At 37.6% G+C, this 115343-nt stretch carries 91 protein-coding genes and 3 tRNA genes (2 of these 94 running past the window's edge); 53 read left to right on the top strand and 41 right to left on the bottom strand.

What is annotated here, in order from left to right:
* From WC623_RS16900 to WC623_RS16930, 7 genes are all read left to right on the top strand, one after another.
* A protein-coding gene (locus WC623_RS16900) for a two-component regulator propeller domain-containing protein (protein WP_372853210.1) crosses the window boundary here: on the top strand, positions 1–3225 show its 3' portion. Its footprint begins 843 nt before the window's first position; 3225 of the gene's 4068 nt are visible here — the last part of the coding sequence; its start codon lies beyond the left edge, outside the window; its stop codon occupies positions 3223–3225.
* 111 nt (positions 3226–3336) lie between these two features.
* Positions 3337–4527, top strand: coding sequence for a glycoside hydrolase family 88 protein (locus WC623_RS16905; protein ID WP_372853212.1), 1191 nt, complete (start codon positions 3337–3339; stop codon positions 4525–4527).
* 99 nt (positions 4528–4626) lie between these two features.
* Positions 4627–5817, top strand: coding sequence for a glycosyl hydrolase family 28 protein (locus WC623_RS16910; RefSeq protein ID WP_372853214.1), 1191 nt, complete (start codon positions 4627–4629; stop codon positions 5815–5817).
* A gap of 275 nt (positions 5818–6092) precedes the next feature.
* A complete protein-coding gene (locus WC623_RS16915; RefSeq protein WP_372853216.1) occupies positions 6093–9092 on the top strand; it encodes a SusC/RagA family TonB-linked outer membrane protein in 3000 nt (999 codons plus the stop codon).
* Positions 9093–9109: 17 nt separating this feature from the next.
* Positions 9110–10759, top strand: coding sequence for a RagB/SusD family nutrient uptake outer membrane protein (locus WC623_RS16920; protein WP_372853218.1), 1650 nt, complete (start codon positions 9110–9112; stop codon positions 10757–10759).
* A gap of 25 nt (positions 10760–10784) precedes the next feature.
* Positions 10785–12008, top strand: coding sequence for a SusE domain-containing protein (locus WC623_RS16925; protein WP_372853220.1), 1224 nt, complete (start codon positions 10785–10787; stop codon positions 12006–12008).
* Positions 12009–12060: 52 nt separating this feature from the next.
* The gene (locus WC623_RS16930; RefSeq protein WP_372853222.1) at positions 12061–13620 is read left to right on the top strand and encodes a DUF4832 domain-containing protein; all 1560 of its coding nucleotides are present in this window, start codon (positions 12061–12063) and stop codon (positions 13618–13620) included.
* Positions 13621–13683: 63 nt separating this feature from the next.
* Here WC623_RS16930 and WC623_RS16935 read toward each other — a convergent pair whose 3' ends face one another.
* Positions 13684–15270: a beta-galactosidase gene (locus tag WC623_RS16935; RefSeq protein ID WP_372853224.1), complete on the bottom strand. Its 1587-nt coding sequence runs from the start codon at positions 15268–15270 to the stop codon at positions 13684–13686.
* A 102-nt stretch (positions 15271–15372) separates the two neighbouring features.
* Positions 15373–15564, bottom strand: a complete 192-nt coding sequence (locus WC623_RS16940; RefSeq protein ID WP_349786894.1) for a cold shock domain-containing protein — start codon at positions 15562–15564, stop codon at positions 15373–15375.
* Positions 15565–15927: 363 nt separating this feature from the next.
* On the opposite strand from WC623_RS16940, the gene WC623_RS16945 reads away from it, so the two are divergent.
* Entirely contained in the window at positions 15928–18060 is a 2133-nt protein-coding gene (locus WC623_RS16945) for an ATP-binding protein (RefSeq protein WP_372853227.1), read from the top strand.
* 57 nt (positions 18061–18117) lie between these two features.
* Here WC623_RS16945 and WC623_RS16950 read toward each other — a convergent pair whose 3' ends face one another.
* From WC623_RS16950 to yiaK, 12 genes are all read right to left on the bottom strand, one after another.
* On the bottom strand, positions 18118–18888 hold the full coding sequence (locus WC623_RS16950) for a polysaccharide lyase family 7 protein (protein ID WP_372853229.1): 771 nt from the start codon (positions 18886–18888) through the stop codon (positions 18118–18120).
* Positions 18889–18901: 13 nt separating this feature from the next.
* A complete protein-coding gene (locus WC623_RS16955; RefSeq protein ID WP_372853231.1) occupies positions 18902–21169 on the bottom strand; it encodes a chondroitinase-B domain-containing protein in 2268 nt (755 codons plus the stop codon).
* 62 nt (positions 21170–21231) lie between these two features.
* Complete coding sequence (locus WC623_RS16960; RefSeq protein WP_372853233.1) at positions 21232–22815, bottom strand: hypothetical protein; 1584 nt, start codon at positions 22813–22815, stop codon at positions 21232–21234.
* A gap of 24 nt (positions 22816–22839) precedes the next feature.
* Positions 22840–24417: a RagB/SusD family nutrient uptake outer membrane protein gene (locus WC623_RS16965; protein WP_372853235.1), complete on the bottom strand. Its 1578-nt coding sequence runs from the start codon at positions 24415–24417 to the stop codon at positions 22840–22842.
* Between the two features lie 26 nt (positions 24418–24443).
* The gene (locus WC623_RS16970) at positions 24444–27647 is read right to left on the bottom strand and encodes a SusC/RagA family TonB-linked outer membrane protein (protein WP_372853237.1); all 3204 of its coding nucleotides are present in this window, start codon (positions 27645–27647) and stop codon (positions 24444–24446) included.
* A gap of 162 nt (positions 27648–27809) precedes the next feature.
* A complete protein-coding gene (locus WC623_RS16975; protein WP_372853239.1) occupies positions 27810–28562 on the bottom strand; it encodes an SDR family NAD(P)-dependent oxidoreductase in 753 nt (250 codons plus the stop codon).
* A 12-nt stretch (positions 28563–28574) separates the two neighbouring features.
* Positions 28575–29861, bottom strand: coding sequence for an MFS transporter (locus WC623_RS16980; protein WP_372853241.1), 1287 nt, complete (start codon positions 29859–29861; stop codon positions 28575–28577).
* An 18-nt stretch (positions 29862–29879) separates the two neighbouring features.
* The gene (locus tag WC623_RS16985; RefSeq protein ID WP_372853243.1) at positions 29880–30761 is read right to left on the bottom strand and encodes an alpha/beta hydrolase fold domain-containing protein; all 882 of its coding nucleotides are present in this window, start codon (positions 30759–30761) and stop codon (positions 29880–29882) included.
* A 36-nt stretch (positions 30762–30797) separates the two neighbouring features.
* Positions 30798–31133 carry a cupin domain-containing protein gene (locus WC623_RS16990; RefSeq protein WP_372853245.1) on the bottom strand — a complete coding sequence of 112 codons (336 nt, stop codon included), beginning with the start codon at positions 31131–31133 and terminating at the stop codon, positions 30798–30800.
* 6 nt (positions 31134–31139) lie between these two features.
* Positions 31140–33275, bottom strand: a complete 2136-nt coding sequence (locus tag WC623_RS16995) for a heparinase II/III family protein (RefSeq protein WP_372853247.1) — start codon at positions 33273–33275, stop codon at positions 31140–31142.
* Between the two features lie 34 nt (positions 33276–33309).
* A complete protein-coding gene (locus tag WC623_RS17000; protein WP_349786880.1) occupies positions 33310–34047 on the bottom strand; it encodes a FadR/GntR family transcriptional regulator in 738 nt (245 codons plus the stop codon).
* A gap of 67 nt (positions 34048–34114) precedes the next feature.
* Complete coding sequence (yiaK, locus tag WC623_RS17005) at positions 34115–35098, bottom strand: 3-dehydro-L-gulonate 2-dehydrogenase (RefSeq protein ID WP_372853249.1); 984 nt, start codon at positions 35096–35098, stop codon at positions 34115–34117.
* Positions 35099–35206: 108 nt separating this feature from the next.
* On the opposite strand from yiaK, the gene WC623_RS17010 reads away from it, so the two are divergent.
* On the top strand, positions 35207–36451 hold the full coding sequence (locus WC623_RS17010) for an MFS transporter (RefSeq protein ID WP_372853251.1): 1245 nt from the start codon (positions 35207–35209) through the stop codon (positions 36449–36451).
* On the opposite strand, the gene WC623_RS17015 is transcribed toward WC623_RS17010, so the two are convergent.
* Genes WC623_RS17015 through WC623_RS17025 form a run of 3 tightly spaced genes read right to left on the bottom strand, consistent with a single transcriptional unit; the run spans position 36448 to position 39166 of the window.
* A complete protein-coding gene (locus WC623_RS17015) occupies positions 36448–37029 on the bottom strand; it encodes a lactate utilization protein C (RefSeq protein WP_372853253.1) in 582 nt (193 codons plus the stop codon). The genes WC623_RS17010 and WC623_RS17015 overlap by 4 nt on opposite strands.
* The gene (locus WC623_RS17020; RefSeq protein ID WP_372853255.1) at positions 37022–38401 is read right to left on the bottom strand and encodes a lactate utilization protein B; all 1380 of its coding nucleotides are present in this window, start codon (positions 38399–38401) and stop codon (positions 37022–37024) included. Before WC623_RS17020 ends, WC623_RS17015 begins: the two co-directional genes overlap by 8 nt.
* A 30-nt stretch (positions 38402–38431) precedes the next feature.
* A complete protein-coding gene (locus tag WC623_RS17025) occupies positions 38432–39166 on the bottom strand; it encodes a (Fe-S)-binding protein (protein WP_372853257.1) in 735 nt (244 codons plus the stop codon).
* 108 nt (positions 39167–39274) lie between these two features.
* Here WC623_RS17025 and WC623_RS17030 point away from each other — a divergent pair, with 108 nt between their 5' ends.
* The 5 genes from WC623_RS17030 to WC623_RS17050 all read left to right on the top strand — a co-directional run bounded on the left by WC623_RS17030 (position 39275) and on the right by WC623_RS17050 (position 44395).
* Positions 39275–40354, top strand: a complete 1080-nt coding sequence (locus WC623_RS17030; protein ID WP_372853259.1) for a LacI family DNA-binding transcriptional regulator — start codon at positions 39275–39277, stop codon at positions 40352–40354.
* 57 nt (positions 40355–40411) lie between these two features.
* Entirely contained in the window at positions 40412–41254 is an 843-nt protein-coding gene (kduI, locus tag WC623_RS17035) for a 5-dehydro-4-deoxy-D-glucuronate isomerase (protein ID WP_372853261.1), read from the top strand.
* A 37-nt stretch (positions 41255–41291) separates the two neighbouring features.
* The gene (locus tag WC623_RS17040) at positions 41292–42419 is read left to right on the top strand and encodes a DUF4861 family protein (protein ID WP_372853263.1); all 1128 of its coding nucleotides are present in this window, start codon (positions 41292–41294) and stop codon (positions 42417–42419) included.
* A gap of 21 nt (positions 42420–42440) precedes the next feature.
* Entirely contained in the window at positions 42441–43205 is a 765-nt protein-coding gene (locus WC623_RS17045; RefSeq protein WP_372853825.1) for an SDR family oxidoreductase, read from the top strand.
* 80 nt (positions 43206–43285) lie between these two features.
* A complete protein-coding gene (locus tag WC623_RS17050) occupies positions 43286–44395 on the top strand; it encodes an SGNH/GDSL hydrolase family protein (protein WP_372853265.1) in 1110 nt (369 codons plus the stop codon).
* Positions 44396–44514: 119 nt separating this feature from the next.
* Here the strand turns inward: WC623_RS17050 and WC623_RS17055 are convergent, their stop codons facing one another.
* Positions 44515–45384, bottom strand: coding sequence for an AraC family transcriptional regulator (locus tag WC623_RS17055; protein ID WP_372853267.1), 870 nt, complete (start codon positions 45382–45384; stop codon positions 44515–44517).
* Between the two features lie 432 nt (positions 45385–45816).
* On the opposite strand from WC623_RS17055, the gene WC623_RS17060 reads away from it, so the two are divergent.
* Genes WC623_RS17060 through WC623_RS17075 form a run of 4 tightly spaced genes read left to right on the top strand, consistent with a single transcriptional unit; the run spans position 45817 to position 49745 of the window.
* Positions 45817–46386: a UbiX family flavin prenyltransferase gene (locus WC623_RS17060; protein WP_372853269.1), complete on the top strand. Its 570-nt coding sequence runs from the start codon at positions 45817–45819 to the stop codon at positions 46384–46386.
* A gap of 47 nt (positions 46387–46433) precedes the next feature.
* A complete protein-coding gene (mtaB, locus tag WC623_RS17065) occupies positions 46434–47753 on the top strand; it encodes a tRNA (N(6)-L-threonylcarbamoyladenosine(37)-C(2))-methylthiotransferase MtaB (RefSeq protein ID WP_372853271.1) in 1320 nt (439 codons plus the stop codon).
* A 31-nt stretch (positions 47754–47784) separates the two neighbouring features.
* On the top strand, positions 47785–48939 hold the full coding sequence (locus WC623_RS17070) for a prolipoprotein diacylglyceryl transferase (protein WP_372853273.1): 1155 nt from the start codon (positions 47785–47787) through the stop codon (positions 48937–48939).
* Between the two features lie 11 nt (positions 48940–48950).
* Positions 48951–49745 (top strand): inositol monophosphatase, encoded by a 795-nt coding sequence (locus WC623_RS17075; protein WP_372853275.1) that lies wholly within the window; start codon positions 48951–48953, stop codon positions 49743–49745.
* Positions 49746–49859: 114 nt separating this feature from the next.
* On the opposite strand, the gene WC623_RS17080 is transcribed toward WC623_RS17075, so the two are convergent.
* The 3 genes from WC623_RS17080 to WC623_RS17090 form a co-directional block, all read right to left on the bottom strand.
* Entirely contained in the window at positions 49860–50411 is a 552-nt protein-coding gene (locus tag WC623_RS17080; protein WP_372853277.1) for a NifU family protein, read from the bottom strand.
* A gap of 90 nt (positions 50412–50501) precedes the next feature.
* Complete coding sequence (gene purB / locus WC623_RS17085; protein ID WP_372853279.1) at positions 50502–51848, bottom strand: adenylosuccinate lyase; 1347 nt, start codon at positions 51846–51848, stop codon at positions 50502–50504.
* A gap of 102 nt (positions 51849–51950) precedes the next feature.
* Positions 51951–52160: a hypothetical protein gene (locus WC623_RS17090; protein WP_372853281.1), complete on the bottom strand. Its 210-nt coding sequence runs from the start codon at positions 52158–52160 to the stop codon at positions 51951–51953.
* A gap of 467 nt (positions 52161–52627) precedes the next feature.
* Between WC623_RS17090 and WC623_RS17095 the strand changes: the two genes are divergently transcribed.
* The 3 genes from WC623_RS17095 to WC623_RS17105 all read left to right on the top strand — a co-directional run bounded on the left by WC623_RS17095 (position 52628) and on the right by WC623_RS17105 (position 55322).
* Positions 52628–53194 carry an RNA polymerase sigma factor gene (locus tag WC623_RS17095; RefSeq protein ID WP_372853283.1) on the top strand — a complete coding sequence of 189 codons (567 nt, stop codon included), beginning with the start codon at positions 52628–52630 and terminating at the stop codon, positions 53192–53194.
* A 7-nt stretch (positions 53195–53201) separates the two neighbouring features.
* Positions 53202–54305 (top strand): S1C family serine protease, encoded by a 1104-nt coding sequence (locus tag WC623_RS17100; protein WP_372853285.1) that lies wholly within the window; start codon positions 53202–53204, stop codon positions 54303–54305.
* A 75-nt stretch (positions 54306–54380) separates the two neighbouring features.
* On the top strand, positions 54381–55322 hold the full coding sequence (locus tag WC623_RS17105; protein WP_372853287.1) for a DUF72 domain-containing protein: 942 nt from the start codon (positions 54381–54383) through the stop codon (positions 55320–55322).
* Between the two features lie 6 nt (positions 55323–55328).
* Here WC623_RS17105 and WC623_RS17110 read toward each other — a convergent pair whose 3' ends face one another.
* Both WC623_RS17110 and WC623_RS17115 read right to left on the bottom strand, forming a co-directional pair.
* The gene (locus WC623_RS17110; RefSeq protein WP_372853289.1) at positions 55329–56291 is read right to left on the bottom strand and encodes a PorP/SprF family type IX secretion system membrane protein; all 963 of its coding nucleotides are present in this window, start codon (positions 56289–56291) and stop codon (positions 55329–55331) included.
* A gap of 24 nt (positions 56292–56315) precedes the next feature.
* Positions 56316–63245 (bottom strand): gliding motility-associated C-terminal domain-containing protein, encoded by a 6930-nt coding sequence (locus WC623_RS17115; RefSeq protein WP_372853291.1) that lies wholly within the window; start codon positions 63243–63245, stop codon positions 56316–56318.
* Between the two features lie 362 nt (positions 63246–63607).
* Between WC623_RS17115 and WC623_RS17120 the strand changes: the two genes are divergently transcribed.
* The gene (locus tag WC623_RS17120; RefSeq protein WP_372853293.1) at positions 63608–64243 is read left to right on the top strand and encodes a peroxiredoxin; all 636 of its coding nucleotides are present in this window, start codon (positions 63608–63610) and stop codon (positions 64241–64243) included.
* 247 nt (positions 64244–64490) lie between these two features.
* Here the strand turns inward: WC623_RS17120 and WC623_RS17125 are convergent, their stop codons facing one another.
* The 5 genes from WC623_RS17125 to WC623_RS17145 are packed head-to-tail and all read right to left on the bottom strand — an operon-like array spanning position 64491 to position 68950.
* Entirely contained in the window at positions 64491–65675 is a 1185-nt protein-coding gene (locus WC623_RS17125) for a hypothetical protein (RefSeq protein ID WP_372853295.1), read from the bottom strand.
* A gap of 5 nt (positions 65676–65680) precedes the next feature.
* The gene (locus WC623_RS17130; protein ID WP_372853297.1) at positions 65681–66955 is read right to left on the bottom strand and encodes an aspartate kinase; all 1275 of its coding nucleotides are present in this window, start codon (positions 66953–66955) and stop codon (positions 65681–65683) included.
* Between the two features lie 4 nt (positions 66956–66959).
* The gene (locus tag WC623_RS17135) at positions 66960–67763 is read right to left on the bottom strand and encodes a DUF3298 domain-containing protein (protein WP_372853298.1); all 804 of its coding nucleotides are present in this window, start codon (positions 67761–67763) and stop codon (positions 66960–66962) included.
* 26 nt (positions 67764–67789) lie between these two features.
* Positions 67790–68257: an N-acetyltransferase family protein gene (locus tag WC623_RS17140; RefSeq protein ID WP_372853300.1), complete on the bottom strand. Its 468-nt coding sequence runs from the start codon at positions 68255–68257 to the stop codon at positions 67790–67792.
* Positions 68258–68950 (bottom strand): YggS family pyridoxal phosphate-dependent enzyme, encoded by a 693-nt coding sequence (locus WC623_RS17145; protein ID WP_372853302.1) that lies wholly within the window; start codon positions 68948–68950, stop codon positions 68258–68260. It lies immediately after the preceding gene.
* A gap of 70 nt (positions 68951–69020) precedes the next feature.
* Between WC623_RS17145 and WC623_RS17150 the strand changes: the two genes are divergently transcribed.
* The 5 genes from WC623_RS17150 (at position 69021) to WC623_RS17170 (ending at position 74574) form a co-directional block, all read left to right on the top strand.
* Positions 69021–69590 carry a DUF4296 domain-containing protein gene (locus WC623_RS17150; RefSeq protein ID WP_372853304.1) on the top strand — a complete coding sequence of 190 codons (570 nt, stop codon included), beginning with the start codon at positions 69021–69023 and terminating at the stop codon, positions 69588–69590.
* A gap of 2 nt (positions 69591–69592) precedes the next feature.
* The gene (locus WC623_RS17155; RefSeq protein WP_372853306.1) at positions 69593–71965 is read left to right on the top strand and encodes an endonuclease MutS2; all 2373 of its coding nucleotides are present in this window, start codon (positions 69593–69595) and stop codon (positions 71963–71965) included.
* A gap of 79 nt (positions 71966–72044) precedes the next feature.
* Positions 72045–73148 (top strand): sorbosone dehydrogenase family protein, encoded by a 1104-nt coding sequence (locus WC623_RS17160; RefSeq protein ID WP_372853308.1) that lies wholly within the window; start codon positions 72045–72047, stop codon positions 73146–73148.
* 50 nt (positions 73149–73198) lie between these two features.
* Positions 73199–73900, top strand: coding sequence for a CoA transferase subunit A (locus WC623_RS17165; RefSeq protein ID WP_372853310.1), 702 nt, complete (start codon positions 73199–73201; stop codon positions 73898–73900).
* A gap of 17 nt (positions 73901–73917) precedes the next feature.
* Positions 73918–74574: a CoA transferase subunit B gene (locus tag WC623_RS17170; RefSeq protein ID WP_372853312.1), complete on the top strand. Its 657-nt coding sequence runs from the start codon at positions 73918–73920 to the stop codon at positions 74572–74574.
* 35 nt (positions 74575–74609) lie between these two features.
* On the opposite strand, the gene WC623_RS17175 is transcribed toward WC623_RS17170, so the two are convergent.
* Positions 74610–75251, bottom strand: coding sequence for a uridine kinase (locus WC623_RS17175; protein ID WP_372853314.1), 642 nt, complete (start codon positions 75249–75251; stop codon positions 74610–74612).
* The gene (locus WC623_RS17180; RefSeq protein WP_372853316.1) at positions 75241–76440 is read right to left on the bottom strand and encodes a LysM peptidoglycan-binding domain-containing protein; all 1200 of its coding nucleotides are present in this window, start codon (positions 76438–76440) and stop codon (positions 75241–75243) included. Before WC623_RS17180 ends, WC623_RS17175 begins: the two co-directional genes overlap by 11 nt.
* A gap of 200 nt (positions 76441–76640) precedes the next feature.
* Here WC623_RS17180 and WC623_RS17185 point away from each other — a divergent pair, with 200 nt between their 5' ends.
* Positions 76641–77120 (top strand): Dps family protein, encoded by a 480-nt coding sequence (locus WC623_RS17185; RefSeq protein WP_372853319.1) that lies wholly within the window; start codon positions 76641–76643, stop codon positions 77118–77120.
* Between the two features lie 93 nt (positions 77121–77213).
* A complete protein-coding gene (locus WC623_RS17190) occupies positions 77214–79046 on the top strand; it encodes a UbiD family decarboxylase (protein WP_372853321.1) in 1833 nt (610 codons plus the stop codon).
* Positions 79047–79134: 88 nt separating this feature from the next.
* Here WC623_RS17190 and WC623_RS17195 read toward each other — a convergent pair whose 3' ends face one another.
* Both WC623_RS17195 and WC623_RS17200 read right to left on the bottom strand, forming a co-directional pair.
* Positions 79135–80676 (bottom strand): OmpP1/FadL family transporter, encoded by a 1542-nt coding sequence (locus WC623_RS17195; protein ID WP_372853323.1) that lies wholly within the window; start codon positions 80674–80676, stop codon positions 79135–79137.
* 17 nt (positions 80677–80693) lie between these two features.
* Positions 80694–81734: a hypothetical protein gene (locus WC623_RS17200; protein WP_372853325.1), complete on the bottom strand. Its 1041-nt coding sequence runs from the start codon at positions 81732–81734 to the stop codon at positions 80694–80696.
* A gap of 103 nt (positions 81735–81837) precedes the next feature.
* Between WC623_RS17200 and proS the strand changes: the two genes are divergently transcribed.
* The 5 genes from proS to WC623_RS17225 all read left to right on the top strand — a co-directional run bounded on the left by proS (position 81838) and on the right by WC623_RS17225 (position 86753).
* Positions 81838–83310, top strand: coding sequence for a proline--tRNA ligase (proS, locus tag WC623_RS17205; protein ID WP_372853327.1), 1473 nt, complete (start codon positions 81838–81840; stop codon positions 83308–83310).
* A gap of 5 nt (positions 83311–83315) precedes the next feature.
* Complete coding sequence (locus WC623_RS17210; protein WP_372853329.1) at positions 83316–84011, top strand: hypothetical protein; 696 nt, start codon at positions 83316–83318, stop codon at positions 84009–84011.
* Positions 84008–85147, top strand: a complete 1140-nt coding sequence (locus WC623_RS17215; protein WP_372853330.1) for a cystathionine gamma-synthase — start codon at positions 84008–84010, stop codon at positions 85145–85147. The genes WC623_RS17210 and WC623_RS17215 overlap by 4 nt, the downstream gene beginning before the upstream one ends.
* A 6-nt stretch (positions 85148–85153) precedes the next feature.
* Positions 85154–86017, top strand: coding sequence for a TIGR02757 family protein (locus WC623_RS17220; RefSeq protein ID WP_372853331.1), 864 nt, complete (start codon positions 85154–85156; stop codon positions 86015–86017).
* A gap of 217 nt (positions 86018–86234) precedes the next feature.
* The gene (locus WC623_RS17225; RefSeq protein WP_372853332.1) at positions 86235–86753 is read left to right on the top strand and encodes a YdeI/OmpD-associated family protein; all 519 of its coding nucleotides are present in this window, start codon (positions 86235–86237) and stop codon (positions 86751–86753) included.
* Here WC623_RS17225 and WC623_RS17230 read toward each other — a convergent pair.
* The 5 genes from WC623_RS17230 to WC623_RS17250 all read right to left on the bottom strand — a co-directional run bounded on the left by WC623_RS17230 (position 86734) and on the right by WC623_RS17250 (position 93355).
* Complete coding sequence (locus tag WC623_RS17230) at positions 86734–87462, bottom strand: polyprenol monophosphomannose synthase (RefSeq protein ID WP_372853333.1); 729 nt, start codon at positions 87460–87462, stop codon at positions 86734–86736. The two genes, WC623_RS17225 and WC623_RS17230, sit on opposite strands and share 20 nt — an antisense overlap.
* Before the next feature lie 102 nt (positions 87463–87564).
* Complete coding sequence (locus WC623_RS17235; protein ID WP_372853335.1) at positions 87565–89118, bottom strand: peptide MFS transporter; 1554 nt, start codon at positions 89116–89118, stop codon at positions 87565–87567.
* 83 nt (positions 89119–89201) lie between these two features.
* Positions 89202–90974 (bottom strand): peptide MFS transporter, encoded by a 1773-nt coding sequence (locus tag WC623_RS17240; protein ID WP_372853337.1) that lies wholly within the window; start codon positions 90972–90974, stop codon positions 89202–89204.
* Between the two features lie 275 nt (positions 90975–91249).
* On the bottom strand, positions 91250–92173 hold the full coding sequence (locus WC623_RS17245; protein ID WP_372853339.1) for a hypothetical protein: 924 nt from the start codon (positions 92171–92173) through the stop codon (positions 91250–91252).
* Positions 92174–92176: 3 nt separating this feature from the next.
* Positions 92177–93355 carry an acetyl-CoA C-acyltransferase gene (locus tag WC623_RS17250; protein ID WP_372853341.1) on the bottom strand — a complete coding sequence of 393 codons (1179 nt, stop codon included), beginning with the start codon at positions 93353–93355 and terminating at the stop codon, positions 92177–92179.
* Between the two features lie 348 nt (positions 93356–93703).
* Here WC623_RS17250 and WC623_RS17255 point away from each other — a divergent pair, with 348 nt between their 5' ends.
* The 4 genes from WC623_RS17255 to WC623_RS17270 all read left to right on the top strand — a co-directional run bounded on the left by WC623_RS17255 (position 93704) and on the right by WC623_RS17270 (position 96235).
* Positions 93704–95785: an HD family phosphohydrolase gene (locus WC623_RS17255; RefSeq protein WP_372853343.1), complete on the top strand. Its 2082-nt coding sequence runs from the start codon at positions 93704–93706 to the stop codon at positions 95783–95785.
* A 70-nt stretch (positions 95786–95855) separates the two neighbouring features.
* A tRNA-Ser gene (locus tag WC623_RS17260) sits at positions 95856–95942 on the top strand.
* A gap of 91 nt (positions 95943–96033) precedes the next feature.
* Positions 96034–96110: transfer RNA gene (locus tag WC623_RS17265), tRNA-Pro, on the top strand.
* A gap of 51 nt (positions 96111–96161) precedes the next feature.
* Positions 96162–96235: transfer RNA gene (locus WC623_RS17270), tRNA-Pro, on the top strand.
* Between the two features lie 246 nt (positions 96236–96481).
* Here the strand turns inward: WC623_RS17270 and WC623_RS17275 are convergent.
* The 3 genes from WC623_RS17275 to WC623_RS17285 form a co-directional block, all read right to left on the bottom strand.
* Positions 96482–97465, bottom strand: a complete 984-nt coding sequence (locus tag WC623_RS17275) for a cation diffusion facilitator family transporter (RefSeq protein ID WP_372853345.1) — start codon at positions 97463–97465, stop codon at positions 96482–96484.
* Positions 97462–97668, bottom strand: a complete 207-nt coding sequence (locus WC623_RS17280) for a hypothetical protein (RefSeq protein WP_372853347.1) — start codon at positions 97666–97668, stop codon at positions 97462–97464. Before WC623_RS17280 ends, WC623_RS17275 begins: the two co-directional genes overlap by 4 nt.
* A gap of 73 nt (positions 97669–97741) precedes the next feature.
* The gene (locus WC623_RS17285) at positions 97742–98692 is read right to left on the bottom strand and encodes a heavy metal-binding domain-containing protein (protein WP_372853349.1); all 951 of its coding nucleotides are present in this window, start codon (positions 98690–98692) and stop codon (positions 97742–97744) included.
* A gap of 302 nt (positions 98693–98994) precedes the next feature.
* On the opposite strand from WC623_RS17285, the gene WC623_RS17290 reads away from it, so the two are divergent.
* The 15 genes from WC623_RS17290 to WC623_RS17360 all read left to right on the top strand — a co-directional run bounded on the left by WC623_RS17290 (position 98995) and on the right by WC623_RS17360 (position 115298).
* A complete protein-coding gene (locus tag WC623_RS17290; RefSeq protein WP_372853351.1) occupies positions 98995–99558 on the top strand; it encodes a helix-turn-helix domain-containing protein in 564 nt (187 codons plus the stop codon).
* Between the two features lie 163 nt (positions 99559–99721).
* Positions 99722–100099, top strand: a complete 378-nt coding sequence (locus WC623_RS17295; RefSeq protein ID WP_372853353.1) for a hypothetical protein — start codon at positions 99722–99724, stop codon at positions 100097–100099.
* Positions 100100–100341: 242 nt separating this feature from the next.
* Positions 100342–100830 carry a hypothetical protein gene (locus tag WC623_RS17300; protein WP_372853356.1) on the top strand — a complete coding sequence of 163 codons (489 nt, stop codon included), beginning with the start codon at positions 100342–100344 and terminating at the stop codon, positions 100828–100830.
* 13 nt (positions 100831–100843) lie between these two features.
* Positions 100844–101410: a DUF2652 domain-containing protein gene (locus WC623_RS17305; protein WP_372853359.1), complete on the top strand. Its 567-nt coding sequence runs from the start codon at positions 100844–100846 to the stop codon at positions 101408–101410.
* Between the two features lie 163 nt (positions 101411–101573).
* Positions 101574–102167, top strand: a complete 594-nt coding sequence (locus tag WC623_RS17310) for a helix-turn-helix domain-containing protein (RefSeq protein ID WP_372853361.1) — start codon at positions 101574–101576, stop codon at positions 102165–102167.
* 95 nt (positions 102168–102262) lie between these two features.
* Entirely contained in the window at positions 102263–104518 is a 2256-nt protein-coding gene (locus tag WC623_RS17315; protein WP_372853365.1) for a heavy metal translocating P-type ATPase, read from the top strand.
* A gap of 171 nt (positions 104519–104689) precedes the next feature.
* Positions 104690–105763 (top strand): efflux RND transporter periplasmic adaptor subunit, encoded by a 1074-nt coding sequence (locus tag WC623_RS17320; RefSeq protein WP_372853367.1) that lies wholly within the window; start codon positions 104690–104692, stop codon positions 105761–105763.
* A 20-nt stretch (positions 105764–105783) separates the two neighbouring features.
* Positions 105784–108900 (top strand): efflux RND transporter permease subunit, encoded by a 3117-nt coding sequence (locus WC623_RS17325; RefSeq protein ID WP_372853369.1) that lies wholly within the window; start codon positions 105784–105786, stop codon positions 108898–108900.
* On the top strand, positions 108900–110246 hold the full coding sequence (locus tag WC623_RS17330) for a TolC family protein (RefSeq protein WP_372853371.1): 1347 nt from the start codon (positions 108900–108902) through the stop codon (positions 110244–110246). The genes WC623_RS17325 and WC623_RS17330 overlap by 1 nt, the downstream gene beginning before the upstream one ends.
* Positions 110247–110336: 90 nt before the next feature.
* Positions 110337–111761, top strand: coding sequence for an MFS transporter (locus tag WC623_RS17335; RefSeq protein WP_372853373.1), 1425 nt, complete (start codon positions 110337–110339; stop codon positions 111759–111761).
* Between the two features lie 7 nt (positions 111762–111768).
* On the top strand, positions 111769–112833 hold the full coding sequence (locus WC623_RS17340) for a 2Fe-2S iron-sulfur cluster-binding protein (protein ID WP_372853375.1): 1065 nt from the start codon (positions 111769–111771) through the stop codon (positions 112831–112833).
* An 80-nt stretch (positions 112834–112913) separates the two neighbouring features.
* The gene (locus WC623_RS17345) at positions 112914–113117 is read left to right on the top strand and encodes a heavy-metal-associated domain-containing protein (RefSeq protein WP_372853377.1); all 204 of its coding nucleotides are present in this window, start codon (positions 112914–112916) and stop codon (positions 113115–113117) included.
* A 12-nt stretch (positions 113118–113129) separates the two neighbouring features.
* Positions 113130–113582 carry a heavy-metal-associated domain-containing protein gene (locus tag WC623_RS17350; RefSeq protein WP_372853379.1) on the top strand — a complete coding sequence of 151 codons (453 nt, stop codon included), beginning with the start codon at positions 113130–113132 and terminating at the stop codon, positions 113580–113582.
* Positions 113583–113723: 141 nt separating this feature from the next.
* Positions 113724–113915, top strand: coding sequence for a cold-shock protein (locus WC623_RS17355; RefSeq protein WP_372853381.1), 192 nt, complete (start codon positions 113724–113726; stop codon positions 113913–113915).
* Between the two features lie 147 nt (positions 113916–114062).
* The gene (locus WC623_RS17360) at positions 114063–115298 is read left to right on the top strand and encodes a BamA/TamA family outer membrane protein (RefSeq protein ID WP_372853383.1); all 1236 of its coding nucleotides are present in this window, start codon (positions 114063–114065) and stop codon (positions 115296–115298) included.
* A gap of 10 nt (positions 115299–115308) precedes the next feature.
* Here the strand turns inward: WC623_RS17360 and WC623_RS17365 are convergent, their stop codons facing one another.
* Positions 115309–115343: the end of a murein L,D-transpeptidase catalytic domain family protein gene (locus tag WC623_RS17365; RefSeq protein WP_372853385.1), read on the bottom strand. 715 nt of this gene lie beyond the right edge of the window; only the last 35 of its 750 coding nucleotides appear in the window; its start codon lies beyond the right edge, outside the window; the stop codon is at positions 115309–115311.

Here is a 115343-nt window from a genome sequence, read left to right on the forward strand (position 1 = left end):
AACCTAAATGATGCCTTTTCTTTACCGAATAATTCGATTTGGACAATTTATGCTGATCCAGATCAAGGTGCATGGATAGGTACTTACGGTGGTAAGGTTGCTTATTGTTCGCTCTATGACTCAAGGGTACGTTATTTCAATCCTAGTCTTGGTGGACTCAATCATCCAATTGTTAGCAGTTTTCAGGAGGATCATTTGGGCAATATATGGATTGGAACTGAAGGTGGTGGCCTGAATTATTGGAATAGAAAAAATGATTCTTTCAGTCATTTTATGAAGTCGGAGGGCAATTCCCCAAATTCAAATATGATTAAGCGCCTGAGGTTTGACCAGGAGAATAGGCGCTTATTTATTTCGGCTTTTGGCGGTGGTATTACATCGTATGATATGGACCGAAAGAGATTCGGTGACCTTGGTTTTATTTCTCCGGAAAGTAAGCAGTTACTTACCGTTTACGATTTTGTGAAGGACAGTGATGGTTCCTGGTGGATGACGGACCCAGATCGACCATTTTTTTATAAAAGAAATGGGCAAGGCTCCATAGAAATGGTGAAGGTAGTAGGAGCAGATAATAAAAAAATAAGTTTGGAAGTAGAGGCGGTTGATATTGACAGGCAAAATAATCTCCGTTTAATTACCCACCAGGGTTTGTTTATTGTAGATCGAAATTCGCTAAAAGTACTTAAGCATTATCTGGTTAAAAATGCATCTTATTCGGCTAATCATTTGTATAGCTATTATAAATCTTCAAATGGCGATTTATGGTTGGGTACATCAGGCAAAGGTGTAAATGTCTTAAAAGCTGATGGAACTTATGTAAATTACAGTAACAGCAATGGTTTTCCGGCAAAAATGGTATTCGGCATATTAGAAGATAATGCTTCTAAAAATATTTGGATGAGTACAAGTGATGGTTTATACTATTTTGATTGGAAAGCACAAAGATTTGAAAAGGCGAGATTTTATCGGGAGAATAGCTGCGGATCATTTTATATACGTGCAGCATATAAAACTTCTAAAGGTGAAATGTTATTTGGTGGAACAAGTGGCTTCGTACTTTTCGATCCCTCCTATCTGAATAAAAATCCTCAAAAGCCTGAGGTTTTTTTTACAGGTTTTTTTGTCAATAATATAGAACTTAATGCCAATTCTAAAAATTCTCCATTAGCTAAAGATATCTCCAGTTTATCCAATCATAAAGATGACAGAATTAAACTTTCAAGCAAAGAATCTAATGTAGAAATCAGGTTTTCAGCGAATAGTTATTTATCTGCTGATAAAAACCAATTCGCTTATCGCATGATAGGACTCAGCGAAAAGTGGCAAATCATCAATACCAAACAAAAATCTGTACAGTTCCTTAATTTGCCTAGTGGCGATTATACTTTTGAAATAAAGGGATCTAATAACGATGGCTTATGGGGAGATAAAATATCGAGACTTTATATACATGTAGATCCGCCGTTCTTTTTGTCCTGGTGGGCTTATTGTTTTTATGGAGCAATTGCTTTTGCTTTACTTTTTTTCATTACACGGTACTACACCAATAAAAAGGTATTCAAAGAAAGATTGGCTTTAGAGGCTTTAAAAGAAAAAAATATGCGGGAGTTGAATCAAGCTCGAACTGATTTCTTTACCAATATTTCCCATGACCTGAAAACTCCATTAACTCTGGTGCTTCAGCCGCTTAAACAATTAAAAGAAACACTGGCTCCAAATGATCAGACAATTGGATACATGGGGCTTATAGAAAAGAATGTAAATAGGATACAGCGGATGATCAGCCAACTGCTGCGCTTCCGGGAAATTGAAAGTCAGAAGATTACGCTCAACCCGCAAATTGGAGATTTTATCAACTTTGTAAGAGATGTTTTTGGACTGTTTGAATTATATGCCAATAAGAAGGAAATTGAAACAAATATATCTGCACATAAAGACAATTTGTACGTAGCTTTTGATTATGATATTATAGAGAAGATTTTAACTAATCTCTTCTCAAATGCATTAAAATATACACCAAATAAAGGATATGTTGGTGTACGTATTTATAATTCTACTGATGAGGAAAAGGAACGATTGTCTCCCGAATTGAGCGAGGAAAATGAATATGTCTCTATAGAAGTTTTAAATAGTGGAGATGGTTTTTCAGAAGAGGAGATTGCTACGCTATTTACTTCGTTTAACCGCTTATCATCGCACAGACCTACATTTGAAGAAAGCTCCGGACTTGGATTGGCCATTGTAAAAGAACTGGTAGATGTACTGGGAGGGAAGATTTGGATGGTGAATAAGATTGACAAAATTTCCTTCACTATTATGCTGCCGCTGAAGAGACAAGCGGGTTCCGGAGATATGCAGTGGAATGTTTACGATTATACGATTTCTGAAATCGATGATATTATGCTGGGTAATACAGAACCAGAAAATTCAACAACTTATGCCAGTAGAACGGATAGCCTGCTCTTAATTGAAGATGATCCTGCAATGCGTGCTTATTTAGAACAACGATTGTCTGAAAAATACAATGTTTACACGGCAAGGGACGGGATGGAAGGCCTGATTAAAGCTGAAAAAATTTATCCACAATTGATTATTACAGATTTGGTTATGCCAAATCGCAATGGCCTTGAGCTTTGTCGTAGTTTGAGACAAAATTTTAAAACCAGTCATATTCCAATTATCATGATTTCCGGTAATGTAGAAGATAATCAGAGTAAGATTAAGGCTTTAGAATATGGCGCAAGTGTATTTATTGATAAACCTTTTGATGTAGATTACCTGTTGCAACAAACGGAAACCATATTGAAAAATCAAAAGGAGCTAAAGGAAAAATATAGTAAACGTATCCAGGTAGATCCTTCTAACGTGACCATCACTTCAATGGATGAAGAGCTTCTGATAAAAGCAATGAAGGTGATAGAAGAAAATATAGCCAACGCCAACTATTCGGTGGAAGATTTCGTTTCTGATATGAATGTTGGCCGGACAATCCTTTATCAGAAAATCCATGATATTGTAGGTATGTCTATCAAGGAGTTTATTTTAAATATCCGATTGAAAAGAAGTGCTTATTTGTTGGAAAAATCAGACCTCAATGTTGCAGAAGTAGCTTATCAAACTGGATTTAATAATGCAAAGTATTTCAGTGTTTGTTTCAAAAAACAATTCGAATTAAGTCCTTCGGAGTTTAAGAAGAAATCTCCTGTTGCTACTGCTAAGAAATAGTCAAATATTTGTTTAATGTACGAAAGCGAACCATTTCCGTACAAAAACGAACCCTTCTAGGTTCTTGTTTATATTAGTTTTGGAAATACCAATATTAAACCGAACGAGTGTATGAACAAAACTAGAAAGTTTTTCGCATTGCTATTTTTTGTGGCATTAATTCAGACTGGGCGAATAAATGCCCAACCCCTTAAAAAAGTAGTAAATGATGCCTTTGATTTTGCAGAACAGCAAAGCTTAATTATGGCAAAAAAGTATGAAGACCAGCAGGGTACACTCCCTAAGTCTTTTGAAAATGGTAAAGATGTTTCATCAGATTCAAGATGGTGGTGCAGTGGTTTTTTTCCGGGCTCACTCTGGTATATTTTTGAACATAGCCAAAATCAAGATGTACTGAAATATGCTAAGCTGTATACCGATAGGGTAGAGCGAGAGAAATACACAACAGACAATCACGATGTAGGGTTTATGCTCTATTGTAGTTTCGGGAATGGTTTACGCATTACTGGGGAGGAACGCTATAAAGAGGTGTTATTAACCGGTGCTAAGTCCTTGGCTACCCGTTTTGATCCAAAGGTTGGATTGATCCGTTCTTGGGACCATAACACGGAGGTTTGGCAATATCCTGTAATTATCGATAACCTCATGAACCTTGAATTAATGCTTTGGGCTGCTGATTATTCCAAAGATGAAAGCTTTAGAAAAATTGCAATTTCTCATGCAGATAAAACAATGCAGCACCACTTTCGTCCGGATTATAGTTCTTATCATGTTGTTTCTTACGACCGGAAAACTGGAGTGCCGCACAAGAAGCAAACGCACCAAGGTACTTCAGATGATTCTGCCTGGAGTCGTGGGCAAGCTTGGGGCCTATATGGTTACACTTATCTGTATAGAGAAACAAAAGATAAGCGATATTTGGCCCAGGCAATGCATATCGCTGATTTTTTAATTAATCATCCGCGTATGCCCAAAGATTTTATCCCTTACTGGGATTATGATGCTCCACAGATACCCAATACACCACGTGATGCTTCTGCCGCTGCTTTGATGGCTTCTGCTTTAACTGAACTTAGCGATTTTGTAGATGCTCAATCGAAAAAGAAGTATATGCAGGTAGTTGAAACACAGATAAGAACACTTGCATCAGAAGAATATACCTCAAAATTAGGTGAAAATGGGGCTTTTATATTGAAACACAGTACAGGTGCATATCCATTGAAGTCGGAGGTAGATGTGCCCCTGACTTATGCTGACTATTACTATCTCGAAGCTTTAACCAGGTTGAAGAAAAGGTTGTAAATACTCATTAAAATAATAGAAAAAACAAGTATCCTTACCGTTAGAATGTATAATCAATACAAATTTATAGTTATGGCGATTTTCCAAAAAGCATTTTTAATGCTCTGCATATGTATTCAAAGTTTCAGTTCAGTAGCTGTAGATAAAATCAAAAATACAGATGAAACCTATCTCAGCCCCAATATGTATGCTACTGGAAGCCAATCAGAGCGTATTCAAAGGGCAATTAACGACGCCAAAAATAGTAAAGGGAAAGTAGTTATTCCGAGATATGATGCCATAGAAAAAACAAATGTTTGGCTGATAGATCAGGCTATTCTGTTACCTGGAGATTTTGAACTGGAACTAAATAACTGTAAAATCAAATTATCAGATAAGTGTAGGGATAATTTCATTCGATCAGCAAACGCGGGATTGGGGATAACGGAAATTGCATTGTTAAAAAACATTAAAATAATAGGGAAAGGAAATGTCCTTTTGGAAGGAGCCAATAATCCTCGATCTACAGGAGATCATAACAAAACTTTATCTATAAATCCGAAAGGTTACGGACAATCCTACGGAAGTGATGCGGGTAAGTCGGTCGAAAACCAAAAAGGAGGATGGCGTAACCACGCTATTATATTAGCTCATGTAGATGCATTTGAAATCAGTGGCATTGTGCTAAAGGATTATCATGCTCATGGTTTAGTTTTAGAGCGTTGTACAAACGGAACAGTTAAAGATATGACTTTCAATGTGAGACAAACCATCAATGTTGCAGGAGCAGAAAAACAAGTGTTGAACCAAGATGGGCTTGGTGTTAGGTTTGGCTGTAAGAACATCATTATTGCAAATTGTAAAGGTAAAAGCGGCGACGATTTTATCAATATTGGCTTAACTGATACTGGTATTGGAGCCGGAGAGGAAAATGTAAATGTTGTGAGTGGTTCAATTTATGCAGGAGATAGAGATAATATTTCAAATATTTATCTCCAGAACTGGCAGGATTTCTATTCTATTTCGCACCGGGCCATCCGTATAATGCCAGTTGGTAAACTTAAAATAAATAATGTTTTTATTGAAAATATGGTAATCAATGCCTTATCTAAACAGGGGTTGGTTGTAGAATATGCTGGTCATATTAAAGGGCTATTTGTTCAAAATGTCATTAGTCATCAGCCAGTAAAAGCTAAAGGGATATCAGATGCAAGTTTCAGGGATATTTTCTATATCGGAGAAGGAGCAGCTATAGATATTTTGCAAAGTGATTCTGTGGTGGTTGACAATGTAAAAACTATTACAAATTAGATATTGGTGTGATGTGTTTTTCTTGCTAAAAAAAGCATTTGTATCCTCATATGTACAAAACCAAACCATTTTCGTACAAAAACGAACCCTCTGGATGGTGGATGTGTATAGTTTTGTTCTAACCATTTATAATAAACCAAGCTAAGTATGAAATCTAATCAATTGATAGCCTTCGCTATTATCCATCTTCATTATAGAAGTCTAAAAATTTTCTTCAATCCTACTGGCTGAAGAAACAAATTGTAAAAATTTAATCCTAACCAAAATAAATCTAAATGATAAAAGAATTACACATTAAGCTCAAAAGCTGGCTACTGGTTGTTGCGGTACTACTGCTGGCAACAAATTACAGCTATTCACAAACAACAGATCCAGCCAAAGTTAAAGGAAAAGTTACCGATGATAAAGGAGTTGGATTGGTTGGAGTTTCAGTACTTGTTAAAGGAACTGCAAAAGGAACATCTACTGATGTAGATGGGAATTATATTATCGAAGCGCCATCAACCGCTACGTTACTTTTCTCTTATATAGGTTTCGACGCACAGGAGGTTAAAGTTAATCCATCAGGAATTATCAATATCAAGATGGCTGGAGATAAGATGTTGGATCAGGTGGTTGTAATAGGATATGGAACTGCTAAGAAGAAGGATCTGACTGGAGGACTAGCAGTGGTGGGGAAAGAACAATTGAGTATGGTTTCTACACCTAATTTAATGGACCGTTTAGTCGGTCAGGTTGCTGGGTTCAGTATTACAACTGGTAATGCGGCACCAGGTCAAGACCAAAGTCTGCTTATCCGTGGCGAGAACTCAATATCGGCAAACAACAAACCACTTATTGTCCTGGATGGAATCCCTTTTAGTGGTTCTCTTGTCGACCTTGACCCTAACAACATTGAAAATCTAACTGTTTTAAAAGATGCTTCGGCTGTAGCGATCTATGGATCAAGAGGCTCTAACGGTGTTATTTTAATACAAACCAAAAGAGGGGTGCTGGGCAGGGCCCAGGTTGATTACCGCGGACAGCTAGGTGTTGCCGAACCAATGCAACAGATAGATGTAATGGGGCCGAATGAATACATCCGTTTTCAGCAGGATATTGGTAGGTTAAGGCAAGGATATACTGGCTCTTTGTTAGATCCTGTTGCAGGAGATATTATCAGTGTGACCGAACGTAGAAACTATGTAAACGGAATTACAAACAACTGGCAAGATTATATCTTTAGAAGAGCGGTGACAATGGATCATCAGTTAAGTATTTCCGGAGGTACAGAAAGTACCAAGTATATGGCTTCACTTGCTGCTCTGGATCAGGATGGCGTGGTCTATAATTCTCGTTTATCTCGTCTGAATATGAGCACAAATATTGATCAGACCTTTAATAAATGGTTAACCATTGGTGTAGGTTTGCAATATACACAAAGAAGCGATGGTGGGATTACTCCAAATATAGAACATGCGATAAAACAGAGTCCATACGGAAGTTATAAGGATGAAACTGGTAATTATGTTCCAGAGCCTATGGAATATTCTCTTATCGTTAACCCGATGCGTAATGTGAATGCTATTCAAGATAAAATTAATCGTAATTTCTTCCTTTCTGGTTACGCAAATATCTTGTTGCCGGTTAAAGGCTTGTCTTTAAGATCTAATTTTGGATATAATTATAGAAGCGGTTTTAATGGAACATATTACGGACGTGATACTTTTGATGGTAGAGAGCAGGCAGGTTTAGTAGGAGGTAAGGCTTCTATCAGCAATTCGAATTATACCGATTACACCTGGGAAAACCTTTTAAAATACGAACGGGAATTTGGTGATCATCGTATTGATTTCACAGGCTTATTCAGTCTGCAGAAAACTCAGAATGTAAGTTCTTCTCAAAGTGGAGAAGGTTTTGTAACTGATGATACGGAGTATTTTATGATGCATACTGCTGCACGCAATGTTATTGTTAATTCTGGTATAGTTGAAAATTCGATGATATCTTATATGGGACGTATTAATTATGGTTATAAAGGTAAATATTTATTCACATTAACAAGTCGTACAGATGGTGCTTCAGTTTTTGCAATAAATAATAAATTTGCATTTTTCCCAGTTGCTGCCGTTGCCTGGCATATTGGTCAGGAAAGTTTCATAAAAGATAATTTGAAATGGGTAGATATGTTAAAACTACGTGCCTCTTATGGTGCTAATGGTAACCAGGCTATTAGAGAATATCAATCGTTAGACCGTCTATATTCGAACGTGAAATACATTTGGGGGGATGATGGGACAGCTGTAAATACGGTTTACCTGGCTAGTGATGGTGTGGGGAATCCTAACCTAAAATGGGAAACGACCTATTCGGCAAATATCGGTTTAGATTTTCAGCTGTTTAAAAATAGGCTAAGTGGTACCATTGATGCCTATCAGGCCAGAACAAAAGATTTGTTGATGGTTCGTACCGTTCCCATTATGAATGGTTATAGTAAAATTTGGGATAATGTTGGTGAAACCCAAAATAAGGGGATTGAGTTAACTTTAAATACAATCAACCTGGATGGAAAGGATTTCAAGTGGAGCTCTACAGCTGTTTTTTCTTTAAATAGGGATAAGATTGTAGAACTAAGAGGTGATGGAATTGATGATATCGGTAATAACTGGTATATAGGTAAACCATTAAGAGTCTTTTTTGACTATAACATGATTGGGATATGGCAAACTGGAGAAAATTATAGTGTTCAACCAGGTGGTGCTCCGGGTGCTGCCAAATTAGAAGATGTAAATGGTGATGGAGTGATTACGACTAGTGACAGAAAGATCATTGGCTCTAAAAACCCACGCTACACTGCCTCATTTGCCAATCGGTTAAGCTATAAGAATTTTTATGCATCGGCACTGGTAACCGGGGTTTTTGGAGTATGGCGTCAAGATCACATGGCAAATATGGGAGCATGGACCTTTGGAATTACCAATTATGTACATGGTGCCAATTATTGGACACCAGAAAACCCTAATGCTACTATTGTTTCTCCAGGCTATCTAAACACTGCTGGACATGATTACTACAAAAAAGTGAATTATGTACAAGTTAAAAACATCACTTTCGGATATAGAATTCCGCAAAACATTACCAAGAAAATAGGTGTGGGCGGAGTAGATCTAAATGCTAGTGTCAACAATTTACATACATTCTCTAACATCAGGCAAGTGCTCAATTACGACAATACCTGGATGGCCTCTTATCCAACTGCACGGTCTTATATGTTCGGCCTAAATGTAAACTTCTAATTTAATACGACACGAAAATGAAAAATATCATAACAATAAGCATCGCGTTTATCATATTAGTCTCATTCAGTGGCTGTAAAAAGTTTTTGGATGAAGAGTTAAAAACGGAATTAGCGCCAACCAATACCTACACCAGTACATATGGCTTTGAAGTGGGTAGTGCGGGTCTCTATGCACTTACGCGTTCAGAATACAACACATATGGAGAAGGTGGAGCTTTTATTCATAATGGTGCTACTCCATATGAATCTTTGCAGGCAGCCACAGATATTGCAGATGTATTTAATAGCGATGCATCATTAACTGCATTTGCCAATTTAACGCTTACGCCCACAGAAAGATTTGTAGGTACTTACTGGAATTGGGCCTTCAGTTTAATCTCTTCAGCTAATTTAATGCTGGTTTATTCAGAGAAAAATACCAATTGGGATTTGCCGACAGATAAAGCACGTTTCCAGGCTGAGGCACGTTTCTTCAGGGCATATGCTTATCGTACCCTGGTTTATCTTTACGGAGATGTGCCATATGTAGAAACTATTCTATATGATTTTAAACTGAATTTCACACGTACACCTAAAGCAGAGGTAATAGCTCATATGGTAGATGATTTGAAATTTGCTGTAGAAAATTTACCAATAAATCCAGATGTAGCAAGTTTTAAAGAAGGAAAGTTAACGAAGTGGGCCGCTAGTCATTTACTAAGTGAAATTTACTTGTTACAAGGCGATTATCCTGCTGCAGAACAAGCTGCATTAGCTGTAATTAATAGTGGCTATTATAACCTGATGAAAACAAGGTTTGGTGTAAATAAAGACAAAGCTGGTGACGTATTTAGTGATCTGTTTTTAGAAAATAATCAAAATAGGAAAAGTGCAAATAGAGAAAGTATTTGGGTTTTACAATTTCAATTTAATACTGTAGGAGGTGGTACTAACTCTGACGATTGGACGCGTAGGGCATGGATACCTAATTATTCGTCGATCAGTGGTTTTGTTTTAGCTGATACTTTGGGCGGTCGTGGAATTGCACAATTAGTACCAATGAGATGGTGGTTAGGTACAAACCGTACCAATGCTTCAGGGAATGTTGCGGGTATTTTTAATGCAAGTGATATTCGTAATTCAAACTATAATATTAAACGTGATTGGTATTATAACAATGCAGGAGATGCTTCTCTATATGGAAAGAAGGCTCCAATTACTGAGCAAACGTGGTTTACTACAAAAACGTTGTTTCCTGCCATTACTAAATTCTTTTATGGACGTCCTGAAAATTTAAGTTTAACAGGTAGTTATAAAGACCGTATGAAGTTTCGTTTGGCAGAAACTTATTTATTGCTGGCAGAAGCTTACCTGGGACAAAGCAATCCACAAAAAGCAGCTGATGCAGTAAATGAAGTGCGTAGGAGAGCAGGTGCCGGAGATATAGGAGCAGCTCAAATGGATATGGATTTCTTATTGGATGAACGTATCCGGGAGTTAGTGGGAGAGGAAAGCAGAAGATTTACACTGGTACGTACCAAAAAGTACGTTGATCGTGTAAAAACATATAATCCAGCCATAAAAGACAAAGTGAATGAAGACCATATGTTATGGCCAATTCCTCAGGCAATTATAGATGCAAATAGAGATGCACCATTCCCTCAAAATCCTGGGTACAAACAATAAATGATTGATTTGATTTAATAATATCATGGAAAGAATAAACTATATATATAAAACCTTACTGTCTTTGTGCTTTGTGCTTTGTGTTTCGGCCTGCAAAAAGGAAATTAAAGACATACCAAAAGTTCAGGAAAAAATGGAACTTAAGGTTTCGTCAGCAGATATTGCATTGGACGAAAACAATCTCGCTAAAGACATTGTCACATTCACATGGGCACCAGCCAGACCGCAATCAGATGACCATATGGTTTCTTATACTACCAGGCTAGATTTGGTAGGTAATAACTTTGGTTCATCAACCGCAATCATGACTTATGAAGATGATGGTGTGTATAGCAAAAGCTTTACTTCCGAACAAATACAGAATTGGGCAAATGAAAAATGGGGTATACCAGCTAATAAAAGCTTCACACTTGAGTTTCGGGTAGTTGCTGAATGGGAAGGTGGTGCCACTTTTGAAGCACCAGAAGTACGAACTATAAGAGTAAATGTAACACCTATCAGAACAGTAGTTTTTGATGCTGATAAAGTGTTTTTAGGAGGAAGTGCAGTCCCGGGAAATAATAGAATTGAAATGCCCAAAACACTTGAAAATCTAAATCAATATGCTTATGTGTTAAATCTTCAGCCGGGTAACCTGGAAATTCCTGTGGAATACGATGGCGCAACCAATTACATTGCTTCTGCTGATGCAAGTACTGCATTAAATGATGGAACTGCTGTTGGTATAAAAATGAGAGAAACAGCCTTCTCATGGAAGATAGAAACGGCTGGAGAATATCGTGTAGTGGTAAATATGCAAAAAGCCACAACTACAATTTATTCGCCTGCTAAGGTACTTATGCCAAAAGTTGTGAATTGGAATGGAGAAGGTTCTGTACCACAGACAACGACGGTTGCAGAGCTTTGGATGCACGGCGAAATTAATGGTTGGGGAGCACCAATAAAGATGGACTGTAAAGTAAGTTTAGCTGATCCTCAGATACTGGTGTATACTGGTGGCAGAGTAGGAAAGGCAAAATTCATTGTCTATGGCGGAAATGATAACAACAAAAATCTGGCATATGCATTTAGCTGTCCACTTACGGCCACTGGAGCCAAACAGGAACTTTCTCTTGTGTTAGGTACAGTTGCCTCTTTATCCGGAGGATCTACCACTGCCCAACGAGATTCTTATTATACAATTCCGGCAACGACTAATGTTGTGGTGTTTGATTTAAGAAATATGACCATCCTCGCTGAAAAACGCTAAACAAGATTTAGCTAATGATATGGGGTATAAATTAACTTTAAGGTTACTTAAGATGAAAAAAATAAATTATAAAATAACAGGCATAAAAACATTGGTAACAGTGTTGTGTCTATTGGTTTTTGCCTGTAAAAAAAATGCTGAAGATGGTAAGAAGCAAGCCGAGGGAACATTGGTAAAACCTAATTACAACAGAAGTTCTACTTTTCGTAATCCAATGAATGGATGGGTAATGTATGGCTCTGGCTCTGGTATTGAGTCTTATTGGGATACTGAATATTATGTGCCTGATTTAGGTAAGAAAGTAAAGGCGATAGATTATGCTTCGGCCTGTTACATTCGTACCAATTGGGCAACATTCAATCCTTCGAACGGTGTATATGCCTGGAGAAATCCGAGTACAGCTCTTTATAAAATGATCAAAGGAGCAGAAAGCCGAGGCTTGCCAATTGCTTTTCGTATTGTAGTAGATGGACGTGACCAGGGCCTGAATACCCCTCAATTTGTGTTTGACGCCGGGGCTAAATACTATGTTGAGAATCCTTCTTTCCCAAATAGAAGGACTCCTTATCCACAAGATCCAATTTTCAGACAGCATTATGCTAAATTTATTGAAGAGTTGGCAAAGGATTTTAATGATCCAAAGAAAACTTCATTTATTGATGCTTACGGCTTGGGTAAATGGGGTGAAGCGCATAATGTAATTTATGAAAATCCAGCTGTACCCAGCTTAAATATTGAAGTTGCCAAGGAGGAAGTGATAGACTGGATCTCTGATCTTTATGTTAAGACCTTTACTAAGATTCCACTTTTGATCAATTATCATCGTGTAGTTGGAGATCCGGTAAGCTGGGGTAGTGCCAATCCCAATTCGGACAGATTACTAACTAAAATGATAAATAAAGGATATAGTCTTCGTCAAGATGCTTTCGGAATGACTGAATTTTATACGAGTTGGGAAAAGGCTTTTGCTAAAGCGTGGAACCATAAAAGGCCGATAGTAATGGAAGGTGGTTGGATTACTAGTGGTACACATCGTTATTGGACAGATCCAAGTGGTAAATACAGAGAAGGGCATCCCGAAGATGTAAGAAAAGGTGAATTTGACGCTTCATTGGAAGCTGCTGTAAACATGATGGATTTTCGTGTGGGAGATACGGAAAGCTGGTTCACTAAATCTTTCGCATTGGTGCAACGTTTTATTTCCGAAGGGGGGTATCGTCTTTATCCAGATCAGGTTTATTTGCCAGAAACAGCAGATAGCAATACTGAAATAACCATTACTCACCGTTGGAGAAATATGGGATGGGGTTATTTTCCAAATAATATCCCGCAATGGAATTTTAAATACAAAGTTGCTTTTGCTCTGTTGGATGCTAGTGGCAGTGTAAAGAAAGTTTTTATAGATAAAGATAGTGAGCCTTCTGGTTGGTTAAAAAACACTCCCGTAAAATACGAGCTAAAAACTGCATTAGGAGTGCCAGCTGGGACATACACATGGGCAGTGGCTATTGTTGATGCAACTAAAGATAACCAGCCCGGAATACGTTTGGCGGTTAATGGTGATATTACTACGGAAGGATGGTTGAAGTTAATCAATGTCCAGGTGCAGTAAAATAATATACTGTACTTCCTTTAATAGATAATAATAAAAAAGCAGTCTGAAAGGGCTGCTTTTTTATAGCTTTTCAACAAATATGGGAGTCTCAGTCACTTCAACCTCAAGCTTCCCATTTGTCGTATTTACTGTTGTACTCAGCATTTCATTTTTTCCAATTTGTAGGGTATGAATTATAGCTTGTTTGGCATTACCAAGATTAAGTTCGTACTTGGCAGTTCTCCCTTTTTGATCAGGTATAGTAAGCACATAAACCTCTTTTTTATCTAACTTATACAGATCTACAATAGGATCTCCGTTTATAGTTGAAGTATAATTGTAATTGCCAATAAGTTTCTTCGTTTGTAAGAAATAATCGCTAACAGGTCTTTTGCTACGATCTGAATTTACAAAACCAGATGAATTATATTGCGTTGTACTATTCAGATCTACATCGTCTAGCATATAGAATACGCATTTTTTTAATCCGGTTCTTGCATATAAAAATGCAGCACGTAAGTTCCAATCAGCTTGTGTGACCTGTGAATTTTTATTGCCTATAGGAATTGCTCGCTGCGGTGTCTTCGGACCAATGTCATAACCAGTTTCTGTAATCCATACAGGCATGTTATTCGCATATTTATTAGACATTTTTATAAACTCTTTGGCTATTTTAGCATTTAAAGAAAGTTCAGGAGCGATGCCGACTGATGCTTTACCATCATTTGTGCTCGCATCATTAGCGTAAAAGTGATAATTGATGATATCAAAACACAAATCAACTGAGCCATCTGGCTTGGTTCCTCTGTTTTTTCTGCACCATTCGATCATCTTGATTACAAAATCAGGATCAGGATTTGCTAAGCCACCTAATACGACCATCATATTGGGATCAGCAGTTTTAACGCCCACATTTTTTCCTAGCTTGCCTTTGTCACCATCGTAAAATGCTGACATATTAGCAGCATATTCTTCTGGAGATTGCTGTGCTTTTTTTCCTTTCCACCATTTGTCACGTTCATTGTCACACTCAATATACTTAACTGTTCCAAGTCCTATCTTAATAACATTCGATACATCTCCTGTCCATCGGATGGTCTTGTCGACTACCATCAATGATGGATCAATATTTTTATTCCTGCCATATCTGGCTGCTAGTTGAAATGCAGCTTTTGCCTGCTTGATATAAGAAATAGGATCAGATCTGTTTAATCCATATGGTGCCGGAACATTTTCTACATCCCTTTCATCGCTGGGATAAGTATTCAGTAGCCATGGCGGACAAGTCTTGATGTCAATAATTACTTCCATCCCAGCATCTTGAATACGTTGATATATTAAGTCGTAATCCCAACTTCCTGAATGTGAAGGGTTAAAAGTGAATTTTCCTTCATTAGGTTCAATTTTTTCCCAATCCAAATAATGACGTATCGTTGAAAATGATTTAATGGGTTCGAACATTGATTCATTAATTATTCCAGGGGAACTTGACTCTACAAAATCCCATTCGAAAGCATTTATCCCAAGAAATTCTGAAAAATGAATGTCAGATGGTTTACCTGGAATTTCTGGTACATCCGGTGCGGAGGGTGTAGCATCTTTATTCGTCTTTTTTAAGCAGGAATATAAGGTAATTAAACACAGAAGTATGATAATGTGATATTTCATGAATTTGTTATTACCTACTTATAAATATAGGTATTGTTTAGTTAAGAATAGCAAAAAAAAAAGCATCCAATTAATGGATGCTTTTACATAAGGATGCTGGTTCTAGCTAAGTTTTACCTTAGTCGCATTTAATCCTTTTTTTCCATTTTCAACCTCGTAAGTAACGCGGTCGTTTTCTCTTACCTTATCGATAAGGCCTGTAACGTGTACAAATATTTCCGGTTCACCATTTTCTGGTATGATAAATCCAAATCCTTTTGACTCATTAAAAAATTTTACTGTTCCTTCTGGCATTGCAATGTTAATTTAAAATTTAAGTGTAGGAGGTTATTATAATGTTGAAATAAAAACAACAATGCAATATAATTGTTTTTGATGTTTTAAAACAAATTAATTTACTACTCATTTTCTATTTATTCTTAAATAGTTGCTCTGTGCACTGGAAACACTAATTGTATGTTAATTAGGTAGATACTGAAATGCGTTAAGATGAAAGATATCTATCTCTAAACGATGAGATGAGTCTGCATTTGTCGTTATTAATTATTTTTCGTTAAATTAATGTTAAAATGTTTTTCTGATATTTGTTTGGCATGCTTATTGGCATTTGCAATTGGTTAGATTTTTAAAAACGCTCTAGTTATAAGTACAAATTGAATGAAAAAAAAACAACGTTCTTTTCTGGTAATATTTGGAATTATAATTGTCTTTATAACGCTTTTGTTTCGCAACTCTATTATTCAGCGATCTGAAAAGATTGCATTAATAGGCACTTTTGGCGAGCTGGAAGTAAATAACAGGCAAATATCTACACTTGATTCAATCACCTTAAGTTTACAAGTAGCCGAGAATAATTTCAGGATGTACACTTCTTTGTGGAATCCGGAGTATTTTACAAAATACACAGAGGAGATAAAAACTATTACCAACTTAATGGCCAGTTTATCTGTCAATGGTAATAAGGATATCTCTGGTAGTATAGTAGGTGATCTGGCGAGTAAACGTAGACAAATGTCACTATATGCAGGGATTAAGCAACTTGCAGATTCTATTACTAATATCAATTTACAACTCGATGTAAATAAGATCAGTAACAGTATATTACCTGAACCTATCCCAAAGGCTACTTTAAAGAAAGTTGTTCAGGTTGAAGAAATTAAGACTGAACCGGAGGTTAAAAAGAAGAAGTTCTTCCAGCGAATTAAGAGCGCTATTTTAAATGAAAAAGATCCTGTTGATACATCCAGACTCAGAAAGACGGAAACTACCTATGAGCCTTTAGATAATGGAGTACAGGCATATAATAAGAGACAGCTACAGAAGATTGGTGAATATTATAAGGGCCTGCTGGATAATCAAAAAATGAATCATGCCCGGTTAACCGACAAAGAGCAGCAGATTCTGTCTTTAAATGAACGGATATTTGAAAATATAAAGTTACTTTTCAAAGAGTATAAAAGTAGCGTAGCTTTAAATGTAGCAGCAAGAAAGGCTGAACTTAAGAATAAAGCGAAACTTTCATTAGATAATATAGATTGGTCTGGTAAATTAAATTTTGTAATCAGTCTTTTCTCTTACCTGATTATTATCATTCTTTTATATAAATTGTTCAGGGCGTATAGTAATACGATCAAAGCGAATAAACTAGCTGCTGAGCAGGTGGCCAGTAAATTGCGTTTCTTTACAAATATCAGCCATGAAATGCGTACTCCATTAAATGCCATTCTTGGTGTTTCTGAGCAACTAAGATCGACACGCTTAAATGAAGACCAGCTTCCTATGTCAAAATTACTGGATACTTCTTCCTCAATGCTATTATCAGCTGTAAATGAGGTGCTTGATTTTTCTAGGCTGGAAGCCAAAAAATTGACGCTGGCCAAAACAGCTTTTCGTTATAAACGAATTTTGAAAGAGGTAGCCGACACAACCAGGGTTTTGGCAGAACAGAAGAAGCTGGAACTTGAGCTGATACAAGAAAATACACCTGATTTATTATTGGATGGAGATCCTTATCGTTTAAAACAAATCATTACTAATCTTACAGCCAATGCTATAAAGTTTACAGATAAAGGAAAGGTGAGTATCATTGTTGAATTAAAAAAGAATGATGAGCAGCATGTACAATTGATTGTTAAGGTAAAAGATACAGGAATAGGAATTGCTCCCGCTAATATTCCCCTTGTTTTTAATGAATTTTCTCAGGTGATCGATTCTAAACGGCAGGACTGGCAGATTGGATCAGGACTGGGTTTAACGATCTGTAAGAGATTGGTTGACTTGCATATGGGTAAAATCTCCGTAGAGAGTGTTCTGGGTAAAGGAACAACTTTTAAGGTAGAATTACCTTATAAAATGGCAACTATTGCTGAAGAGAATCTCGATGACCATAAGGAGAGGATTATCAATAGTGATCGTTTTAAAGATATCCATATTTTGACTGTAGATGATTCAGAGATGAATTTATTGGTGATGAAGATGCACTTTAAGAAGCATGGTATCCAATTTGACTCTACTACAAGTGCTGAAGAAGCACTTTTGTTGATGGAGAAAAACAGGTATAATTTGGTGCTAACGGATATTCAGATGCCAGGAATGGATGGGATTGAATTTGCAAAACGTATCAGATCAAATATCAATAATAAAAACATGAACGTTCCATTGATCGCCATTACCGGACAAGTAAATGAGGAAGATCATGAAATGTATCTTTCAGCGGGTTTAAATGACTATATCATTAAACCTTTTACAGAAATCGAACTACTCGAAAAAATTCTTGATTATAGCACTTAAAATTATTATTGTTCTGATGTATTCAATTACAATTACTCTTTAAAAAAAAGGAACCATCTAAGGTTCATGTTTTACCCAAACTTTATAAATCTCGACCGCTCCATAGGCATCGCATGCTTCTCCCTCAACTTTTCTTCGTCCCTGACAAGAAGATTGTACATAAGCACCTGCTTTAAAGTAGGCGCCTGTAAAAGCTTTAGTATAAGTGAACTTTAGCTTGCCATTATAGTAACATTCGGTTTGGTTGTTTTTTACTTTAAACATTACATTAAATCGGGTTCCCAGTTGATAATTATTGTCTAGTACTGGCCCGGTTTCCTCGTCTATTTTTATAAATAACTTATTCTTTTCTAATCTGAAAACAATAACATCATCGTCAGCATCATGAATCTGGCCGACTACAATATGTGGTTTAACAACAGGTAAATGAATAATGCTTTGATCGATAAAGAGGGTGTGTGTACCTTCAGAGGAAGACCAGGAAGCATTCCTTTTTCCATTATCTGTCATTTCTCTGAGTTCAGAACGTGGATATCCCGAACCTTTTGTTGTTACGCCCCCGGTTGTGGCATTAAAAACTACGGCATCTCCGGTTTTGTTTACATAGAACCATTTTTTATCACTGTATGTGTTCAGGTATGGTTGTCTGTGTTCGTCAGAAAAGCCAGGCGTCTTAATTCCTTCTGGAACATTAATTTTCCAATTGCTAAGATCCAGAACCTGAGCAGGTAGTTTTTGAGTTTCCTGGGCTAAAATCTCTGAAGAAAGAAAACATATTATCCCGATTGTTAGGACTGCTGAGGAAATTTTTCTGATTAAATTTATCATATCTTTTATGCTATTACTTAGTTACACCTATTGGCAGCTGATCGCTTGTGGCAGGTGTCTTTCCTTGCCATTGATAATTAAGTTTTTCGGCTGCTATATAAGGTGGTTTAATATGGTAAATATGACTGCCTGCAGCTTTATTATAAAAGGATTCAATTTTTCCAGATTCATAAAAATTACAATGATTAACCAGGATATTATCCCAGCGGTATTCCTGGAACTGGATCGATCTTCCACCTTGTCCGCTATAAGAAAAATTACTATTGGTAATTGAAGCGTGTTGTGCACCTATCAATCGTACCACAGTTCCTTGTTCACGGTTTTCAACTTCATTAAATGTACAATGGTCAATCGTTACAAAAGGGCCTAGAGTACTTTCATCATTCCCTCCACGGTAAATATTGATGGCACTACTTAGCAAATTGGTAAAGGTGCAATTTTTGATTAAAGTGTATTCTGCATTGTACATGCCTTTATCATCTTTTTCTGAAGATAAGTCGATACCAGTACCCGACATATGATGGAAAATTGAGTTAAGTACAACCAGGCTATCAGCAAAAGTTCCTTTTGAAGCTTTGAAGCCACTGTTGCTACTTTCATTATAATCGTAAAATTCGCAATCATCTATGGTTAGGTGATAAGGCCTGTTCATAGGTTGGTCAGTTGATCTGATACCAGCATCGGTTGCGGAAAAACTTTCGTAAGTGCCTCTAAAAGCAATTCCTTTGATGGAAAGATCTCCACCATTTTCTATGCTGATAAAGGCTGGTAAAGATTTAAAAGATGCATTTACAAAAGTTGGTCTGCTGCTTAAGTTTTTGGCCGCCATAATGATCAGCGGTTTATTGACTTTTATTTCGGCATTCATTTTATAAAGTCCTGCTTCTGATAAAATGATGGTATCTCCAGGTATGGCATTATTGATAATACTTGAAATGTTTGCGATTTGTGCGGTACTTACGCTAAAACTTTTTGATTTTCTGGATGGTACTGTTACAGATGGTTTATACCATTGTGCTCCGGTTTCTTCTTTTTGTATTAAGGGGAGCTTTTTGAGATCTGCACCATATTGGCTGTCGTAAGGAAGTTCGAAGCCTTTCACTCGTGTAAATTTAATTTTTACCTTTTTAAATCCTGAAGGTGTTTTTCCCTTAAAGCTTTCATCCAGGACATTGTCTGAAAATATGATCCCGTTATCCTTGTTCAGATCTGTATATATATCTTCCTTTTGAATCAGAATAAGGTTCTGTTTAAAAGATACATTTTCAGGTCCGAGTGTCCGCTCTGCATCTTTCCCGGCGCCAAATAAAATGCTGCCGCTATTGATAAATGTATTTTTCTCAATTAAGGCATCTTTAACCTGATAGTATCTATTGATCAGTGAGTTTGGTACACCATTTAATACCGCTAGTGCAGCTCTGAAGTTTTCACCCTGTAATTGATAGAAAACATTATTAACTACACGCTGACGGGGGTTAATGACTCTGACACCACCTGTAAAAGGTTTGTTATTGCCTATAAAAAAGTTTCCTTCAACAATGTTTCCGGAACCATGTCTTAAAACCAGACCTCCTTCACATTCAAAGAAAGTATTAAAGCTCACGTTGTTTTCTCCCGATTTAATAGAGACAATCTCCACTTCACCGTTGCAACGTTCAAAATAATTTTTTACAATATTTGTGCGGGAGGCGGTTAATGAGTATCTGGAAACGCCAATACGAATTGTTTCTCCGCCATTTGATCCAAAACGTTGTCTGCCTTTAAAATAGTTATGATCAATGCTGTGGTTATTTTCCTGGCTTCGTTCATCATCGAGTTCGGCAATAATGAATGGGCCCGAATTCAGTTTGTTTACTAAAGTTGAGTGATCAATGCGGTTGTTTTTTCCATATAAAGTGATCCATACATCAGATTTGAAACGTTGAGGCTGACTATAATCCTCTATAACAATTTCGGTTAGTCTGCAGTTGTTTGCCAGTTTATCATTGTTGACACGGAAAGAAATTACTTCCCTTCTCGGGCTATAGCCATTTTTAAAATGAAATCCTTTGATGATCAGATGTTCACCAGCAATCTGCATGTAAGACTGGCCTGTAAAGGTTACTCCTCCAGGTGTTTGCGGACTAATGGTAATGGGCGCTTTTGCGGTTCCATTACCTTGTAATTGTATGGCTGCATTGTTCCAGGTACCATCCTTCAAGAGAAGGATGGTACCTGGTTTAGCTTTGCTTATAGTAGCTTTCAATGCTGCTGGATTTTCTACAATGACGGTTTCGGCCATCGATAAAAAGCTAATGTGTAATAAGGATACAAATAATATGGTCTTTAGCATATGATCATAAATTATTTCTGGATATATATATCGAATTTCATGGTCGAATTACCAGCATTTGAATTCACTTCTTTTATTACCATAATGGCATTTTTATACGCAGTGGTAGTACGGTTTGTAATCCGCAGGTAAATGATTTTTGCTGTGGTCAGATTAAACAACGATGCCGAAGGTGCTGCTGATGCTTCGTATCTGGGGCCACTGCTTGATGGAGCCGACAATGTTCTGGAAGTAAAGAATGCATCACTTAAATCGTCTATTTCATTTGCGGCTACCAGATTATAAACATCAGTTTGTCCGCTACTTGCTCCATTGATCAAGACCCTGAATTTGGTGTCTTTTAATGCAGCTTGATCCGCAATTGCCCATCCCGTTCCATTACATTTCATATTTGCGGGGAAGGTTCCTGTTATACCACTAAATGGGTTGTATAAGGTTGGCCCCGCTGTAGGAGCAAAAAATACAAACTGAATATTTGCTTCATTAGCTATCAGGTTGCAGTTGCCTGCCGTAGTTCCATTTTCAAGGAAAATGGTGTTAGTCCCCAATGTTTGTGCGGTCATGAATACATCTCTGTAAACCACACTGCCATAATTGACATTTAAAGGAATGGTCAGCTCAGTTTGAAGGTCCTCTGTATCCACTGCAATGAGTTTAAGGTTTGACGCTCTTTTTTTATATAAGTAGGTAGTACTTACATCATAAGTTTTAACTCCATTCAGGTTGCTTAAAGTGGAAACCAGTTCATAGACTCCATTACGGTCATCGTAAATATCTATTTTCTTGAGACCTGTTACAGAAGTAATATTGCCGGTTAGTGGTGTAGTTCCTGTAGTAATTGGTGTAATGTTAGCTGCAAAACCAATGAATTTTGGTTTAAAAACAGAAACATCCACAGGCATATTGATAATTAATTCATTGGTCTGGTTGTAGATATCCGTAACCCGTATTTTAATGTGCTGGGCAGCTTTACGGTAGGTATATGCATAGTTCAATGCATATTGTTTATCACCGTTTATGTTGTTAATGCTGTGCGCTAGAACATAGGTGTTCTCGGTTTGAAAATCGTCGAATATATCAACCTGTTTGATGCCATAGTCTGAGGTCAGGTTACCTGTTATTGCAGTTGTTCCACTAAGATCTGCATTAATTTGAGTAGGGAAACTGTTAAACTGAGGTAGGTCCGGATCGAAGAATTTAATAGGAATAAATCCTTCAAGAGAACTGTTATTACCTTGTTTTACCATTATTTTTACACCTTTTACCTGGCTCATATTGTTTGCCGGAAAGGAAGCAAGTGGTATGGTAAGTGTGTAATTTGTCGGGTTGTTTTTTATATCAGTGGTGATATAAATTAGAGAATCTGTAGCATTATTCCTTATGAGGTATGAATAAATTGTTTTGATGCCGCTGTTGGCAACAATTTCACTTTTCACCTCATCTCCCAGATCAAAACTTTTTGTGGCCTTGTTAAAAGTATAAGTTTCGGACTTAATTGAGCCTTCTCCAATGTCTGAAAGTTTCTCTTTTTTGCAGGAGGCTATTGTGGCTGCAAAAGCCAGCATAAAAAACCCTGTTTTTAAAAAATTTGTCATCTCTTTAAAATTTATAATGAGCATTTAGTAACCTGGGTTTTGAACAATTTTTATTTGATCGTTTGCATCCAGTTCACGTTGTGGAATTGGCAATAGCAGTTTTTCTGTAGTTAAGTGGGACTGGAGTTCTGCAAGTGTAAATGCAGGTCTGTAAGCCTTATAATGTGAGTCAAATTCTACCGAAAAGTGATTTTTTATTAGCGTAATAGCTTGCCCGGTTCTTACCAGGTCAAAGAAACGTTGGTTCTCAAATGCAAATTCAAGTTTTCTTTCGTTTAACAATGCGGTTAAGAATTTATCTGCCGTATTGATCTCATTGACGCTTCCATCAGTTGGGTATTTATAAAAACCAGTATTGAAATCACCACTTACATAATCCGTTGCACCTGCTCTTGATCTAACATCATTGATCAGGTTTACGCTGGCTGAACTGAAGCCTAATGCCTCCGCTTTCATTAACAATACATCGGAGAAGCGAATTACAGTAAAGTCATTTTCAGCGTCAAGTTTTACCAGTACCTGCGACAAAAATTTCTTAACATACAACTTGCTGTTGTATTTTCCCATGGTAACGTTTTTTCTGGCATCTGTTGATCCGGTTGCTGGCGTTTTATAGGTTAGGTCCAGATCATTAGTAGGAAAATTATATCCATTACCATCCCCATTCACAATCAAAGATCCGCTGGATGAAGGAGCAAAAGTGTTTGCCATAAAGTTACCCAAACCAAATCCGCCTGCTTTAAATCTAACGGCGAACAAGATCTCTTTGTTCATCTCGTTATTGATTGAAAAAACATCAGTGAAAGAAGGTAACATACCATGTCCGCTATTGCTGATTACATCATCAAGAAGAGGCAATGCACTTGAGGCACGGTTAGTGGTTAAATAAACTTTTGCCAACAAGGCTTTTGCTGCCCATGAAGTAGCACGTCCGGCTTCTGCATTAGATGTAGATACATATGGAGACTGTGAAAGCAGATCTTTTGCCGCCAGCAAATCGGCAACAATTAACTGATAGCATTCTGCAAGTGGAGTCCTTGTGATTTTTTTAGACTGTTCAGGATCTACTGGTTCGGTAATAAGAAAAACATCACCGTATAGTCTTACCAGGTTGAAATAATGATATGCACGCAAGAATAATGCCTCACCGGCAAGCTGATTTTTTTGCTGTGGAAACATCTTTGCGGTACCTTCACCAACAGTGGTTTGTCCGCCTGTATAACTAACACCCAGACTTTTCAATACATAATTGATTGATCTGATGTTTTTATAGGTAGAAATCCAATATTGATATACTTTATCATGAGCCGAGTTTAAAGTGAACATATCTAACTCATTAAATTCGAAGTTAATAGGTGTGGAACTGTTTGCTACCCCTTGTTTAGAGATATCAGTTCTCAGATCAGTTAACATCCATTCATATTCCAAAGGTTTTTGCATACCGTTGTAACTTCCGGTAAGTGCCGCCTTTGTTTCTTCGTAATTTCTATAAAAGGCATTAACCCCAATATTTGAAATAGGATCTATATCGATGATCTTGTTACAAGCTGTTATGCTTATACTAAGCAATAAGCCTGTGGCTAAGTATCTGAAGCTTTTCATTTGATTAAATTTTAGCTGTCTCATAATTAAAAATTAACATCTATGCCAAATGTATAAGTACGGGCGATAGGGAATGCACCACGCTGATAGCCGTCTATTAGTGGGGAAGAGTATAATGAAGAAAGTACTCTGGCTTCTGGATTGATGCCGCGATACGACTTACCCATCAGATAAAGCACATTATCAGCTGATCCATATACTCTGATTCCTTTTACCCCAATTTTCTTTGTAATCCCTGCTGGTAAAGAATAGCCCAGTATCACGTTTCTGATAGCGGCATAAGAACCATCTTCAATTACATAATCAGATAGCATCCAGTTTTCACCGTTGGTATAGTATGGAGTTTTACCATCTCCCGGATTAGCCGCACTTACCCATCTGTTTTTAGTAAAGTTCTCATTATACCTTCTGGTTTCATTGTAGTTTGCATCACCATTAATGATACTTAATCCCTGTACACCTTGTATCAAAATATTCAGGTCAAAACCTTTGTATTTGAAAGAGTTGTTAATGCCCCAGGTAAAATCAGGAAAAGGGTCTCCAATAGTGGTTCTGTCATTCATGTCGATGATATTGTCGCCATTCATGTCTACAAACCTTAAACCTCCCGGTGCAAAGTATTTAGCAAGGGTAGAAGTTTGTCCGCCAGCTTTTGCCTCATCAATCTGTGCTTGTGATGTCCAAACACCATTGGTTTTATAGCCAAAGAACTGAATAGCAGGTTTCCCAACAATAGCTGCATAAACTTCGTTTCGCTCACCATAATTGTATTGGAAAGGCTCTCCACCTAATTCAAGCAATTTGTTTCTGTTGGCTGAAAAATTTAAAGCAGTAGTCCACTGGAATGCTTTATTTTTAATGTTGTGGGATGTCAATTCTATTTCTACACCTTGGTTTTTTATCTTTCCGGAGTTGTCGAAGTATTCAAAAGAACCGCTAAAGGACTGTGTAGATCTTTTGTATAATAGTTTATCAGTAATTGAATTGTAGTATTCCAGGGTCAAACCAAATCTGTCATCCATAAAGCCCAGGTCTAAACCGGCATTGAATTCAAAAGTACGTTCCCAGGTAATATTTGGGTTAGCTAGTACATCTGCATTTGGAGAAAGGCCAAGATTTACATCTCCATTTCCAGTCCCAAAGGAGTAATTTCCTGGGTAAAGTAAATTTTGGAATGAAAAACTAGGAATTTTGTTGTTCCCTGTAGCCCCATAACTGGCTCTAAGTTTCATATTGCTTATCCAGGTTACATTCTTCATGAAATCCTCTTTAGCAATTCCCCAACCAGCAGATATTGCAGGGAAGGAACCGTACTTTTTTCCAACATCGAAGTAAGAACTTCCATCCATACGGTAGCTCAATCCCAATAGATATTTACTTTTATAATCGTAAGTAATACGACCTAAGTAAGAAATCAATCCAACCCGGTCTTTCAGTGTTCTGGTTAAAGCCTGATCTATTTGAGCAGCCTGGTTAAGGGTCTCGAATTCATCCGTAGGGAAATTTCTGCCCACCATATTGGATTCCTTAATCATGGTTTGCTGAGTTGTAAAACCGAGTAAACCAGTCAGGTTATGATTCCCCTTTGTTACATTGTAGTTTAAGGTATTCTCAAACAAAAGGTCCATATAGTTTTTAGTATAGATAACAGCTTGATTGATATCGCCATCTTTTCTAGCACCAGTCTTGGTGAAGGTCGTATTCTCCTGTTGAGTGAAATAGCCACCCAGGGAACTTTTAAAGGTTAAGTTGGGAAGGAATTTAATACTGATATCTCCACCACCCAGCATTCTATAAGTCTGCTGATTAGCATTTTCTCTTGCTGCAATAGAAAGGGGGGTATTGTTACTGGTTGCAAAAGGCTCTACTGGTCCTGTACTGCTCCATATACTTCCATCAGGCATAGTTCCTGAATATTGTAAACCATTAAAATGGCGTGCCTGAACAAAATCTCCGGGAAGGATATTAGCCCATTGCGAATTTTGATGTATATAGGCAGCCGTAAATTCGTTATGATAAACCGGCAGGAAAGATCCGAATCTAAAGTAATCGGTAAAGTTTACTGCAGGTCTTTGTGTTTTGATATAAGATGGATTGAAGTTGAAACTGAAGTTTACTTTTTTGCTTAATGCACCATCAATTTTTGCTTTTACATTTAAGCGTTCGTTATCACTATATTTTAATATGGCCTGGTCTTTTTGGCCACTTGCAGAAATATAATATCTTAAATCTTTTTTACCTCCAGAGATGCTTAACTGGATATTGGCAATAGAAGCATCTTGCAAAGCCTCTTGTTGCCAATCAGTTGGAATGCCACTAATTTGGTCTTCAATGATATAAGCTGCTCTTTCAGGGCCTGTAATGATATTTTTATTAGCAGCAGGTACGGTTGGGTCATTTTGTCTTAATGCCGCCTCATTGAATAACATTTTAGTGTATTCGGTAATGCTCATGATCGGGTTCAGTGTACATGGCTTTTTAAAACCATAGTACGATTTAAAGTTATACCTGGGTTTATCTGAAACACCGCTTTTTGTAGTGATTAAGATAACACCATTTGCAGCTCTGGAACCGTAAATGGCGCCGGATGCAGCATCTTTTAATACTTCAATCGATTCTACATCCTGCGGATTTACAAATGATAAACCATCTGGTACAGGGTAACCATCAACTACTACTAATGGATCAGAATTCGCACTGATTGAACTGAAACCACGGACCCTTACCACAGGTTCCGCACCAACTTCAGAACTAACGTTTTGAATGGTTACACCGGCAATTTTGCCAATTAAAGCATTGTCTAGTCTTGATGTTGGAATTTCATCCAGATTTTCATTTTTTAGCTTGCTTACTGCACCGGTAACGGATGACTTCTTTTGGGTACCGTAACCAATTACCACCAATTCATTCATTGTGTTTTCGGTTTCCTGCAAGGTTATAGTTACTGTTGCATTACTTTTTATCGCATAGGCTTGTGGTTTATAGCCCATGTAGTTAATGAGTAGCAGTTTTCCTATTTCGGCGTTAATTGTAAACTCACCCTTGTTATCGGTGACTGTTCCTTGTTTTGAATCCTTGACAGTAACAGATGCACCAGGTAGAGTTTCTCCACTTGCGGACTTAACCACACCTTGTATTTTTACTCTTGTTTGAGTGAATCCGGGAATTGAAAACAGAAAACAGGAAAATACAATGAGGAATATACCTCGTAAGTAAAATTTCGAATTCATATTGGTTATATATTTGGTTAATTGATGTTTTGGGGCTTTACTAAGGGTAAAGTACCTTCAGCTGTTTTTTATGAGATGCGGTAAATGTGGGTCATAAGCAATTTAAAGGTTTAGGATGAACGTTTTAATGCAGGGGGTAAGCCCCCCTGCAAATATTTAATGTTAAGAAAAGTTTAAACCTCCATTGATGTCTACATTAGTTCCTGTAATATAGCTGGCCTGGTCTGAAGCCAGATAAACAACTAAGTCTGCTACTTCCGAAGCTGTCCCTTCGCGTTTCAGCAATGTAGCATTGGCTACATTTACTCTTACTTCCGGCTTGCTAAATGTATCATGAAAAGTAGTAGCAATCATACCTGGTAAAACAGCATTTACACGAATGTTTTTAGGACCAAGTTCTTTGGCTAGTGATCTGGTGTAAGTCATGATTCCACCCTTTGCAGTCGCATAAGCACTTGCTCCAGGGCCGCCGCCATCTCTTCCTGCAAGAGAGGAAAGGTTGACAATAGCAGCACCTGACTTCATGTGTGGAATTGTTGCCTGGCTTACAAGGAATACACTTTTTAAGTTCAGATCCATTACTTCATCCCAGAAATCTTCATCAATTTCTAAAGTGGCTTTTCTGGCAATCATTCCTCCGGCAACATTAACAAGAATGTGGATTTCATCCCCATAAGTTTCCTTTGTTTTATTAATCAGTTCAGCTACTTCTGCAGATTTGGTTACGTCACCTTTAACAATGATACCTTCGCCGCCATTGTCTGTTATTTGCTTTAGAGTTTCCTCTGCATTGGATTTATTGCTATGATAATTGATTACAACTTTTGCACCTTCTTGTGCCAACTGAATAGATACAGCTCTACCGATATCTCTGGATCCACCTGTTACGATTGCAACTTTGTTTTTTAAACGCATATTCTATGATTTTTATTGGTTAATGATTTTTTTAGATGTTATATATTTTATACATATCCAGGAGATAGGCACAAGTACTGCTGCCAGTACAAAGAAGGATACGTAACTTGTTTTTGTCATAATAGGTACAGCCCATGTAGTTAAAAGTGTTCCGATTACCGCTGCGGTGCCACCCATTCCGGCTACAGTACCTACGTTTTTACCATTGAAATAATCACTTGGTAAGGTTTGGATATTTCCAATAAGAAACTGGAAGCCAAATAGCGTAGTGCCAATTAATACCATGGCCAGGGTAGGGGTATCTTTTAAGTTATCAAGGAAATAAACAATTGCAACAAGTGAGAGCAGCATCACTATTGAACCTATTGCAATGGAGTTTTTTCTGGCCTTTACAGCATTAACTCCACGTTTAACTTGCCAGGATGAATGGTACCCGCCAATTAAACTACCTATTGCTGCAAAGAGATAGGGTAGCCAGGTAAATGCACCGATCTGCTTAATATCGAACAGAAATTGTTCCTTTAAGAATGTAGGTAACCAGGTTACAAAAAGCCACCATACCGGATCAATAAAAAACCTGCTCGTAATAATACCCCAGGTATTTCTGAATTTTAACAACTCTCTCCATGTTAAAACCGGAGCTACATCCTCAACAGGACTAACCTCAGTATCTTTATCCAGGATATAATCCCGCTCTTTATCTGTTAACCAGGGATGCTTGTCTGGTGTTGCCTTATTGATTACAAGCCAGGGAATAACCCAGATCAGTCCTAAAGCTGCAATGAGTATAAAGGTCATTTTCCAGCCAAAAGCAATATATAGCAATGCAATGATGGGTGCCGATATCACAGAACCTAAAGAAGCCCCTGCACCAAAAATGCCCTGTGCAATTGCTCTTTCTTTCGCTGGAAACCATTCCGCATTGCTTTTTGTTGCTCCTGGCCAATTGCCTGCTTCTGAAAAACCGAGTAGAAACCTGAAAATATTGAAAGACATGAGGCCACGTGCAAAGGCGTGAAGAGCAATGGAAATGCTCCATCCAATTATAGAAATGGTCATACCTAGTCTTGTACCAACCGCATCCATCAGCTTACCGGTGAAGGTCTGCCCCAGGGCATAAGCGATCATAAAGAAGGTAGTGATCAGTGCAAGCGCACTTTTATTATCAACATCAGCAATTCCAAATTCTTTATAGATGTATGGCCACATGATATTGATGGCACTACGGTCTATGTAATTAATCACTGTTGCAAATCCAATCAGTGCAATGATATACCATCTTAATCCTTTTACTTTCATCTTTTTTTTATGATAGGGTTATAGCCCAAGACCTTTTAAAAAGTCCATAATTTTTGCATTGACCATGCGATTGTCTTCTGCTTCAAATTTTCCGTGTTGTCCACCTTTAACAGTAATGAACTCATTTTTTACGCCCATTTCATCGAGTTTTGCCTTAAGGGCAACAGATTGCTCATAGGGTACAATAGGATCAGCATCACCATGAACAATGAATACGGGCGGACTTGTTTTTTTAACCTGGTAAAGTGGTGAAACAGATTTAGCAAAATCTTTGTCTTTCGCTTTGTCGCCAAGCCAGCTTGTGGCAGATTTACTGGTTTTTATTGTACCATAGCCCCAATCCCATACATCGGTAATCCCGTACTTGTCTATAATAGCTGCTACTTTAATGCTCTTTGTTCCTTTACAGTTTGTATCGAAAATTGGATTGTTTTCTAACAGACCACCCATTAATGCAAGGTGACCACCTGCGGAACCGCCCATTATCACAATCTTGTTTGGATCTATATTTAGTTTTTTAGCATTATTGATCAAATAGATCAATGCACAACGGGTATCTTCTACAGCAGCGGGGGCAGTTGCTACTCCGGTAAGACGATAGGCGATGTTAGCAACAGCATAACCTCTTTTAAAGAAACCACTGAATCCTGTTTGTGATTCCTTGTTTCCTTTATTCCAACCGCCACCGTGAATATTAATTACGACAGGAGAAGGGCCATTTTGAGTAGGTGGGAGATACAGGTCTAATTTACCTTCCCAGTCGTTTACTTTTGTATAAACGACATCTATTTGTTCCGTATATCCGGCTGGATAAGTTACTTTTTTTACTGCTGTAGCATCCTGGGCAATAAGGGAAATATTGGCCATAAGGATCCCGCAAAGTATGAATATCTTCTTCATCTTAGTTTAGATTTTAAGGTTTATATTTAAGTTATTTTAGAGGAAATCTTCCCGATGTGGGGAAAACACATCTATTAGAATTCCCGGTTCAATGCATACACAGCCATGCCATACATGAGGAGGAGCATAAAAACCATCTCCCTTTTTGATGATCTTTTTTTCTTCGCCAATGGTCATTTCAAAAACTCCACTTTCTACATAAGTAACCTGCGAATGGTGGTGCTCATGTAATACCCCTACAGCTTCAGCTTCGAACTTTGCTTTTACAAGCATGATTTTGTCATCATAGCCATATATCTGCCTTTTAATTCCGTTGCCGAGATCTTGCCAGGGTGTTTCTGCGTCTATTTGAAATAAATTGTTCTGTAACATGACGTATTAATTAAGTTTAATAAAGTTTTCTTTGTTGTTGTAATTGATCTGGTAATTGTATGTTTTGTCTTTCACCTTAAATGAAACACTTACCTGATCTTTGCTACTGCTTACAATTTTGAGTTCGCTAACTTTACTTGAAGCTCCAGTTGTTGTTTCACTAACCGGATTGGTTTTACCATGTGTTTCTACAATGTTAAAGAAAGTCTGATTGGCCGATCCTGAAGAGGAGAGCATGAAAGCTTTGCTTTCAATCAGACTCATATCTGGGTCATTAGCCCCAAGCATTAACATTTTTAAGTTAACTGCATTATCTGTAGTAAAATGGGTAGTATAAAATCTTTTGTTATTTAGAATAGTCACATATCCGCTTTTGTTGTTTATTGGCATATCGGCATTCAACCAGATATGTTCGTAGCCGTTCTTCTCTCCAAGTGGTTTTAGTTGATCTGTAAATGCTTTGATCTTTAATGAAGCATCAACAACATGTCCTTTGTACCAAAATGGAAGATCATACTGATGCGATTTACCAGATAATACCTGGAACACATCAATTATCAATGGTTTTGTTAGTTCTGCTACTTTTAATAAAGCAGAGGTTCTGATCATTTGTACATCTGGATAGGCATTGCGTTCATTGGCACTCATGACCTGTAGATTTTTATCGGTTTTAAAGTATAATACTTCAGGGTAAGAATCTTGTGCAGTTTTAGGGTTTCCCTTATAGTTTGAAGTCTGGTCTACCACCAGGGTGTTATGTGCAATAGTTTGTTTGGCCCACGATTTATTTTCCGGTAAATAATCTCCTCCTTTTTTCGATTCAATATTGATGAATCTAGCTGATCCATAATCAGGAAACACTTCAACGCCGTTGTCATAATACAAAAGGTTTAGTCGGTCAAAATGCCCATGTCCCATGCCTTGTGAAGTCGCTTTTAGCAGGAGTGCCTGCTGGTCTTCATTACTGCCCGATCTGAGTATTCCTAAACCACCTTCTTTACCTGAAGCACCATCTTTAATTAATTGAGACACATAAGAGAAAGGTTTGGCTTTACCTGCTTCAATGTCAGCAGCGACTTTCAATCCTGCATCGGAAATGATGACTTCTGCTTGTCTTTCAGCGACAGATAATAACTCTGCAGATGGCTTAATATCAGCATAGGAAATGTTAACTCCATACACCAATTCAGGTGTTTCATAGGTCTTTCCTTTTACAGCATCATTGAAAGGGAAAAAGGTGCCGTCTGTATAAGTCAGTTGCAAAGAGGTATTAATGGCTTTGGCCAATAGCTGATTGCGGTATTCAAATATTTTTAACTCTGGTTGAAAGTTATTTATGGTTTTTGCGAAAATGATGAATGGTAATAACGCATACCTTTGGTAATAAGGACCTTCAGTGTAGTATCCGTCAGGAGAAAATAACTGATCAATTTGTGCCAGATAACCTGTTTTGCCATCTTTTGCAGATCCTTTTATAGCCATTTCTACATATTCTGGTTTGTTTAATACATAGCCGGTCATACCTACAGCTGCAATATCCCATGTACCATGGTTATGGATTTTATCAAAGGTTTCTTTACAGTCTACTGTGAAGAATTTAAGCATAGGTTCAAATAGTCCCGCGTTAATTGTAGCCCTGTTTTTTGGAGAGATGGCATCATAAACCATATCATAACCTTGTATGGTATATACCTGCCACACAAAATCATTCAGGCTTTGCCAGAAGATTTTACCTGCCTGGTGGTTTTCTTTTCTTTTTGGATGTAAAGGCCATTTGCTGTAATCTGCGGCATATTTTAATAGCATGTTTTCTACGTATCCAGCATATTTTTTGTCACCTGAAATTTGGTAGGCAATACCACAATTCAACATGGTGTTATAATTTTTCTTGTGCTGCTCATGTGTAGCCCCACCACCGGCATCTTTTGGTGTAGGAACATTTATGGGTTCTAACAGGGTTTTATCAGCTTCTGCTTTTACCTTTTTATAAGATTTTTTAAGCAAAGGGTAGGTGTCGACCCCCTTTCGTACCGCGCTAATATTTTTTTTGGTCAGCATTATGCTTGGGTGATCCTGTGCTATGGTGAGCAGAGGAAACATTAGGCAAAACATGGCCATTACTAACTTTTTTAAGTCGTTCATATGCATTATAAAGAAATGAGGTATTTGTGCTTAGCTAGTTATCATTAATAATATTTTGTGCGGAAAATCCCGCTTTACTAATTTGAAACATATCGTTAAGGTGAGCAGCTACAGCATTTTCTGCAGCATCTATATCCTGACTTTCAATAGCTGCAAGTATATTTCTATGCTCGGCAATAGCCAGTTTACTGCGATTCTCACCGCAAATTTTATTTTCTACAATATTTTTGATCAAATCGGGAATAAGAATCAGGATCATGGATTCAATAACCGAGTTTTTGGATGCCTTTGCAATGGCCATATGAAAAAGCATATCTTCTTCAACAGCATCAAGGTTGTTGTTGGTCTTATTTTCATAATCCATCAAGGCCTCCCTTAATTTTATCAAGTCATGTTCTGTTCTTCTCTCTGCGGCTAATTTTACTGCATCGAGTTCCAGGTAATATCTTGCTTCCAGAAGTGAATTGAAATCGTCTTTATTGAATTTAATAATATCCGTGATGATGTTGTCTAAAACCTTAATACTTAAACCGGAAACATAAGTTCCACTTTGAGGGGTAGTTCTGATTAAACCGTAAAATTCAAGTTTTAAAATTGCTTCACGAACAAAACTGCGACCAACTCCAAACTTTTCAGCCAGTAGTCGTTCCGCAGGTAGCTTGTCGCCAGGCTGAAGTTGCCCGCTGGTAATGAGATGTTTAAGCTGACCTATAATCTTATCGACCGGAGATTCGACTTCAATTGATTTGATCGTTTCTATAAATGACTTCATATAATATATTTGGTTGACCAATTATTGGTTAACCAAATATATACATTAAAACATGTAATCCAAATTTTTAAATGCTTTTTACTTGCATCCATATTTCCTCATTTACCGGAATGCCATTTTTTTCATTATCTAAGCGTGTTTTTAGTGTTCGTTCTCCGGGATAACTAACTAGTTCTTCAGGCTCAGTTTCTGAATTATTCTTTGTAAAGGCCAGAATTTGTTCGATCAGGGAGGCGTGCATATCTGGCTGTTTGATGCAAATAAAGCATTGAGATACCCCTGTTTCGTATTTACCTGAAGATATTTTCTCTGTAGATCGTCCACCGCTAAGCGCTACAGCTAGTATGTCGAGCATTAAAGAAAGACCCGAGCCTTTCCAGAAACCAATTGGTAGCGCAAGTTTGGTTTTCCTGATTTCTGCGGGGTCTGTACTTAAGTTTCCTGTTTCATCGTATCCTCCAGGAAATGGTAGCATTTCACCTTTCAGTTCATATTCCTGCATTTTACCATAAGAAAACTGAGACATGGCCATATCGAGTACCAAATGCCCTTCTGGACGAGGTACTGCAATGACAAGTGGATTGTTTCCTAAAACAGGAGCGCTTCCACCCCAGGCAGGCATATTAGCTACAGCATTGGTAAAACATATGCCAATACATCCTGCCTCAGCTGCCTGCCAGCCATAAGTTCCGCCTCGCATCCAATGGTTCGTATTCTTGATAGCCACACATCCGATTCCATTACTTTTTGCTAAAGTTATAGCACGGTTCATTGAATGGGTGGCATTGAACATTCCTGGTGCCAGGTTTCCGTCCCAACGTTCGATGCTTCCATTGCTTTCCAATAATTTTGGTAATGCTGAAGGGATAACCAAACCCTCGGTTACATGCTCGATAAAAACAGGGAACCTGTTTAAGCCATGAGAGTATATTCCATCTCTGCTGTTGTCTGCAAATATTGTTGCGCAGGTATGGGCCATTTCCGGGGTAAATGATAATTTTAAGAGCACTCTGTTGAATTCTTCCTGAAGTTGCTGGTAAGGTATACGCATGATAGGGGTGGTTTATGATCAAATATACACGGATGAAAAATAAATTGAGCTGGAATGATAGATTTTTATAAAAACAAATATCTTAGTGTAATAATTCGTCAAACCTAAATGACCAACCTGATTAAAGAAAAGAGTACTGCAGCTTATCTGCTAAGTGCTCCTGTAATTGTAGCCGCACTTGGCTATTTCGTAGATATTTATGATTTGCTTTTATTTGGTATTGTAAGGATACCCAGTTTAACAGAATTAGGACTGGATGAAGCTGCAGTATCCATAGAGGGAGCCAGTATTTTAAACTGGCAGATGACGGGCTTATTGCTTGGCGGTATTTTGTGGGGAGTGCTAGGCGATAAAAAAGGCCGTCTCTCTGTATTGTTTGGTTCAATTATTACTTACTCTTTGGCAAACTTTGCCTGTGGTTTTGTACATGATGTAACTATTTATAAAGTTCTTCGTTTTATTGCTGGGATTGGTTTAGCAGGCGAACTTGGTGCTGGAATTACATTGGTTTCAGAAAGTTTGCCTAAACGGTTAAGGGCAATTGGTACCTCTCTAGTAGCTGGAGTAGGCTTGCTTGGTGCAATCGTTGGTTATTTTACAGTAGAACTCTTCAGCTGGAGGAACGCATATTTTATTGGAGGTGGCATGGGCATTTTGCTCTTGTTTTTAAGGATCGGGGTTTTTGAATCTGGTATGTTTCATACAATGAAAGAAAAAAGCCATGTAGCAAAGGGTAATTTTCTCTCCTTCTTTACCAACAAAAACAGGTTGATATTGTATTTAAAATGTATTGGCATTGGTTTACCTACCTGGTATATTATAGGTGTTTTGGCCACATTTAGTAATGAATTTGGTAAAGCATTAGGTATTAGTGAGGTCATTAAACCTGGGCTCGCAGTGATGTGGTGCTATGTTGGTCTTTCTATAGGCGATTTACTGAGTGGAGTAGTCAGTTATTGGCTTGAATCACGTATCCGTACAGTAACTTATATGATGGCTTTTACAGTAATAGGTGCGCTGATCTATTTATATGCAGGTATCACAACCTCGACAGGTTTATATGCGATATGCGTTTGGATGGGTTTTGGAATTGGTTACTGGGCAATGTTTGTCACCATTGGAGCTGAACAGTTTGGTACCAATATAAGGGCGACTGCTGCGACAACTATTCCGAATATGGTTAGAGGAACGGTTGTATTGATGACCACATTATATACTACACTAAAGCCACATGTATTTGAATTAAAAGCCGCTGGTATTGTAGGTTTAATCTGTTTTGGGATAGGTTTCTATTGTATTAGAACAATTCCAGAAACCCATCACAAAGACCTTGATTTTATTGAGGAAGATTAATCTATTACAAAAATTGTCATTCCTTTGGGGCCATGAGCACCTAAAACCAGAGATTGCTCTATATCTGCTGTTTTAGATGGTCCGGCAATAAAACTACCAAAACCATATTCAGCGGAACCAATTTTTAAGTAGGCATCGTGCATAGTTTGTACAATTTCATTTTTGCTCAGTACTATTGCTAGTTGCTGACAAATAAATGGTACTGCACGTTGATGCATTAAATCTTCTGTAATCCAAACTGCTGCATTCTCTGCTACGCCAAAATGAGCATTGATTACAGCCAGTTCTACATTGGCATAAGTATGAGGATCCTGATTTTCCCAACCTTGTTCAGATAGTTCTGCAAGTTCTGATAATGTTGATACGATACGCTGACCTGCAAAGTGCGTACTTATATAATCTTTGATCGCATTGAAATCCTTAACTTCTACAAAGTTTCCACCTATGTTGGTTAACACTGTTGCAAAAGCCTCAAGTGGATTGGCTGCAGGAAATGCAGTCGACAGGTCGGCCGGAAGTGGTTGCGCATTAGGTTGATTGGCCAGTACTTTTGCTAATATCTGTTCTCTGCTAGTCATTCTTTTTATTTTTTTTGTACCACTCACCAAATGATTCCTTAGGTACTGCAGGCATTTCTCGCTGCTGATACCATAAATTAAGTTTGTTGTTTACCGTAAATGGTGCATACTTCATGAACCAACGTCCAGCTTTACCCGCATTCTTATAAACAAAAGGACTGGATAAGGTGAATTCCATTGCTTTCATAGCCAGTTTCTTTTTAGGATCAGCATAGCCTTCTTTTACAATAACCTGTCGCCATTTGTATAACTGTTCATGTATATTAATTTTAACCGGACAAACATTGCTACAAGATCCGCATAGGGTAGAGGCGAAAGGTAAATCAGCGTATTCCCTCATGTCGAGATTAGGTGCGAGTATAGAACCAATAGGACCAGCTACTGCAGTATGGTAACTATGGCCGCCACTTCTGCGGTAAACCGGACAGGTATTCATACATGCGGCACAACGGATACATTTCAATGAATTTCTGAAATCTGGACGACTCAATTGAGTCGTACGGCCATTATCAACCAATACAATGTGCATCTCTTGTCCTGGTCTAGGCTTTTTAAAATGACTGGAATAGGTAGTAATGGGTTGCCCCGTAGCGCTTCTGGTTAGCAATCTTAAAAACACCCCCAGATTTTTTCGCTTCGGAATAATTTTTTCGATACCCATGCAGGCAATATGTACATCAGCAAGATGTGCGCCCATATCTGCATTTCCTTCATTAGTACAAACTACAAATTCCCCAGTTTCGGCAACTGCAAAGTTGACGCCTGTGATGGCTGCTCTACGTGTTAAAAAGGTTTCGCGTAAATGCTCGCGTGCTGCGGCAGTTAAAAATTGAGGGTCGGCCATGCCTTCTGGTGTACCCAGGTGTTCATGGAACAGTTCACCAATTTCTTCTTTCTTTTTATGGATACAAGGTAATACAATATGACTTGGCGGTTCTTTGGCCAGCTGTACAATGCGCTCGCCCAGGTCGGTATCAATTACATCAATTCCATTTTTATGCAAATATTCATTTAGGTGACACTCTTCAGTTAGCATTGATTTGCTTTTGATGAGTCGGTCTACTTTATGTTTTTGTAATATCGAATGAACAATCTGGTTATGTTCGGCCGCATCCGCTGCCCAATGTACCGTAACCCCATTATTTGTTGCATGAGTTTCAAATTCAACCAGGTAGTTGTGAAGATCAGACAGGACGTTGTTTTTGATTTGGGAAGCGGTTTCCCTAAGATTTTCCCATTCTGGAATATTATGGGCTGCTTTATCGCGCTTAGCACGCACAAACCATAAAGTCTCATCGTGCCAGTCAACCCTTGCTTCATCTTTATTAAATATGTCTGATAATGCTGCGTGGTCTTTTCTTTCTGTACTCATTTTCTTTATTGTTGTACTTCTCTTAATTAACTATTCTGCATTTAATATTTCTGCAATATGCAGCACTTTCACTTCACTGTTTTGCCGGCGAAGAATGCCTTCCATATGCATTAAACATGACATGTCTGAAGCTGTTATATACTCTGCACCATGATTGATGTGATCTGCAATACGATCTTTACCCATTTTTACTGATACAGCTTCTTCCGCTACACAAAATGTTCCTCCAAATCCACAGCATTCATCTGCTCTGCTCAGTTCAACCAATTCAAGTCCTTCAACCATTTTTAACAATTGCAGTGGTTTTGAATAAGGTTTGTCGACAAGCTCTGTCATTTGAGCCAGCATTAAACCTCGTTGTCCATGGCAACTTTGATGCATGCCTACTTTATGAGGGAATCGTGCTTCCAGTTTTTCAACTTTAAGTACATCTGTTAGAAACTCTGTTAATTCATATACCTTTTTTCGGATACCCAATGCCTTGTCTTCTGCGGTGGCAGAATGCAGGTGATCTTTTATATGAAGTACACAACTTCCCGATGGGGAAACGATATAATCAAATTCATCAAAATTGTCGATGAATAAATCATTGCATCCCTGTGTCAGATGTTCAAAGCCAGAGTTGGCCATGGGTTGTCCACAACAGGTTTGGTTGACAGGATATTTTACTGTTATGCCAAGTTTGCTTAATAAATTTAAAGTTGCAATGGCGGCATTTGGATAAAATTGGTCGATATAGCAAGGTATAAAAAGGCCTACGGTCATTTGTATAGGGTTTGGGCTTTAAATATAGTATTTTTATATAATCGCACTATCCTGTGCTATCATAGCATTGTCGCAAAAGTGCTATTTTATGAAAACGTTTTCATATCAATGAAAAAAGTGTTAGCTTGCAAATATTTACATTATATGGCTGCTGGTAAAAAGACATATCAAAATACAATCCTGGATATTGCAGAGGCATTAAAGCTTTCGCCTGCAACCATTTCGAGGGCATTAAACAATCATCCTTACGTTAAAGAAAAAACTCGTAATGATGTGATGGAAATGGCTCAGAAACTAGGGTACCGTAGAAACCTTATGGCCTCTGGATTAAGGAGCAATAAAACCAATACGGTAGGACTGATTATTCCAAGGGTTTCTATGTTTTTTCACGCTGAAGTCATCACTACAATACAAAATGATTTGCATAAACATGGTTTTAGTCTGATTATTTGTCAGTCTAACGACTCTGTAAGTATGGAACGTGAGCTTACTGAAACTTTATTTGCTTCTCGTGTGGATGCTTTAATTGCTGCATGCTCTTTACAAACAGTAGATTTTAGTCATTTCGATAAGTTTGTGGAACACAATACGCCAGTCATATTTTATGATCGTGTTCCTGTTGATGGATATAAAGCAACCTTAATTAAGGGAGAAGATTTTAAAGGTGCATATCTGGCTACTAAACATTTGATTGATGCTGGGTGTAAACTAATTGCTCATATTTCTGGTCCTTTAACCTCTAATCTTTATCAAGATCGTGAAGCAGGTTTTTTAAAAGCAATGGAGGAACATGATTTACCAGTACAGAAAGAATGGATTTTTCATCATGAGCTGACACATGAAAATGCAAAAAAAGCGATGCAGGAATTGTTTAAATTGCATATAGTACCTGATGGTTTGTTTGCTAATAATGATACCAGTGCTATTGCTGCAATTGAATACGCTAAGGAAAATAATATTTCTGTTCCTGGTAGGTTGAAAATTGCAGGTTATTCTAATGACCCGCGGACCGCTATTATTACGCCTTCTGTGACTTCAGTTGAACAGTTTCCTAACCTGGTGGGCAGGCGAATTGTTGAGACACTGACAGAATTATTAAAAAATGGGGAGGCTGGACAAATGTATAAAACCGATCCAGTCATCATTCCAGTAGAATTGATTGCCAGAGCATCAACTGCTACTGATTAATTATTAAACACATTACGTCCTTAGTTGGATGATTGAATAAATATAAAATACAAAACAATGAAAACATCTTTTGAAAGCCGCTATGCAGTTAGTCCGGGTGAAGCAAAGCAATTTGATACTGCTGCTTTACGCAAGAATTTTTTAATGGAAGGCTTATTTGAAGCTGATGCTGTTAAGCTTACCTTATCTCATTTCGACCGCTATATCACTGGAGGTGTAATGCCGGTAAATGAGGCTGTAGAATTGTCTAACCCTGAAAACCTTAAAGCAGCTTATTTTCTGGAAAGAAGAGAACTGGGTATCATTAACGTTGGTGCAAAAGGTAAAATTGTTGCTGATGGCGTAACTTATGAACTTGAATTTAAAGAGGCTTTATACCTTGGGAAAGGAACACAATCTGTAAGTTTTGCTTCGGATGATAAAAATAATCCTGCAAAATTCTACATCAATTCTGCACCTGCACATCATACTTATCCTAGTAAAAAGGTTTCAAGAGCAGATGCTGAAGTTGTTGAACTGGGTTCTCCTGAAACAGCAAATCACCGCGTGATCAATAAGTTAATTGTAAATAGTGTATTGCCTACTTGTCAGTTACAAATGGGTATGACAGAACTGAAAAGCGGAAGTGTTTGGAACACAATGCCAGCTCATACACACGATAGAAGGATGGAAGTATATTTCTATTTTGAAGTGGCGGCTGGACAAAGTGTTTGTCACTTTATGGGCGAGCCTCAGGAAACCAGACATATCTGGATGCAAAATGAACAAGCTGTAATTTCACCTAACTGGTCAATCCACTCAGGTGCTGGAACTAGCAACTATACTTTTATTTGGGGTATGGCAGGTGAAAACCTTGATTATGGTGATATGGATCACTGTGCAATTAATGATTTAAAATAATCGGCCCAGCCGAGAATTGAAACCAAAAAGTAAATAGATGAAAAGATTAGTAGGTTTTTTATTGTTGTTTCCTGGTATATACAGCCCATTAATGGCACAAACGAAAGCAACATTAACAATTAATAATCCTTCGACGATGGAGCGTGTAAATGCTGTTGTGCCTGTGAGTTGGAGTAACATTACTGCAAAATATCCTAAAATCGATACTGCGAATTTCAAGGTAATCAATGTACTGACCAAAAAGGAAGTTCCTTTTCAGTTAGAGCGCCGTGGGCAAGCCTCTGTACAGAATTTATTGGTGCAGGTAAGTGTTAAAGCGAAAGGTAATATTCAGTTGTCTGTTGTTCCGGGTAAACCTGCTACGGTAGTTAAAAAAACATACGGCCGTTATGTGCCAGAACGTTTTGATGATTTTGCATGGGAGAATGATAAAGTAGCTTTCCGTATGTACGGAAAAGCACTGGAAGCAAGAAAAGATAATGCATTTGGTACCGATGTTTGGGTAAAAAGAACAAATAAGCTGGTGATCAATGACTGGTATAGAATCAATGATTACCATCGTGATAATGGTGATGGAATGGATTATTATAGTGTTGGTTTGACGCTTGGTGCTGGGGATATTGCTCCGATTGTTAAGGATTCTATTGCGTTCCCTTTAAATTATCATCATTGGAAAGTGTTAGACAATGGACCATTGCGTACAACGTTTGAGTTGGGATACGATGCCTGGAATGTTGCTGGTAAATCAGTTAAGGTTACGAAAACTATCTCATTAGATGCTGGATCGCATATGAATAAGATTGAAGCTGCTTATACTTATGATGGAGATGTATTGCCTGTTGCAGTGGGGATTGTGAAAAGGAAAGAGGCGGGAACCATTTTAATGGACGAGAAGCAAGGTGTTATGGGCTATTGGGAACCTCAACATGGTGAAGATGGAGTAACTGGTGTGGCTACTATAGTTACAGCTGAAAAGTTAAGTATGGGTACTGATAAGTCGCACCTGTTAACCTATACTGCATCCAATAACAAAAAGCCTGTAGTTTATTACAATGGTTCTGCATGGAGCAAAGCCAATGAAATAACAACTGCACAGGCATGGTTTAATTATCTGAATAACTTTAAAAAACAATTGGAACAGCCTTTAAAGGTTAGTGTACAATAAAATAAAATATAGAAAATGGCAATACTTGATTTATTCAATTTAAAAGGGAAGGTAGCTTTAGTTACCGGTTGTAAACGCGGTATTGGTAAAGCAATGGCCGAAGCTTTGGCTGAGGCAGGTGCCGATATCATTGGTGTATCTGCAAATCTTGAACTTAGCGGAAGTGCAGTAGAAAGTGCGGTAAAGGCATTTGGAAGGAATTTTTATGCGTATCAATGTAATTTTAGTGACCGTGATTCTTTAAAATCATTTTGTGAGAAAGTTAAAGCAGATCATCCGGTAATTGATATTCTGGTAAACAACGCTGGTACAATTCTTAGAAAACCAATTGCAGAGCATCCAGATGAGTTTTGGGATGAAGTTGTGGCTGTAAATCAAACAGCTCCTTTTATTCTGACCAGAGAAATTGGTCGTGATATGGTGAGCAGAGGAAGTGGGAAAATCATTTTTACAGCTTCATTGTTGACATTCCAGGGTGGTATTACAGTTCCTGGTTATGCCGCTAGTAAAGGTGCAATTGGCCAGTTAACAAAAGCATTCGCTAACGAATGGGCATCAAAAGGTGTTAATGTTAATGCAATTGCTCCTGGTTATATCTCTACTGATAATACTACTGCCTTAAGAGCTGACGAAGATCGTAGCCGTTCTATTATGGAGCGTATTCCAGCTGGCAGATGGGGAGAGGCTGAAGATTTTAAAGGGCCAATCGTATTTCTTGCTTCAGAAGCATCAAGTTATATGCACGGTACAGTGATGACTGTTGATGGTGGATGGATGGGCAGATAAGCTCAAACTTTTAAAATATCATTTAAAAGCAGACTTTAGTTAAGTCTGCTTTTTTTATATATTCGAAAAAAACTAACCACATGAAACAATCTTTATTATTAATTTTTACATTATTATTCTGCGCGAATGTTACCATTGCGCAGCAGAAGACCGTCTATAAGACATGGAACCCGGAGAAAGACAAGGAAAGTGTAGTAGGAGGGCAGGGTTGGCATAGCGGAATACAGAATTTCTATGATCGATTACCTGCAAAAGCAGAAGGTTCTGTACGTAAGCCTGTATGGAATTTATCTAAAAATAGTGCTGGATTAAATATTCGTTTTAAATCGGACGCTCCAGAAATTGTAGTTAAATATCAAGTTTCAGGCCCGATTCAGATGTTTCATATGCCTTCAACCGGGGTAAGCGGAGTTGATTTATATGCAAAAGATGAAAAAGGGCAATATACCTGGGCTGCTGGAAATTATGTTTTTGGTGACACAATTGTATGTCGTTTTAGAAATATAGGAGCTTCGGGAATTAATAATCGTGAATATACCTTGTATTTGCCTTTGTATAATACCGTAAAATGGATGGAAATAAGTGTGCCTGAGGAAAATACTTTTACCCCTCTGCCAGTTGCTAAAAAGAAACCTATAGTGGTATATGGTACTTCTATAGCACAAGGTGCTTGTGCCAGCAGACCAGGCTTAGCCTGGACAAATATGTTAAGCAGAAAGTTAGATCAGCCAATTATAAACCTGGCGTTTTCTGGTAATGGCCGACTTGAAAAAGAAGTTTACGAATTGTTGCCGGAGATTGATGCAAGCTTATATGTATTAGACTGTTTGCCAAATTTAACATCGGCAAAAGACTTTAACAATGAGGAGATTGTAAAAAGAGTATTGGCTACCGTTGCGCATTTGCAGTCAAAAAGGCCTGGTGTACCTATTTTGCTGACAGAGCATGATGGTTATACAGATGATGGTTTGTATCCCGCTCGTAAAAGTAGTTATGAGCGTGTAAATATTGCCCTAAACACAGCCCTTGCAAAGCTAAAAGCAGCTGGAGTAAAGCAGATTTATCACCTTACAAAAGCTGAGATCAATCAGGATATTGAAAGTATGGTAGATGGTACACACCCAAATGATATTGGTATGTTGCATTATGCCGAAGCATATGAAAAAGCAGTTAAGAAAATCTTAAAATAGACTTTCTAATGGTTATCTAGCGATACCGCAATTACCGTCAGCTCTTTATCGAATCGGGATTGCGGTATTGTTGTATAAAGAATAGCTGGAATTACATTCTAATAAGTTTATTGAACCAGTTATTTGCGGAGAAAAGACTTTTGATAAGATAGGGGACTTTGGCCTGTTATAATTTTAAAGTGTTTGTGAAAGCTGGCGAAGTTATGAAAGCCACTTTCATAGCAGATTTGTTTGACATTTAAGCTGTCCTCAATCAGAAGTTTACAAGCATGACCTACTCGTATTTCACTAATAAACTGGGTGTATGTTTTTCTTGTTCTTGTCTTAAAATATCGGCAAAAAGAATTAGGACTGATATTGGCTACAGCAGCCATCTCTTCCATTTGGATTTTTCTTTTAAAATGAGTTAAAGAGTAATTATAAATGGCATTGATCCTGTCGTTTTCAGAATCCTCAAAGTTGTTATGAAAACCAATAGAAGATAACTGTTTTTCTTTTGTACTCCTCTCAATTTCCAGTAAAGCCTCCATCAGTAATATAATTCTCTGTGAGCCAGAGGCAACCAGGATGTGCTCCATAATTGAGGCAATATTTTCTCTTTCAGAATCTAAAATCTGTATGCCACGTCGGGCTTTTTCTAAAGTTTGCTTAATTCCTTTATTTTCTGGAAGAGATAGGAAATGGCTGCCCCAAAAGTTTTCACAGAAATGGATAACAATGACATCTGCATGATCAGTTTCCCCTTCATTAAAATAGTTGTCGTCAAACTTCCAATAATGTGGTAAATGAGCACCTACTAATACTATGTCGCCAGAACTAAATCTTTTAATATTGTCGCCAATAAATTGCGTTCCGCTTCCTTTTTTAAAATATATCAATTCAACCTCTGGATGATAATGCCACCTGTTATTGATATATGGCACATTATCTCTTCTGGCACTGAATGAATTAACGAGGTTGTTAGAAACTTTTAGCAACTGAGGTTTCATCTGTTCAATTTTATTTTTTTAGTAAGATGGAAGTTTTTGATAATTATATTAACTAGGAAAGTTTCCTAATATCTTGTTTGATATTTAGAACATTGAATATATTAAAAATACTTTTTATATTCATATTTGATGCCATTTTTACAGCATATTATGCTAATATTGCTTAATTATTTAAATGGGATGTAATTTTTTGAGATCAACGATAATTTGAAACTCTATTGATTTTGTTGTCGACTTTCGTTATTTGATTGTGTAATTATACTAATAGGTAAATGAGTAGAAAAAAATATGTTTAAACTTTTATTTATTAAAAAAGATTAGTTACATTTGGGCTTACCCTTTCGAGGGTATGTTTTTCATAGGTAGATGTAGGGCCGAAATTAATTTTTCGGCCCTTTTTTGTTTAACTGGCTTCCGTATCTTTGCTCTGCTATGGGGAAGAAAAAAAAAGTGATTGTTGCTGTTACAGGGGCGAGTGGGTCTGTTTATGCTAAATTGTTGCTAGATAGTTTGTTGAAGCTTTCTGATCAGATTGAAAGTGTTGGTGTGGTCATGTCTGATAATGCGAAGGAGGTTTGGCGCTTTGAGTTAGGCAATGAAGACTATGATCAATATCCTTTCATATTTTATCCTAAAATGGATTTTAATGCCCCCTTTGCTTCTGGCTCCGCAAAATATGACACGATGATTATTATTCCCTGTTCTATGGGAACGCTGGGAAGGATTGCCCATGGCATTTCAAATGATCTTATTTCAAGAGCTGCAGATGTAGTGCTTAAGGAACGGAGAAAATTGATTGCTGTAGTCAGGGATACGCCTTTTAGCCTTATTCACATCAATAATATGAAGATTGTTACTGAAGCAGGAGGGATTATCTGTCCTGCCAATCCTTCATTTTATAGTCTGCCGAAATCAATAGAAGAAGTAGCGCAGACTGTCGTAAGCAGGGTAATTGACCTGGTAGGATTTGAGCAGGATAGTTACCGCTGGAATGAGGAATAAATCATCAAAAACCTTACCTTTGCGGACTTATTAGAATGTCATTATTAATGAAAAAAGTTGCATTTTATACATTAGGTTGTAAGTTGAATTTCTCTGAAACATCAACAATAGGCCGTTTATTTACTGATGCGGGTTATGCTGTTGTAGATTTTACAGACGGAGCGGATGTATATGTAATCAATACCTGTTCTGTTACTGAACATGCAGATAAAAAATGCCGTAAGGTTGTAAAAGAAGCATTGAAATATTCACCACAAGCTTATGTTACGATTGTAGGTTGTTATGCACAACTTAAACCTACAGAAATTGCAGAGATTGAAGGCGTTGACATGGTGTTGGGGGCTGCAGAGAAATTTAGAATTGTTGAATTTATTTCTGATCTTACGAAAAACCCAAAGGCAATTGTTCATCAGCAAAACATAGAAAAAGTAAATCATAATTTTATTGCAGCTTATTCCATCGGCGACCGTACTCGTACTTTTTTAAAAGTACAGGATGGCTGTGATTACCCTTGTACTTATTGTACTATTCCCTTGGCCCGTGGTGGCAGTAGAAGTGATACCATTGAGAATGTGGTTAACCGCGCAAAGCAGATTGCTGAAAGTGGCGTAAAGGAAATTGTGTTGACAGGTGTAAATCTGGGTGATTTCGGAATCCGCAACGGGCAAAGAGAAGATAAGTTTTTTGATCTTGTAAAAGCTCTTGATGAAGTTGAGGGTATTGAAAGAATCAGGATCTCATCTATTGAGCCAAATCTTTTAAGCAATGAAATTATAGAGTTTGTTGCTGGTTCAAAAAGGTTTGTACCTCATTTTCATATTCCATTGCAGTCTGGTTCCAATAAAATACTTGGACTGATGAAAAGACGTTACCAAAGAGAGTTGTATACAGAACGCGTAGCCAAAATTAAGGCTGTAATGCCAAATTGCTGTATTGGAGTTGATGTAATTGTAGGTTTTCCTGGAGAAACACATGAAGACTTTTTAGATACTTACCAGTTTCTAAATGAACTGGATATTTCCTATTTACACGTATTTACTTATTCGGAAAGAGAGCAAACTGAAGCTGCTGAAATGAAAGGTCGTGTTGCAGGAAGTACCCGTGCAGATCGCAGTAAAATGCTTCATATTTTATCGGACAAGAAACGCAGAGCTTTTTATCAATCGCAACTTGATACAATTGGGGAAGTCCTTTTTGAGGATGACCAGAAGAATGGCTTTATGCATGGCTTTACAAAGAACTATGTAAAAGTAAAGGCAAAATACGACCCGGTAATGGTGAATGAAATAAAAACCGTAAAACTGGTTGAACTTACTGCAGATGGTGAGGTAGAAGTTGCAGAAACACAAGAAGTATTAGCCCATTAATCCTATATTCGCATAAAACCTTTTTTAACTTATGTTTCCTACCGTATCTCATTTTATAGAATACCTTTTCGGAATACAGATTCCACTTCCATTTAATACGTTTGGTGTTTTTGTAGCATTAGCATTTATTGCCGGTTACTGGGCTTTTTCCAAAGAGTTTAAAAGAAAAGAAGCACTCGGAATTCTTCATCCCATAAAAAAACGCGTTACTATTGGTAAACCTGCAAGTGCCATTGAATTAGCTTCGAATGCTATTTTTGGTTTCCTTATTGGTTACAAACTGGTTTATGCGCTGTTAAATTATAAACTTTTTGTAGCTGATGCACAAGTTGTATTGTTATCCACTCAAGGAAGTTTACTGGGTGGTTTGTTCTTTGCTGGCTTGTTTGCTTATTGGGATTATCAGGAGAAAAATAAGGTTAAACTGGATAAACCTAAAACTGTTGAAGTAACTCAACACCCGCATGAGCTGATGGGTAATCTGATTGTATGGGCTGCTGTATGGGGATTTTTAGGCGCTAAAATATTCGATAATCTGGAGCATTGGGATACGTTTATTGCGGATCCAATAGCAGGCTTGCTTTCGTTTAGTGGTTTAACTTTTTACGGTGGTTTGATCTGTGGCGGTGCTGCAGTATTGTATATTGCTCGTAAGAATGGTATTAAGCCATTACACATGTTAGATATTGGTGGACCAGGTATGATGCTTGCTTACAGTGTCGGACGTATAGGTTGTCATATGTCTGGCGATGGAGATTGGGGTATTACGAATCTGAATCCTAAACCTTTTTCATGGTTGCCAGACTGGTTGTGGGCTTATAAATATCCTAATAACGTAGCTAACGAGGGTATTCCAATTCCTGGATGCGTGGGTAAATTCTGCAATGAACTGGCTCAGCCAGCGTATCCAACACCACTTTACGAGGTAATAGTATGTTTCATTCTTTTTCTGATTTTATGGAAAATCCGTGACCGCATTAAATTGCCTGGAATGATGTTTGGAATTTACCTGATGATGAATGGTGTTGAGCGTTTCTTTATTGAATTGATCAGGGTAAATACAAAGTATAACGTTTCTGGAATACAATTTACACAAGCCGAACTGATTTCATGTTTAATGTTCTTGTCTGGCTTGCTTCTTGTACTCTATTCTATAAGAAATAAGGAAAAATTAGCCAATTACTAAACCTGCTGGATTTGAATTACGAAATATTGTGTTCCAAGGTTGTAGCAATAGCGCGACTTACAGGTAATTTTATTAGAAAGGAGTCCATGAACTTTGATGCTGATGCAATAGAGTTCAAGGGCCTGAACGACCTGGTTTCTTATGTAGATAAAACTGCGGAGAAACAGTTGGTTAGAAACCTTTCTAAGATTCTTCCTTTAGCTGGATTTACGACCGAAGAAAAGACTATAACCCGTACCGGGAAAGTTTATAACTGGATCATCGATCCTCTTGATGGTACAACTAATTTTATTCATGGGGTTCCCACTTATTCTATAAGCATCGCTTTGTATGAGGAGAACCAACCTGTAATTGGTGTGGTTTATGAAATCAACAGAGGGGAGATGTTTTATACCTTTAAAGGAGGATCAGCTTTTTTAAATAATAAGCCTATCAGTGTTTCTAAGAGAACTGAGCTTGCCGATTGTTTGTTGGCCACAGGCTTCCCTTATTACGATTTTGATAAACAAGCTGATTACATTAAGCTCTTTACAGAAATGATGCGTAGGTGTCGTGGTATAAGAAGAATCGGTTCTGCAGCTGTAGATTTAGCCTATGTGGCCTGTGGTCGTTTTGATGCTTTTTTTGAGTATAATCTTAACGCCTGGGATGTTGCTGCAGGTGCTTACCTTGTACAGCAGGCAGGTGGACAAATTATGAACTTTAGTGGGGGTGATGAGTTTATTGAAAAGCGGGAGGTTTTAGCAACAAATGGATTGCTCGATAACGAGCTACTGGATATTATTGAACGACATTTTAATAGCTAACAGGTTATTATAAATAAAAAGCCCTTATACTTTTCGGAATCAAAATCTTTTGAAGAAAAGATTTTACATGTCCTTAAAACACAAGGGCTTTTTTGTTGTGGATATAAGTTGCGCTTATAAAGCTTCAGATACTACTTCTTTAACTTCAGGAACCATACGTTGCAATAAGTTCTGTATACCCGATTTTAACGTGATGGTAGAAGAAGGGCAACCGCTGCAAGAACCTCTAAGCTCTACAGTAACCACACCTTCATCAAAAGATTTATAGCTAATTGCTCCACCATCCTGTTCAACTGCAGGACGAACATAATCGTGCAGGATTTGCTGTATCTTAATTTCAAGATCTGTTCCTGCAAAAACAGGAGCTTCATCTGAAGTATCTTCTTTAATTTTATATTCAGATTCTACAGCGCCTTTTACAAACTCCTTTAAAATTGGTTCGATATCCGGCCACTCAGCATCTTCCGTTTTAGTAATTGTAACAAAGTTACTGGCAAAGAACACACCGTTAACAAAGTTAAACTTAAACAGTTCCTTAGCAAACGGAGAATGCTCAGCACTTTCTTTAGTTGCAAAATCTTCACTGCCATTGATCAATAATTTATTGACCATGAATTTCATTGTAGCAGGGTTTGGTGTTTGTTCTGTATATACGTTGATAGTCATTGTCTTAATATTTTATACAAAAATAGATAATTCATTGCTGCAATTGCAGGACCAGGTGTCTGTTTTAGGTCATTATATACGATGACCTGCTTAAAATACTCCTGTATAATTGAAAGGAGTAATTTGCTTTAACTCTGCTTTTAACTGATCGCTTACATTTAAGCCATCAATGAAGTCGGCCATTGTAACCGCTGTTATCTGCTGATTAGTTCTTGTCAAGTCCTTCAATGCTTCATAAGGATTAGGATAAGCTTCTCTTCTCAATACGGTCTGTATCGCTTCTGCAACCACAGCCCAATTGTTTTCCAGGTCTGCAGCTATGGCATCATTATTTAATATGATTTTATTCAAACCTTTTAAAGTTGATGAAATGGCGATTACAGTATGTGCCATTGGAACACCTACATTTCTCAGGACTGTTGAATCTGTTAAATCTCTTTGTAATCGGGAGATTGGAAGTTTTGCAGCAAAGAATTCAAATAAAGCATTTGCAATACCAGCATTACCTTCGGCATTTTCAAAGTCGATAGGGTTAACTTTATGTGGCATAGCAGATGAACCTACTTCACCTTCTTTGATTCTTTGTTTGAAATAGTTTTTAGAGATATAGGCCCAGATATCTCTGTCAAGGTCGATAATGATATTGTTGATTCTTTTTAATGCATCGCACTGTGCTGCAAATTGATCATAATGTTCAATCTGAGTAGTGTGCTGGGCACGTGTTAATCCTAAAGCCTCATTTACAAAACGATTTGAAAATTCTACCCAATCAATATTAGGATAGGCTATATGATGTGCATTGAAATTTCCTGTTGCACCACCAAATTTAGCGCTGTTAGGGATGTTTTTTAAATTGTTTAATTGTATTTCCAGACGTTCTGCGAATACAAGAAACTCTTTACCCAGTTTAGTAGGAGAGGCAGGTTGGCCATGGGTGTGAGCCAATAGAGGCACCTCTTTCCATTCATTGGCCAGTTCTTTTATTTTGCTGATCAAGCCGGTGATATTAGGGTAATAGACTTCGTTAAGCGCTAACTTAAAAGTGAAAGGGATGGCAGTATTGTTAATATCCTGAGAGGTTAAGCCAAAATGAATAAATTCTTTATAGCTTTCCAATCCAAGGCTATCAAATTGTTTTTTTATAAAATACTCAACTGCTTTAACATCGTGGTTCGTTACTTTTTCAGTGTCTTTAACTTCCTGAGCATGCTCATCGTTAAATTGTTCATGAATCAGTCTAAGTTTCGGGTAGTTTGCTTTGTCAAACTGTTCCAGTCCAGGTATACCTGATTCACATAGTGAAATGAAGTATTCAATTTCTACATAGACTCTATATTTGATTAAAGCAGATTCTGAAAAATACTTAGAAAGACTCTGTGTTGTATTTCTATAACGGCCATCAACTGGAGATATGGCTTGAAGTGAAGATAAATTCATGAATGTAACGATTTTTTACGTTGCAAAGGTACATTCCTGACGGCAATAAAAAAAGGCTTCGGGAAATCCCAAAGCCTTTTTTTATAAGATAACTTATTTAGCTTAGTGAGCTGGAGTTTCAGTAGTTGTAGTAGTTACTGTAGTATCTTTAACAGTTGAGTCAGTTACGTTAGTATCTACTGTAGTTACGATAGCTGAAGTGTCAGTTAACGTAGTATCTGTAGTTTCAGCAGTTTTTTCTGATGATTGACAAGCTGCTACTGATAAAGAAATTGCTAAAGCTAAAAAGCCAAATTTAAATGCGTTTTTCATTCTAATTCTATTTTAAATAATTAATTAATTTTACTGATTAATACCTGAAAGTTTAAAAGGTAACCCAGTTATTTCAAAAAAAGTTGAATTATTTTTAATAATACTTCTTTTTTATTCTATTGTATTGGTTTACAGTCGGATAAGCTTTTCAGGTTCTAATTCCGAGCCGCAAATATATCATCATTTCTTTAAATTCTAATGTTTCTTTGTTTTTTATTTTACGGAGATAATGGTTTATACTTATTTACGTTTGATCCTTAGATAGTTTCAGTTTGAAACTCCTATTGATTTATTATAGCTGTTAGTATGCCCTAATTATGCATTTTTATTGGTCCGAGCAAAAGGATAGCAAAACAATAGCAAAAGGGTAGCAAAAGAATAGCAAAAGGAATCTACACCAATTAACAAGAAAAAATAATTATTTTACTTAACATTGGGTTACCATTCACGTATAAAGGTATTAATTAGTGAGTAATAAGTTAAGCAGTTCAGTTCCAACAGATAGAGAGGTTGTTTTAGGTATCTTAAATAACTCAGAAGAAGCGCTAAATAAACTGTATACGGGGTATTTTCCGATGGTATTGCAGTTTATTTTGAATAACAACGGTGATGAAGATGATGCAAAAGACGTGTATCAGGAAGGAATCATCGTTTTATACAATAAAATTAAGGGCGGTAACTTCGAGCTAAGCAGTAAACTAAAAACATATATCTACTCAGTGTGCAGAAGAATTTGGTTGAAGAAGCTTTCGCAACAAAGCAAAAAATCAAATGACATTTCGGACTTTGAAGATGTGATTGCTGTAGAGACGGACGTAGAACACCATGAAGAGAAGGATCAGCAATTTGATAAAATGCAATCTGCATTGCTTCATCTGGGAGAACCCTGTAAAACGATTATTCAGGATTTTTATATAAATAACCTTTCAATGCAGGAAATCTGTGAGAAATTTGGCTATACCAATGCGGATAATGCCAAAACACAGAAATATAAATGCCTTCAAAGGTTAAAGAAGTTATTTTTTCAATCTTAATATTGATATGAGGAACGAGATAGAATTAGAGGGGATAATTGAAGATTATCTGAATGGGAAACTAAATGATGATGAAGTTAAGGCTTTTGAAGAACTACGTTTAAAAGATGCAACTGTTGATCATAAGGTGGTGGCGCATAAAGTTTTTTTGGAGTCATTGAATGATTATGCCTCAATTTCTGATTTGAAGAATAAAATGAATGAGGTCCATGCACAAATCGACGTTGCTGCTATAAGCAAAGAGGTTGGTCCGCACCCATCATTTATTATAAATATATGGCGTAAAAATAAAGCAGCTATTGCTGTTGCTGCTTCATTTATATTACTTACGGTTGTTACATTATACTCCATACAACAAACAACACAGCAAAGTGGAAGTGTAGAACTGGTAAGCAGGGAACTGGCAAAAATTAAAACATCTCAAAGTAACCTGATCAGAAAAATAAATTCTACCAATAATAATTCAGCTAATGTTCCTAAAGACTTAAAGCCTGCAAACTTTGGTGGTACTGGGTTCGCGCTAACAGCAAACGGTTATATTTTAACTAATTTACATGTGGTTGATGGGGCAGATTCTGTTTATGTTCAGGATAGTAAAGGTAATTCATATAAGGCTATGGTTAAACGCAGAGATTCTCAGTATGACTTGGCCATTCTTAAGATTACGGATGATTCATTTACTGCCTTGTCAAACTTACCATATCGCTTGAAACAAAATATAATAGGTATGGGTGAGTCTGTGTATACACTTGGATTTCCTAAAGATGATGCAGTATATGGGCAAGGTTATGTAAGCTCTAAATCAGGTTATAATGGAGATACAACTCAATATCAGGTGTCTATACCAGTTAACCCAGGCAATAGTGGTGGACCTTTATTAGATCATGACGGAAATATCATTGGTGTAATCAGTGCTAAACAAAACCAGGTTGATGGTGCTACATTTGCTGTTAAATCTAAATATATTCAGGAAGCATTAAATTCTATTCCTAATGATTCTTTAGGTAAAAAGATTGCTTTCAGTAAAAGAAATTCATTACAAGGCTTAAGTAAACCTCAGCAAGTGAACAAAATAAAAGACTATGTATTTATGATTAAGGTCTATAAGTAATAAGGTCTGAAAAAAAATAATTAAACCCCGAAACTAATTGATAGTTTCGGGGTTTAATTTTATATAGCATTTGATATGGATTTTGGAAAAGTAGCAGAACATGAAATCGCATCTGTAGATTTCACACTTCCAGAAGATGGAAAGCAAACGGCGATAACACTTACAGAAAATAAGCCTGTTAAAGACCCTGCATTTTATATAGGTTGCGCTAAATGGGGAAGAAAGGAATGGCTAAATATGATCTATCCGGCCAAAACTAAAGAAGCTGATTTTTTAGATCAATATGTAAAGCATTTTAATTCGATTGAACTTAATGCGGTATTTTATAGCATTCCCAATGCCGAGCTGATCCGAAAATGGAAGCAAAAAGCTGAGGAGAATTCTACCAATGGATTTATATTTTGTCCTAAATTTTCCAGAACAATCAGTCATATCAAAAGATTAAAAGATGCTGAAGTTCCAACAGATCTTTATTTATCAAGCATTCACGAATTTGGAAAGTATCTTGGGCCTTGCTTTTTACAGCTTGGGGATAATTTTGGTCCTAAGAATTTTGATATCCTGGAGAATTATTTGAAGTTGTTACCTGTCGACTTCCAGGTTTTTGTAGAATTGAGACATGAAGAATGGTTTGCCAATGCCGTAGATAGAGAGCGGTTGTTCGAGATGCTGCACAGGTTAAAAAAGGGAGCCGTAATTACAGATGCCAGTGGAAGAAGAGATTGTGTCCACATGGAGCTGACGATTCCCGAAATATTTATTCGTTTTGTTGGAAATGGTCAGGATTTTAAGGAATCTGACTTTGCCAGAATTGATGAATGGGTAACAAGAATTAAGAGTTGGCTTGGTAAAGGACTAGAAAAAGTTTATTTTTTTCTTCATCAACATGATGAAAAGGATACACCTGTTTTGGCAGATTATACCATCAAACAATTTAACAGGCACCTTGGAGCAAAGGTGCCTGAAATTAAATTTATATCTAATGATCTTAAAGCCGATCAGAAGAAGTTGTTTTAAAGGGGATTATAGAATGCTAAAAGTTAATGCAATATCGTGTGAAGCCATGCCAATAGAAGTTGAACGACCTGCATTAAAACTATAGCAATATCCAATTTTGATCATTTCCTTTTTTGAGGTTGGAATTGCATATTGAAGCATCGGACGGAGTAATGACTGTGAAAATGATTTGCCCTCAGCTCCAACGGCAACACTTTGTAGTTCTTCAATTTGTTGCCTGAAACCCAAACCAAAACTTAAGCCTTCGTTTAAAGTTACCATTGCATTCACATCAAGTGCAGTGAGCCCACCGAAAGTTTTCATGACCAATATATTTGACCGTAAGGTTATATTTTCGTTGTTATGAACAGTAGCGCCTCCTATCAGGTACATATTGATTTTACGAAATGTATTAGGAATCTGATTGTAATAGCTATCCTTATTATCATAAAGGGACAATATGTTATCGAAGGATAATCCTACATAGTATTTCTTGCTAAATGTACCTACTATACCGAAACGTGCATCAAACTTAGAACTGTAAATATTTCTGGCTGCGAGAGGGTCATTCTCAACAATGGTGGTCGAGTTAAGGACGTTGATATCGAATTGCTGTACGCCAAAACTGATACCTGAAGATAAAACTGTATTTTCTGATACTGGTAAATGATAAACATAGTTACCATAACCCATTGTATAGCTATCATATCCAAAAACGCTTCTTACGATGTTTAATCCTAAGCTGGATTTAACTTTAGGCATCGGAATATTTCCACTGGCAGAAATAGTATGCGATTTCCCCGTTCCCTGGTTTACTTCATTTAGCTGATAGTGTAGGTTGGCATTGATGTGACCATCAATGCCTGAAAATGCTGGGTTAATAAATGTTTTATCAAAAATAAACTGACTTCCCTGCATCTCTATCTGAGCGTATATATGCTGAGAAATTGAACAGATCAGTATAGATGATAATAGGAGGATTTTTTTCATGACAATTATTTTTTTGGTTTTTGTTTATTGGTAAATAATAGAAACAAAACCTCTATAAAAGACTTCTGTGTTATCTGTATTTTTCACTTTTAGTACATACCTGTAAGAGCCCATTGGCTGATTATTTCCCGACCAATCGTTTTGATAATTCTCCTTTCTATATACCTCTTGATAATTTTTATTATAAATAACAAGTGTATTTGACGGATAGAATTCTTTAAGGCCGACTATTTCGAAATAGTCATTGATGCCATCACCGTTTGGTGTAAATAAGGATGGTATCAGTATTTTCGCTGAGTTTGCTCTTTTTTCAACAGATGTGATTAGAATTTCCGGAAACTGGTTGTTGATTTTATTTATGTCGTTGTTTGCTGTAATGTCACCATTTCCGAGCTTTAAATTACCTACTTTATTAGCTTTCAGGTTAATTGATAGTTTAAGCTCTTCCCCTGCTTTTATTGTAGGTATTGTAGTTTTAAAGGTTCGGTTAATAGGATCATAAATAATTGCAGAAGGAGAGGAGACGTAGTCAAAACCTTTTTGAAGAGTGTCTGTTACATTCACATTTACGGCTAATTCGTTACTGATATTATTTAATTTCAGCGTGTAGGTAAACTCTTCTTCTTTATTTATCTGCGTTTGTACGATTTCGTTACTTACAGCAATATCCGCATCGCCTTCTAAAATCAACACAATTGGTGCTTCAATGTTTCCTGCTATTTGATTGTCGTTATGAACAATTGGTCTGTCAATTTTAGCCAGATATTCTTTCTTTTCCTCTTTGTCATAAACTTTGATGACTACTTTTTTACCATCATCTGTGTGATTGCCATTTACGGGTAGGAAACCTATTAAGTTTCCATTAGGTAAACTGGTTTGGTGTACAATATTTACTAGCTTGTCTTCTACGTATACATATATTTCGTATCTGTCTGCTATCGGCTGGGCCTTGGCGGCCAATGAAGTTTTTGATGAGGATATTCTACCACGGGTACTTGAGGAGCGATTTCCATTATATACGTTCTGGCCACCCTGATTAATGATCGAAGTAATCGACATATTGTTTTCGTAATCTGTGGTATTTACAAATCTATCATCTATTGTACTGCTTACATTTCCATTGGGGTTATTGATGATAATTTTCGCATTGGGATAGTTTACCGGTGCAGGTACACTTTGATTAACGGGCGCTTCAGTAAGTGGATCATATGGAACAATTGGGATTTCGAAACCATTAACAGGACTATACAATTTGTAGCCTTGTCCTGATCTCAGATATTTTAAACTTCCGGCCCATGAGTTTGTAGATGGATTGTATGATGCAAACTCAGTTTGACTCATGATGGTCATACCATCAACTGGATTGAAATTTTTCAGGTAATTATTCAATTCCATGTTCTCTACCATAGGATAGCCGATCCAATTCCATCCTTTATTCAGTTTCAATTTGGCATGGGAATCAATGAAATTTCCCAGGATCCTTAACGTATCTGCTTTCGATACATAAAGCATATAGCTGGATGGAAGTTTAAGACTGTCCAGATTTCCAACCCAACCCATGTCTTTAGCATACTGACTAAATGCGTTGTTGTTATTAATTGTCTTTATTAAATCGCCAGGAGTGGAGTTTAATGAGCCAAGTGCGTTTTTAAGGCTCATATCTGGTGTGTTGACATTAAAGGATATCCAATTCCATCCTTCTTTTAGAGGGATAGATTGGTAAACGCCTTCAGGATGTAGTACCAATGGACTTGCAACACTAGCTACAGAAGCATTTGACGTAAATGAAAGACGTTCAACAGATTGGTACTCAATACCCGGGTAAGTATCCCAAAAACGGAATGTAAGCTGTTCACCACTCTGGGTATTTGAGTAAGCGGTGACATGAGCAACATACTTTTTATAGTCGAAGTTATATTCTATTTGGGCAATTCCACGACATTCATTCCCAGCAAATACAGCAACTTTATCTCTGATGTCTTTAGAGGTAAGTTCGTCTGTTTCGTCTAGGCTGAATTGTACCGTTAAACCCATGTTATATTTGTATTTTGATGGGTTTACTGTCCAATTTGGTGGGTTGCGTAGCACATTTACAGTAACATACAAGTATTGGTTTTTGCCATCAATTTCCGCAACAACTGTATCCAAGTAAATTCCTGTGTTTAGGTCTTTGCTAATGGTAAAATCAATATTAGAATTTCCTAAAGGAGGTATTTTGCCTGATTTTATCGTTGGTATCAACCAACCTGGAATCTTAGTTAAGATAAAGCTCTGATTAAGGGCTGATTTGTTGGTCAGTGATGCACTGAAGAAATGTTGTTGCTTTTCTATAACGTTGATTTCCTGGTTTGTTGGTGACCAATAAACAGGACTTTTGTTGACTACAAAGCTCCATTTAATGCTGTCAGTAACGGCATTCCCATTTACATCTTTTACGTTGAATATAGTGGCACGTAATTCTACATTTTCGAGTTCATCAATGGCATTTTCAGGAACTGTTCTGATTTCTAGATTTCTACCATCTCCAATGATGATTGCAGGAATTTCTTTTCCATTATCTTTTCTGATTAGCTTTACACCAATTGGCTGCGAAGCATCACCATAAATGATGTCCTTATTAAAACCAACCCCGATAATATCTGCTGTTGTAAGAATGCCATTTTTAGGACTAGGTACGCCGAATGCCACGGCAGATTTGCGGTCTATCTTTCCGGCATAAATAGGAGAGTAATTCACATCAACCCCTTCGCATATTGCAATAGCTCTGATTTCGTATTCGCCATCCGGTAGTCCGCTTACATTAAAATCGTAATCAAAATATTTATTGATCAATACACTTTTTGGGAAAGTTGCTACAGTTATCCACTGGCCGTTATCAAATTCAGTATTGAGCTTTCTGTATTGTAAGCCAATACTGGTTAAAGGAGAAGCTTCAGAAGCATCATATTTACTAAAGGCAACTGGTAATCTATTTTGATAAGACTGGTTTACATTCCAGTTGTTTCCTGGTACAAATAGGTCAATTTCGCTGCATTTATTTTGAAAATATGCATTGATTTTTACCATCGTTGTCGCATTCTCTTCTTCTACTTCTGCCAGGGTGTTATCGCAGGTTGAGAAAATAACAAGTTTTAAGTCTTCATAAATACTAGCCAATGGCCCTTTGGTAACCTCAACGGGTAATTTGAAACTTTTTCCAGTAGGAATGGTATAAATTGCTGCACCATTAGTTACATCTTGTCCACCTACAAGTACTTTTGCGCCATGTGGATTACTTAATGGATCTAATTTGATCGCGTATTCAACAGTTTCATCGCTTTCACTACGGTTTGCAATGATGATTTCGTATTTGGCAGATTGTGAAGAGGGAACATTACGTTGTTCGCTAGCTCCGCTGATCTGAATAGAAGGTAGATGTCTGAATTGCGTATTATCTTCATGTGGACAGCTTGAAGATCCAGATACCGTTCTAAATACTGGTGTACCTGAAGCTGTGTCTTTGGCTAGTTCTACTGAGAAGAAATCGCCTATGTCATTATCCTCCAGATGATAGGTTGTGGTAACATTACTTTGTTTACTTTCTTCTTTTGTTTTATTATGATTGAAACGGAAAGAAACCAAACCACCAATATCTGCCTGGTTAAAATCACCTACTTGTGCAAACATACCTACTCGTACTGCACCTTCAATGTACACAGATACTTCATGACTGTTGCCGCTAATGGTATCAAGGGTAAGTGAGTTTTCATAGATTGCTCCAGCACTGAATGAGATATTTCCGTCTACAATAGAATTGAGGTTATCAGGTAGTTTGATAGGAGGTGATTTTCGTCTAACCAGGTCATTTTTTTCCAGCGCTTTATTCCAGGCTTCAATGCCGGCTTTACTTTCTTCCTGCTCTCTGTTAAGTTGGTTTAGTATAGCAGGTGTTATTGTTTTGTCTGTTTCACTACGTAGTTTGGCCGATTCATATTTTGCATTGGCCAGTGAATACACAGTTTTTAACTGAGGGATAAGGGTACTTTTGATGTGTTTTTCTGTATACACAAAGGTGGTACCAAAACCAGTATAATCCGCTGCAAATGAAGTATCCCTATTCATTTCCTGCTTTACCTTGTCGTAAAAAAGTACATCAGTAAGTGCATAAGTCATGTTGATAGATGCCCCAACATAAATGTCGGCATCGGCACCTGTAAGATTTTCTTCTCCTGAAGTTGAGAAACTCTCGTTAAAGGTTGCGGTATATACTACTGATTTTGTTTTTTGGTCATCTCCACCTATCTCTAGTTCGGCTTGAAGGTGTACAGCTCCACCCGCAGATCCTACAAAGGGCTGGTTACTTAATCCTAAACCAATTTTAGAATCGGTATAGGCTCCAACTCCGCCTCCACCACCATATTGTGTAGTGCTTGAAGTACTGAAGGTCGATCCTTTTTCGATGGTAGCGAATGATTTATCTCCCGGTGGATCATGTAGTACAAATAATGGAATTTCTGGTGTTTTGGTTAAGAAGGTAGCGTTTCTTGGTCTTTCGCCTTCTACAATAGCAGTTAGAATTTCTGAAGTTTGTCTGCCACCAACTTTTGCAACAAATTGTAAGTTCTTTTCGTAAGGTGCCTCTAATACTGGTTTCCCAACGCGGAAACTATAATTAATTACACCAGTACTGTCTAATTTAAGCTCCTCACGATTGGGTAGGTCAGATAAGCCATTGTAAATGTATACGGTGCCCGAATCCAGTGCACAACCATAAACCACATTGTTATACTCGTAATGTTCGAATATTTTTATTTTAACATTGTGTTTATCATTCTGGGTTAACAGATACTTATATTTCTGCTGTGTTTTCAGGTAAACTGAGTCTGTAAAAACGGGGTTATCACCGTTTAATTGTATCCTCATGAGATTATGGAAAATGAACTCTGCAGATGGGGCATTGGCTATTTTCACAGTGTCGGATATGACAAGTGTGTCTTGTCGCCCCGGAGTAATATCAAATGTACCATCACTTAAGCGGAGGGTATCAGGTTTGATCACTGTAATCTGATCTCGATTTGAAATATTGAATAATGTGTCTCTGACCGCAAGATTAACATTTAAGATGTTATATGTTTTGGTGAAATATTCAAGTTTATTGGTGTTTTGAGAATTCAATTCCTTAATTGCACTTACTTGTACCTGAAAGTCGGTAGCTGGAAGAACCAGATTCATTATTCCTCGTTCAGTCTGTCCTGGGTTCACTCCCTGTACGTAATCATTGGAATGAACGGTATAGTTTCTCTTAAAGCTGAGTGCTGCACCGGTTCCGGTTATTCCGGTTTTCTTTGAGTTTAAGCTGATCGTTGCATTTTCTCCAATTGGGGCATTGCAGATCGCTGCAACTTTTATTTTTAACGTATCCGTTTGTAGATTTTCGAAATCTACTCCGTTAGTTAGGCTTCTAACACTAACTTTTGCAATGGGATTGGTTGTCCCAGCGTGTCTGATGTCGTGATGCCTGTATTTAAGTTGAACGGTATGTTCGCCACCATTGATCACACTTACACTATAAGAGCCATCTACTTTGGTTTTAACACCGGTATTGTCACCGTTTAGCCAAACTTCTGCACCTTCCAATGGTAGACGGATCTGGTTCATATTGGCATCAGCAAATGCTTTGAAGTAAGCTTTTCCACTAATCGCTAGGGATGCTGTATCCGTAAAGTCAACATTTCTGATGTTGTAGTCGTCTAAAGTCAGTTTACGTGTTAGTGATTTTGGGTTAAAACGTTCTTTATCATAGTCGGGCATTTTTGGAACAACGATATAGTCTGCTGCTTTTTCGTAAAAGATACCGGGGATTTCATAATATCCATTGGCGTCTGTCACTGTAGAATGGCTGTAGATAGTATTGGAAAGATTGTTATTTAGTTGTTTGTTAGAAGTGACTGTAATTTCTACACCTAAAATTCCTGCATTGGTTTTGCCTCGTACATAACCGCTAATCTTTCCATTGGGAAGACTTTTTCCTTGTTTTTGAACGCTGTACCAATTACTTACATCAAGCGAGGTTGAACCGTCGCTTGATAAACCAAGTTTGTAAGTGTAAACCATTCCGGGAACTACATCATTATCTGTATAGGTTTTTGTTGTCCTGGAAACATCAGTCAGAATTTCATTGTTTCTGTATATGATAATAGCATCGATCCCTTTAATGTGATTTAGGTTAGGCCAGGTTAATTTTACCTTTGCTAACTCATCTGCGCTAGCTGTTAACTCATGTGCAGGCGGAGTTATGCTAAATGTATTTGATATAAGAGAAACGTCCTTTACCCAATCAGATGGAGCATTAGGTCCTACTATAGTTTGTACAGTATAGCTATAAGCCGTTCCTGGAGTTACGTTAAAATCTTCATAACTTAATTCATCACCGGCAATAGTTGCGATGGCTATTCCATTACGTTTAATAAGATATTGAATTAGGTTATTTGCAATAGATGTCCCTTTATTCCAACTTATTTTTATAGCGTAATAGGGGGTTGTATTTAATACACCGCGTACATTTGTTGGTGCTTTAATTTTTTGGGTGCTGTAGTTAAAATAAGCAGAGGCCCATCCCGCGAAACAGCCTCCGGTTCCAGATCCCCATTGATATTGTACTTCAATAGTGCCTGATCTACTGGGTCCCATGTCTTTACTGAAGCTGCCGGCACTTGGGCGACTCGTTCCTCCGTCTACTGTTTGATCTAAAGTAGTAATTCTGTGATGCCGTCCATTACAAGCGATAGCTGCTCCCCGGTCATATTCAGGTAAATTATTTCCCCAGGAAATAGATATGGTGCTTTCTGTTCCAGTGGTGATGGAGAATTTTCCACTAATAGCTGCATCGTCTCTCTGTGCCCATAATTGGGTACTAAAAAGTAGTAAAAAAAGCATAATGGTACTTTTTTTACTGGTTTGATTTGGTGAATTCATAATTATAAGAGCATTTTTTAGGAAATGATTTAATTAGGGTTGATTTTAATGGTTATAATTTGGTGGGTGAATAGTCAGCCTGCAAAAATGCCTTAATTAATTATAAATGAGGTTTATCTAGGGGGGGACAAATGGGGGACAAATGCAAATACAAGTGTTAAAACGGCTAGAATGAAAAAAAAACAGAAATACTATTAATTAATAATTAAACGTGGGATTTATAAAATGTCACTCCTACTATAGTGGACAAAGTGGTTTGCAATTACAGATATATTATTTTCAAAAAAATAGTATACTGGTTTTGTAGTCTTTGTCTGTTTTATTTTGTAATTTTAGGTTTTAATCTTTAAAAACGTAAAATTATGAGTTTAAGAATAGGGGACGCAGCTCCCAATTTTAAAGCAGATACATCTATAGGACCTATTGATTTTTATGAATTTTTAGGAGATAGCTGGGGTGTTCTATTTTCACATCCAGCAGATTATACACCAGTTTGTACTACAGAGCTTGGCCGTACAGCGGCTTTAAAAGGTGAGTTTGAAAAAAGAAACGTAAAAGTTTTGGCTTTAAGTGTTGATTCGGCAGAGTCGCACAGAGGCTGGATTCAGGACATAAATGAAACACAAAATACTGAAGTTGAGTTTCCTATTATTGCTGATGAAGATAAAAAGATTGCCGATTTATATGATATGATCCATCCTAATGCTTCAGAAACGTTAACAGTACGTTCTTTGTTCATTATAGGTCCTGATAAAAAAGTTAAACTAATGCTTACTTACCCTGCTTCTACAGGTCGTAACTTTAATGAAGTATTAAGGGTAATTGATTCTTTACAGCTTACCGCTAATTATAGCGTAGCTACACCGGCAGACTGGGAAGATGGTCAGGACGTAGTGGTTGCAAACAGCATCAAAACTGAAGATATTCCAGCGAGGTTCCCGAAAGGACATAAAGTAATTAAACCTTACTTAAGAACTACACCACAACCGAATAGATAATCGGATTTATCACTGAGATATTTAGGCCTGCTTCACAAATGTGAGCAGGTTTTTTTGTTAATAATCTGATTTTGACTTTCCTCATTTTTCCTGCAACTTTTTAACATCTATTTGGTCGAGCGGAATGAAATTATATATGTTTGTTGTTGGATAAAGAAAAAAAAATAGCATTTCTTTCTTCTTCTTTGGCTTAGTGCAAACTTCTTTTTCTAATCTAATTGTAGGGTATTGATTAATTGAACTCAGGTTAATAATGCTGTTCAATTGTGGCATCGATAATCAGATAACCCTCAGTTTTACTTTGAGTGAAGATGAGAAAGCGATGCTGGTCTGGTTTAATCTTATATTTTTTTACCAGGTTTTCTGCTTTATCTCTGTAATTCCTAACGATGACATTTCCGGTCAATTGCTTTTCCTTTTTTAATTCTCCAGACTTAATAATTTTGTTGATTTTGAATATCCGGCCGGGGAAAAGTTTATTTGCTTCTGAAGCTGTATAAAGCTGGGTTTGGCTATCCAGTTTTTGTAAATTATAGGTTTTACCGATGAGGTTAAATGCACCACTCTTCAGCAGAGCTGAATCAGGTTCGTACAAATAAGTTGAAAGCGATCCACTAAGTAGATTAGGTTCAGTTAATTCTTCTTTATTTTTTATAAAATGAAAGTTCTTTTCCTGGTCATTTAGAGTTGTACAGACAACTTTAGGAGTACTGCCTGCATCCTTTTCAATAATCCACAGTAGTTCCTTTACCTCATTTTTAACGCTTACAATGTGGATTTCAGCTACATTTCTAAGTTCTTTTAATCCAGCACTTAAGTCTAGCAGAGGTGCAGTTTTAATGATAATCCGATTTGATTTTGATAATAATGCATCCAAATGTTCCACAACATTTGGTGTGCAGTCTTTTAACATAAATACCTTGCCTGCTGTACTTCGTCTCGCAGGGTCAATATAAATGGTGTCAAATGTTGTTCCGCTTTGCTCTAGCATTGCAATGCCATTACCAGCAAAGAAGGTAATGTTGTTTTGCCCCAGTACGATGGCATTATGTGCTGCTATTTCAGATAATTCAGTATTGATTTCACAATGTGTAACTGTGGATGTGTTTTTTGCAAAATATAGGCTGTCGACCCCAAATCCACCAGTGAGGTCAATTAAGCTGTTTCCTTTAATAAGGGTCGCTTTGTGCCTTGCTGTAGCTTCTGAAGAACACTGTTCAATAGAAAGCAATGCCGGGTAATATATGTTGGCAGCCTGATACCAGCCAGGTAGCTTACGTTGGGATTTATTTTTAGCAGCAATCTGATTAGCCAGTTCTTTAGCTTCAACTGTTATAAACGGACTTTTTGCCATGGCAATTTTAGCTACATCATCATTTAAGTGTTGATTAATGTATTCCTGAACTGATTGATCTAAAATGTGCTTGTTCAATCCTTTTACTCCGCTTCTTTTTTATCCTTCATCACGATCTGGCAGGTATTCCTGCTTTTCACTTCTAAAAGGATGTTTTTGTTGACAGTTACCCGGTCTATTGTTTCCTGATTGTAATACCTGATGGTAACCAGTTCTACACCAGTATTGTATTTTACTTTATAGTCTTTGGATAAATCTGTCATCAACTGGTCCAGTTTCTTTGCATCATAGTCAAAGCTTATGGAAAAGCTAATTGCCGAATTTAACATGGTGTTTATTTTAACCTTATGCTTATGGAACAAGCTGAAAATATCGCTAAGATTTTCTTCTATGATGAACGAAAAATCCTTAGGGAAAATGGAAAGCAATGCCTGATTTACTTTGAAAATAAAAGAAGGTACAGGTAAATGGTTTTTTAGATCTTTAATCTCTGTGCCTGGTGCATCAGGGTTCAGGAAAGAGCGCACATACAACGGGATGTTCTTGTTTTGTATAGGCTTAATTGTTTTCGGGTGAATAACAGTCGCCCCATAATAAGCAAGTTCAATTGCATCGTGGTAGGATAGCTGCGGAATCATTTCAGTTACATCAAACCATTTTGGATCAGCGTTTAATACCCCTGGTACATCTTTCCATATTGTTACTGATTCTGCATCGAGGCAAGCAGAGAATATAGCTGCAGAATAATCAGAACCTTCACGGCCAAGCGTAGTTGTAAAATTCTCACTTGTACTGCCAATAAAGCCTTGTGTAACCACAATATTGTTCTTTAAAATAGGCGCAAGGCCCTTTTGTATTTCAGCCTCTGTTTTTTCCCAGTTAACCAGTCCTTCCCTGTAAGTATTGTCGGTGTGAATAAAGTTCCGGGCATCTATCCATTTTATATTGTTTTGCAACGTGCCCAGATAGGCAGCTACAATTTTAGTAGATACGATTTCTCCTATTGACACAATCTGATCATAAATATAGTCAGGAGCATCTTCGGGTTCCTCTTCAATCAACCAATCTATTTCAACAAAAGTATTAATGATATCATTGAAAATCGGATGATCATGATTGCTGAAAAGCTGATTTAGCAGATTAAAATGGTAAAGTTTTACTTCTTCAAAAATCTGGTGAACATCTTCCTGTCCATTTATATAAGCTGAAGTAAGTTCTTCCAGTTTATTGGTTATTTTGCCCATTGCAGAAATTACAATCAGCAGTTCATTGCCTTTGTGATTCTGAATAATGGATGAAATATTTCTTACACCACCAGCATCCTTAACGGATGCTCCTCCAAATTTATATATCTTCATTTTTTTATTTCGCCGGATTTAATAAACTATTTGGCTTTGCAATATCCTTAAGTTCGGCAAAGGGAATCAGCAATTCTGTTGTCCCATATACGTATGCTTTAATCTCGTATGGATTATAAAGGAATTTCAGGCCTTTTTCTGTAATTGTAAAGTTCTGATTTAAACTAAATGTATCGTTCTCAAAGAAATATTTGTCCTTCAAACTTTCTGTAGGACTTAGCTTTTCATTTTTTCTGAATATTTGCTCTGCTACTGCAGTTAGTTTAGGCATTGAGCCAGAATTAATCAAATCATTCAGGACGATCTCTTTATGAGTTGTTGGATCGTAGTTCAGGTAAGTGAAAACGCTATTTGGATGTGCACCACCTTCATAGGATACGTAAGTTATTAATGCAGAAAAGTAATGAGGTAGTTTTTCAACTACATCAATTTTTCCATCCATAAACCAGGTCTGACTATAATCTTTATTTTCCCTAATAAAGTTATCGTAGTTTTTAATGAAAGCATCCCCGAATTCCTGATAAGTCTTGAAATGTTCTCCTTCATTTGCAAAAGCCATCAGTTTTTGTTCTACGAATTTGTTTAATATAGTATCAATGGAAACGGGGTAAGTTAAGACCGCTTTTGTTGTATCAGTAGTGTTGTCGTTTTTAACGATATGTTTGCTGACAACCTTTACTGAGTCGTAAACGAAAGATATTTCAGAAGAACTTGTCAATGCTGTCGTATCAGATGCATTCTCTGTTTTTTTTTCAGTCTGACAGGCTAGAAGGCTTGCAGAAAGTAAAAATAAAGCTAGTTTTTTCATAGTATATCGGTTTGAGTAGATGTTAATTACGATTTCATGATTTGTTCCTTTGTGAAAGAACCATTTAACCATTCAGGATCAAGATCTGCATGATATTTTTTATAGAAGTTAATTGCAGGTTCATTCCAGTCCAATACCTGCCAGTTCATGCCGTTAAAGTTTTTGTCTTTTGCGTGTTGCAAAACGGTTTCAAAAAGCAGCTTTCCAATTCCACGGCCACGATATGATTCTGTCACGATGAAATCTTCCAGATATAATCTGCATCCTTTCCAGGTTGAATACCTTGTATAATATATAGCGAAGCCAGCTATAAAGCCATTATCCTCGGCAACTATAGCATCCCATACTTTATTTTGTCCAAAACCTGCATCTATAAATTCTTCCATTGTAACAGTTACTTCATCAGGAGCCTTTTCAAAAACAGCCAGTTCATTAACCAGTTCCATTAACCTTATGCAATCTTCTTTAACAGCGGACCTTACAATAATACTCATTTATGATTCCGCTTTGTAATGTTTAATAACACGTTTCCCGAAAATATTACTCCCAATCCGTACCATAGTACTACCCTGTTCAATAGCCAGCTTATAATCTCCCGACATTCCCATAGATACTTCTTTGAAATAATCTACTTTTCTAAAGAAACTTACTTTAATACCATCAAAAAGTACTTTTAACTCATTAAATTCATCTTTAGTTTGTTTTTCAAGAGCATGATTACTGGCAATCCCCATAACACCAACGATACGTACGTTTTGCATTGCCGCAAATTCTTCTGAACGGAGTAGTTCTATCGCTTCGTCATAACCAAGTCCGAATTTAGTATCCTCATCAGCAATATATATTTGCAGCAGGCAGTCTATCACTCTTTTATTTTTAAGGGCCTGTTTATTAATTTCGGCAAGTAATTTTAAGCTATCTACGGATTGGATGAGGCTTATGAAAGGGGCAATGTATTTGACCTTGTTGGTTTGTAAGTGACCAATAAGATGCCACTCGATATCTTTTGGCAAAACCTCTTGTTTTTCAACTAGTTCCTGTACTATGTTCTCGCCAAATATTCTTTGTCCGGCATTATAAGCTTCCAAAACGGCATCAGCATCTTTATATTTAGATACCGCAATTAATTTTACGGAAAGAGGATCTAATTCGCTTTTATATTTTAATAAGTTATCTGCTATACTCATTTATCAGTATTTTTGGTAAAATTAACAACCTTAGCGAACTTTGTCTAAGAAATAATGATGTTTTAACATAATGAGGAACTTTCTTTATATAGCAATGATACTATTTTCAGTTTCTGGATGCAAACCTGGTGTTCCTGGTGACATTATTCAGCCTGACGAGATGGCTAAAGTGTTGCAAGATATTCATATTGCCGACAGTTATCTTGGAATGACATCGCGTTCGGATTCTGTTAAAATAAAAGCTGCTGAATACTATAAGGGTATTTACAAAAAGTATGATATAGATTCGGCGCTTTATCATAAAAGCATGGACTATTATTATAAACAGCCTAAAGTGCTGAATGATATCTATGTAAAAGTGACAGCAGAGCTGACAAAGGAGAAAGATGGGATTATTAAGGCAGATTCGATTATCCAGGCAAAGGAAATTGCGAAAGTAAGAATGAAGTTTGTTAGAGATTCGACCAGGACTGCCGACTCTACTTTCTGGGCTAACTTTTTGCTAAGAGATACGGCTTTATTGAAAAAGCCAAAGCTTAAAGGCCCGAAAGATACAGCTAAGCAGGATACAGTTGTGAAGAAAAAGATTGATGTGATGATGTTAAAAATGGACTATAAGGGTCTGAAAGATTTAAAATAAGTATGTTATATCCAGAGAATTGTTTGGAGCGTTTGGGGTTTAATGAGGTAAGGCAACTTATTTTAAAACACTGTTTAAGTCCAATGGGACAACAAATGGTCGGGAAGATGCAGGTGATGACCAAGTTTGACCAGATCAATAAGTTTTTAAGGCAAACGCATGAGTTTAAAAGTATCCTGGAAAACCAGGAGCCTTTACAAATCAGTACCTTTTTTGATATTAAGAGTCTGGCCGAGAAAATCCGGGTAGAGGGAACGTATCTTGTAGAGGATGAATTGCACCAGATGTATGCCTCTTTGCAAACGGTATTTTCTGTATTGCGTTTTTTTGAAGAAAGAGAAGGGGTATATCCTAATCTCGAAGCATTATTTGAGCATTTACCGGTAGAAAAAAATATCCTTAAAAAGATTGAGACCGTACTTGATCCGAAAGGGAAGATTAAGCCGAATGCTTCTCCTCTTTTGCAGGAGATTATCGGTGATATTGCGAAATCTGAGCAGGATGTGCGCAAGCGGATGGACTCTATATATAAGCAGGCAGTAGGTAATAATTGGGTTGCAGATGGTAGCTTAACGATTCGGGATGGGAGGATGTGTATTCCGGTGCTGGCAGAGAATAAAAGAAAATTAAGAGGTTTTATTCATGATGAATCGGCAAGTGGGCAAACTGTGTATATAGAACCTGAAGAGGTATTTACACTAAATAATAAAATCCGTGATCTGGAATTTGATAAACGTAGGGAGATCATCAGAATCCTGATTGCGCTGACCAACGAATTAAGACCATACACACCACTTTTATTGTCCTATCATGGTTTTCTTACAAAACTTGATTTTGTAAGAGCTAAAGCTTTGTTTGCTATTGATGTAGAGGCCGATATGCCTGTTTTAATTAATGGAGCAAAAACGAAACTGATCAATGCAAGGCATCCTTTATTGTATTTATCCTTTAAAGAGGATAAGAAAACGGTTGTGCCTTTAAATATACATATTAACGATAACCTCAGAATTGTGCTGGTCTCAGGACCCAATGCCGGAGGTAAATCTGTTTGTATGAAAACGGTTGGTTTGTTGCAGCTAATGGTACAGTCTGGATTACTGATTCCTGTTCATGAATCAAGTGAGGTAGGAATATTTGATCATATCTTTGCTGATATTGGTGATGATCAATCTATTGAAAGTGACTTAAGTACTTACAGTGCGCACTTAACCAAAATGCGTTATTTCGTAGCGAATGCCAGTCCAAAATCATTAGTGTTGATTGATGAGTTTGGTACAGGTACCGATCCTCAGTTTGGTGGGCCTATGGCTGAAGCAGTATTGGAAGTGTTAAATAACAAGAAAGTGAGGGGTGTAATTACTACTCACTATTCAAATTTAAAACTGTTTGCAGGTAATACACCTGGACTTGAAAATGCTTCCATGTTGTTTGATAATGATAAGATGAAGCCTTTGTATGTATTGGAAATTGGTAAGCCGGGAAGTTCTTATGCTTTTGAAATTGCACAGAATATCGGATTACAAAAAGAAGTGCTTGAACTGGCCAGAGCTAAAACTGGTACCAACCAGAATAGAATAGATAGCTTATTAGTCGATCTTGAAAGAGAGAAAAAGCAGATTTATGATACTAAACTGCAATTGTCGAATCAGCAAAATAAGGTGAAAAACCTGGTAGCAGAGAATGAAAAGCAGAAGGCATATTTAGAAGAGAACAGGAAAATACTTCTAAAAGAAGCTAAACTTGAAGCCCAGGCCATCATTAAAAACGCAAATAAGCTGGTTGAAAATACTGTTGCGGAGATTAAAGAAAAGCAAGCTGATAATGCAGTAACAAAAGAATTAAGGCAAAATCTCCAAAAAGCATTGGTACAAAACCATGTGAAAGAAGAGAAAAAGCCAGTGGTAGTAGAGCCTTTGAATACGCCGATTGTGGTGGGCGACTGGGTACAACTGCGGGATAGTGAAACTACTGGTCAGGTTTTAGAGATCAACAGAGACAATCTGGTTTTGGCATTAGGTGATTTACGTTCAGTTGTGAAGAAAAACAGGGTGCTGAAAATCAGTAATAAACAAGCGAAAAAGGCTGCTCAGACAAATTCTTTTACAGGAAGTATTTCAGATGCTATAAGTAGTTTTAATGCTGAGTTAGATTTGAGAGGTATGCGTGGTGAACATGCCATCCACGAAGTGGAAAAATACATGGATAAATCAATTATGTTAGGTTTCCCTGTCGTAAAACTTATACATGGAAAGGGCGACGGAATCCTGAGAAAGATGATCAGAGAATATCTTAAAAAATACAGCCAGGTAAACCGATTGGAAGATGAGCATGCAGACAGGGGTGGGGATGGTATTACCTATGTTTATTTTAATTAGGGAAACATATTTAAAATGAGTGTGTTATATTTATAATTCTTCCTGTAATGGGCTTTTATTATAAATATAACATCATATCATGAAAACACTTGCCTTAGGTATTTTCGCTCTTATATTCACCGCAGCTTCTTGTTCCAAAAGTAAACCTTCTTCTAAAGATGATCAAGTAGTGCTGCCTGATGTAGCATTAAAAACAAGAGTAGTCAGCGCAGGACTTTCTCATGTTTGGGAAATGATATATGGTCCAGATAAGCAGTTGTGGATTACAGAACGTGGTGGTAAAATTAGTCACGTAAATCCAGAGACTGGAGCGATAACTTTATTATTGAATGTGGCTGAAGTCGTAAGTCAGAATGAGGGAGGCTTACTCGGTATGGCTTTAAATACTGAATTTTCTACAAACCCATGGGTATTTATCGTTTATAATTATAATTCACCATCTGGATATCGTGAGAAAGTAGTACGTTATAATTATTCTGGGGGTACATTGAATACACCTTTAACATTGCTGGATATGATTCCTGCTTCTTCTATACACAATGGTTCCAGGTTGATGGTGACTACAGATCAAAAGCTGTTGATTACTACAGGAGATGCCAGTGTTCCAGATAATGCACAAGATATGGGGTCTTTATCAGGTAAAATATTAAGAATAAACCTGGACGGAAGCACCCCATCTGATAACCCTTTTCCCAATAGCAAAGTCTGGACTTTTGGACATCGCAATCCGCAGGGATTAGTACAAGTAGGTAATAAAATATATTCTTCGGAACATGGTCCTAACAATGACGACGAGGTAAACTTGATTATTAGGGGACGTAATTATGGTTGGCCCAATGTAGAGGGCTTCTGTAATAAATCTTCTGAGCAGAGTTTTTGTACTGCAAATAATGTAGTAGAGCCCTTGATGGCCTGGACACCTACAATTGCTACATCTGGACTTACCTATTATAATTCAGATTTTATTCCTCAGTTTAAAAACTCCTTATTACTGCTGAGCTTAAAAGCATCTAAATTTACACAGCTTAGGTTGAATGATACTGGCGATAAGATAGATGGCAGCAGGGATTTTTTTGTAAATGAATTTGGCCGTTTGAGAGCTATCTGTCAGTCGCCCGATGGCAAAATTTATATTGGCAGCAGTAACGGTGGTAACGATAAGATTATAGAAATCGCTAAATAAGTTGGTCGGTACGCTATATATAGTATAATTTAGCAGTAAAATCTAATTATATGATCAATAAAGTTGTTTCAGGCGCTGAGGAAGCTATAAAGGACATCAAAAATGGTGATACTTTAATGCTCGGTGGATTCGGTTTGTGCGGTATTCCCGAAAATTGTATCCATGCGCTTGTGGAAAAAGGTATTACAGAATTAACCTGTATTTCTAACAATGCGGGTGTGGATGATTTTGGAATAGGTTTGTTGTTGCAACAGCGTCAGGTAAAGAAAATGGTGTCTTCCTATGTAGGTGAAAATGCTGAGTTTGAGCGTCAGTTGTTGAGTGGGGAACTTGAAGTAGAATTGATTCCACAAGGCACATTAGCTACCAGATGTATGGCTGCCGGTTATGGTATGCCAGCAATATTTACTCCAGCAGGTGTAGGTACAGAGGTTGCTGAGGGTAAAGAAGTGAGAAACTTTAATGGTAAAGATTATCTGATGGAATATGCTTTTGATGCTGATTTTGCTATTGTAAAAGCCTGGAAAGGGGATACAGCGGGTAACTTAATTTATCGTTCAACGAGCCGCAACTTTAATCCGGTAATGGCTATGGCAGGTAAAATTACGATTGCAGAAGTGGAAGAACTGGTAGAAGCAGGAGAGTTGGATCCTGATCAGATTCATACTCCTGGAGTATTTGTTCACCGTATTTTTAAGGGAGCAGATTATGAGAAAAGAATTGAACAACGTACAGTTAGAACTAAAGGATAATCCTATAAGATATTTATATGCTGGATAAAAATGGAATTGCGCAACGCATCGCAAGAGAAATACGTGACGGATATTATGTGAATCTGGGAATAGGCATACCTACATTAGTTGCTAATTATATTCCTGAAGGAATAAATGTAGTGTTACAATCTGAAAATGGATTACTAGGAATGGGGCCTTTCCCTTTTGAAGGAGAAGAAGATGCTGATTTGATTAATGCAGGAAAGCAGACCATTACTACTTTGCCGGGATCATCTATTTTTGATTCTGCAATGAGCTTTGGAATGATCAGAAGTCAGAAGATAGATCTGACCATTCTTGGAGCTATGGAAGTGTCTGAAAATGGAGATATTGCGAACTGGAAAATACCAGGGAAGATGGTGAAAGGTATGGGAGGGGCTATGGATTTGGTAGCTTCTGCAAAAAATATAATTGTTGCCATGCAGCATGTAAACAAGGCTGGTGAAAGTAAACTACTGCCTAAATGTACTTTGCCTTTAACTGGAGTAAAGTGTATTAAGAAGATTGTAACAGAGTTGGCCGTTTTGGATGTTTTACCTGAAGGAGGGTTTAAATTGATTGAACGCGCACCTGGGGTAAGTGTTGATTTCATTAGACAAGCGACCTTAGGAAAGCTATTTGCGGATGATAATGTGCCTGAAATGGTATTTTAAGATATAAAAAAGGAGCCGATCGGCTCCTTTTTTTGCTATTTTGTTTTGCAGTATTTATCTTTTAAATCTTTAGAAATTTCTTCTGTAATTCTAATGATATCCTCCGGTGTGTCATGATTATTAACTACAATCGTTTCACATAAATCCCTATAAGGAAGTAAGAACTCCTGATAAGCGGGTACAACATGGTGATGCCACTTATACAGTACATCATCTTCAGGATAACCTCGTTCCATTCCATCTCGTTTTATACGGCGTTGTAGTGCAACACTATCTTCAGCTTCTACGAAAATTCTGTGATCAAGCAGCGCTGCGATTTCGAGGAAATGTAAGATGAAAAGCCCCTCAACAATGATAATAGGTGCCGGGTTGATTTCCAGAATCTTAGTCACGGCAAGTGGATTGTTAAAGTTATATTCTTTTTTATAGATTGCCTCACCCTTGATTAGTTTCTTAATGTCGAGTAAAAATTGCTCGTGATCTATAGTACGTGGTAGATCAAAGTTATACAACTTGTTCTCTTCCTGCGTCATTTCTCCTGCCGGATGATAATAATCATCTTGAGAAACCAGCGTTACTTCATCTTGTTTAAAGTGATGAAGAAATGAGTTTAAGAAAAAGGTCTTGCCTGAGCCACTACCTCCAGCAATACCAATGATGAATGGCTTATTGCTCATTGTCTTGTCCGCCGTATGTTAAGTTGCAGTAAAATCTTTTATCTAATGCACCTAGTGCGTCAGCTACAGCTTTAGTCATTACAATGACAACATCTTTTGTTGACTCATTCTCAGTGAATTTGCCTACAACTTTAGCGAAAGTAGAACGATTGGTCATAGGGTTTGTAATTTTCATTACTGTACCTATTGGTGCTGATCTGTGTAATACCAACATTTTTGAAGGATCAAGATAAGGGTCTGCAATCCATAGTGCGGCTCCTTTTTCATCTATCTGGTTTAAACCATATCTACTGGCGGGTAACCTTAATGATGGATCTTTTATAGAATTCAACGTGTCAGGTTGTGTCTCATTTGCTTGAGGTACGTTTTTAGCAGGGTACTGCCCGCTGATCAATAGCTTTTGGCCAACACGCAGGGAATTATCCGGAAGGTTGTTTTTTGCCTTTAGCTGATCCATTGTTAATTTATAACGAGTGGCTATAGAATACATGGTTTCATTAGAAGCTACTGTATGTTCTATAAATTTTTCAGGCTTACTATTTTCGGCTTCTTTCTTTTCAGCCTCTTTTCTTTCCGCTTTTGCTGGTTTCTGATACCTGTTCTCTGGTGGAATATCGGTTTTTACTACCGCATTTTCTATCTTTTGATTTACTGCAGGAACAGGAGTCTGTACTGGAATTTGTTGTGCAGCTGGTTGTTCTGTAGAAGCCGGCACTTTTAAAATCTGACCAATTTGCAGATTGTTATTTATCAGGTTGTTTATCCTTTTAATTTCATTTACTGTAGTGCCATACATTCCAGCTATCATATTCAGATTTTCCTTTTTCTGAACAACATGTTCTTTAAATTCAGTTTCAGGAGCATGTGTACTCACTGGATTCTGATTTCTATTCCCGGAAGACGCAGGTGTTTTAGCACTTGCAGTAGCATTGGTAAAAGGGATATTTGTAGGCACTTTAATGATGACACCAATTTGTAAGAATTTGCTGTCGTTAAAGGTCATAATGTCTTTGGGAACTACGTTATAACGACGCGCAATAGAGTAATAAGTATCTTTAGCAGCTACCTGATGTATGATTAATTTCTTCCCTTTGTTATTTTCCACTCCTATGGAATCTCTGGTTACAGCACTTGCGGCCGACAGGTTCATTAGAAGAGCAAATACGGAGACTATATAATATTTGTGCATTAAATGTTTTTGTAAATTTTATTGGGCAATAATACGAATAATATAAATAATGAGCCTAATTCGAATATTAAACGTTCTTTTCTTGCTCCTATTGCACTGTTTATTGATAATTATAAAAACCATTCTTAATGTTTTCTGTTATATAAATAACAGTGATTATTATAATAATAACACATCTATAAACAATAAAAATTAACACTATGGCTGCAAATGCAATTAAATTAAGTGAAAAACAAGTGAAACCAGTAGTTGACATGTTGAACGACTATCTGGCTAATTACCATATCCATTATCAGAAATTAAGAGGTTGCCATTGGAATATCAAAGGGCAAAACTTTTTTACGCTACATATTAAATTTGAAGAACTATATACAAATGCACAGTTAACAATAGATGAAATAGCTGAAAGGGTGCTTACTTTAGGTAAGCCGCCACATAGCCGCTTTGCTGATTATATCAAAGAGTCAACAATTAAGGAAATTGATACCATCGGTCTAAAAGATCTGGATATGGTAAATGCGATTCTTGATGATATGTCTGAATTGATCAAACTGGAACGAGACCTATTGGATGAAACTGATAAAGTAGGAGATGATGGCACCAATGATATGGTAAACAAGTTTATGCAATTCAAAGAGAAAAATACCTGGATGTTACGTTCGTTCGCTGGAAAGAAATAAGTTATAAATTAAAATGTAAAGAAGCTGTATCATAATGGTGATACGGCTTTTTTTGTATGTGTTTTACACCTTTCTTTAATATCTTTGGTGACAATGGGATATAAAAGCTTAGCAGATTGTGTTGCTGATTTAGAGAAACACGGTCATTTGATTCGTATTAAAGAAGAGGTAGATCCTTACCTTGAAATGGCGGCAATTCATTTACGTGTTTATGAGAACCAGGGACCCGCATTATATTTTGAGAAAGTAAAGGGCAGTAAGTTTCCTGCTGTTTCCAATTTGTTCGGAACTCTGGAACGCTCTAAGTTTATGTTCAGAGATAGTTTAGCTAAGGTAGAACAATTGGTAAATCTTCGTTCAGATCCTATAAAAGCATTAAAGAATCCGTTTAAATTGCCGGGTATCGGTTTTACAGCGTTGACTGCTTTGCCATTAAAGCAATCTTTTAAGTCTGTATTTAAAAAGACGACAATTAGTGCATTGCCACAAATTGTGAACTGGCCAATGGATGGTGGTCCTTTTATTACTATGCCACAGGTTTATACTGAGGATATTGATAAACCAGGGATTTTGAATGCTAACCTTGGAATGTACAGGATTCAACTTTCGGGGAACGATTACGAGCTAAATGAGGAGATTGGATTACATTATCAGATTCATAGAGGAATAGGAGTGCACCAGTCAAAAGCTAATGCTAAAGGAGAACCATTAAAGGTGAGTATTTTTGTAGGTGGTCCACCTTCACATCCTTTGGCTGCGGTAATGCCATTGCCTGAAGGCTTGTCGGAGATGACTTTTGCCGGTGCTTTAGGGAACAGAAGGTTCAGGTACTTTTACGATCATGAAGGTTTTTGCCTCTCTGCTGATGCTGATTTTGTCATCACAGGTACTGTTTATCCTCAAGATAATAAACCTGAAGGACCATTTGGCGATCACCTGGGCTATTACAGTCTTACCCATCCTTTTCCAGTAATGAAAGTGCACAATGTGTATCATCGTAAGGATGCAATATGGTCGTTTACTGTTGTAGGTCGCCCACCGCAAGAAGATACCAGCTTTGGTGCATTGATTCATGAAATCACAGGTTCAGCATTGCCGAAAGAAATTCATGGCTTAAAAGAAGTTAATGCGGTTGATGCGGCAGGAGTACACCCCTTATTGTTTGCTATCGGCAGCGAAAGGTATACACCATACATTGCAGAGCGTAAGCCACAGGAGATTCTGACCATTGCTAATCATATTTTAGGGAAGAATCAATTGAGTCTTGCCAAGTATTTATTTATTGCTGCCAGGGAGGATGATGAAACTTTAGATACAAACGATCTTTCTGGATTCATGCAGCATATCCTTTCGAGGATAGATTTTAAAACTGATCTTCATTTTCATACACATACGACTATAGATACACTTGACTATAGTGGAGATGGACTTAACAGCGGTTCTAAAGTTGTTTTTGCAGCTGCAGGAGCAAAAAGGAGAGCGCTAATAAAAGAACTTCCAATAGGATTTAAACTACCCGAACCTTTTAATCATTATCAAATGGCTATGCCTGGAGTATTGGTGTTAAAAGGTAATCCTTATATAGATGCAGCACATACGGAACAAGAAATGTTATTGTTAAATGAGCATTTAAAACATCAGAATTTAACTGGTTTAGGGTTAATTGTGTTATGTGACGACCATCAGTTTACAGCAGCTTCTATCAATAATCTGGTATGGGTTACTTTTACCAGGAGCAATCCTGCTGCAGATATACATGGGGTAGGGAACTTTATTCGTGAAAAACATTGGGGATGTAACGGACCGGTTATTATTGATGCACGTAGAAAGCCACACCATGCACCGGAACTGATTAAAGATGAAAGAGTAGAAAGAGAGATCGAAAGGTTAGCGGTAAAAGGTGCCTCATTATACGGAATCTTATAACCTTCCAATTATACTTATAGTATGTAAAGAAAACGCCAGCATCAATGATGCCGGCGTTTTTTATAATCTAATAACTAAAACTTATAATTTAAAATCTTACTCCAAATGTTAAGAATACGTTGTTATTTGCATTTTTAATCGCTGCAGTAGGTTCAGCATGATCGTTTAATACGTACGGACTTAATCTATTTTCAGATTGTACACGTTGGTAGGCAATGTCGAAATAGTATTCATTAATACGATATCCTAAACCACCAGTATAATACTTGGTTTCATATATTTTATCTTTGTCATCTTTAAAAGGAGTGCCGTTTAAGCCAAAGCCAGCTCTTAAGCTTAGATCAGCTATTTTATATTCTCCACCAACTCTATAGTTAACAGCAGAAGTATAGGAGTTTTTAATGTAATTGTTGTCATAAATCATGTCTTCAGTAAGTGGTCCACCTCCATCCATAGAGAATTTAGTCGTTGAATAATCGATGAAATCAACATCCGCAGAAATCATACCTTGTCCAGCAAATACATAACTTGCACCCAAAGATCCTTTTGTAGGAGTTTTAAGTCTATAGCTATAAGTCGAAGACATTGGATTAAAAGGGTTGTCAACTATTGAACCAGATAATGAAGTTAGTAAATCTTCTGCATAATAGTCTTCAACATAATACCATGTAGGTGTTTGGAAGGTTGCGCCAATTTTGAAGTTACCAATAGGTCTGTATATTAAACCTAATTTACCATTAATTCCGGATCCCTTTGTTTCCTGATGGGTTGTATAACTGAAATTGTATTTTTCCTCGCCTAAATACCCTGGAAGTTCTGGTGGAGTAGGGTTGTCAATATAAGTGTTTACGACTCCATTTTCCGTATATTCTGAATCATTTATAAAACGAGTATTCACCATTCCAATAGTTGCTCCTAAATATAATTGGTTAGAAATATTCAAAGCACCTGCGAAATTCAATTCTGAAGTACCACCATAAGAAACAGAATTCATACGTTGAGTGTTCGAAGAAAAAGGATCTGCAGAAAAAATTGGTGTCCCTCCTGATGAAGATGGAAATCTATTAATCAGGAAAGTTTCGAAGGCCATGTTTGCTAGAGAACTGCCACTTAAATTACCATTAATGTCTTTTAAGCGATTAGCTTCCTCTGCAAAAAAATCGCGCATTGAAGTATTTGAATTGGTTCCATTATATTGATAATCCTGTGTATAATCGCCATTTCTGTTAAATCCAATACCGAATACCACACTTAAAACACCTTTTCTGGTATCCTGTCCTTCATATTTATACGTAGGATTATACCAGACTACACCAGCTTGGTTGATGTTAAACTTATTACTAGATCCTTTACCTTTTTGTTCGAGATAATCTGATTTTGAAGTTGCATTATTAAATTCAGGCGTAAGACTAAATTCTGATCTGGTAAATAGACCAAGGCCGGCAGGGTTACCACCAAGAGAACTCATGTCGCCACCAACCCCGATTTGTGCATTACCCATTCCTTTAAATCTTGCAGAACTACCATAGTCTCCTCTGGATGTACGGATTGCATCATTTACGTATTGAGCATATGTTGTACCTGTGGTAGCTACTGTAGCTACCATAAGCATTTGTATAAATTTTTTCATTTGTGTCTTTCGCTAAATTATCTGCCTCCGCCTCTTGATGGTCTGGTTGTGCCGCCACCACCTCCACCATAGCTTCCGCCTGATGATCTTGATGGTGGGTTATACGATGGAGGTGGAGAGTAAGACTCTCTAGTTGGCCTAGAAGCAGGTCTTTCCTGAGGTTGCGGTCTTGATTCCGTTCTGCTAGGTCTTGTACTTTCTCCTCTGCTTGGCCTGCTGGTTTCAGGGGTAGCAGGTCTTGTTGATTCTCCTCTGCTAGGTCTTGTACTTTCTCCTCTGTTTGGACTTGTCGATTCTCCTCTACTAGGTCTAGTGCTTTCTCCTCTACTAGGTCTTGAAACATCACCATTTGATGGCCTGTTTATAGTACCATTAGAATTACCTCTTGATGGTCTTGTATTACTGTAACCATTATTGGCTTGTCCTCTAGATGATCTTGGAGAAATGCCATTATTACCATAACCTCTATTACCAGTATATCCGTTCATGCTTCCTCTGTTAGGTCTGGTACCGTAGTTTACAGGAGTTGTTCTGCCGGTATAGAAACCGCCACCCCAGTAGCCGCCGCCCCAAAGTCCACCACCATAAAATCCATTACCCCAGTAACCACCGCCATAGTAATTGTGTCCCCAGAAAGGAGAATAGTAGTTACCCCATGAATTATAATATGGTGAGCCCCACATAGAACCATAAAATGGATTATATCCAAAGCCAAATCCTAAAGACATTCCGTAATTGCCGTACCATCCACCATCAAAGTAAGGGTCATAATAACCTCTCCATGATGGACCTCCGTAAGAGAATCTGTTGATACGCGAAGAATAATCCATATCATAATAAGGATCGCTTGCGCCATAGAATTCATCCTGATTATTATAATCCGAATCCCTATCATCCGAATTTCTTACAGGTACTTGTTGTTTATACTCTTTGGCCTGCGCTACAGAGTTATAAACATCGTCATACGAGTTATTCTGCGCAAACCTGGGCGCAGAGCATGACGCAACAACTAGGGTCGTAAGCGCCAATATGCTCGTGATTAAATAATTTGATTTCATAACTATCCCTTCTTTGTGTGTATTTGTGTTTTTGTAGGTATAAATTTATAGATTTGTAGCCTACATTACAAGTCACTTAATACAAAAAACGTTCCAGATAGTTATGAGCAAAGGTATTACAAGCAAAAACGAAGATTATTCCCAGTGGTATAACGACATTGTTATAAAGGCCGACCTGGCAGAGCACTCATCCGTTAAGGGATGTATGGTTATAAAACCTTATGGATACTCCATTTGGGAGAAGATGCAGGCGGTTTTAGACCAAAAATTTAAAGATACAGGTCATAGCAACGCTTACTTTCCTTTATTCATCCCCAAGTCATATTTTTCAAAAGAGGCTTCTCACGTTGACGGTTTTGCTACAGAATGTGCCGTTGTGACACATTATCGTCTTAAAAATGACGGAAATGGAAACATTATTGTCGATGAAACTGCAAAATTGGAAGAAGAACTGATCGTTAGGCCAACTTCCGAAACCATCATCTGGAATACTTATAAAGGCTGGATTCAGTCGTACCGTGATTTGCCGATCCTTGTTAATCAATGGGCTAACGTTGTGCGTTGGGAAATGCGTACGCGTTTGTTTTTAAGAACTACTGAGTTTTTATGGCAGGAAGGACATACAGCTCATGCTACAGCTGATGAAGCAATTGCGGAAACAAAGCAAATGCTGGAAGTCTATGCTGATTTTGCAGAAAACTGGATGGCTGTACCAGTAGTAAAAGGTGTGAAAACACCTAATGAGCGTTTTGCAGGGGCATTAGATACTTATTGTATCGAAGCCTTAATGCAAGATGGAAAAGCTTTACAGGCAGGTACTTCTCACTTTTTAGGTCAAAACTTTGCGAAGGCATTTGACGTGAAGTTTACCAGTAAAGAAGGTAAAATAGAACATGTTTGGGCTAGCTCATGGGGTGTTTCTACACGTTTAATAGGTGCATTAATTATGGCACATAGTGATGATGCTGGATTGGTATTGCCTCCTAAATTGGCTCCAATACAGGTAGTTATTGTGCCTATTTACAAGAGCGAAGAAGAATTGCAGAAGATTAGTGCTTTTGTTAATGAACTAAGTGCTAAGTTGAAACGCATGGGAATCTCTGTTAAATATGACGACCGTGATTCGCAACGTCCAGGTTTTAAATTTGCAGAATACGAATTGAAAGGTGTACCGGTACGTTTAGCTATTGGTGGCCGTGATATGGAAAATGGTACTGTTGAACTTGCGCGTAGAGATACACGTGAAAAACAGACTGTTTTACAGGATGGATTAGATATTCATATTGCACAATTACTGGAAGATATCCAGGAAAACATCTTTAATAAAGCCTTAAACTTCAGAAATGAACACATCACAGAAGCCAATTCTTATGATGAATTTAAGGAGTTGTTAGATACTAAAACTGGTTTTATTGCTGCGCATTGGGATGGTTCTCCTGAAACGGAACAAAAGATCAAAGAAGAGACAAAAGCAACGATAAGATGTGTGCCTTTGGACAATAAACTGGAAGATGGTGTTTGTATTTATACTGGTAAACCATCAACCCAACGTGTACTATTTGCAAGGGCATATTAATGGATATGGAGACAGATAACTACGGTAAAATATTAAATGAACTTGAGCATAAAGCTTCATTAAAACAAGCCATTTATAGAAATACTGCAGAGGTATTTGCTTTGTTAAAAAAGCAGCTGTTTAAAACAGCTTCAAAATTGCAGGGTGATTATACTGTGAAAGACCCAAGTGTTGAGGTTCATTTTAAAGAGAGTAGTAAGTTTGAAGCAGAATTGAAATTTTCTGGAGATATGCTGATGGTTTCCATGCACAGTAATGTTTTTAGCTTCGATAGTTCATCTTCTATTTTTCAGACCAATTACATCAAATCTGATGAATCGCTGGCTTATTGTGGTGCGATTTACATCCATAATTTTCTTGCAGATTCTGTTAAGTATAACCGTCAGGCAGATCAAGGCTCTTTAATAGCTCGTATTTTAGTGAATAAAGACAAACATTTTATTGTAGAAGGTGAGGGGGCATTAGATTTTCTTTATCAGAATATGGCCGAAAATGTAATTACTGAAGATATTCTTACAGATATCATTGAAAGGTCAATTTTGTTCTGTTTGAATTCTGACCTGATCCTGCCTCCTTTTGCAGAGATAAAAGATGTAACTTTATATCAGAAACAGACCATGTTAGCTGCAAGTGGTTATCCGACTGGTAAAAACCTGGGCTATCAGTTTAAATCAGAATTAGAGCAAAATAACGACATATGAAGTTTGCAACAAAAGCGATCCATGCAGGACAAGAGCCTGATCCTACAACAGGAGCAGTAATGACCCCGATTTATCAGACTTCTACATATTGGCAGAAATCGCCAGGAGATCATAAAGGCTTCGAATATTCAAGAGGTACTAACCCTACGCGTGTGGCATTGGAGGCTTGTTTGGCAGCTTTAGAAAATGCAACGCACGGATTGGCATTTTCTAGTGGTATGGGGGCTACGGACGCAGTAATGAAATTATTAAGTCCGGGTGACGAAGTGATTACTGGTAATGATCTTTACGGAGGTTCATATCGTATATTTACTAAGGTTTATGCTAAATATGGTATTAAGTTTCATTTCCTGGATCTTTCTAAACCTGAGAACATTTTGCCTTATATCAACGATAAAACCAAGCTGGTTTGGATAGAGACACCTACTAATCCGACTATGCAGATTGTTGACATTGAGGGCATGGCTAAAATTACGAAAGAACGTAATTTATTGTTAACGGTAGATAATACTTTTGCTTCTCCATATTTGCAGAATCCAATGGATTTAGGAGCTGACATTGTGATGCATTCCGTTACAAAATATATTGGTGGTCACTCTGATGTGGTAATGGGTGCTTTGTTGGTTAACGATGAGCAATTGTATAAAGACTTATGGTTTATTTACAATGCTTGTGGCGCTACACCTGGACCTCAAGATGCTTTCTTAGTGCTTAGGGGAATTAAAACTTTGCATTTGCGTATGAAAGCACATTGTGAGAACGGGGCTAAGGTTGCGCATTTCCTTAAGGCTCATCCTAAGGTTGATAAAATATACTGGCCGGGTTTTGAAGATCATCCTAATCATGACATTGCAAAAAAACAGATGAGTGATTTTGGAGGAATGGTGTCTTTCACTTTGAAAGGTGCTGATCTGAAGGAAACTTTTAGGGTAGCTGGTTCATTTCATGTTTTTACATTGGCTGAATCATTGGGTGGTGTAGAATCGCTGATCAATCATCCGGTATCTATGACTCATGGTTCTATTCCTAAGGAAGAGCGTGAAAAGGTAGGTGTTACTGATAATTTGCTGCGTTTGAGTGTTGGTGTTGAGGATATTGATGACCTTATTGCTGACCTGGAACAGGCACTTAAATAAATAATATTGGAATTTTTAGAACTTAAGGACTTTCTGGACGTTAAAGTTGAGCAATACAACAGACCCAACTTTATTCTAAACGATCCGATTTGTATTCCGCATCAGTTTAGTAAGAAACAAGATATCGAAATTGCCGCATTTTTTGCGGCAATTTTGGCTTGGGGGCAACGTAAAACCATTATCAATAAATGTAATGAGCTGTTTGCCAGAATGGATAATGACCCGCATAATTTTATGCTACATCATGATGATGGGGATTTGAAAAGGCTACTAGGCTTTAAACACAGGACTTTTAACGATACTGACCTTTTATATTTTGTGTCGTTTTTTCAACATCATTATCAGAATTTTGATAGTTTGGAAGCTGCTTTTTTGCCTCCGGGAGATATGTTTCAAACGGATTTCTTAACAGATCAGGTTATCGGTAATTATGATGGAAGTTATGCTTCTTCTAGCTGTATGCTTACTGAGCTGAATGATCAGGTGCCTAAAATTGAACGTTCGCTTAATTATTTCAGGTCGTATTTCTTCTCTTTACCAGATTATCCGAGACGCACGATAAAACATGTCTCTTCACCAATGCAGAAGTCGACTTGTAAACGATTGAACATGTTTTTGAGATGGATGGTAAGGAAGGATAATAAGGGGGTAGATTTTGGGATATGGAGATCTATTAAACCTGCTGATTTGATTTGTCCTTGTGATGTGCATGTGGATAGGGTAGCGCGTAGATTGGGCATGATAGGGCGGAAGCAAACAGATTGGAAGACTGCTGTAGAATTAACAGTTAAACTGAGGGAGTTGGATCCTTTGGATCCGGTTAAATATGACTTTGCTTTGTTTGGGTTAGGGGTTGAGGAGAAGTTTTAAAACATTGTGATTTTTGTTTTAGTTATGTAGAATATAGAAAAAGGGATTATTTATATTCGGACCGGAACCTTTAGCCTTGAAAGAAGGCAAAATTTTCCTATGTCCTCAATAAACAATCCCTTTTTTTGGATGCAGAAAAACCATAGCTTTATCTTCAGAGAGCAATTTTTAGAATTCTCTCTTTGTGTCAGATTTAGATGCTTAATTTTAGATTCAGATGGTCACTTTCAAAGCTGAAATAGAACGTTTTGCCGAAATGGGTGAGAAGTCTGGCTGGACTTATGTTTTCATTCCACAGGCGATTGCTAATGAGATCAAGGCGGATTGTAAAAAGAGTTTTAGGGTACGAGGTAATTTAGATCAGGTTGATATTGCGGGTATTTCATTGGTTCCGATGGGTGGGGGAGATTTTATCATGGCTTTGAACGCTACGCTTCGGAAAAAATTAAAGAAGGATTTGGGTGCTGTGTTGGCTTTAGCATTGGAGGAGGATAAGGACTTTAAAATCGAAATGCCGGAGGATTTGCAGATTTGCCTGGCAGATGAACCTCATTTACTTAAAAACTTCTTAAAACAGCCTAAATCACATCAAAATTGGTACATCAACTGGCTCAATAGTGCTAAAACAGAACCTACAAGAACCAAGCGTATTGTCAAGATTGTATCTGCAATGGATAAGGGCTGGGATTTTGGTACGATGATGCGGGATGGTAAGCCTAGCGATCGTACTTCCTGAACCAGCTAGATACTTTCATCTGGATCACACCAAGAAAAGCTTCTCTGAAAATACGGGTACTCATTTTGGAAGTACCTTCTGTACGATCGGTAAATATTATAGGAACTTCAACGACTTTAAAGCCGTATTTAATAGCCGTAAACTTCATCTCTATCTGGAAAGCGTAACCTACGAATCTGATTTTATCGAGAGGAATGGTGGCTAAAACTTTGCGTGTGTAGCACTTAAATCCTGCAGTCGCATCCTGGATATTAATGCGTGTAATCAATCTTACGTACATAGAAGCAAAATAAGACATCAGGACTCTGCTCATTGGCCAGTTTACCACATTAACACCATTTACATAGCGTGAACCTATAGCGACATCAGCACCATTTATACAGGCCGTTTTTAAGCGGATCAGATCTTCAGGGTTATGAGAGAAGTCAGCATCCATTTCAAATATATACTGATATTTGGGACGTTCTAGCGCCCATCTAAAACCGTGGATATAGGCTGTGCCTAAACCAAGTTTACCTCTGCGTTCTTCAATATGTAAGGAGGGATATTCCGCCTGTAAACTTTTTACAATGTCTGCAGTACCGTCGGGGGAACCATCATCAATAATTAAAATCTCAAACGCGTCATTCAATGAAAAAACCTTTCGAATGATTTTTTCAATGTTCTCTTTTTCGTTGTATGTTGGAATTATGATTAAGCTATCTGACACGGAAATATAATTAATATGCGAAATTATGGATTCTAAATGAGAAACCCTTAGCAAAATGGTCTGCTAAGGGTTAAATATTGTTAAATGACTTTTTTGGGAGTCTTATTTTACTTCCTGCATCAGTTTTTTTACTACTGGAGAGATGATTATTAGAATTACACCAGCAATAAGTGCATAAATTGCCAACTGTTTATAGCCTTCAGTATAACTTAAAAGCTTTTGTGTAGGGGTGTCATTTTCACTTGCATGAGCCATTCCAGCACCTAGCAAACCAGCAACATACTGCCCATAAGCACTGGCAAGGAACCACATACCCATCATTACTCCTTGCAGTTTTACAGGTGATAATTTGGTCATAATGGATAACCCGATAGGTGACAAACAAAGTTCACCTAAGGTCATCACCAGGTAAGCAACTGTAAACACATCCAATGATGAAACACCGTTCTCATCTGCAAAGAATCTGGTGGTGTAGAAAATGAAGAATGATCCGGCCAGGAATAAAAAGGCAAGACCGAACTTAATTACAGTATTAGGCTCTATTTTTTTCTTTGCTAATCCGATCCAGATCAAACTGATAATGAATGCGAAAATGATCACAAAGAATGAGTTTGCAGAGTTGTTAACTCCATTGGGGTCTAGTTTTACAACACCCAATAAAGTGTTATCCAAGTTTCTGGCGGCAAAAAGACTTAATGATCCTCCAGATTGTTCAAAAAATGCCCAGAATAAAATTGAAAATATAATAAATATCAAGGCAGCAATGAGCTTTTTACGTTCTGCCCAGCTATACCGTGTCATTTCGAAAAACAAGTACAGTAATGTAGCAGGGCCAATAATGTACATAAACCAGTCTGTATATTGAGTCTTGGCAACCATGATCATGATTACAGGAATGATGGCTAATGAACCTACATAAACGGCATAATCGTACCATTTTCTGTTGCTTGCTTTGCGTTGTATGATTGTTGGTTCAGTAGGTACTTTATCATCAATACCTATCAGGTTAACATCTGTTACCTCTTCATCTTGACCAGGAGGTAGTCCAATAGGACCTAAACTTTTTTGAGTAAAAAGGAAAGTAATTAAGCTGATGGTCATTACAATAGCAGCCAGGCCAAATGCCAGATGCCATGAATACTCTTTACCAATGGTAATACAAGCATATCCACCAAGCAGAGCTCCAATATTTATTCCTGCATAAAACACTGAAAATCCTGCATCTCTACGGGAATCATCTGATTTATAAAGTTTTCCAACCATGGTAGAAATATTGGGTTTAAAGAAACCAGTACCCACAACTGTAAAGCTAATACCCAGGAAAAAGAACTGATGTGGATCATAAGCTAAAATGCCGCTGCCTACAATCATGAGGATACCGCCCCAGAACAAAGACTTGCGGAACCCAAGTATTTTATCAGCAAACAAGCCACCAATGAAGGTGAAGGCATAAACAAATGCTTGTGTCGCGCCGTATTGTAAGTTGGCGTCTACATCATTCATAAACAATTGTGTTACCATAAAATAGGTAAGCATTCCGCGCATTCCATAGAAGCAGAAGCGCTCCCACATTTCAGAAAAGAAGAGTGACCAGAGTTGTTTAGGGTATTTTCCTTTAAAGTCCTGGATCTCTGCTAATGACAACCGATCAGTCATATGAGTTTTTTTAGAATATAAATGTAAAAATAAAAAAGTCTTTAGAATGTGCTCTAAAGACTTTTAATATTTTCTCGTTGGTTTTATCTTACGCTGTGCATCAGCTTTTTAAGTAATGGATGTAATAGCATTACCAGAACTCCTGCAACCATCGGTACGACGGTGAAAATCAGGAAGAACGTGGATAGTGAGTATTCTTTAGTGATGTTTTCAATTTGACCACCAATGATGGCAGCTAATTTATTACCAATTGCAATAGCCAGGTACCACATACCAAACATAAATGCAATCATACGTGCTGGTACCAGTTTAGAAACATATGATAATCCAACAGGAGATAAACATAATTCACCCAATGTATGGAATAGATAAGCCAGAACAAGCCAGATCATAGATACTTTAACACCTTCAGCTACACCATGAGAACCAAATGCCAACAACCCGAAGCCTAATGACATGATGATTAAGCCCATACCATATTTTACAGCTGCTGGTGGATTGTACTTACTGTCCCAAATTTTAGAAACTACAGAAGCGAAAGCGATGATAAAGAATGAGTTCATGATAGAGAACCACGAAACTGTTATCTCAGAAGTTTCTGCTGTAAATTCACGGTAAAGCATCCAGATCACTATACCCCAAATAAAGGTAAAGCATACAAATTGTGCAATGTTAGAGCCTGGAGCCTTTTTGAAAGTTTGCTGAGAAAGCTTGATTACTACATAAGAGATCAGAATTAACGGAACTACAGTTAATAGTGTATTTACTATATTAAATATTATTAAAGAGTTTCCTTGAAGCGTGCGGTCAACATTATCACGGGCAAATATAACCAGTGAAGATGCACCTTGTTCAAACGACATCCAGAAAAAGATGGTAAAGAAAGCGAATATGATTACCGCAATCATACGGTCGCGGATAACTTTTGTATAACGAATTAAACGAGAGATAACTAGAAGGAGGAACAATAAAAGCCCTACAACAACCACTACCGTTTGTCCCTGCATTCCATTAAATTCAAATGGGAACAGGTTGATATGACCTATTTTATGCAATGGATCACCAAATGCATATAATAAACCGATTAAGGTAGTAATACCGATCAGGATTTTATCTGTTAATGTAAATGGATTTAATTTATCTTCTTCGTTTGTAGAAGTTTTACTCGCATTATCAGCCGCTAATCTCGAAGCTTTAGTTGGTTTATCACCAATATTACCAAATATAGGTTTAGCAAGCCAGAATTGTAATGTACCTAAAAACATAAATACACCAGCTAAACCGAAGCCCCAGTGCCAGCCAATTTTTTCTGCAAGGTAACCACAAAGCATCATCCCGAAAAATGCACCAGCGTTAACACCCATATAGAAAATAGTATAGGCGCCGTCTTTTTTCTCAGGGAAGTCTTTATACATTTGAGATAGGATAGAGGTCATGTTTGGTTTAAAGAATCCGGTACCGATAACCAATAAAGCTAGTCCAATATATAAGAAAACGGGCGATTCTATAGCCATTGAAGCATGCCCGAGTGTCATCACTGCTGCTCCGATCACTACAGCCCATCGATAGCCTAGGTATTTATCGGCAAGGATACCACCAAAAATCGGTGTGATATACAAAAGCATGGCGTAAGTTCCATAAAGAGCACCTGCATTTTCTGCTCCCCAACCCCAACCAGAGAAATGGCTGCCTGATATTACAGCGGTAGTAAGGAAGTTAATCAATAAAACCCTCATCCCATAGAAAGAGAAGCGCTCCCACATTTCCGTAAAGAAAAGTACAAACAATCCCGAAGGATGTCCCATCACCTTACTCTCGAAAAAGTTATTTGGTGTGTCCAAACTTTGTGTATTCATATTAGTTTTTTTGTGTAATGAAGTTTAGTTAGTTGTTATTCAGTATTTATTATTTCTTGTTTTTTATGCAGCTTCTGATCACTTGGCAATTGAATTTCATATGCCAATAATGTCTTTGTGTATTTTATATACCTGTTAATCTGTGTTTTGTTTTAGGTCTAAACATTGCTTTTAGCGGTCTAATGAGTTATTGACCCTATAAACCATCGCGCAAGATAGGTACACTAAGGCAAACTCACAAATTTTAGGGGCTTATTGCGCTTGTAACATATTCGTTAAAACTTTTTAGTAGCTTTAATTTGTTTGTCTTTAGGATCTATATAGTATTCATCATTGTTACTGGGCTCATTCTTCAACTCTACATTTTCTACCAGCTTTAGTCGGCCACCAACAAGTTTATATGCATCAAAGCTCAGATCAGATGCATAAAATTCAAAGTTGCCCTCCATTTCAGGAGATAAAGGTGCGAGGTGATCAAATACGATCATTCCTACACTTTTATCTAGTGCGAGGGTCATAGAATTTAATTTGTTGTATTCAAAAACAACCCTGTTTTTAATGGCTTGTCCTTTTACACCATCAACTATATCCTTACCGAATATAGGTTGATTCAGTTTATCAAAAGAAAGTATCTCTATTACCTTTTTTGATGATTTGGCATTGTTTCCTTTCCAACCTAACAATATGTAGAATGGTTGTTTGCCGTTTCCTTTAACCGGAATTATGTCGTAATAACGTGCGCCATACCAGTTTTTATGATCAGTAATCAGGTTGATATCTTTTATGTTACTGGTGCCATCAATAAGTGGAAACATTTTAAGCTCTCCGTCTTTTGTAGCTATTTGTACACTACCAAAAAATCTATATGTGCCATCTGAAAGAGGTAATTGCCAGCTAAAAATCCGCAATGAATTATCCGGCGATTTCAGGATAGAGATTCTTTTTAAGGAGTCAAAAGGAAAGTTAAAAGATGAAGGTGTTTTTAATGCGGCTACCAATGTTTTTATGAATTTTGCATTTGCAAAAGACTGATCTTCATTGTTTGTCGCATTATATATATCATCACTAATCCGTAGGAGGGAGTCTTGATAAGCTTTAAACTGGGCTGTGTTATTAAGGTTATAACTATGCTGTGCCGAGATATTCGTTGCTGCACAGCATAGTGTAAAAAGTATGATCAAAGGTTTTAAAGCCTTCATGATTTAATTTAGGTTTTCTATAACTATTGCACTTGCACCGCCACCACCATTACAAATTCCAGCTACGCCGATTTTGCCATTGTTTTGTGATAAAACGGATAATAAGGTAACTACAATTCTTGCTCCGGAAGCACCCAGTGGGTGACCTAATGAAACAGCACCGCCATTAACGTTTACTTTTTCATCATTGAGTCTTAGTTCTTTATTATTTGCCAGTGAAACTACAGAAAATGCTTCATTGATTTCGAAAAAATCTACTTCGTTTATGTTTTTTCCTGCTTTTATAAGTGCCAAAGGGATGGCTTTAGAAGGAGCTGTCGTGAACCATTCCGGAGCTTGTTGTGCATCAGCATAAGCAAGAATTTTAGCCATAGGTGTTAGTCCAAGTTCTTTAGCCTTATGCGCACTCATTAATACTAAAGCAGCAGCACCATCATTTAAAGTAGAGGCATTTGCTGCGGTTACTGTTCCGTCCTTTTGAAATACAGGTTTAAGATCAGGTATTTTATCAAATTTAACAGCAAAAGGCTCTTCATCTTTGTCAATCAGTGTAACATTACCTTTGCGGTCTTTCACTTCAATTGCAATGATTTCAGAATCGAATTTGCCATTTGCTTGTGCTGCCTGTGATTTTTTATAGGAACTGATGGCAAAAGCATCCTGTTCTTCGCGGCTAAAGCCACATTCTTTGGCACACAATTCGGCTGCAGTACCCATGTGATAATCGTTATAAACATCCCATAGCCCATCTTTTACCAGCCCGTCAGTGATCTGTCCATGACCTAAGCGATAGCCATTTCTAGCTTTGTCCAGGTAATAAGGTACATTACTCATGCTTTCCATACCACCAGCAACAATAATATCATTGTCGCCCAATGCAATACTCTGTGCAGCCAGCATAATTGCTTTGGTCCCTGATGCACAAACTTTATTGATGGTTGTTGAAGGCAGGTCTGGCAGACCCGCAAACTTTGTCGCCTGGGTAGCAGGTGCCTGGCCTAAATTGGCAGACAAAACATTGCCCATATAAACTTCCTGAACATCGTCTGGGTTAATTCCAGCCTTTTCAATAGCGGCTTTAATTGCAAATCCTCCCAGCTGAGTAGCAGAGTAAGCAGATAATGAGCCGCCAAAACTCCCTATTGGGGTACGTACAGCAGATACAATTACAACTTCTTTCATTAATGTTTTTTTAAGTTAGTCTTAGCAAAGTTAAGTATTTACAAGGTATAGGTGTTAATTTGGAGCTAATTTAGCAGTCTTCAAGTTATACTATATCTAAACAGGGTGCAAACAGGGTCTAAACAGGGTGATAACAGGGTCAATCATATAGTTAGGATATAGTTTGAACCGGGTTAATATTATCTATATTTTGATTAAAGTATAAAAGCTGTTTATTCTTTTGTCGAAGTATCTGGGTTAACATATACAATTAAGGTTTGATTGTATGTCAGAATGCTCGCCAACCATTAAAATAGGATATACTGATGAAATTATATTATTTTTGAATTATAATCAACTTATATCGCTTTGGCTAAGATCAGAAAGAATTCTCATAAAGTACTTTACAGGAAGTATTCATCAAACATTAAATATGTGATGATGGTACTTTCAGTTTTGATTATCACGGTGTTTTTACCTAAACAACCCAGGTTTAGGTATGAGTTTGAGAAAGGAACTGTTTGGAAGAATAAGGATCTGGTGTCACCATTTAGTTTCGCTATTCTGAAAACTAGTCCACAAGTAATCATAGACAAAAAAGATGCGCTGGACAATGTTTTACCAATTTATAAATTTAACAGGGACTTGTTTAATGTTGTTGAAGAAGCCTATTTAATTGAATTCGATGTAAAATGGCGATCTAATGCCTTTCCTGAGAACGAGAGTGCCAGTTATAAGCAATCTTCATTCAGGTTGTTAAAGACTATCTATGATAAAGGCATCATTGCTGTAAATATCAGGCACCAGAAAAGTCCATCTGGAAATTATGATTTCTCACTCCTGAATAATAATATTTCCAAAACTGTAAATACGCAGGATGTTTTTACTGTACAATCGGCACTTGCCTATTTCAAGAATAACTTTAAATCGACCAATTTAAAAGAAAAAGAAGTGATTGAAAACCTTGTTGAAGATCACTTGCAGCCTAATATTATTTTTGATGAAAAGCTTACTTCGATTGTGCAGAATAGTACGGTAAGCAGTTTGTCGACTACCCGAGGGATGGTTCAAAAAGGGGAGTTGATCATATCAAAAGACAATGTGGTTGACGATGAGGCCTATCAGAAATTATATTCATTTAAAGAAGCTTATGAAGCTCAGACTAAGACTATAGGGGATAGTAAGGTTGTTTACTTTGGACAAATCCTGTTGGTAGGCTTTATAGTGAGCCTGCTGATGGTATTTCTTAAACTGTTCAGAAAAGATATTTTTGCAGATAACAGGCAGCTTTCTTTGATTCTGTTGGTTATTACTACCATGCTTTTAGCATTAACATGGGCCATTAAGCTTAATTTGCCTAGTCTCTATTACATACCATTTTGTATAGTACCCATTATTATCAGGATATTATTTGATACCAGACTTGCCCTGTACCTACATTTATTGGTTGTACTTATTGCAGGATTCTTTGTGCCAAATAGTTTTGAATTTGTGTTCTATCAAGTCACAGCTGGTATGGTTGCCATTTATAGTATTCGGAATTTAGTAAAGCGTGAGCAATTATTATTGTCTGCTTTATTTATTCTATCTGCCTATTTTATCTCATTCTTTGGAATATCCCTACTAAGGGAAGGTTCATTAACACAAATTGAATGGCTTAATTTTGTGCCATTCATTGTGAGTGTCTTGTTGTCACTGCTGGCCTACCCATTGATTTATGCTTTTGAAAAGATGTTTGGTATTACATCCGATATTGCTTTGATAGAACTTACCAATACCAATAACAGGTTGTTAAGAGAACTTGCTTTTAAAGCACCTGGTACTTTCCAACATTCTTTGCAGGTAGCTAATCTTGCTGAGGCTGCTATCTTTAAAATAGGAGGGAATTCCTTATTGGTAAGGGCAGGAGCATTGTACCATGATATTGGTAAGATAGAGAACCCACAATACTTTATAGAGAACCAAAATACAGGGCTTAGTCCGCACGATAAATTGCCTTATGAGCAAAGTGCTCAGATTATTATTAAGCACGTTCATAAGGGCATTGAAATTACTCGTAAACACCAACTGCCGGAAAGTGTGATTGATTTTATCAGAACACACCATGGAAATACCCGGGTTGATTATTTTTATCAATCATTTTTAAAGAATTCTCCGGAAAAGTTTGTGGACGAAAATATTTTCAGGTACCCTGGACCGATTCCTTTTTCTAAAGAAACTGGTGTTTTAATGTTGGCGGATTCGGTGGAAGCGGCGTCAAGAAGTCTAAAAAATCCGGATGCTCAGAGCATAAATGACCTGGTTGAACGGATAATTAACTACAAATTGGAACAAAATCAGTTAGACAACTGCGATATTACATTAAAAGATATTGAGACTATAAAGTTGATATTCAAGACGATGCTGATGAGTATTTATCATGTGCGAATAGATTATCAACAAACTCTGTAATTTTTTTTTGCAAACATAAATGAATTACTATATTTGCACTCCCTCAACACGGATATGATGAGGTAAAATCGGAGGGATGCCTGAGTGGCCGAAAGGAACAGTTTGCTAAACTGTCGTACTGGCAACGGTACCGAGGGTTCGAATCCCTCTTCCTCCGCTGAAATAAAAAAGAAGTCAAAGTAGGATTTATCAAATATAAATTGTTTCTTTGCACTCCCTTCGAAAAAGGGGAAAACAGATACCAAGTTCGGGGTGTAGCGTAGCCCGGTATCGCGCCTGCTTTGGGAGCAGGAGGTCGTAGGTTCGAATCCTGCCACCCCGACCAAATTACTTGGAAGAGTAATTAAATATTGACCAGTAAAAACAGATACCATTTCGGGGTGTAGCGTAGCCCGGTATCGCGCCTGCTTTGGGAGCAGGAGGTCGTAGGTTCGAATCCTGCCACCCCGACAAACAGAACTATCATTCTGAAGAAAAGGCCTTAAATCTATGATTTAAGGCCTTTTTGCTTTATGCAATATCAATAGATGTTAAGCTTATTGGCTATCGCCTTCATTACTGACAATAACAGCCATCCATTCGAATCTTTTGTGCTAAGTGTTGTTAACATAATTAAGGTAAAACCCCGCGTCAACCACGGGGTTAATTTTATCTGGATTACCCAGTATCTAATCTATTTTATACATAAGCCATTTTTTAACAGTTTTTAAATTCGCAATTATTGGTGCTGGGTTCAATTTGAACGGTAGGATGTTGGATGTTGTATTTCTGCATCAGTTGGATGATTCTATTCATAATATCATGCTCAGATTTTACAATCACATCTGTTGTAACTGCGTGTACAGAGCCTACATTGTAAATGCCATCCAAACTCCAGATGTGTACATCGTGAATATTGGTTACTCCTTCGATTTGATTGAGTACCTCTGTCAATTGAGTTACATCCACATTTTCAGGAACGGATTGTAACATCACTTTCACCGTGGCAATCAGATTTTTAACTGCATTGAAACCTATATATAAGGCAATATTAATGGTTAACAAGCCGTCAATCCAATTCCAACCAGTAAAGTAAATAATCACAGCGCCAATCAAAACTGCGCTCCAACCCATAACATCTTCCAATAAATGTAGCATTATGGATTGACTGTTGTGATTATGTCCACCATGACTATGTCCGTGATGACTATGCCCACCGCCCTTTTTAATTCTAAGGAAGGCAAAGCCATTTACGGCAAGCCCAAGAAATGCCAGCCCTAACATCCCTATACTATGAACTTCTTTTTCTGAAAAGAATGAATGATATCCTGCGAAAATCATCGTTGTCGAACCTGCAAGCAGAAATACAGATAAACCCAATGCGGATAATAATGAAAATCTTTTATAGCCGTAAGAGAATTTTACACTTCGTTTCTTACCCGATAATTTTTCTAAAAGTATGGCAATACCGATTGCAACAGCATCCATTAGATCGTGAAAAGCATCGGCAATGATGGCTGTTGAATTCGTTAAAACACCACCAACTACTTCAACTATGGAAAATGCCAGATTGAGCCAAAAGGCGAAGGATAGAGCATTGTCTTTTGAGTGATCATGCCCTTTGTGTTCATCATTATGGTCGTGTCCCTCGTGTGAATGATTGTGGTCGTGTTTATCGTTGTGATTGTGTTGATGTGTCATTTCTCTTTTATAATAAAATTCCAAAAACTGATTTCTTTTCTGGTTTGAAAAACTAGTTTTTTCACTTGATAAATGCCATAATAATTTCCTAAATCTGATGTTTTATCTTTAAAATAACCAGGTTGAAACAAATTCACAAGGTTAAATAAATCAACCTTATGAATTTCTGTTTTAAGTTCAACGAATCCAGATTCTTCCTCCAAGCATAATAACCTTGTCCGATATAGGTAAAACCATATTTTTCACAATGGTTTTCATCCTTTGGTTTTAGGAAATTTAGTGTTGATGTGCGTGTGATTTTTCTTCGTTTTCGCCTTTCTTTCCTTCTGCTACATCAACGGTAAAATCTGCGGTATGAACTTTTCCGTCTATTTTAAACTGAGCCCACATTCTGTAAACTCCAGCTTTTTCGATGTGTGTTTGTGCAAAAACTGGAAAACGGCTGTCTGATACTGGATGGATGTGCAGAAACTCTTTACCTACCTTGCCAATCATTACGATATGAGCAGATGCACCTAAATATTGTTGCAAATCATTTTCGATTAATTTCTTTCCGTCTTTTTCGATGGAAATTTCCAAATGTTGTGTTTTGTTGGTTTTAAAATCACTTCCATTGGTCAGGGTTACAGTATATCCATCAACTTTTGAGATATATTTTGTCGAAACGTCATTATTAACTGGACTACTCTTTCCTTGCACTTCAATTTCCTTCTTGTTCAAAGTTTGTTCTCCACCGCTCGGTTTAAAATCAGTAAACAGCAAATACTTTCCGCCAGTGGGGAATGTTTCTGAGATTACGTAAGTACCGTCTTTCTGCTCTTCTGGATGGATGTGGCGGAACCAGGTTAAATCTTCACTTACCACCATCAAATGAATTTTCATCTCGTGTGAAATATCCAAGGATACAATTTTTTCCTCTTTTTTAACAGCAAGCATCAACTTAGTTGGTTTTTCTGCTTCCACATTTTGAGGCGATGTGGTCAACTGTACCGCATACGCAGCTGTATTTTCGGGATTAACTGCTTTCAAATCCATACCACATTTAGGGCATTTTTCTCCCTGTTTTCCGGTTACTTCAGGGTGCATTGGGCAAGCGTAAACGCTTTCTTTTTCTGTGTGCTGGTGTGTTGTCATGTCTTTGTTTATTTTATTTTCTGTATTGTTACAGGCTGATAATGTTATTAAGCAAACTGTTAGACTCAACAATGTATTTATTACTGTTCTCATCTTTCTAAATTATTTTATAGGATCAATTTTGAAACCCACTTGCCAATACCTCCAGCTTCATTTAAATAGGAGTGGCTATTGGTGTTTCCCATTTTTCTATATTTTAAATTATTTATTGATTCAAAGTTGAGGTAAATAACACTATTTTAATTACAACTTTTAGGGTTTGATTTGTAAGATTTAATGATTCCAGATCTTGTTCCATATTAGCAGATATAGAAGGTCAATGTCTTAATATTACAGATAATATAGTAGATTTGTCTGCATAATATATCTAATAAGAATTGTGACTTGGCAAGAATATGAGCGAATTATTTGTTAAAAACATGGTCTGTAACCGTTGTATAATGGTAATTCAAAATGAATTGGAAAAACTTGGTTTGGACTTTACAAATATTAAGCTGGGTGAAGTCACCCTTGCAAGAGCACTAACCCCCGACGAAAGAAATTCGTTGGAGGCAGTCTTGGTTCCTTTAGGCTTTCATGTGATTGACGATAAAAAAAGTAGAATCATCGAAAAGATAAAAAACGTTATAATTTATCTTGTACATGATCAGGATAATAGTGCAAAAACCAATCTATCTGACATATTGAGTGACAAACTCAGCCATGAGTACAATTATCTTTCTAATCTATTTTCTGAGGTGGAGGGAATTACAATAGAAAAATATTTTATTGCACAAAAGATTGAAAAAGTAAAAGAACTTTTGGTTTATGATGAGTTATCCTTAAGTGAAATTGCTATCCGTCTAAACTATTCAAGTGTAGGCTATCTGAGTAATCAGTTCAAAAAAGTAACTGGGTTGACACCAAGCCATTTCAAACAGATTCGTGAGAATAAAAGAAAATCATTGGATAAGGTGTAAATCTTACAAATCAAACCCATAATTCTGCAATAGAATTTATTGATCTTCTCGACAACTTTGCAATGTAAAATACAGCAAGATAGTAAGTAATGGTTTGCGTTTGAAATGCAAAAATGAACGCTAACGGACGTATAAAATTCCTAGCATAAAAATATTAGTCAAGATGAAAGTAAACAAATTTACGATAGCGGCATTCGCTTTAATAGCAATATTTGCAGCCTCCTGTAGTAGCGATAATAATAAAGAAAAACATATTCATACTGATGGCCACGGTCAAACAGAGGTTGTTGAAAGTAAAGACATAACAACAATAACAACAAATGAGTATGAAAATGAGTTCGGTCAGGTGGTTGATAAAAATCAGAACCTTATTACTGGATGTCCGTTGCACAAGGAAATGATTGGTTCAGAAGGTGACAAATGTCCTAAGTGCGATTATATGACTATGATACCTATCACATGGCCTTTGAAAGGAATAGATACTATAAGGGTAACTAAACTTGCTGACTATAATCCCTCTGTTGAGCAAGTGAAAAAATAGATTTTATTTTAGTTTTAGAAAAAGCGTTGGTGCGCTCGCAAAACGGTGGTTCCATGATTTCTGGACTGCCGTTTTACATTTTATCTTACTAATAAAGTGAAAGATACTCACTAGTTCTAAATCAATGCCCAAACTTATAAATGTTACAAATTATATAAGCCAAAGTGTATAGTCTTTTTATTATTTGACAGATAGCTTTGCCTGTAGTTATATATACTAAACTAGTAAACCTTCTAATGACTATGAGTGATCTTAAAAATGCAGATCTTGTGCACAAGTCCATCCAAGAGGTAAAACGTATCTTGCTGAATAAAAAAATCCAGGAGCTTAAAATCTCCGATATAGTGTTGGGTATCAAAATTTCAAAAAGCAAGTTTTTCAGCTTTTTTGGCGGAATTAATACAATATTGGAATTGGCGTTAATGGAAGAACTCAATAGCTGTTATCAACTTATTTCTAGCAATATTAAAAATCTGAAAGAAAAAAAGAAGATAATAACAGAACTAAGACAGTTACGAACAATCTACATTAGAAAAAACAAGATACTGTTTAATTATTTCCAATATGCTGCACTTTTACCCAATAGGTATAATGAATTGAAAGAGACTATCTCATTAAATGAAAGAGATTTACTCCTAAGTATTCTTAAAGAAAATGCTGTTGATAGACGATCTTTAAGACTATGGAGGAATATTTTTGGAAGCAAGCTTAAAAATGGATTCCTTTTCTAAGTAAATCACTATTATGGAAAACCTTACAACCCAATATAAAACAGGGATGGTGATGATACCGGATATATCCGGCTTTACAGACTTCGTTATAAATACCAATATGTTTATAGGGAAATACATCACAGAGCACCTCCTGAAATCAATCATAAACAGTAATAACCTCGCTCTCGAAATTTCTGAGATCGAAGGAGATGCCGTACTGTTTTACAAGTATCATAAAATACCTTCTTTTGATGATACAATAGCCCAGATTGAAGTAATGTATAACAACTATAAAAAAGAAGTTGCCCGGCTATCACTACATCTTGCTACGGAAATTCCCTTATCATTGAAAATTATTGTACACTATGGGGTTTTTTCCAAATATAAAATTGGTAGGTTTGAGAAACTTTATGGTACACCCGTTGTGGAAGCCCACAAGATGCTCAAAAACCATATTGCCAAATTTCCACCTTATGCCTTATTCTCGAATGCCTTTTTAGAAGCCAATTTTGAAAAGCCAGCCAGATCTACTGCCGAATATGATAATTGCGACAATTGTATGTACTTCCCGGAAATTGGTTACATACATTATCTGTAATTTCTAAAACCATCCTTCTGTATCGGCAAAATTGGAGCATAAGATCTACTCAGTTCAAAAAGATAGCAAACTGTTAGACCATATGTAATTATATAAATATTTCCCTGAATAGTGTAACAGCAATTTTAATACTCGTTTTAATTTTGAGAATAAATTTTTCGTTATGAAAAGGAACAATACATTACTAATAAAAGGGATGGTTTGTAATCGCTGCATTATTGTATTAAGCGATGAATTATCCAAACTCGGTTTAGATGTTTCGAGTATAAGTTTGGGAGAGGTCATATTAAAAGAGAGTAACAAAACTCCTGTTGATGAAAAAACCTTAAAGGTGGTTTTACAAAAGAATGGATTCGATCTGTTATATGATAAGAATGAGCAATTGATCAGTCAGATTAAACTTGCGGTCGAACAGGGTATCACCGAACAGTCTGAAACCGGAAACCCGGTTAAATTTTCAAAAAGGATTAGTGAGGAATTACGCAGAGACTATGATTCACTGAGCGCTATATTTTCGTTTACACAAGGTGAAACATTGGAAAAGTATATTATACAAAGGAAAATTGATGAAGTAAAAGCCCTTTTAGTTTATACCGATAAGTCGTTGACGGATATAGCGAATGACTTGGGTTATAGCAGTGTAGCTTATCTTTCTCGTCAATTAAAGAAATATACAGGCTTCGATTTTGCTTATTATAAAAGAATAAGACAGGACAAACTGGCTATTATTGAAAAAAGCCTTAAACCAAAAAGCTAGAGTCAATAATCTTATAATTGTATACATCTTTCCGGCAATTGTATAATGACCCATTGCATCCGGCTCTTTAGTTTTGCTGTATTAAAAAAAATACTATGGAAGCAATCACTTTAGATACAAAACACAAACAAACACCAAATAATTATATAAAAAAAACATTCCCGGTTTTGGGAATGACCTGTGCTGCCTGCGCAGTAAGTGTGGAAAGTATGCTTAAGTCGGCTAAAGGTGTCCATAATGCAGGTGTTAATTATGCCAATCAAACCACCTGGGTTGAATATGACGAAACGGTTAAGCCAGAGGATTTACAAAATGTAATGCGAGGTATAGGATATGACCTTATCGTTGATGCTGAAGACCCTGGTCAGGTTCAGGAGGATGCGCAGATCAGACATTATGAAGAGTTAAAACAAAGGACCATCTGGGCAGTGATACTTTCCAGTCCTATAGTGGTCATTGGTATGTTCTTTATGGATCTACCTTATGGCAACTGGATCATGATGGCATTGTCAATACCAGTGGTCTTCTATTTAGGGCGCAGTTATTTTATCACTGCTGTTAAACAAGCCAGGCACGGAAAAGCAAATATGGATACACTGGTTGCTCTTAGTACGGGGATTGCCTTCCTGTTCAGTGCTTTTAATACAATTTATCCTGAGTTTTGGCATCAGCGAGGTCTGCATGCACATGTTTATTTCGAAGCCGCAGCTGTAATTATTGCTTTTATCTCTTTGGGGAAACTGTTAGAAGAAAAGGCCAAATCTAATACCTCATCAGCTATTAAGAAATTAATGGGCATGCAGCCAAAAACGGTGAATGTCATTATCGACGGAATCACGCAAGAAATCCCTATTTCGCAGGTGCAAGTCGGAAATATCATAGTCGTAAAGCCAGGAGAAAAAATACCTGTAGATGGTATGGTCAATGATGGAAGTTCTTATGTAGATGAGAGTATGATTAGTGGTGAACCTATTGCTGTTGCTAAAACAAAAGGTGAAAAAGTATTTGCGGGTACCATCAATCAGAAAGGTAGTTTTGAGTTTAAAGCTGAAAAAGTAGGTGGTGATACAATTCTTGCACAGATCATTAAGATGGTACAAGAGGCGCAGGGCAGTAAGGCTCCTGTACAAAAACTGGTGGATAAAATTGCAGGAATATTCGTACCTGTAGTCATTGGTATTGCTATACTTACTTTTAGCATCTGGATGCTGGTAGGTGGTGAAGCCGCTTTTACCCATGCCTTACTCACTTCAGTGACCGTGCTGGTGATTGCATGTCCATGTGCGCTGGGACTTGCAACCCCGACTGCGATCATGGTTGGCGTTGGAAAAGGTGCAGAGAATAATATCCTGATTAAGGATGCAGAAAGTCTGGAACTGGGCCATAAAGTGAATGCGATCATTCTGGATAAAACTGGTACTATTACAGAAGGCAGGCCTGTTGTTACAGATGTGATCTGGACAAATGCAACGACAGACCATCAGCTCAATAAACAGATTTTATTTGCTATGGAAGCTCAGTCTGAGCATCCACTTGCTGAGGCAGTGATCAAACATTTAAAAGAAGAATCAGTGACAACTGTACGTTTAACGCAATTTGAAAGTATCACCGGCAAAGGAGTAAAAGCAGTGCATCAGGACGTTTCCTATTTTATCGGCAATAAGGCTTTGATGGATGAATATGGAATTGGCTTGAGCCAGGATATGCTCATTCAGGCCGAGGTATGGCAGGAGGAAGCTAAAACCGTAGTTTATTTTACAGATGGAAAAAATGGGCTTGCAGTTATAGCTATTGCTGATAAAATCAAGTCTACTTCACAAGAGGCTATTGAGACACTCCAAAATAGGGGCATCGAAGTTTATATGCTTACCGGAGATAATCAGCAAACCGCTGCTGCTGTAGCTAAACAAGTGGGATTAAAGCATTATAAAGCAGGAGTAATGCCTTCAGATAAGGCAAACTTTGTAAAAGAACTACAATCGCAAGGGAAAATAGTAGCGATGGTTGGTGATGGTATTAACGATAGTCACGCTCTTGCACAGGCCGATGTCAGCATTGCGATGGGTAGGGGCTCTGACATTGCGATGGATGTTGCGAAGATGACCTTAATCACTTCCGACCTGAACATGGTACCGAAAGCATTAAAACTTTCAGGCAAAACAGTAAATACCATCAAGCAGAATTTATTCTGGGCCTTTATTTATAACCTCATCGGCATTCCTATTGCAGCTGGTTTATTGTATCCTATAAATGGTTTTTTACTGGATCCTATGATTGCTGGTGCAGCAATGGCTTTAAGCTCAGTTTCGGTGGTCAGCAATAGTTTACGCTTAAAGACCGCAAAGTTGTAAAATCAACTTCCCATCTTTTCTAATGCCCGGCCAAAAACCGGGTTTTTTCTTTAATATTTCTGCAAAAATTTTATAAATCTTACCTGCAATAGTATAAAGCATAGGGTAGTAATGCATCCTAAATTTACACCCATTAAAACAACTATTTATTCCACCATTATTTAATCAATCATGTTAAAAGATACAAATAAACTAAAAGTCCTTTTCCTTCCTATACTCTTCAGTATGTTGCTGATTGCCTGCAATGGTAATAAAGAACAAACGCAAAAGGAGGCAGCCGATCCAGCTGCTGCGGCTGCCAGTAAATTAGAAGTGGATGTGATCGTCGTAAGTGAGGAGAGCCTGGATCAGGAAGAAGTGATTGTGGGCACTATGACCCCTTACAGGGAAGTCTCCATTGTTAGTGAAATCGCCCAAAAGATTATCCATGTCGCTTTTCAGGACGGTGGATCTGTCAGTAAGGGACAATTGCTCTATAAGCTAAACGATGCTGATCTGAAAGCCCGGTTAAAGGGATTGAATTCGGAATTAAAATTAGCCCGCCTGAATGAACAAAGGATAGGTAATCTACTGAAAACGGAAACGGTAAATCAGCAGCAGTACGATGAGACAGCGGTGAAATTACAGTCGCTGGAGGCACAGCGGGAACAGCTACAGGTGGAATTGAACAAGACTGAGATCAGAGCTCCTTTTTCAGGAAAGATTGGTATTTCAAATCTGGATCCGGGTGCTTTTGTCTCACCGGGTACGGAACTGGTTAGCCTACAGGATCAGGGTACTGTTAAAATCAATTTTTCTGTACCGGAAAAGTACCTTCCACTGGTTAAAACAGGTGGTAAAATTAATTTTACAACAGCACTTTCTGATCAGCAACAGGTCGCAACGATTCTAGCTACAGAACCTGGGCTTAATGCTCAAAACAGAGCACTAAAGGTACAAGCTAATGCAGGTAATCCTGGCGGAAAATTCAGAGCAGGTTTGTCTGTAAAGATCCATTTCCCGACATCACTAAAAGATGCAAAAGCGATTAACTTACCAACTGAAGCACTTATTCCTAGCGGAGAGGGATATAGCGTTTTTGTGCTTGAAAATGGTGTTGCTAAGTCAAAGCCCGTGAGTATTGGCAACCGCACTGAAACTTCAGCTATTATTATCTCTGGTTTAAATAATAGAGACAGTGTCATTGTATCTAATCTTCTTCGTCTAGGTGATGGCATGCCGGTTCAGGCTGTTGTTGCCAAATAATCTATTTCAAATTTAAAAACATGAGTTTAACATCATTAAGTATAAAAAAACCGGTTCTGGCAGGTGTATTTTCTGCCTTTATCGTTATTATGGGTATTGTTGGGTGGAACTACCTGGGCGTAAGGGAGTATCCCCTCACAGAACCACCTGTGATCTCGGTTGTCACTTATTATCCGGGTGCGAGCCCTGATGTAATTGCTTCCAAGATTACCAAACCTATGGAAGAATCTATTGCTGAATCTAACGGCGTCAGAACAATTTCTTCTGAATCCAGGGAGCAGGTTAGTGTCATTTCCATAGAATTTAACCGGGACATCGATCTGGAAGATGCGTTGAACGATGTACGCGATAAAGTAGCCAAATCCAGAAAACAGCTTCCCGCAGATGTAGACCCACCTGTGGTGGCAAAAGCTTCCTCACCGGATAATCTGGTTGCCTTCTTAGAGGTAGAAAGCGATACCAAGGACATCAGAGAAGTAAGTCATCTTGCCTCTACGACGATAAAGGACAGAATGCAGTCAATTCCCGGGGTAAACAGTGTTGCAGTTGTTGGTGAACACAAGTACGCCATGCGACTTCGGTTTGATCCCACCAAACTGGCGGCTTATATGCTTACTCCTGAAGACATCCGACAGGCATTAGCAAGAGAAAATCTTGATCTGCCCTCCGGTAGAATAGAAGGTGCAAACAATGAGCTAAGTGTTCGTACGCTCGGACGTTTAACTACTGCAGAGGACTTTAATGAAATGATCATTAAACGTGAGGGGAACACTGTAATAAGGTTAAAAGATATCGGCTCTGCAAAACTGGGAGAAGAAAATGAGCGAACCGCAATTATCAATGAAACCGGCAATTTAAACCGGATCGGGGTCGGCATTGCCATCCAGATCCAGCGTGGTGCTAACGCGATTAAGGTAGTGGATGAGTTTAATATCAGACTAGAACAATTACGTAAGGAAATACCAAAAGAATACCGGCTGATTGTTGGTTTCGATTTCACGAGTCCTGTGCGTAAGTCGATCGCAGAAGTAGAAGAGACACTTTTCATCGCCTTCGGTTTGGTCGTGCTGATTATTTTTCTTTTCCTCAGGGATTGGCGCTCTACGATTATACCTGTGTTGGCAATTCCTGTCTCCATTCTCTCCGCATTTTTCATTATGTATGTAGCAGGGTTTTCCATCAATGTACTCACACTATTAGGATTAGTGCTTGCGATCGGTTTGGTGGTTGATGATGCGATTGTGGTGCTGGAAAATATCTATAAAAAAATTGAAGAAGGCATGTCGCCCATTCAGGCTGCTTTTAAAGGGTCTAAAGAGATCTATTTCGCTGTAATCTCCACAACTATTACCCTGGCAGCTGTATTTATGCCCATTATTTTTATGGGTGGAATCAGTGGGCAGTTGTTTAAAGAATTTGCTATTGTGGTATCGGGTTCCGTACTGGTATCCGCTTTTGTTGCCCTAACGCTCACGCCTATGCTCAGCGCTTTCTTATTGAAAAAGAGTGATAAGCCCAATTGGTTGCACCGCAATACAGAGCCTTTTTTCATCCGATTAAATAACGGATATGCACGTTTACTAACCGCTTTTATGAAGCGCCGATGGTTAGCCCCTATATTCTTAATCGGGACTGCCAGTCTAATTTATTTTGTTGGGAAAAAGCTGCCTTCTGAGCTTGCGCCGATAGAAGACCGGTCCAACATGAGTTTAATTGCTATTGCCCCAGAAGGTGTCTCGTTTGATTACATGCAAAAACGAATGACCGAAGTGGGGAAATATGTGAACGACTCTACGGGTAGCAGATTATATCAAACGTATTCTATGGTCGGTATTTCTTTTATTCCGGCACCGGCACCAGTTAATATTGCTGTTCAGAGTATTTATCTAAATGATCCTAAAGAAGGTCAACCCAGTGCCCAGGATTTATACAATCAATATGGAATGGCTTCGTCGAAATTTAAAGGTTTCCTTTTATTTCCTTACCTGCCACCCACAATAGGCACACGTTATGGCGGCGGTATGCCAATACAGTATGTGCTTCAGGCTCCAACGCTGGATAGTCTGAAACAAGTACTTCCGGAATTTTTGGCTGCAGCGAGGCAGAGTAAAAAGCTCATGTTCGTAGATGCTGACCTGAAAATCAATAAACCCGAACTAAAGATAAATATAGACAGGCAAAAAGCAGCATTAATGGGTGTTTCAATACAGGAAGTATCCAGGGCTTTACAACTTTCATTCTCTGGCCAGCGTTATGGTTATTTTTTACGATCAGAAAGGCAATATGAAGTGATCGGTCAGGTAGAGCGTAAAAACAGAAACGACATTAGTGATTTGCGTTCTATCTATGTCCGTTCTACGGATAACCAGATGATCTCTTTGGATAACCTGGTTACCATTGAAGAAGGGATCAGTCCGGCAGCGATTTATCGATATGATCAATATACTTCAGCATCCATTTCTGCAGGATTAGCACCGGGGGTAAGTCTTGCAGAGGGTATTGAAGAAATGGCACGTATCAAAAAGGAGGTCTTGAATGAAAGCTTCAGAACGAGTTTAGCTGGTCAGTCCAGAGACTACGAAGAAAGCCAGGGCAATATCACTTCTACACTCATTTTAGCCTTGTTACTTGTATACATGATTATGGCAGCACAATTTGAAAGTCTTCGTGACCCACTCATCATCATGCTGACGGTACCGATGGCCATAACAGGTGCAATCCTTAGCCTATACTGGTTTGACCAGAGTTTAAATGTGTTCAGCCAGATCGGAATCATCACCCTGGTAGGATTGATTACCAAGAATGGTATCCTGATTGTAGAATTTGCCAATCATTTGAAAGAACAAGGACTTTCAAAATATGATGCTGCGATACAAGCAGGGATACAACGCTTCAGGCCAATTCTAATGACTTCTTTGGCGATGATATTCGGTGCACTGCCAATTGCTATGCACGTTAACAGCCGTCAATCACTTGGAATTGTAATTGCAGGAGGACTAACCTTTGCGGGAATTCTTACCCTGTTTATTATCCCTGCAGTTTATTCTTACCTGTCGGGAACCAAGCGTAAAGAGGCTGTGGAAGAAGAGAATGAAGAAATGGAATCAGCTAATGGTGACCTATTAAAACAAAAATAATGAAAACGAAATTTTTAAATATACCAATGGCTTTGCTGCTAATGTTTTCAGGCGAAGTTTTACATGCCCAGGAAAAAAAGTTAAGTCTTGCAGAGGCATTAGCGATGGCTGCAAATGGCAATAAGGAACTCCAGGTACAAACGCTGGAGGAAATTCGATATAAAGAGATTACCCGGGAATCGCAAAGCCGTCTGCTACCTAATATTTCGGCAAATGCAGCTTATTCCCGATACTTTGACCGACAGGTTATCTTTCTTCCAGGCTCATTTGCAGGTACTGACAAAGCCGTACAGGATGTTGCGGTGGGAGGAAAAAATGCTTTCAATGGTTTTTTATCGTTAAATCAGCCGTTGTTGATGGAAACTGCTCGTCGCCAAAAGCAAGCCGCTGTGATCAATGAAAAAATTCAGAAAGAAAAAACTACTGATCTGCAAAGCCAACTGGCTTTTCAGATCTCAGCGAGTTATTTTACGCTGCTGTTGATGAACAACCAGCTCAGTTTACAGCAGCAAAGTTTATCGCGGAATACCAGAGCACTGGAAGATACCCGGGCATTGTTTGCACAGGGACGAAGTCTGAAAGTAGACACTTTAAGAAGCTTTATTGCTGTGGAGAACCTAAAGTCTTCCATATCCTATTTGAAAAACAACATCGAGGTAAGTGGCATTCAGCTGAAAAGACTGATTGGTTTAAATGATATGGCAGAAATAAAGCCGACGGATAGCCTAAATGTAAACTCCGATCAAGCTGAATTTTATACGCTGGATCAGGCTTTAAAAACAGCGGAACTGAACCGTCATGATCTAAAATTGCAAAGACTTTCTGTGGAACAGGGGGAAAAGCAATTGTCTGTTAGCAAAGCGGAGCGCCTGCCTCAGGCTTCATTTATAGGCCAGTACCAGTTGCAGGCACAAGCAGATAACCTTAACCTGGGGAATTATACTGTGCCACGTACTTCATTTCTGGGGTTGCAGCTTACGGTTCCAATTTTTAACGGAAACCGTACTGGTTCTCAGATCAATCAAGCCAGGATTAAGATAAGGCAGGAAAAAATCAAATTAGATGACCTGAAGGAGGAAATGAATGCAGAATTAGCAGCCATAATCAGCCGCTGGAAAGAGGCTAATGCACAACTAAGTGTTCAAAAAACAACTGTAGGAGCAGCAGAATTAAGTTACATCATGATGAACGATCGTTACAAGAATGGGTTAAGTTCCAGGCTTGAGTTAACAGATGCCGAATTGGCCTTAACGCAAGGGAAGATAAACTATTTACAGGCGGTGTATAATCTTAAGGTACTGCATGTTGAATTACAGCGATCGCTAGGCTTGTTAAAACTACAATAAATACACCAAAACTCTATAACATATTCCGGTAATAGTATAAAATCCTAGCTTCGGTGTTGGCTAATTTTGGGCATAAATAATTAAAAAAATATGTCTAAAAAAACAACACAACCAATAATGGAAGCGGTGCCCTACGCTAAGCGATGGGCAGCGCTTTCTTTGCTATGTATGGCCCAGTTCATAGTGATCATGGATACATCCATTATAGGGGTAGCTTTACCCGCAATTAAAACTGATCTGGGTTATTCCCAAACTGGCCTTCAATGGATATTTAATGCCTACGTAATTGTTTTTGGTGGTTTCCTGCTTTTAGGGGGGCGACTGTCCGATCTGTTTGGCTCCCGGAAGGTTTTCATGTGGGGCTTTGCCATTTTAACCGGAGCCTCGCTTTTAGCTGGAATGGCCTGGTCAGTAGAAGCTTTAAATGCCGGGAGGGCTTTACAGGGACTGGGTGCTGCTTTCATTGCACCAGCGGCATTAACGCTGGTCTTAACGAAGTTTACAGATCCAAAAGAGCTGAATAAAGCTTTGGGCTTCTGGGGTGCTGCGGCTGCCGCTGGTGGTTCTGCTGGTGTATTCTTTGGAGGTGCCATTACACAATGGCTTTCCTGGGAATGGGTTTTCCTGATCAATATTCCTTTGGGCCTGATCGTTTTGGTTTTGAGCCCTGGTTTATTACTTAAAGGAGCAACACGAAAAGGGAAAGTAGATGTTTTTGGCGCTATACTGGCCACCGCAGCATTAATCCTGATGGTGTATGCTATTGTCTCAGCTGAAGCTGCGGGTTGGGCTTCACTTCAAACCTTAGGACTTCTTACCTTGGCTGTAGCATTGTTTATCGTCTTTCTGATCGTGCAAAAAAATAAAAAAGAACCGCTGGTGCCTTTATCCATTTTCAAGGTACCTAACCTTTCAGGTGGCTACCTGGTGATGGGCTTGCTTGCAGGTGCATGGATTCCACTATGGTTTTTCCTTAACCTTTATTTACAACAGGTACTACATTATTCAGCATTCAACAGTGGCCTTGCGTTATTGCCGATGACCTTTGCTATCATGATCCTAATGATGGGAGTTACTGGAAAGCTGGTTGCAAAATTTGGCTTTAAAACTACCTTGGTCGCCGGATTTATAGCCCTTACTGCTTCCCTGGTTCTTTTCAGTACTGTTCCTGTTGATGGATCTTTTGTTGTGAATGTATTACCTGCATCCTTGTTGGGAGCAGTAGGTATGTCGCTGGCTTATATTCCAGGAACCATTGCTTCGATGTCGGGTGCTAAACCGGAAGAGACTGGATTGGCTTCTGGTCTGGTGAATACCAGTTATCAGATTGGTTCAGCGCTGGGACTAGCGATTATAGTTGCTGTCGTAGCTGCAAAAACTGATATGTTACAAGCAGATGGTACAATGGAGCTGGCAGCACTGAACGAAGGTTTTCGAACTGCATTTAAATCTGCAGCAGTAGTAAGTGGTATAGGTGCATTATTTGCTGTTTTTTCCATCAGGACATTCAAGTAGTTGAACAATGAAGAAGTATAAAATGATCTGGCCCATCCATAAAGTGATCTGGGAGACAAAGGATGCTGTAACCATTGAATTTGATGCTGTCGGATCAGGATTCAACTACTTACCCGGGCAATTTATCAATGTTAGCCAGGTGGTAAATGGAGAAAAGATAACCCGTTCCTATTCTTTGTCTTCTTCTCCTGATCTGGATACTTATCCAGCCATCACCGTAAAACGTATAAAAGATGGCTTACTGAGTAATTACCTTGTTGACTATGCTGAGCAAATTCGTGAATTGGAAATAGAAGGACCTTATGGTTCTTTTATTCCACTCGAAAGCAGTTACCAAAGTAAACATGTTGTTTTATTATCAGGGGGGAGTGGAATTACACCGCTACTCTCCATTGCTAAATCCTTATTAAGTAAGTCGGCCGATGTTCGGCTTACCTTAATCTACGCCAACCGTAATTGGTACGATGTGATTTTTTCTGATGCGATAGACGCATTATCCTTACAATACAAGGATCGGCTGGCCATCTTGCATGCGCTATCACAGCACGATGGAAAAAAGCTCGTGTTTGCTCGTACTTTAATAGAAGGTAGATTGAGTAAATTAATGATCAAAAAGCTTTTGAAGCAGTCAATGGCTGGAAAAGAATCAGAAACTCATTTCTTTCTTTGTGGGCCTTCAGGGCTAATGAAAATTTATCATGAGGCATTGGAATCTTTAGAAGTTCCCGAATCAGGGATTTTTATGGAGCGATTTACTGCAGATGATGAATCTGCCGTGCAACTAAACCTTCCTGATATCACCCATGAAGTGTTGGTGCACTTTTATGAGCAAACCCATTTGATCGAAATACCACCGGGAACTACATTGTTGAGTGCTGCATTAAAGGAGGGAATTGGTTTCGGGCATTCCTGCAAATCAGGAAACTGTGGAGCCTGTGTAGCAATATTAACGTCAGGAAAGGTTAAAATGGTTAAAAATTATGCATTAACACATAAAGAAGTTGAACTAGGCATGATTTTGCTATGCCAGAGTTATCCTTTAACTGAGGATATCACCATTGAGTTTGACTGAAATATTATAAAAGAATGCTGCAATTGTGTAATACCGAGAGCTGTCGGTATAAGTAACTTTGAACTATAAAACTAATGATTATGGAAACACTTAATTTAAAGATCAGCGGAATGGGAAGTTCTCATTGTGTTGGCATAGTAAAAAATATAATAGTTAAACAGGATGGGGTGGCTATTGAAAATATTGAATTCGGACAAGCTACTGTCAAATATAACCCAGAGATAATTAAGCCAGAAACCATTATTCAGGAAATTGAAAAGATGGGATATAAAGTCGATCAATAAATTGTCTCGAAAATGAAACTGCTTGGCTTGGACATTAGCAACCTGAGGGACGGTTATTGTATTTCAACAGTAACACTTTCAGTATTAAACACGCCAGGAGCATATCTGATTGCTGTTCTACCTGGCATTATGGTAATATCCTATGAACCGCTGGTAACATCTGTCGAAAAAATAATCACAGCTGTAACACGTCTGGGATATCAAATTAAAAAAATTGTTCAACAAAATTCATTAACACAAATATTAACATCAATGAAAACATTAAAATTTAAAACCAATATTAAATGTGCGGGATGCCTGGCCCGAGTTTCTCCAAATTTAAATGAGACAGTAGGAGAAGACAACTGGGAAGTAGATATTAATACCCCTGAAAAAATATTGACTGTAGTCGCTGATGACGTAGATGAAAGCTCTGTCATTTTTGCTATTAATGAAGCTGGTTTTAAAGCAGACAGCATAAACTAGTCGGTATGTCTTATGCTGTTGAAAAGTATTTTGAATTTTAATTGCATAGTAGAATTTAATTTTAAATATTTTTATTTTTTAAAATAAAATTCTATTTGTCAAAAAAAATACTATCTTTGGATATAATTAATATATAATATAATGCAACAAGGAACAGTAAAATTTTTCAATGAGACAAAAGGTTTTGGGTTTATCGTACCAGCTAATGGTGATGCCGAAATTTTTGTTCATTCTTCTGGCTTAATGGACAACATTCGTGAGAATGATTCAGTAAGCTATGACATCGAGCAAGGTAAAAAAGGCTTAAATGCAATTAATGTTAAGATCGGATAATTAGATTTCAATTATAATTGATGAAACACCTGCTTCTGGCAGGTGTTTTTTTTTGTCTGGATTCTGAGTAAAAAGGCCCTCCATATAGGAGGAGGTAAGTTTGTTTCTGGCGCGTTTATTGCCATTTATTAATCATAACGTTTTAATATGCAGTCGAAGATAGTAGTGAAATTGTGCATTGTCTATATGTTGGTATGTTACTGGGGTTTTTCTTTTGGGCAAAATGCGGGTGACGCGATTATTCAGAACAAAAAGAGTTTGGATACTGCGAGACAAACAGATCTTATAGATATTGGGAAAGCAATATTTCGTATTCGCCCAGGGAAGATCAGAGAGGAAAAAGATAAGAAACTTTATTTTTCCATTCTTCCTATTGGAGGAACAGCACCCGGGGGTACCGGAAATGCATTGATAACCAGCACTTCAGCTTCGATGTATCTTGGCCCCAAAAAGACAACAAACGTTTCAACTGCAACCTTTACGCCTTACTGGAATCTCGGCAGTCGTTTTGGATTGCCTGTCAGAACCAATATCTGGCTTCCTAATAACACCTGGCTGATCCAGGGAGACACTCGATTTTTGGTTTATCCCCAGTACACCTGGGGTATTGGATCGGAAGGGGACAAGGAAGGGACTTTACTGAGCTATAAATACATCAGGTTTTATCAGAATGCACTTAAACGGATCAAGCCATATTTATATGCTGGTCTTGGCTATAACCTGGATTACCGCTTTAATATCAATACTGAAGAGTCTTCGCCTGAGCTGGAGCAGTATTCAGGTTATCAATACGGAACAGGTAAAAACTCATTTTCATCAGGTATAAGTCTCAATATGGTTTACGATACGAGGGGCAATGCGATCAACCCACTGCCAGGAATGTATGGAAACCTTGTATACAGGATAAATCCAAAATTTTTAGGGAGCAACGAAAATTGGAGCTCAGTTTACCTTGATGTTAGAAAGTATATCCCGATGAATCCTGAAAAACGTCATCAACAGAATACGCTTGCCCTCTGGTCTTATTTCTGGACGGCATTGAACCATAAAACGCCATATCTGGATTTACCGAGTACAGGATGGGACCCTTATAATAGGTCTGCAAGAGGAATAGATCAGAATAGGTACCGTGGAAGAACATTGTTTTATGCAGAAAGTGAATATCGAAGGGACATTACAGCAAATGGCTTGCTAGGGTTTGTGGTTTTTGCCAATGTCAATACAGTAAGCGGTTCAGGTTCGTTATTTACCTCCTGGAAACCTGCAGCGGGTACCGGTCTGCGTATTAAATTCAATAAATTCACCAATACCAACATAGGGATTGATTATGGCATGAGCAAAGGGTATAGCGCTGTTTTGCTGAGCCTTGGAGAAGCATTCTAGAATCTAAACATTATTTACTAGCCAAAACTTCAGAAGCCTCATTGT

This window comes from Pedobacter sp. (genome assembly GCF_041645105.1).
GTDB lineage: Bacteria > Bacteroidota > Bacteroidia > Sphingobacteriales > Sphingobacteriaceae > Pedobacter.

Coding starts and splice junctions, on each gene's coding strand:
- WC623_RS16905 (WP_372853212.1), top strand. CDS start 3,337: ATGAACAAAACTAGAAAGTTTTTCGCATTGCTATTTTTTGTGGCATTA.
- WC623_RS16910 (WP_372853214.1), top strand. CDS start 4,627: ATGCTCTGCATATGTATTCAAAGTTTCAGTTCAGTAGCTGTAGATAAA.
- WC623_RS16915 (WP_372853216.1), top strand. CDS start 6,093: ATGATAAAAGAATTACACATTAAGCTCAAAAGCTGGCTACTGGTTGTT.
- WC623_RS16920 (WP_372853218.1), top strand. CDS start 9,110: ATGAAAAATATCATAACAATAAGCATCGCGTTTATCATATTAGTCTCA.
- WC623_RS16925 (WP_372853220.1), top strand. CDS start 10,785: ATGGAAAGAATAAACTATATATATAAAACCTTACTGTCTTTGTGCTTT.
- WC623_RS16930 (WP_372853222.1), top strand. CDS start 12,061: ATGAAAAAAATAAATTATAAAATAACAGGCATAAAAACATTGGTAACA.
- WC623_RS16935 (WP_372853224.1), bottom strand. CDS start 15,270: ATGAAATATCACATTATCATACTTCTGTGTTTAATTACCTTATATTCC.
- WC623_RS16940 (WP_349786894.1), bottom strand. CDS start 15,564: ATGCCAGAAGGAACAGTAAAATTTTTTAATGAGTCAAAAGGATTTGGA.
- WC623_RS16945 (WP_372853227.1), top strand. CDS start 15,928: ATGAAAAAAAAACAACGTTCTTTTCTGGTAATATTTGGAATTATAATT.
- WC623_RS16950 (WP_372853229.1), bottom strand. CDS start 18,888: ATGATAAATTTAATCAGAAAAATTTCCTCAGCAGTCCTAACAATCGGG.
- WC623_RS16955 (WP_372853231.1), bottom strand. CDS start 21,169: ATGGCCGAAACCGTCATTGTAGAAAATCCAGCAGCATTGAAAGCTACT.
- WC623_RS16960 (WP_372853233.1), bottom strand. CDS start 22,815: ATGACAAATTTTTTAAAAACAGGGTTTTTTATGCTGGCTTTTGCAGCC.
- WC623_RS16965 (WP_372853235.1), bottom strand. CDS start 24,417: ATGAAAAGCTTCAGATACTTAGCCACAGGCTTATTGCTTAGTATAAGC.
- WC623_RS16970 (WP_372853237.1), bottom strand. CDS start 27,647: ATGAATTCGAAATTTTACTTACGAGGTATATTCCTCATTGTATTTTCC.
- WC623_RS16975 (WP_372853239.1), bottom strand. CDS start 28,562: ATGCGTTTAAAAAACAAAGTTGCAATCGTAACAGGTGGATCCAGAGAT.
- WC623_RS16980 (WP_372853241.1), bottom strand. CDS start 29,861: ATGAAAGTAAAAGGATTAAGATGGTATATCATTGCACTGATTGGATTT.
- WC623_RS16985 (WP_372853243.1), bottom strand. CDS start 30,761: ATGAAGAAGATATTCATACTTTGCGGGATCCTTATGGCCAATATTTCC.
- WC623_RS16990 (WP_372853245.1), bottom strand. CDS start 31,133: ATGTTACAGAACAATTTATTTCAAATAGACGCAGAAACACCCTGGCAA.
- WC623_RS16995 (WP_372853247.1), bottom strand. CDS start 33,275: ATGAACGACTTAAAAAAGTTAGTAATGGCCATGTTTTGCCTAATGTTT.
- WC623_RS17000 (WP_349786880.1), bottom strand. CDS start 34,047: ATGAAGTCATTTATAGAAACGATCAAATCAATTGAAGTCGAATCTCCG.
- yiaK (WP_372853249.1), bottom strand. CDS start 35,098: ATGCGTATACCTTACCAGCAACTTCAGGAAGAATTCAACAGAGTGCTC.
- WC623_RS17010 (WP_372853251.1), top strand. CDS start 35,207: ATGACCAACCTGATTAAAGAAAAGAGTACTGCAGCTTATCTGCTAAGT.
- WC623_RS17015 (WP_372853253.1), bottom strand. CDS start 37,029: ATGACTAGCAGAGAACAGATATTAGCAAAAGTACTGGCCAATCAACCT.
- WC623_RS17020 (WP_372853255.1), bottom strand. CDS start 38,401: ATGAGTACAGAAAGAAAAGACCACGCAGCATTATCAGACATATTTAAT.
- WC623_RS17025 (WP_372853257.1), bottom strand. CDS start 39,166: ATGACCGTAGGCCTTTTTATACCTTGCTATATCGACCAATTTTATCCA.
- WC623_RS17030 (WP_372853259.1), top strand. CDS start 39,275: ATGAAAAAAGTGTTAGCTTGCAAATATTTACATTATATGGCTGCTGGT.
- kduI (WP_372853261.1), top strand. CDS start 40,412: ATGAAAACATCTTTTGAAAGCCGCTATGCAGTTAGTCCGGGTGAAGCA.
- WC623_RS17040 (WP_372853263.1), top strand. CDS start 41,292: ATGAAAAGATTAGTAGGTTTTTTATTGTTGTTTCCTGGTATATACAGC.
- WC623_RS17050 (WP_372853265.1), top strand. CDS start 43,286: ATGAAACAATCTTTATTATTAATTTTTACATTATTATTCTGCGCGAAT.
- WC623_RS17055 (WP_372853267.1), bottom strand. CDS start 45,384: ATGAAACCTCAGTTGCTAAAAGTTTCTAACAACCTCGTTAATTCATTC.
- WC623_RS17060 (WP_372853269.1), top strand. CDS start 45,817: ATGGGGAAGAAAAAAAAAGTGATTGTTGCTGTTACAGGGGCGAGTGGG.
- mtaB (WP_372853271.1), top strand. CDS start 46,434: ATGAAAAAAGTTGCATTTTATACATTAGGTTGTAAGTTGAATTTCTCT.
- WC623_RS17070 (WP_372853273.1), top strand. CDS start 47,785: ATGTTTCCTACCGTATCTCATTTTATAGAATACCTTTTCGGAATACAG.
- WC623_RS17080 (WP_372853277.1), bottom strand. CDS start 50,411: ATGACTATCAACGTATATACAGAACAAACACCAAACCCTGCTACAATG.
- purB (WP_372853279.1), bottom strand. CDS start 51,848: ATGAATTTATCTTCACTTCAAGCCATATCTCCAGTTGATGGCCGTTAT.
- WC623_RS17090 (WP_372853281.1), bottom strand. CDS start 52,160: ATGAAAAACGCATTTAAATTTGGCTTTTTAGCTTTAGCAATTTCTTTA.
- WC623_RS17100 (WP_372853285.1), top strand. CDS start 53,202: ATGAGGAACGAGATAGAATTAGAGGGGATAATTGAAGATTATCTGAAT.
- WC623_RS17105 (WP_372853287.1), top strand. CDS start 54,381: ATGGATTTTGGAAAAGTAGCAGAACATGAAATCGCATCTGTAGATTTC.
- WC623_RS17110 (WP_372853289.1), bottom strand. CDS start 56,291: ATGAAAAAAATCCTCCTATTATCATCTATACTGATCTGTTCAATTTCT.
- WC623_RS17115 (WP_372853291.1), bottom strand. CDS start 63,245: ATGAATTCACCAAATCAAACCAGTAAAAAAAGTACCATTATGCTTTTT.
- WC623_RS17120 (WP_372853293.1), top strand. CDS start 63,608: ATGAGTTTAAGAATAGGGGACGCAGCTCCCAATTTTAAAGCAGATACA.
- WC623_RS17130 (WP_372853297.1), bottom strand. CDS start 66,955: ATGAAGATATATAAATTTGGAGGAGCATCCGTTAAGGATGCTGGTGGT.
- WC623_RS17135 (WP_372853298.1), bottom strand. CDS start 67,763: ATGAAAAAACTAGCTTTATTTTTACTTTCTGCAAGCCTTCTAGCCTGT.
- WC623_RS17140 (WP_372853300.1), bottom strand. CDS start 68,257: ATGAGTATTATTGTAAGGTCCGCTGTTAAAGAAGATTGCATAAGGTTA.
- WC623_RS17145 (WP_372853302.1), bottom strand. CDS start 68,950: ATGAGTATAGCAGATAACTTATTAAAATATAAAAGCGAATTAGATCCT.
- WC623_RS17150 (WP_372853304.1), top strand. CDS start 69,021: ATGAGGAACTTTCTTTATATAGCAATGATACTATTTTCAGTTTCTGGA.
- WC623_RS17155 (WP_372853306.1), top strand. CDS start 69,593: ATGTTATATCCAGAGAATTGTTTGGAGCGTTTGGGGTTTAATGAGGTA.
- WC623_RS17160 (WP_372853308.1), top strand. CDS start 72,045: ATGAAAACACTTGCCTTAGGTATTTTCGCTCTTATATTCACCGCAGCT.
- WC623_RS17165 (WP_372853310.1), top strand. CDS start 73,199: ATGATCAATAAAGTTGTTTCAGGCGCTGAGGAAGCTATAAAGGACATC.
- WC623_RS17170 (WP_372853312.1), top strand. CDS start 73,918: ATGCTGGATAAAAATGGAATTGCGCAACGCATCGCAAGAGAAATACGT.
- WC623_RS17175 (WP_372853314.1), bottom strand. CDS start 75,251: ATGAGCAATAAGCCATTCATCATTGGTATTGCTGGAGGTAGTGGCTCA.
- WC623_RS17180 (WP_372853316.1), bottom strand. CDS start 76,440: ATGCACAAATATTATATAGTCTCCGTATTTGCTCTTCTAATGAACCTG.
- WC623_RS17185 (WP_372853319.1), top strand. CDS start 76,641: ATGGCTGCAAATGCAATTAAATTAAGTGAAAAACAAGTGAAACCAGTA.
- WC623_RS17190 (WP_372853321.1), top strand. CDS start 77,214: ATGGGATATAAAAGCTTAGCAGATTGTGTTGCTGATTTAGAGAAACAC.
- WC623_RS17195 (WP_372853323.1), bottom strand. CDS start 80,676: ATGAAAAAATTTATACAAATGCTTATGGTAGCTACAGTAGCTACCACA.
- WC623_RS17200 (WP_372853325.1), bottom strand. CDS start 81,734: ATGAAATCAAATTATTTAATCACGAGCATATTGGCGCTTACGACCCTA.
- proS (WP_372853327.1), top strand. CDS start 81,838: ATGAGCAAAGGTATTACAAGCAAAAACGAAGATTATTCCCAGTGGTAT.
- WC623_RS17210 (WP_372853329.1), top strand. CDS start 83,316: ATGGAGACAGATAACTACGGTAAAATATTAAATGAACTTGAGCATAAA.
- WC623_RS17215 (WP_372853330.1), top strand. CDS start 84,008: ATGAAGTTTGCAACAAAAGCGATCCATGCAGGACAAGAGCCTGATCCT.
- WC623_RS17225 (WP_372853332.1), top strand. CDS start 86,235: ATGGTCACTTTCAAAGCTGAAATAGAACGTTTTGCCGAAATGGGTGAG.
- WC623_RS17235 (WP_372853335.1), bottom strand. CDS start 89,118: ATGACTGATCGGTTGTCATTAGCAGAGATCCAGGACTTTAAAGGAAAA.
- WC623_RS17240 (WP_372853337.1), bottom strand. CDS start 90,974: ATGAATACACAAAGTTTGGACACACCAAATAACTTTTTCGAGAGTAAG.
- WC623_RS17245 (WP_372853339.1), bottom strand. CDS start 92,173: ATGAAGGCTTTAAAACCTTTGATCATACTTTTTACACTATGCTGTGCA.
- WC623_RS17250 (WP_372853341.1), bottom strand. CDS start 93,355: ATGAAAGAAGTTGTAATTGTATCTGCTGTACGTACCCCAATAGGGAGT.
- WC623_RS17275 (WP_372853345.1), bottom strand. CDS start 97,465: ATGACACATCAACACAATCACAACGATAAACACGACCACAATCATTCA.
- WC623_RS17285 (WP_372853349.1), bottom strand. CDS start 98,692: ATGAGAACAGTAATAAATACATTGTTGAGTCTAACAGTTTGCTTAATA.
- WC623_RS17290 (WP_372853351.1), top strand. CDS start 98,995: ATGAGCGAATTATTTGTTAAAAACATGGTCTGTAACCGTTGTATAATG.
- WC623_RS17295 (WP_372853353.1), top strand. CDS start 99,722: ATGAAAGTAAACAAATTTACGATAGCGGCATTCGCTTTAATAGCAATA.
- WC623_RS17300 (WP_372853356.1), top strand. CDS start 100,342: ATGAGTGATCTTAAAAATGCAGATCTTGTGCACAAGTCCATCCAAGAG.
- WC623_RS17305 (WP_372853359.1), top strand. CDS start 100,844: ATGGAAAACCTTACAACCCAATATAAAACAGGGATGGTGATGATACCG.
- WC623_RS17310 (WP_372853361.1), top strand. CDS start 101,574: ATGAAAAGGAACAATACATTACTAATAAAAGGGATGGTTTGTAATCGC.
- WC623_RS17315 (WP_372853365.1), top strand. CDS start 102,263: ATGGAAGCAATCACTTTAGATACAAAACACAAACAAACACCAAATAAT.
- WC623_RS17320 (WP_372853367.1), top strand. CDS start 104,690: ATGTTAAAAGATACAAATAAACTAAAAGTCCTTTTCCTTCCTATACTC.
- WC623_RS17325 (WP_372853369.1), top strand. CDS start 105,784: ATGAGTTTAACATCATTAAGTATAAAAAAACCGGTTCTGGCAGGTGTA.
- WC623_RS17330 (WP_372853371.1), top strand. CDS start 108,900: ATGAAAACGAAATTTTTAAATATACCAATGGCTTTGCTGCTAATGTTT.
- WC623_RS17335 (WP_372853373.1), top strand. CDS start 110,337: ATGTCTAAAAAAACAACACAACCAATAATGGAAGCGGTGCCCTACGCT.
- WC623_RS17340 (WP_372853375.1), top strand. CDS start 111,769: ATGAAGAAGTATAAAATGATCTGGCCCATCCATAAAGTGATCTGGGAG.
- WC623_RS17345 (WP_372853377.1), top strand. CDS start 112,914: ATGGAAACACTTAATTTAAAGATCAGCGGAATGGGAAGTTCTCATTGT.
- WC623_RS17350 (WP_372853379.1), top strand. CDS start 113,130: ATGAAACTGCTTGGCTTGGACATTAGCAACCTGAGGGACGGTTATTGT.
- WC623_RS17355 (WP_372853381.1), top strand. CDS start 113,724: ATGCAACAAGGAACAGTAAAATTTTTCAATGAGACAAAAGGTTTTGGG.
- WC623_RS17360 (WP_372853383.1), top strand. CDS start 114,063: ATGCAGTCGAAGATAGTAGTGAAATTGTGCATTGTCTATATGTTGGTA.